The following is a 114782-nucleotide window of genomic DNA, read 5'->3' as shown; positions in this document are numbered from 1 at the left end:
CTTCGGCAGGTCGTCGAACAATTGCCAGACCTCGCCCTTCGGTCCGCGCCCATAGGCGGGAGGGTCGAACAGGATGATGTCGTAGCGGCTGCCGCGACGCTCCTCGCGCTCGGCGAATTTCATCGCGTCCTCGCAGATCCAGCGGATCGGCTTGTCGCCAAGCCGCGCCATCTCCTGGTTTTCGCGCGCCCAGCCGATCGCCTTCTTCGAGGCGTCGACATGCGTGACCTCGGCGCCTGCTTTTGCCGCGACCAGCGAGGCGAGGCCGGTATAACCGAACAGGTTCAGCACTTTTACCGGCCTGTGCGCCTTTTCGATCAGCCCGGCCATATGGTCCCAATGCGTCGCCTGCTCGGGGAAGACGCCGACATGGCGGAAGGAGGTGAAGCGGCCGAGATAGTCGATGCCGTCGTGGCGCATCGGCCAGGTCTCGCCGAGCGGCTGTTTTGGAAAGCGCCAGCGGCCGAGACCTTCCTCGTCTGTGTCGCCGGTGAAGATCGCGTCGGCCTTGCGCCATTCCGTGTCCGGCAGCGCCTTCTGCCAGATCGCCTGCCCTTCGGGCCGCACGATGCGATAGGCGCCGTATTGCTCCAGCTTCTGGCCTTCGCCACTGTCGAGCAGCGCATAATCGTCGTTGGGCAGCACTTCGAGGATGACCGGCAGTTTTTCCGCCGGGAGCGCGCCGTCGCGGCGGGTGAGTATGCGCGGGGCGGAGGCCGGCTCCGGCGACGAGCTTGCCGTGGGCTCCGCCTTCCCGCCTTGCGGCGGGCGAGCAGGCGCCGCCGCCTGTGGGCGGGGCGGACGGGTATCGCGGCGTCGGTCGCGCGTGGATTTCAAACTGGTCTCCGGCGGTCGTGCCGCTTTTGGCATAGGGGTACGGGCTGCGCAACTCGCCTGCCACGGCGGAAATGAGGCATATGGGCCACATGCCGGTTCATTGCCGCGGCAAAAGGGCGGGGCGGCGTGGCGAAATGCCTTTCTTTTTCCGCAAACAGTCCCTAGACGGGCGCGGTTCGCAATTCTGGAACGGGAGCAGCAAGATGACAGACATCTTCGTCGCGCGCCCCTGGGGCGCTTCGGCCTAAGCCAGCCTTCCCGCTGGGGCAGGGCCGTTCATCCGGACGCCTGACGGTGTCCGACCGCTTACCTGCATCCAGAAGTGTTCCGTCATGGGCAATTCCGTTCGGGGCGAAAGCCTCCTTTCGACGCACGGCGCAGCCGTGCCCATCACCCACTATTTTTCACCGGACATGTGGATCGAGGGCGCCGCGCTGGCGCAGCTCGACCACGTCGCCGGCCTGCGCGGCGTGGACGCGGTCGCCGCCTTCCCGGACCTGCATCCCGGAAAATACGGGCCGGCCGGCATCGCGGTGCTGTCGCGTCGGCTGCATCCGCAACTGATCGGCAACGACATCGGCTGCGGCATGGCGCTGTTCGAGCTGGACCTCGCGCCGCACAGGCTGAAGCTCGACCGAGCGGTCGAGCGGCTGCGCGGCATGGAGGCCGAGCCGGCCTTCGATCCCGGCGAGGCGCTGGCGGCGCTCGGCCTGCCCGGCGACCTTTATGCGCAGGCGCTGGGGACCATCGGCGGCGGCAACCATTTCTGCGAGCTGCAGGCCGTCGAGCGGACGATCGGCGAAGAGGGCGCGCCGGGCGTCGATGCCCGAAAACTGCATCTGCTGGTGCATTCGGGCTCGCGCGGCCTCGGCGCCTTCGTCTTCGGGCAGACGCTGGACATCGGCCCGGTGATCGGGCCGGGGCTCGATCCGCTGTCGGCCGAGGGCCTCTACTGGCGCCACCAGCACGATCTCTGCGTCGCCTGGGCGTCGCTCAACCGCCGCATGATCGCGGCGCGCGCCGCAAGCGCGCTGCGCTGCGAGGCGAGGCTTGTGACGGATGTGCCGCACAATCTGGTCCGCGAGAGCGGCGAGGGGTTTGTCCACTACAAGGGCGCGGCGGCGGTGCGGCCCGGCGGCATCGCGCCCATCGCCGGTTCGCGCGCCAGCCTCAGCTATGTCGTGCAGGCGCTGGACGGCACGGACGCTTCGCTGGGCGGCATCTCGCACGGGGCCGGGCGCAAATACGACCGCGCCACCATGCATGGCCGGGCTGGACGCAACCGCTCGGAACGCGATGCCTTGCTGCGCAACGAATGGGGCGGCCACGTCATCTGCGACGATCGCAACCTCGTCGTCGAGGAGGCGGCGTCGGCCTACAAGGACGCCGGGCACGTGGTGCGGGAGCTTGCGGAGGCCGGGCTTGTACGGCCGCTGGCGGCGATGAAGCCGCTGGTCACCTACAAGAAGGCGTTCGACGGTCCGCCCGACCGCTCGCGTGAAAAGCCGTCTCTCGACCGTGCCGGCAGGAGGTCCGCTCATGAGCGCCGCTGACCTGCTGATCACCTCCGGCAGGGGCCCGGTCGAATGCCGGATCGCGCTGATCGAACTGGTTGCCGTGATCGAGGCGGAAGCCGTGCGACGGGCGGTTGCCGTGGAAATCGCCTACGGCCCGAGCCCGGATCGCCACGGCGCCAAATCCGCGATCGTCTCGCTCGAGGGGGCGGCATCCGCCGCCCTTGTCCGCGAGTTCGAGGGCACGGTGAAATTCGTGTTCAAGAGTCCGGTCCGCGCCGGGCACAAGCGGCAGAACTGGTTCGTCGGCGTGCGCAGGGTCGACCTGTCGGGCCTGGACCGGCCACAGGCGCCGATCGACCCGCGCGACGTGCGGTTCGAGACGCTGCGGGCCGGCGGCCCGGGCGGGCAGCACCAGAACACCACCGACAGCGCGGTGCGCGCCACCCACCTGCCCAGCGGCATCGTCGTCATGGCGCGCGACGAACGCTCGCAGCATCGCAACAAGGCGCTCGCGCTGCGGCGGCTGGAAGGCATGCTGCGGCTGCTTGCCGAACGCGAGACCGATGCCACGCGGGAGGAACTGTTTGGCGCCAGCAAATCGCTGGAGCGCGGCAATGCGGTGAAGATGTTTCACCTTTGAGCGCCGGCCGGCTATGCATGGCCGGTCGCCTCGCGAAACCATGCCATGTCCCGTTCCGAACGCCTGCTCGACCTGATCCAGACGCTGCGCCGGCATCGGCGGCCGGTGAGCGGCCGGGCGTTGGCCGAAGAGCTTGGCATTAGCATCCGCACGCTCTACCGCGACATCGCCACCTTGCAGGGCCAGGGCGCGCCGATCGAGGGGGAGGCGGGGCTTGGCTACGTGCTGAAGCCGGGTTTCATGCTGCCGCCGCTGATGTTCGGCGAGGACGAGGTCGATGCAATCATCCTCGGCCTGCGCTTCGTGTCGCAGCGCGGCGACGACGATTTGGCCCGCGCCGCGGCGAATGTGCTGGCCAAGATCGAGGCGGTCCTGCCGCCCGAAATGGGCGATGCGGCGGCGACGAGCGGCCTGCTCGCCGGTCCTTCGGCGTCGCGGGAGGCGGGTACCTTGGCGACGATCCGCCGGGCCATCCGCGCCGAGCAGAAGCTGCGGCTGAGCTATACCGACAAGCAGGGCCGCGCCACGAAGCGCGTCGTCTGGCCGGTGCTGGTCGGCTTCTTCGACACCGCCGAGATGCTTGGTGCCTGGTGCGAGACGCGCGGCGATTTCCGCCATTTCCGGCTGGACCGCATCGCCTCCGCCGAACCGACGGGTGAGCGGATGCCGAAACGCCATCGCATCCTGCTTGCCGAATGGCGGCATGCGCAGGACCTGACCGACCTGATGTGACGGCCAGGGCAATCGTATATGAAAAACGATGGAGGATTGCGCGGCGCTATACCCCCACCCCTAGCCCCTCCCCATAAGGGGGAGGGGAACTTTGCGGCCGCTCTTCAGAGCAAAATCATCGACGACTGGCGTTTACCGGAGACGCAAGCCGGTCCCCCTCCCTCTTGTGGGGAGGGGTTAGGGGGACCTTCATATGCGATTGCCCTGATGTGACGGCTGCTGCCGGAAACTGACAGTGGTTTTGCATAAGGTCTCCACATCCAAACGGAGACAGACCGATGCCGAGCCCGAATTTCATCATCCTGTATGTCGACAGTCCCGCGAAAAGCGGCGCGTTTTATCGTGGCCTCCTTGGGCTCGATCCCGTCGAAACCTCGCCGACCTTCGTGCTGTTCGTGCTGCCCAACGGGCTGAAGCTCGGCCTGTGGTCGCGGCATACGGTCGAGCCCCGCGCGGAAGCGGCCGGCGGCAGTGGAGAGATCGCGTTCACCGTCGATGCGGCAGAGCGCGTCGACGCGACCCATGCCGACTGGTCCGGACGCGGGCTGAAAATCCTCCAGCAGCCCTTGGACATGGATTTCGGCCGCACCTTCGTCGCGCTCGATCCCGACGGCCACCGCCTGCGCGTCTTCTATCCGGGGAGCGAATGATGACGGAACGATCGTTCTGGCTGGCGGTCGCTTCCGCCGATCATGTGCGCCGGGGACGCCGGGAAGGGTTTATGCAGGTCTCGCACGGCAAGCGCGCTCCGCTTGTCCGCGTCCGCCCCGGCGACGGGATCGTCTATTACTCGCCGAGCGCGGTTTACCACGAGAAGGACGGGCTCCAGAGTTTCACCGCGATCGGCGTGGTGCGCGAGGGAGAGCCGTACCAGGGCGACATGGGCGGAGGCTTCTTCCCCTCCCGGCGCGACGTCGACTGGGCGGATGCAATGGAAGCGCCGATCGCGCCGCTGCTCGACCGGCTCGAACTTACAGCCGGCAAGCGGAACTGGGGCTATCAGCTCCGGTTCGGGCTGTTGAAGATCGACGGCAAGGATTTCCGGCTGATCGCGGAGGCGATGGGTGCGACGGAAAGTATTGCCGGTTGAGTCTCTAGTGGGCCGGAGGGAAATGGTTCCGGGCAGTCTAATACCAATTGTCGTTTTACCCTGTCTGCCCTGAAAACCCGAATTCGGTTCGCCGGAAGCTGGCGGCCGGGCCGGCGCGAATGCCGGGGACAGTTTACTTAATTCCGCTGGCGCCAGTATTGAAACGCCACGTCTTTCCGCGGAATTAAGTAAACTGTCCCCTGCCGTGCCGCCCTTATCCACTGAACCCGTTGGAATGGATGCCGGGCGGCCCTACGACATGACCGTGCCGCGGCCCGACGCCTTTGCGCGATAGAGCGCCTGGTCGGCCTGCCGGACGAATTGCTGCGCTGCTTGCCGCGTGCCGTCGCTGCTGTTCAGGGCGGCGATGCCGATACTGACCGTGACGACGCCGAAGGGGCTGCCCCCGTGCGGTACCTCCCGGCGGCGAATGGTGTCGGACATCCTGCCGGCCAGGCCGGTCACGTCTGCCTGCGTCGTGTTGGTCAGCACCACCGCGAATTCCTCGCCCCCGTAGCGGCTGACCAGCGCGGAGTTCGCGTGCACGCATTGGTTCAACGCGGCCGCGATCATCCGCAGGCAGGCGTCGCCGGCCACATGGCCGTAGAGATCGTTGTAGGGTTTGAAGAAGTCGACGTCGATCATCAGGAGCCCGACCGTCGAGCCGCTCTTCGCGGCATGCCGCACCTCGTCTTCCAGCACCATGTCGAATTTGCGCCGGTTCGACAGCGATGTCAGGAAGTCGGTTTCCGTCAGCCGCTGCAGGTTGCGGTTCGCATCGCGCAGATCCTGCTCCAGTTGCTTCTTCTCGGCGATCGCCGCTTCCAGCGCCTGCTCGATTTCCTTCTGGCCGGTGATGTCGACGCTGGTGGCGAGAAGGCGCGTCGAGTTGCTGCCGTCGTGACCATGCACGATCTTGCCCCGGCTGAGGATCCAGCGCCAGCTTCCGTCCTTGTGGCCAACGCGGTAGGTCGATTCGAACAGGCTTTCCTCGCCATTCAACACGCGTTGCGTCGCCGCCTTCGCCATCTCGCGGTCGTCCGGATGGACGATGCTCCACGCCACGTTCTCGTCGGGGAGTTCGTCTTCCGCGAAACCGAGGATGGCTTTCCAGCCGCGCGAGCGCCACACACGGCCAGAAGCGATGTCGAGTTCCCAGATCCACTGGCCGGCGCTTTCGAGGGCGAAGGCGATGCGCTCGTCGAAGGTGGAGAGCTTTTCTTCGATCTTCTTCTGGCTGGAAACGTCGATGATCGCCAGCGACAGGCCCGACGGCGTCCGGTCGGCTTCCTGAACGGCCGCCGCCGCGAGCTGGAAAGTCTCCCGCCGGTCCGGCAGCCTGAATTCCAGCGGGTCGCCGCGGGCCGTGACGGCGTTGTTGATCGCATCGACGGCGAGCGGGATGATTTCGATGATCGGGCGGCCGCGCAAATCGTTCGCCGACCGCGCCATCAATCGCTCGAACTGTTCGTTGACGGCCACGATCCTGGACTGTGTGTCGGTCCAGCAGAGCGCCACCGGCGACTGTCGATAAGCGCTTGCGTCCTTCATCCGCAGACAATCCAAACGCAAGCCGCCAAGGCGTTCCGTACCAAAAGCATTAGTGCTGGGCGGTTCTTAGCTTCCAGTTAACACCTGGACGCACCGCCCGCCAGCATCAGTCCTTATGAGCCTCGTATACGGCGATGCCGGCGGCAAGATCCTCGAGCGCGGCGCCCACCGATTTGAACAGCGTGATCTCGTCGGCGCCCTGCCGGCCAAGCTTCTCGCCGCGCGCCAGTTCGTGCAGATCGGCGACGATGTCGTCGGGCTTCAGCACGCCGGATGCCAGCGGCTGGACGATGTCGCCGGCCTCCTTGGTCGCGCCGGCGCGGGTATCGACATAGACGCGGGCGCGGACAATCGCCGCATCGTCGGCCTCGCGCATGTGGGGGGTGAAGCCGCCGACGAGGTCGACATGCGTGCCCGGCCGCAGCCTGTCGCCCTTGACGAGCGGGTGGATCGAGATGGTCGCACAGGACACGATGTCGGCCCAGCCGAGATCCTCGTCGAGGTCGTCGGAAATGCTGACCGTCAGCCCGTCACGGCGGAGCAGGTCCGCAGCTTTTCCGGCATTGGCCGCCGTGCGGTTCCAGATGCGGATTTCGTCGATCGGCCGCACCGCGGAATGGGCTTTTGCCAGGAACGGGCAGAGCGCGCCGGCTCCGACGATCAGCAATTTCGAGGCATCTTCGCGCGCCAGGTAGCTTGCGGCGAGCGCCGAGGCGCTGGCCGTGCGCCATTGCGTCAGCCGCTGGCCGTCGATCAGCGCCTGCGGCTCGCCGGTCCTGCCGTCGAGAAGGAGATAAAGCCCCATGACAGCCGGCTTGCCGATCGCATTGTTGTCGGGCGAGACGGTGACGATCTTCACGCCGACATGCCCGCCATCCGATGTGCCGGCGGCGTTGAGGTCGGTCCAGGCCGGCATCAGCAGCAGTGTCGACGCGGCGCCGTCGGGCCGCTCGATCGTGTGATGATGCCGCACCGGCTGCACCGCGCCCTTGTGGAACGTCTCGCGCAACGTCTCCACGAGACCGGGAAAGCTCAGCGCGCCGTCCACGGCGGCGGCATCGATCATCTTCATGCATACCCTCGCGGCGCTGGCCTGGGCCAGGACCGGCACCTGGCGGAAAAAATCATCAGAGCCGCCAATCCTCAGCCCGCCGCGGCAAGCTTGGCGGCCCAGGCCTTCACCGTCGCCATGTCGGGCAGCGCAACACGCGGGGTATGTGCCGGCAGCGGCTTGTATTGAATTACGTCGGGAGTCCACATCTCAGCCGGGATCGAGGTGTCGGCGGCAACCGAAGCGAGGTCCAGCAGCTTCTCCCAGACATAGGCGTGGATCTGGACGTGGTCCGTGACATCCAGCCCGTAGCCGGTGCCCAATCCGTAACAGCCGTTGTTGTGGTCGCCATGCTTCAGATAGACCGGAACGACGATGTTCTTGCCGTTTCCCAACTCCGATTTGAGCGTGGCGAAAACACCGTCATTGACCGTCTTCGAAAGCGCCATCGTGTCGATGCCGACATAGTGCGGGTGGCCTATGCCGCGGGTCGGCCCCTTGTCGACGCTCGCCATGCCGCCGCCGTTCAGCGGCTGGCCGCGCGGCACGAACTGGTTGCCGGAATTTGCGCCCCAAAGGTAGAACGTGTCCTTGTCCCACACGGTCCAGACCGTTTGGGCGTCGGTGCTGTCCCACCAGTTGTCGGGCAGTTTCGGTATCGCGTCGAAAGACAGTTTTCCGGCCATGGTTCCCCCTTTTCAATCGGAATGCATGCAAATCCGTATGCGTCACGGGGCGGGACGTGCCCTCACGTGGAAGGTTTTGGCAGCGCCGTGCTGGAAACAGTCGCCCGGTTCTGGCGCTGGGCGGCGTCGCGCGCCGCCTGCGCCTCGATGCCGCGCTGCCGGGCAGCCTTGCGGTAGCGGCCCTGCTTGAACCAGGTGGCGAGGCTGCCGACGATCATGCCGACGACGAGTGCTGCAAACAGCAGGAAGAACAGCGGCAGTTGCACGGTCAGCGCCGGATTGCCGGGATTGAACGGATCGAAGGTGAAGGCCGCCGGCGCGCGGTTTGCCACGGCCAGCGCGATCAGGATGATGGCGAGCGGCACGAACACGACGATGAGCACGATGCGATTGAACATGATCTTTCCAAAGCTGATGACCGGCAGGCCGGGACTTCCGAAACACGCCGTGTTCGGCCCGGCCCTGTCCGACTATAGCCCTAAACCGGCCAAACAGGCTATTTTTCGGCGTTCAGCCTCTCTCGAAGCTCCTTGCCGGTCTTGAAGAACGGCACCCATTTCTCCTCGACCTCGACTGCGTCGCCGGTGCGCGGGTTGCGGCCGGTGCGGGCAGGGCGGTTCTTGACCGAGAAGGCGCCGAAGCCGCGAAGCTCAACGCGGTTGCCCTCGGCGAGCGCGTCGGTGATTTCGTCGAATATGGCGCTGACGATATTTTCGACGTCACGGAGAAAAAGATGCGGATTGCGTGTGGCGATGATCTGCACGAGTTCGGACTTGATCATGAGCGCTGTCCCCGTCAATTAACTTGTTCTAAAGAGTAGGCGGATGATTTTATTCGTGTTTTTCAATCGGGCCGGAGCCGCCTCAAGGGTGCCAGACTGATACGAGACCGTCAAGGAACAAGCGGTCGGCACCGCTTTCCCTCAGGATATCCGCGCCGGCTCCCGGCAGTCCGATCGCCTGGCCCACCGCTTGCGCAGCCGACTTGCTGAACAGCCAGCCCGCATCCTCCTTCTTCGGCTTCCATTCGATCACTTCCAGGCTGCCCGTCACCCCCTTGCTCGACAGCCAGGCGATCGCCTCCTTCTCGCCGCCCAGCCCGTCGACCAGCTTGTTCGCCAGCGCCTGCCTGCCGGTGAAGACCGAGCCATCCGCCAGCACCAGCACTTCGGGCCGCGTCAGCGGCCGGCGGTCGGCGACGATGCCGACGAACCAGTCGTAGCTGTCGAGGATCATCGAGCGCAGCATCGCCCGCTCTTCCTCGGTGGTCGGGTTGAAGGGCGAGGGTTCGGCCTTCAGCGGCGAGGATTTGACCTCGTCCAGCGTGATGCCGAGCTTGTCCATGAGGCCGGTGAAGTTCGGGAACTGCGCCAGCACGCCGATCGAGCCGACGATCGACGATTTGCGCGCCACGATGTGGTCGGTGGCGCTGGCGATCATGTAGCCGGCGGACGCCGCGAGCGTGCCGACCTGCGCCACGACCGGCTTGGCGGCGGCAAGCGAGCGGACGGCGTCGAAGATCGCCTCGCCGCCGGCGGTGGTGCCGCCGGGAGAATCGATCGACAGGATGACGCCCTTGACGCTCGACGCCTTCCTGACGTCGTCCAGCACCTTCAGCAGCGCCTCGTCCTCGAGGATCGTGCCTTCGATCTTCACCTTGGCGATGTGGTCGACGGATTTTCCGCCGAACTCCTTGCCAAAGAGCGCCACCGCCGCGCCGATGATGGCGACGGCGGCGACAAGAAGGGCGCAGACGCGCCAGAAGGTGAGCTTGCGCCGCAGCCTGCGGCGATCGATGAGGTCGTCGGCGGTCGTTGCCATAACTTTCCTCGCGAACGGGGGAAAGCCAAACATCTAGCGCATGTTACCGGCCTCGGCTACCGCCAATGAGGTGACGTGCCGGCAGATCGCCGGCATCGCCGCATCCGGCAGGACGCGGATGCCTCACGCACCGTAGCCGATGATGCCCTTGGTCTCGAGGAAGTCGTGGATCGCCCAGTCGGCGTACTCGCGGCCGTTGCCGGACTGCTTGTAGCCGCCAAACGGTGCGAATGTGTCCCAGTCCGGGTAGTTGATCGAAACCTGGCCGGCGCGCAGTTGCCCCGCCACTTTCCGGGCATGTCCGATGTCCTGGGACTGGACGTAGGCCGCCAGCCCGTACACCGTGTCGTTGGCGATCTTCACGGCTTCGTCCTCGTCGTCATAGGAGATGACCGACAGCACCGGGCCGAAGATCTCCTCCTTCTCGATCCGCATGCCGGGCCGCACGTGGCCGAACACGGTCGGCCGGACATAATAGCCGCGATTGAGATGGCCGGGGCGGCCGTTGCCGCCGGTGACGACGGTTGCGCCCTCGGCGATGCCGCTTTCGATAAGGCCCTGGATCTTGTCGAACTGGATCTGGCTGACCACCGGGCCAAGCTGCGTGTCTTCCGAGCGCGGATCGCCGACCTTGAAAGCCTCCGCGGCGTCCTTGGCGATGGCAAGCGCCTCGTCGTGGCGGCTGGCCGGCACCAGCATGCGGGTCGGCGCGTCGCAGGACTGGCCGGAATTGCCGAAGCAGCCTTCGACGCCCTTCTTCACAGCGTGCGCGAAGTCGGCGTCGGGCAGGATGATGTTGGCCGATTTGCCGCCGAGCTCCTGGGCGACGCGCTTGACCGTATCGGCCGCGGTCTTGGCGACGATGATGCCGGCGCGGGTGGAGCCGGTGAAGGACACCATATCGACGTCCGGATGCCCTGCCATGACCTGGCCGACGTCCGGGCCGGTGCCGTTGATCATGTTGTAGACGCCTTTCGGCGTGCCGGCCGCTTCCATGACCTCGGAGAAGATGATGCCGCTGATCGGCGCGATCTCGGAGGGTTTCAGCACCACGGTGCAGCCGGCGGCGATGGCCGGCGCCACCTTGCAGACGATCTGGTTCAGCGGCCAGTTCCACGGGGTGATCAGCGCGCAGACGCCGATCGGCTCCTTCACCACCATGGTGCCGCCGCGCTGTTCGGAAAACTCGTAGTCTTCCAATGCCTTGATGGTCGATTCCATATGGGCGCGGCCGGCCCAGGCCTGCGCCTCGCGCGCCCAGGTGATCGGCGCGCCCATCTCCTGGCTGACCGCCTGGGCGATGTCCTCGAAGCGGTCGTTGTAGACTTCGAGGATGCGCTTCAGCAGTTTCAGCCGCTCGGCCTTCGTGGTCTGCGCGAATTTCGGGAACGCCGCCTTGGCGGCCGCCACGGCGCGGTCGACATCGGCCTTCGAGCCGACGGAGATTTTGGTGTAGGCCTCTTCCGTGGAGGGATCGATGACGTCGAGCGTGGCGGGCACGACGGGATCGACCCACTTGCCGTCGATGAAAAAGTTAAGGTGATGCGACATGGGTGGCTCCTGTTTGCCCTATGCGTAGCGTGGCGGGATTGCGCCGGCAACTACGGACCCGCCCTTGTCTGTCGCCCGCGCGGCATCGCGGGTTCGTCAAACGACGATCTTCACGCACATCGGCGTGCCGATCCCGATCGCATGGCCTGTGTCGGCCAGTCGCCCCGTCTCCGCATCACGGGCAAAGATCGTGATGCGGTCGGCATTTTGGTTGGCGGAAAGCAGATGGTTGCCGGAGGGCGTCAGGCAGAGGTTGCGTGGGGTCGCGCCGCCGCAAGGCGTGTAGTCGACCAGCGTCAGTTTTCCGGTGTCCTGGTCGACGGCGAACATCGGGATGGAATCGTGGCCGCGGTTGGAGCCGTAGAGGAAATGGCCGTCCGGCGAGATCTGGATGTCGGCGCAATGGTTGTGGTCGCGTGCTTCGGCCGGCACGGCGGGTTTGGCGTCGATGAAGGCAAAACCGCCGGTCTCGGCGTCGAGCGCCAGCGACACGACCGTGGAATCGAGTTCGTTCATGACGAAGACGAATTTGCCGTTCGGATGCAGCGCGATGTGGCGCGGCCCGGCCCCGGGCTTCAACGCCGTTTCCTGCAGCGGCGAAAGCGAACCGTCGGTCTCGATGCGGTAGGTGACGAGGCAGTCGATGCCGAGATCGGCGACGATGGCGATGTTGCCGGTGAGCGCCTCGGTGACGCTGTGGGCGTGGCTGCGCTCCTGCCGGGCTTGGTTCGGGCCGGTGCCTTCGTGGGCGACGCTGGCCAGTGGCGCGGTCAGCCCGCCGTCGTCGCGAATACCGTAGACCACGACGGACTGGTCCGGCCCGCCGGACCCCATGCCGTAATTGGCGACCAGCAGTTTCGTGCCGTCACGGGTGACAAAATTGTGGGCGGTGATCGAGCCCAGCGTCGGCTGCTTGTTGATGTAGGTGAGCGCGCTGGTTTCGCGGTCGAAGCCATAGGCGGTGACGACACCCTCGCGCCAGGCGAACACTTCGCTGTTTGCAAAGATGCGGCTGCCGTCGGGCGTCACGGACAAAAAGGACGGGTTGTCGACCTCGTTCGTCTCCGCCAGTTTCGTTATGGCGAGCGTGTCTTCGTCAAAGCTGTAGACGGACAGCCCGACGCCGCGCGCGCCCTGGAAATAGGGCGCCTCGCGGTTCAGCGAGCCCACGAAAACCAGCAGTTCCGCCATCTTTCCCTCCCCCGATCGCGACGATTTCGGCGGCTGCCGAAATCTTTTGCCCGCAGTCGCCCGTCGCATGTTCTCGTAGGCAGAATGACGACAACGAGGCTTGCAAACAAGCCCCATATGTGAAAAACATATTCATGAGAGAAGATCGCAGGGAGGAGCCGTGACCCATCTCGCATCGATGACGCGCGGCCTCGTTTAGGCAATGACAGGTTTCGCGCCGACCGTCGGCGTTTCGTCGACGCATCCGTCCGACATGCCCGAAAGCCACGCCGAGATACCGGTGTGGAACGCGGAGAACTGGTTCTACGAGGACTGGCCGGTCGGCCAGAAAATCCGCTCGCTGCGTCGCACCATGGCGGAGGGCGACAGCCATCTGTTCAACACGCTGGTACTGGACATCCATCCCTATGTGCAGGACCGGATGTTCGCGGAGAAGGAAGGCATTTTCGGCCAGCGGCTGATTGCCGGCGCCTTCGTGTTCTCGGCCGGTCTGGGGCTGGTCGCCACCAACTGCACCAACGCCTTTTCCTACGGCTACGACAAGCTCCGCTTCATCAAGCCGGTCTTCGTCGGCGACACGATCTATTCGATCCGCACCAACCTCGACAAACGCCCGAAATACAAGGACCTCGGCCTGATCCGCGCCAGCTACGAGGTGTTCAAGGGCGAGGGCGAACTGGTGCTCTACTGCGAGCATTTGCAGACGGTGAAATACAAGAACCCGGCGGATTTCGCCGGCAAGACCGAGAAGTAATTTTTATGAGCGAATCCGAACTCCCGCTTGCCGGCCTCGTCGTCGTCGACATGAGCCAGTTCCTGTCGGGGCCGTATTGTTCGCTGCGCCTGCTCGACCTCGGCGCGCGGGTGATCAAGATCGAGCGCCCGGACGGCGGCGACCTGTCGCGAAGGCTCTACCTCAGCGACACCGAGATCGGCGGCGATTCCACCATCTTTCACGCCATCAACCGCGCCAAGGAGAGTTTTGCCGTCGACCTGAAGGACGAGGCGGATTTGAAGGCGTTGCGCGGCCTGCTGGCCAAGGCCGACGTGCTGATCCAGAATTTCCGGCCGGGCGTGATCGAGCGGCTGGGCCTCGACTACGAGGCGGTTAAGGCGCTCAATCCGCGCATCGTCTATGCCTCGATCAGCGGTTATGGCGAGGAAGGACCGTGGGTGAAACGACCCGGACAGGACCTGCTGGCGCAGTCGCGCTCCGGCGTCATGTGGCTGAACGGCGACGAGGACCAGGGGCCGGTGCCGTTCGGCCTGGCGATCGCCGACATGCTGGCGGGAGCGGCAGCCTGCCAGGGCATTCTGGCCGCACTTGTGCGGCGCGGCATTTCCGGAAGGGGCGGGCATGTCGAGACCAGCCTGCTGGAGGCGCTGGTCGACTTCCAGTTCGAGGTGCTGACCACGCATTTGAACGACGGCAACCGCCTGCCGCGCCGCTCCTCTTTCCGCTCCGCGCACGCCTATCTGTCGGCGCCTTATGGCGTCTATCCGGCGAAGGACGGGTTTCTGGCGATCGCCATGACGCCGATCCCGAAACTCGCGGGGCTGCTGGGGCTGGAGGACGAGTTGTCGGCCTATAGCGGACAGCCGGCGACCTGGTTCACGGCGCGCGACGAGATCAAGGCGATCATTGCGCAGAAGATCGCGACGAAGACGATCGACGAATGGCTGGCCATTTTGGAGCCGGCCGACATCTGGTGCGCCAAGGTGCTCAACTGGCCGGAACTGTTCGAGAGCGACGGCTTCAAGGTTCTGGACATGCTGCAGACGGTGACGCGCGAGGACGACGTATCGATCCTGACCACGCGCTCGCCGCTGCGTGTCGACGGCGTGCGCCCCAAGGTGGATCGTGCCGCGCCGCTGGTGGGCGAGCACAGCGCAAAAATCCGTGCGGAGTTCGGGCTGTGAGGCTGGCTCTGCCCCTCACCTGCTTGTCTGCCTCCCGTGAAGGACGGGAAGGCGGAAGGTGGTCGAACTCGCACTCCGTCCAACACCCCTCATCCGACCTCGCTTCGCTCGGCCACCTTCTCCCACAAGGGGAGAAGGTGGAGCGCGGCCGCACGGCCGCTGCAAATCTCCAACGTTGGCGATTAGTTGCGAGGCCGGCGCGAAACTCCCCTTCTCCCCTTGTGGGAGAAGGTGGCCTCGCGAAGCGAGGTCGGATGAGGGGTGCTGGACGGAGTGCGGCATATGTCGTTCCTTCTGAAAACCATGGGGAGACATTCCCATGAGCATCACCCTCAAAGGCATGACCTGGAGCCATCCGCGCGGCTACGATCCGATGGTCGCCTGCGCGAAACTATGGCTGGAAAAGACCGGCGTTTCGATCGACTGGGACAAGCGCTCGCTGCAGGATTTCGAATCCTTCCCCGTCGAGGAGTTGGCCAAGGCTTACGACCTGATCGTCATCGACCATCCGCATGTCGGCCAGATCACTGCCGAAAACTGCCTCGCGCCGCTGGACGTGCCCGGCCGCGAGGCAGAGCGCGAGGCGATGGCCGAGGCGAGCGTCGGCCAGTCCTGTCCGAGCTATTTGTGGCAGGGCCGGCAGTGGGCCTTTCCGATCGATGCGGCCAGCCCCGTGCAGGCCTACCGGCCGGATAGACTGGAACGCCCGGTCGAGCGCTGGAGCGAGGTTCTGGATCTTGCGCGGCAGGGCAAGGTGCTGCAATCGCTGCGGGCGCCGCATTCGCTGATGGTCTTCTTCACGCTCGCCGCCAATCTGGGAACGCCCTGCGCCGTGACCGGCCCCGGCGACCTGATCGACACGGCCGCGGGCGAGCGAGTGTACGAGATGATGCGGGAGTTCTTCGCGCTGCTCGACCCCGCCTGCCTGTCGATGGACCCCATCGCAGTGTCCGAGAAAATGGCGGAAGGGAACTCGCCCTATCTCTGCGCGCCGTTGATCTATGGCTATGTCAGCTATGCCATGGATGGTTTCCGGCCGCGCCGGCTGGCTTTTTCCGACATGCCGATGGCGGGCGAGGCGGGCCTCGCCGGCTCGGCGCTGGGCGGCACCGGCATCGCCGTTTCGGCTTTTTCCAAGGCGAAGGACGCGGCGATCGATTTCGCCTATTGGGTGGCGAGCGGCGACGTCCAGCGCGGCCCCTATGCGGCGGCCGGCGGGCAGCCCGGCCATGCAAAAGCCTGGGAGGACGAGGCGGTCAACGCCGCGACCCACGGCTTTTATCGCAATACGCGAAAGACGCTGGAGGGCGCCTGGGTTCGGCCGCGCCACGACGGTTACATGGGTTTCCAGCAGGCTGCGTCGGACCGCATCAATGCGGGCCTCGTGGCGGGGGACGCCGCGCGGACGGTGGTGGCCGATCTGAACAAACTGTTCCGGAAAAGTTTCGAAAAATAGCCGGCCGGCATTCGCTGGGCGGTGGACTGCAATGGAGGAGAAGATGATGAATGGACTGCTTCGCGGCCTTACGGCCGCAACTGCCTTGGTTTCGCTTGCCACTGCCGCCGGCGCGCAAGATGTGTCGGGTGTCATCGGCGGTCTGCCGGCCGATTTGAAAGCGCAATACGACGGCGCGCCGCAGAAGGTGCTGCCTTCCGCCTGGGACAATTTCACCCCGCCGGCAAAACCCTGGAAATGGTGCCATTCGGAATCCTACCAGGGCAATCCGTGGCGAGTCTCGGTGACCAACGAGCTGAAGCGCCTGGTTGACGGCCTGATCGCCGACGGCACGGTTGCGAGCTTCGAGGTCTCGGACTCGAACAACGACGCCGCCCAGCAGATCAACCAGATCCGCGCCTTCATCGACAAGGGCTGCTCGATCATCACCTCGATCCCCGGCTCGGCCACCGCGCTGGACGAGGCGATCGACGCCGCCGCCGCCAAGGGCATCCCGTTCATCACGGCGGCCGGTTCGGTCACCAGCCCGAACGCCATCAACGTCGATTCCAACTATGCCCGCTGGGGCTATGACATGATGACGGCGATCGCCAAGGCCAAGCCGGACTCCAGCATCCTGCTGGTCGAGGGCATCGCCGGCCACCCGATCGTCGTGCAGGAGCGCGAGGGCGGCGACAAGGCGCTGGCGGAAAACACCGGCCTCAAGGTCGCCCGCTCGGTCAACGGAAACTGGACGGCCAACGTCACCAAGACCGTGGTGCTGCAGGCGATCGCCACCAACCCGGCGCCGATCGACGCCGTGTGGACCACCGGCAGCGAAAGCCGCGTCGTCGCCGAGGCGTTTTCGGAGGCCGGTCGCCCGGCGCCGCTGATCACCGGCTCGATCACCGGCGACGCGCTCGGCTACTGGAAGGCCAATCCGGAAAAATACCGCTTCGAGGGCCATGCCGTGCTGCCGGGCTGGACCGCGCAGACGCTGTTCCGCGTCGGCGTGCGCACGCTTGAAGGCCAGAAGCCAAAACTCAACACGCTGCTGATCCCGATCCCGCCGGTCCACAATGCCGATCTCGACAAATGGTACAAGGACTGCATGACGGCGGACGCCGTGTCGGTATTCCCGGTGCCGCCGACCGATCCGATGCCGGAAGAGTGGCTCGACGCGTATTTCGCCAACCCCGCGCCGACCAAGGGCTGGGATTATGCGAAGGTGCCCGACGCCTGCGCGAAGTAGGCTGATCACAGCTTTGACGAAGCCGGCCTGATCAAAGGCCGGCTTCGTGTTTGCATGAGGTATCTTGATATGCCGGGCGCTCCTTCGCACCCCCCTCTGTCCTGCCGGACATCTCCCCCCCAAGGGGGGAGATTGCGTCGGCCGATCTGGCTTGGCCACTCGCCAAGGCTGCAGGAAGAGCGGCTATGGCGAAGCTGCCAATCTCCCCCCTTGAGGGGGAGATGTCCGGTAGGACAGAGGGGGGTGCTACAGAGCGAGGATCGTAGCGATCTTTCTCCAACGTCCGGACTTGCCCATGCTTGAAGTCCGCGCCATCTCCAAACGCTACGGCGAGACCGTCGCGCTGTCGGGTGCTTCCATCGGCTTCCGCGCCGGCACGATCCACACCATCCTCGGCGAGAACGGCTCCGGCAAGAGCACGCTGGTGAAACTGCTTTCCGGTATCGTGCAGCCGGACGCAGGCCAAATCCTGCTCGGCGGAAAGCCGTTTTCGGGGCGCGACCCCGCGACCTTCCAGGCGGCGGGCTTTGCCACGGTTTTCCAGGAAGTGCTGATCGCGCCCGACCGCTCGGTGACCGACAACATTTTGCTTGGCCTTGACGGCCTCCTGAAACGCAACGTGCCGCGCAACCAGCGCAAGGCGCGGGCCGAAGCCGTGCTTGCGCGGTTCGCGCGCACGCAGGTGCCGCTGGATGCGCCGGCGGGCCTGCTGCCACTGGCGGCGCAGCAACTGGTCGTGCTGGCCCGCGCCGTGGTGCGCGTTCCAAAAATCCTGATCCTGGACGAGGTCACCGCGGCGCTCGACTTCGCCGACCGCGAGGCGGTGTTTTCGCTGATGCGCGAGCTGGCGGGGCAGGGCACGCTGATCCTGTTCATCACCCATCGCATGGACGAGGTGATGGGCCTGTCCGACCGCATCTCGATCCTGCGCGGCGGCAAGGTGGTGCGCACCGAGGAGCGCGGCGCCTCGACGCCGGCCGAATTGCTGAAGGCCATGGCGCCGCAGACGGCGGCGGAGTTGGCGCATGTCTGACCGCACCGTCCTGCATATCGATGGCGTCGGCCTGAAACCGGGCAGCGCCAGAACCTCGCAGACCATCGCGGGCGGCGAGATCGTCGGTCTGGCCGGTCTGGACGGCCATGGCCAGGAGACTTTTCTAAAAATGCTGGCCGGGCTGGAAGCGCCTTCAGCGGGCGCGATCTCGATCGACACGGCTGCTGGCCGGCGCGTGCCGGTCACCGGTTTCCGCAAGGCGGTCGCGAGCGGCATCGCCTACCTGCCGCGCGACCGGCGGGCGACGGGCATCTTTCCAACCCAGTCGGTGCTCGACAATTTTGCCATCTCGACGGTCGGCAAGGATGCGCGGATAGGGCTGATCAGCACGGCCGAGCGCCGCCGCCGCTACGAGACCTTTCGCGAAAAGCTGTCGATCCTGGCACCGAGGCCGGACGCGGCGATCACAACCCTTTCAGGCGGCAACCAGCAAAAGGTACTTCTCGCCCGCGCGCTGGCGCTGGAGCCGAAAGTGCTTCTGCTCAACGATCCCACGCGCGGTGTCGACGTCGCCACGCGGCACGTGCTGTACGACGTGTTCCGTGGGCTAGCGGCCGAGGGCATGGCTCTCGTCATCCTCTCCAGCGAGATCGAGGAGATTCTTGTGCTTTGTCATCGCGTCCTGGTTTTTCGCGAGCACGAGGTGGCGGCGGAAATGTCAGGTGCTGCCATGACCACCGATGCGGTGATTGCTGCCATGTTCGGGCGGGCGGCGTGATGACGTCATTTTGCGCTTTGTCGCACCCCCCTCTGTCCTGCCGGACATCTCCCCCGCAAGGGGGGAGATTGGCAGCGTCGGCCTTGCCGCTTTTCCCGCAACGTTGGCGGTTGGCGAAAGCCGAGCGGTCGGCTCAATCTCCCCCCTTAGGGGGGAGATGTCCGGCAGGACAGAGGGGGGTGCGAAGGGGCGCTCGCTTTAATCCGTGCAATAAACGGGAGCCCGCATGATCGGCTCGCTCTTCCGCAACGCCGGCTTCGCGCTGATCCTGCTGGTGGTGCTGCTGGCGATCAACCTGGTCCTCAACCCGGCGCGGTTTCATCCGGCCGCCTGGGGCACGCTGATCGGGCTGGCGGCGCCGCTGATCGGCGCGGCGGCGGCCTCGGCGCCGGTGATCCTGGCGGGCCGGGGCGGCATCGATATTTCCGTCGGGCCGCTGATGGGCTTCGTCAACGCCATCGTCATCCAAATGCTGTTCCTGAAGGCCGGCATCTCCTCGCCGTGGATCATCCTGCCGGCGGCGTTGCTGGTAGGCGCGGCGGTCGGTGCTGCCAACGGCTTCATGGCGACGGTGCTGCGCATCCAGCCGATCGTGGCGACGCTCGGCACATACCTGATCCTTGCCGGCGTGACGCTGACCATCCTGCCCGCGCCGGTCGGGCCGGCGCCGGCCTGGCTGAAGGCGCTTGCCGGGCCGCTGTCGATCCTGCCGCTGGCCGCGATCTTTTTTACCTGGTGGCTGGTGCGGCAGACGCCCTATTACGACCAACTCATGGCCGTCGGCAGCGACGACCGCGCCGCCTATACGGCCGGCGTGCCGGTCACAAAAGTGCGGTTCATCGCCTATGTGATGACCGGTATGCTGGCGGCGGTTGCCGGCCTGATGCTGACCGCGCTGATCGGCTCGGCCGACCCGAACATCGGCCCGACCTACACGCTGATCGCCATCGCGGCGGTGGCGCTGGGCGGCGTCAGCCTCGCCGGCGGCAAGGGCGGGTTGGTGGGGGCGGCGATCGGCGCCATCGACATTTTTCTGCTGCAAAGCCTGCTGACCGCCTTCAACGTCTCGACCTATGTGCTGCAGGTGGCTTACGGCACGATCCTGGTGGCCGCCGTCATGCTGACCGCGGTGCAGGAACGCCTGTCGGCCAGGAGGGCCGCGCGATGAGGTTGGACCGCGCCTTTTTCGCCAGCACCAACGGCCGCATCGCCGGCGCCTTCGCGGTCGCCATCCTGCTGCATGTCGTCGGTACGCTGCTGATCCCGGGATATTCAGCGCCCTTCGCCATCCGCGCCATCCTGGTGTTGGCCGCGTTGCTGGCGGTTGCCTCGATCGGCCAGACGCTGGTGGTGATCCTGGGCGGCATCGACCTGTCGATCCCCTTCGTCATCGGCTTCGCCAATGTCGTGGCGGCGCAGCTTTACGGGCAGGGCTGGCATTTTGTGCTGGTGTGCGCGGTGGTCGGCGTGCTGGCGATCGTCATAGGCGGGCTCAACGGCCTGATCTCGCGCGGGCTGGATATCCATCCGCTGATCGTCACGCTGGGTATCGGCATGATCGTGCAGGGGCTGGTGCTGCTGTGGACGAAGGGGTTTCCGTCGGGCTCTGCGCCGCCCGCCGTCTCGGCCTTCGTGTCGATCGGCGGCTCGGTCGGCCCGCTGCCGGTGCCGTGGCTGGTGCCCTGCGTCGCGCTGCTCACGGCGCTTATCGCGCTCGTGCTGGCGCGAACGCCCTATGGGCGGCGGCTCTACGTGCTGGGCAGCAATCCGGGCGCCGCACCCCTGGCGCTGATTGATCCCGTAAAGATGTGGGCGATGACCTATGCGGCAAGCGCCTTCTTCGCGGCGGTGGCCGGTGTGCTGCTGCTTGGCTTCACCGGCTCGGCCTATGGCGATGTCGGCCAGCCCTATCTGTTCCAGACCATCGCGGCGGTGGTGGTGGGCGGCGCAGCACTTGTGGGCGGGCGCGGCAGCTATCTCGGCACCATCGCCGGCGTGCTTGTCCTGACCGAGATCAACACGCTGCTGATCGGCCTGGGTTTTCAGCCGGCGGCGGTGCAGGCGGCGCTCGGGCTGATCATCGTGCTGCTGGTCTCGCTCTACGGCCGCGAGCGGCATGTCAGCACGACGATTTAGCCCGAACCGCGCGGTGATCAGTCTGGTACTTCGGCAGTCGCCGCGATAATTTGCGTCCATGGACATCGACACCGACAAGATTGACGATGCCGTCCTGGCGCTGCTGCAACTGACGCTGCACGACGGCAACCGCGCCTGGAAGGGGCACGATTGGGATGTGATGGATCGGCTCTACCAGAAGGGGCTGATCCACAATCCGGCGAACAAGGCGAAGTCTGTCGTCTTGACGGACGAAGGCTTGAGGCAATCCGAGCGCTTGTTCGAGGTGTTGTTTGGTCATTCGAAGGAGTGATTTCGCCGGCTTGCCGGTCGCCGACACCGCTCAGCGGAATTATTCCGCCGCCAAGTTGGAAGGTTCGATGCCAAGCCGCTTCAGCACGTCGAGGAGCGTTTCGATATCGGGTTCGGTATCGTCGACCAGCGCTTCGTAGAGCTTCTCGCGCGGTATGCCTGCCTCCTGCGCGATGCTGGTCATGCCGCGAGCGCGCGCAACGACGCCGATTGCATGGGCAATGTAGGGAGGGTGTCCGCTTTCCATCGCATCGGCCAGCAATTCGCGCTGCGCCTCGTCGCTGCCAAGATACTGCGAACTGTCGAATGGATATGTCTTGAGTGGCATTCATACCTCCTTGGCGAGCATCAGCGCGCGTCGGATATCGCGTTGTTGCGTGGACTTGTCGCCACCGCATAACAGGACAATGAGTCTACTCCCGTGGCGAATGAAGTAAAGGCGGTATCCTGGTCCGTGGTCGATGCGCATCTCGCCGATACCGTCGAAATATTTCACGTCGCCGAGTAATCCCGCCCTTGCCCGGTCGATTCGCTGCAAGATGCGGTTTCTGTCACGATTATCGGCGAGATCACCCACCCAAGCTACGAATTCCGCCGTCTGGGCGATTTCGAACATCTGAACGGTGACCCTCTTAGGCCGAAGTTGATTGTGCTTGCAGAACCCTACAAACCCCACACCCTCTTCGCATTGCCCGAAAACAGCTTTGTCCTTTCTTCCGCGCTGGCGCCGGCGACCAGCGCTTGCGTTGCCGCCAGCCAGGTCGACAGCCCGCCGCCCAGCGTGCAGACTGGCCAGTCGCTGCCCCAGACCACGCGGTCCCAGCCGAACACGCCGAGCGTATGTTCGACATAGGGGCGTAGCGTCTCGACCGTCCAGTTTTCGGGATCGGCATAGGCGACCACGCCTGAAACTTTTCCGATGACATTGGGGCGGCGCGCGATCTCCGTCATGGATTGCCGCCAGGCATGGATGTCGCCGGCCTTGATGTCCGGCACGCCGCAATGGTCGAGCACGAACTGCACGTCGGGCGCGAGGTCGATCAGGGCCATCGCCCGTTCGTGCTGGTGCGGGAAGACGCAGAGATCGAAGGTCAGGCCGGTGCCCGAAAGGCGCTTGATGTTCTGGCGGAACGTTGCACCCTCGGACAGGTCGTCGGGCAGTGTGTGGAGGATGCGGCGAAAACCCTTGACGAACGGATTGGCGCGGACCTTCTCGACATAAGCGGCGAAACCGTCGTCCTCGGGCCGGCAGGCGGCGATCTTGCCGACCAGCAGGCTGCCAGGCTCCTTGGCCTTGGCGACGACATAGTCTATCTCGGACTCGATGTCCTCCGGCGCGACGTCGACTTCCATGTGCAGCGTCTGCGAGATGCCGCCGCGCCTGGCCTCCCGCGCGTATTCCTCGTAGGAGAAAGTGCGGTTGAGCGCCGGAGCGCCTGCCAGCCACGGATAGCGTAGCGCCGACTGGTCGACGATGTGCAGATGGGTGTCGATGATCATTCTGGTCCTCCCCGACCTTTAGATATTTCGCTCACAGAAGAATTGAGCCTTCAAATAAGAAACTGGAGTTGCCGGCTCTACAAGGCCTGTGCCACATCGGAGCCGGCCAATCGCGAAAGCTGCTCGGCGGTCGCCAGCAAGAGCTCGATGGTCTGCGTGATATCCGGCGCCGAGGCCAGGTTGACCAGCGTGATATAGGGCACGGTGAGCGCCGCGATCGCCTTGCCATCGGGGCCGAGCACCGGGGCCGAGAGGTTGTAGACGCCGGCGGTCTGCAGGCTGGCCATCATCTCGTAGCCGCGGTCGCGGATCTGGTCGAGCCGGTTGAAGAATTCGGGCGGCTGCGCCGGCTTTTCTGTGCTGCGCAGCTGTTCGGAAATCATCATCTGCCGCTCCTCCTGCGGGCGGAAGGCAAGCAGGACGTGGCCTGAGCCGGTGTCGAACAGGCTGATATGCGAGCCGACGCGGATCGAGATTCCCCAGTATCCCGGCGCTTCCTGCTGGGCGATGACCACGGCCGAGCCACGGTCGAAGACGACGAGCTGGTTGGCCTGCCGCGAGGTTTCCGCCAGTTCACGCATCAGCGGGGTGGCGTAGGAGACCAGCCGGCGCACCGGCGCGTGAAGCTGGGCCAGGCCGAACAGTTTCAGCGTCAGCGAATAGCGGTCGCCGTCGGGCTTGGTCACGTAGCCGCGTTTCACCAGCCGGTCGAGCATGCGGTAGAACTCGTTGGGGCTGCGGCCGAGTTTTTTGGCGATCTCCGCCTGGGTCAGCCCGCCGTCGACGCCGGCCAGCAGTTCCAGGATGTCGAGGCCCTTGTCGAGCGCCGGCGCGCGATAGCGGTCCGATTCCTCGTCTTCCATGCGCACATCCTCCCCTGTGAATTCTCGCCTGCATATACGCACAAAGCAATCGCCAAAAGCAATTCGCGCTTGACCGATCCATGAAAATGATCTTTGTATATGAATGAAACACTCATTCATGGGCGTTTCAGGTTTTGACGCGGCGTGGCCGCGCCCAAGGGAGGATCGGATGAAGAGACTGCTTTCCGGCGTGTCAGCCGGGGTGATTGCATTGGCGCTTGGCGCAGGCGCGGCGTTCGCGCAGGACCTGCCGGGCAAGTTCGACGGCGTCACCATCGATGCAAAACTGATCGGCGGCCAGCAGTATGAGGCGCTCTATGCGCGCATCGCCGACTGGGAGAAGGCGACGGGCGCAAAAGTCAACGTCATCTCCAAGAAGAACCATTTCGAGCTGGACAAGGAGATCAAGTCCGACATTGCCACCGGCTCGATAAGCTGGTGCGTCGGCTCCAACCACTCGTCCTTCGCGCCGCAATATCCAGGCATCTACACCGATTTGACGGCGCTTCTGCCGAAGGCCGAGATCGACGCCTTCGTGCCCACCAACATCGCGGCGTCCACCATCGACGGCAAGCTGGTGATGCTGCCGCGCGCCCAGTTCGACGTGTCGGCGCTCTATTACCAGAAGAGCCTCTACAACGACGAAGCCAAGAAGGCCGCCTACAAGGCGAAGACTGGCGAGGAGCTGACCCCGCCGGATACCTGGGCCGACGTGACCAAGCAGGCGGAATTCTTCGCCTCGCCGCCGGATTTCTACGGCACGCAGTTTGCCGGCAAGGAAGAGGCGATCAACGGCCGCTTCTACGAGATGGTGATTGCCGAGGGCGGCGAATATCTCGACAAGGACAAGAAGCCGGTCTTCAATTCGGAAGCCGGCGTGCGGGCGCTTGACTGGTTCGTCAACCTCTACAAGGCCAAGGCCGTTCCGGCCGGCACCACCAACTATCTGTGGGACGATCTCGGCCAGGGCTTTGCCTCGGGCACCGTGGCGCTCAACCTCGACTGGCCGGGCTGGGCCGGCTTCTTCAACGACCCGAAAGCGTCCAAGGTCGCCGGCAATGTCGGCGTCAAGGTTCAGCCAAAAGGTTCGTCGGGCAAGCGCACCGGCTGGGCCGGCCATCACGGCTTCTCGGTGACCGAAAGCTGCGCCAACAAGGAGGCCGCCGCCTCGCTCGTCTGGTGGCTGACCAATGAAGACAGCCAGAAGCTGGAAGCCGCCGCCGGCCCGTTGCCGACCCGCACCGCCGTCTGGGAGTGGGACATCGAACAGGCTAAGGCCGATCCCTACAAGACCGAGGTCTTGAAGGCTTTCCAGGAAGCCGCCGCGAACGCCTTCGCCGTGCCGCAGACGCCGTCCTGGATCGAGATCTCCAACGCCGTCTATCCGGAACTGCAGGCTGCCATCCTCGGCGACAAGACCTCCAAGCAGGCGCTTGACGACGCGGCCGCCAAGGCGACGCAGATACTTGAGGACGCCGGGGAGTTGTGAGCCTCACGCTTACCCTCCCCCTTGCGGGGAGGGTGGCCCGCAGGGCCGGGTGGGGGTCTAAAGGTATCCTTATTCCGGTTTCACCCCCACCCCGTCTCACGATCTTCGCTTCGCTCCGATCGCTCGCCGACCCTCCCCGCAAGGGGGAGGGTGACACCGAGCCTCATCCACGTCATGCAAAACAGGACCACGATGAAAGGCTGGAGACCCTCCGCACCAACCTTGCTTCTCCTGCCGGCGATCATCGTGCTGGCGGCGGTGGTCGTCGTGCCGCTGCTGCTCTCCTTCTATTCCAGCTTCACGTCGTTCCGCCTCACCAAGCCCGAGACGTTCTTCGTCTTCGTCGGTTTCCGCAACTACGTCTCCATCCTTTCCGACTGGAATTTCTGGGTCGCCTTCGGCCGCACCGTGTTGCTGCTGACGGTGGCGCTCAATCTCGAAATGCTTCTGGGGCTCGGGCTGGCGCTGCTGGTCGAGAAGGCGACGCGCGGCCAGCGCGTGCTGCGCACGCTGATGATGTTCCCGATGATGTTCTCTCCGATCCTCGTCGGCTTCCAGTTCAAGTTCATGTTCAACGACAATATCGGCCTGGTGAACAACGCGCTGCAGGCGCTGGGCCTGACCGATCAGGCGATCCCGTGGCTGATCGAGGGGCATCTCGCCTTCATTGCCATCCTGACGGCCGAGATCTGGTCGTCGACCTCGGTCTTCGCGATCCTCATCCTTGCCGGCCTGCTCGCCATGCCGAAGGAACCGATCGAGGCGGCGCGCGTCGACGGCTGCACGCCATGGCAGACCTTTCGCTATGTCATCTGGCCCTTCGTCATGCCGTTCGCCTACATCGCCATGACCATCCGCTCGCTCGACGTGGCGCGCGCCTATGACATCGTGAAGATCATGACCGATGGCGGCCCGGCCGGCCGCACCGAGTTGTTGTGGACGCTGGTCGCCCGCACCGCCTACAGCGACGCCCGCATGGGGCTTGCCAACGCCATGGCCTACTTCTCGATCCTGCTGTCGATCCTGTTTACCGTGTATTTCTTCCGGAAGCTCGCCGCCGCGCGCAGCCAGATCGGAGCGGAGTGGTGACGATGGAGGACAACGCTTCCGCCGCGCTCAAGCGCCGTATCCTTAAGGTTGCTCATCTCGCGGGCCTGTTCCTGGCCATGCTCTTTATCTGCGTGCCCGGCGTCTGGATCGTGCTGTCGTCGCTGCGGCCGACGGTCGAGATCATGGCCAAGCCGCCGGTCTGGATTCCGCAGGAACTGTCCTTCGATGCCTATGTCTCGATGTTTTCCGGCATCGGCAAGGGCGGCATTCCGGTGCTGGACTATTTCCGCAACTCGCTGATCATCTCGGTTACCTCGACGGCGATCGCCGTCGCCATCGGCATGGCCGGCGGCTACGCCTTCGCCCGCTACCGGTTTCGCGGCAAGTCCGGCATGTTTTTGGGCCTTATGCTGACGCGCACCGTGCCCGGCATCGCGCTGTCGCTGCCGCTGTTCTTCGTCTACGCGCGGCTAGGCATCATCGACACGCATTTCGGCCTGATCCTCGCCTATGTGGCGCTGAACATCCCTTTCACCATCTGGCTGATCGACGGTTTCTTCCGGCAGGTGCCGAAGGATCTGGCGGAGGCCGCCCAGATCGACGGCTGCACGCCGTGGCAGGCTTTTTGGCAGGTGGAGTTTCCGCTGGCCGGGCCGGGGATCGCCTCGGCGGGGATCTTCGCCTTCCTGACCTCGTGGAACGAGTTCGCGCTCGCCTCGCAACTGACGCGATCGGTCAATTCCAAGACCTTGCCGGTCGGCCTGCTCGACTACACGTCCGAGTTCACCATCGACTGGCGCGGCATGTGCGCGCTGGCCGTGGTGATGATCGTGCCGGCGCTGACCCTCACCTTCATCGTCCAGAAACATCTCGTCGGCGGCCTGACGTCGGGCGCGGTGAAGGGGTGATGATGTTGCACAATAGGCCCCCTCCACCACGCTACGCGTGGTCCCCCTCCCCCGCTTCGCAGGGGAGGATCCGCGGCGGCACCGCCGGCATGCCCCTGATCCTCCCCCGTTTACGGGGGAGGGGGACCGCCGTAGGCGGTGGAGGGGGCGCAAGCCTGCAAATCCAAACTATTGGAACAGCCTGATGGCCACCGTCTCCCTTCAGAAACTCGAAAAACGCTACGGCGCGACGCCGGTCGTGCACGGCATCGACCTCGAAGTCGCCGACCGCGAGTTCATCGCGCTGGTCGGCCCGTCGGGATGCGGCAAGTCGACGACTTTGCGCATGATCGCCGGGCTGGAGCCGATCTCGGGCGGCGAGATCAGGATCGGCGGCAAGGTGGTCAACGACCTGCCGCCGCGCTCGCGCAACATCTCGATGGTGTTCCAGTCCTACGCGCTCTATCCGCACATGACGGTGCGCGAGAATATGGGCTTTTCGCTGAAGATTGCAGGGCGTCCGCAGCCGGAGATCGACAAGGCCGTCGCGCAAGCCGCCGGCATCCTCGGCCTGGAACAGCTTCTCGAACGCCGCCCGTCGCAGCTTTCCGGCGGCCAGCGCCAGCGTGTCGCCATGGGCCGGGCGATCGTGCGCAACCCGCAGGTTTTTCTCTTCGACGAGCCGCTCTCGAATCTCGACGCAAAGCTGCGCAGCCAGGTGCGCACCGAGATCAAGAAGCTGCACGCCCGCATGCAGACGACGATGATCTATGTCACCCATGACCAGGTGGAGGCGATGACCTTGTCCGACCGCATCGTCATCATGCGTGATGGCCATATCGAGCAGGTCGGCACGCCGGACGAGGTGTTCAAGCGTCCGGCGACGCGCTTCGTTGCCGGCTTCATAGGCTCGCCGCCGATGAATTTGCAGGAGGCAGTGGTTTATGACGGTGCGCTCGCCTTTCCGGGAGGCGCGACCCTGCCATTGCCGGTGCAGTTCAAGAACAGCGTCACCGCGGGCCAGAAGGTGGTGTTCGGCCTGCGCCCCGACGACATCTATCCCACCGGCCACGGCATCCATTCGGGCGAGGCGGCCGAGGTCCATGCGATCGAACTGCCGGTGGCGATAACCGAGCCGCTCGGCAACGAAACGCTGGTGTTCGCATCCTTCGACGGCAGGGAATGGGTTTCGCGCATGCTGAACCCAAAGCCGCTGAAACCGGGGGACCGTGTCGGCATGAGTCTGGACTTGAGCCAGGCGCATCTGTTCGATGCGGCGACGGGCAGGACGCTGAGGCGCTAAGGGAGGGCGACAGGATGGCACGGATCGAAAAAGTTGAATTGCGGATGGTGGACCTTGTTCCCAAGGTCGTGCGCACCGACGCCATCCAGAGTTTTGTCAGCCAGGAAACGCCGATCGTCACCATCACCGATTCCGATGGGGCGACCGGCACCGGCTATTCCTACACGATCGGCACCGGCGGCTCGTCGGTCATGCGGCTCCTGGCCGACCACCTCGCCCCGCGCATCATCGGCGACGATGCCGACATGATCGAGGCGATCTGGCACAGACTGGAATTCGCCACCCACGCCACCACCATCGGCGCGATCACGGCCATCGCGCTCTGCGCCATCGATACCGCGCTCTGGGATCTGCGGGCGAAGAAGCAGGGGCTGCCGCTGTGGAAGCTGGCCGGCGGCGCCAGGGACCGCTGCCCGCTTTACACCACGGAGGGCGGCTGGCTGCACATCGAGCCGGAGGCGCTGGTCGACGACGCGGTAGAGGCCAAGGCCAAGGGGTTCCGCGGCTCGAAGGTCAAGATCGGCAAGCCGAGCGGCGCCGAGGATTTTGCTCGTCTATCTGCTGTGCGCAAGGCGGTCGGCGACGGCTACGAGATCATGACCGACTGCAACCAGGGTTTTGCCGTCGACGAGGCGATCCGCCGGGCAGGGCGGCTGCGCGAGCTGGACCTTGCCTGGATCGAGGAACCGCTGCCGGCCGACGACATCGACGGCCATATCAGGCTCAACCGCTCCACTTCCACGCCCATCGCCGTCGGCGAGTCGCTCTATTCTATCAGACATTTTCGCGAGTACATGCAGAAGGGCGCCTGCTCGATCGTGCAGGTCGATGTCGGCCGTATCGGCGGCATCACGCCCTGGCTGAAGGTCGCCCATGTGGCGGAAGCCTTCGACATGCCGGTCTGCCCGCATTTCCTCATGGAACTGCATGTCAGCCTGGTCTGCGCCATCCAGAACGGCAAATATGTCGAGTACATTCCGCAACTCGATGATTTGACCGGCAAGCACATGGAGATCGTCGACGGCCACGCCCTCGCCCCTTCCGAACCCGGCCTCGGCATCGACTGGGACTGGGACGCGCTGAAGCGCCTGAGCGTTTCCGAGTTCACCAGAGAGATTTTGGGGAGGAAGTGACATGCAGCGCATGGGAAGCATTCTGGGCATCAAGCCCGAGGCGATCGCCGAATACAAGCGCATCCACGCCGACGTCTGGCCGGAGGTTCTGGCGACCATCGCCGCTTGCGGCATCAAGAACTACACGATCTTCCTGAAGGAGCCGGAAAACCTGCTTTTCGCCTATTTCGAATATCACGGCACGGATTTCGCCGCCGACTCCGCCAAGATGGCCGCCGATCCGAAGACCCAGGAATGGTGGTCGATCTGCATGCCCATGCAGGCCCCGCTGGAGACGCGCAAGGACGGCGAGTGGTGGGCGCAGATGGAAGATGTGTTTCATGTGGATTAGCGCTGACGTCCCCCTCCCCCTTGAGGGGAGGGTCCGGCCGAAGGCCGGGGGAGGGGTTGCCGCGGCAGTGCTCGGCGCCTCTTCTTGCACCGCCGAGTCAGAAGGTCGGCGCGCGGCCGCACGGACCCCCTCTGGCCGCTTCGCGTCCATCTCGCCCTCAAGGGGGGAGAGGAGGTTGGCGTACGGCCGCGTGGACCCCACCCGGCCCTTCGGGCCGTCCTTCGGACCCCCTCAAGGGGGAGGGAAAGCGCCATGACCTTCTCCCCATCCTCCCTCGCCCAATCCTGGCCCGCCCCCTCAAACCCGCGCCCGGTGGTCACCTTCGGCGCCGGCTCGATCGTCGGCGATGCGCACTATCCCGCCTACCGGAAGAGCGGCGTGCCGATCGCCGGGCTCTACGACCCCGACCGCGCCAAGGCTGAAAAACTCGCCGCCGCCTGGGGCGTAAAAGCGTTTGCCTCGGTCGCCGAGGCGGCGGCGGTCGAGAACGCCATCTTCGACCTCGCTACGCCGCCAGACCGCCATGCGAAGGTGCTTGCCGCGCTGCCGGACGGCTCCGCCGCGCTGATCCAGAAGCCGATGGGCGCCGACCTTGCCGGCGCCACGGAGATCCTGAAGATTTGCCGGCAAAAGAAGCTCGTCGCGGCCGTCAATTTCCAGCTTCGATTCGCGCCGATGATGCTCGCCTTGAAGGACGCGATCGCCAAAGGCTGGCTCGGCGAGGTGGTCGATTTCGATGCGCTTCTGGCGCTCGACACGCCTTGGCATCTGTGGGAATTCCTGCTCAAGGCGCAGCGCGTCGAGATCGCGCTGCATTCGATCCATTATCTCGACCTGATCCGCCAGCTTCTCGGCGACCCGCAGGGCGTGCACGCGAAAACGCTCGGCCATCCCAGCCACACGGTGGCGCAGACGCGCACCAGCGCCATCCTCGACTATGGCGATCGCCTGCGCTGCAACCTCTCGATCAACCACGACCACAAGTTCGGCCGCAAATACCAGGCCTGCGAGTTCCGCATCTGCGGCACCGAGGGCGCGGCCTACCTCAAGCTCGGCGTCAATCTCGACTATCCCAGGGGCGAGCCGGACATTCTTGAAATCTATCCGAAGGGCGGTGACGGTTGGGTGAACGTGCCGTTGTCGGGCACCTGGTTCCCGGACGGTTTCGTCGGCCGCATGGCCAATCTGCAGCGTTTCGTCGCCGGCGAGGATGCCGAACTGGTGAGTTCGGTTGAGGATTCCTGGTCGACCATGGCGCTGGTTGAGGCCGCCTATCAATCGAGCGCCGCGCCGGCTACGCCGATAGCTGAAAGGCCCTGAAATGGAGCAGGTTACCTATTTCGAGGACTATGAAATCGGCTTCTCGCGCACCACGCTCGGCCGCACCATCACCGAGACCGACTTCGTCGTCCATGCCGGGCACACCGGCGACTTCTTTCCGCACCACATGGACGCCGAATACATGAAGACGACGCCGTTCGGGCAGCGTATCGCCCACGGCACCATGGTGTTTTCCATTGGCGTCGGCCTGACCGCTAGCGTCATCAATCCGGTCGCCTTTTCCTACGGCTACGACCGGCTGCGCTTCATCCGGCCGGTCTTCATCGGCGACACGATCAAGACGCGCGCCACCATCACCGCCAAGGAGGACGATCCGAAGCGCCCGGACGCCGGCCGCGTGATCGAGCGCAACGAAGTGATCAACCAGCGCGGCGAGGTCGTTCTGGCGGCGGACCATATCTATGTCGTCGAGCGGCGGCCGAAGGATGTGCAATAGGAGCGGTGCGCGATGGGTCTTGTGAATGGTGAATGGTGAATGGTGAATGGTAGAAGTATCACTGCCGCGTTTGCCTAGTTGACCAGCCGGTTTCCAACCGGCCTCTACCATTCACCATTCACCATTCACCATTCACCATTCACCATTCACCATTCACCATTCACCAACACCGGCGCCGAACATTTCAAAGGGCCAACACAATGACAGACCTCACCGGAAAGATCGTCCTCATCACCGCCGCCGCGCAAGGCATCGGCCGCGCCTCGGCGCTTGCCTTCGCCCGCGCCGGCGCAATCGTGCATGCGACCGACATCAACGAGAAGGCGCTCGCCGAACTCGCGGGCGAGACGGATATTTCGATCCGCAAACTCAATGTGCTGGACGATGCCGCCGTCAGCGCGGCGGTGGCCGAGATCGGCCGCGTCGACGTGCTCTTCAACTGCGCCGGCTTCGTCCATGCCGGTTCGATCCTTGAGATGCCGGACTCTGATCTCGACTTCGCCTTCGACCTCAATGTCCGCGCCATGGTGCGCACCATCCGCGCCGTGCTGCCGGGCATGCTGGAGCGCGGCGACGGCGCGATCGTCAACATGGCGTCGGTCGCCTCCAGCATGAAGGGCGTGCCCAACCGCTTTGCTTACGGCGTCACCAAAGCAGCCGTCATCGGGCTGACCAAGTCGGTCGCCGCCGATTATGTCGGCAAGGGCATCCGCTGCAACGCGATCTGCCCCGGCACGGTGGAAAGCCCGTCCTTGCAGGACCGCCTGCGCGCCCAGGGCGACTATGACGCAGCCCGCACCGCCTTCATCTCGCGCCAGCCAATCGGCCGCCTAGGCGCGCCGGAAGAGATCGCCGACCTCGCCGTCTACCTCGCCGGCGCGACCTACACGACCGGGCAGGCCTATGCCATCGACGGCGGCTGGACGATCTGAGTTAGGACGCCGGCACTCCGGCGAGAGCAAGACTGACGGACAAAAAAATGACCCGCATAACCGGCCTGCGTACCCACGACCTCCGCTTCCCGACCTCGCAGAGCCTGGACGGATCGGACGCGATGAATCCGGATCCGGATTATTCCGCCGCCTATGTCGTGCTGGAAACCGACGGCGGCTTCGAGGGCCACGGCCTGACCTTCACCATCGGCCGCGGCAACGACATCTGCTGCCTTGCCATCAAGGCGATGACGCATCTGCTGGTCGGCCTCGAACTGGACTGGATCCGCGAAGACCCCGGCCGCTTCTGGCGGCATGTCACGGGCGACAGCCAGCTGCGCTGGATCGGCCCGGACAAGGGCGCCATGCATCTGGCGACCGGCGCGGTGGTCAACGCGGTCTGGGACCTGCTGGCAAAACAATCCGGCAAGCCGGTGTGGCGGCTGGTCGCGGAGATGAGCCCGGAAGAGATCGTGAAAATCGTTGACTTCCGCTACCTGACCGACGCGCTGACGCCGGACGAGGCGCTGAAAATCCTGCGCCGCGCCGAACCTGGCAAGGCGGAGCGCATCGCCATCCTGGAGCGCGAGGGCTACGCCTGCTACACGACATCGGCCGGCTGGCTCGGCTACGACGACGACAAGCTGCGGCGGCTCTGCCAGGTGGCGGTCGACGCGGGTTTCAACCATGTGAAGATGAAGGTCGGCCGTGATCTGCAGGACGATATTCGCCGGCTAACGATCGCGCGCGCGGTGCTCGGTCCCGACCGCTACATGATGATCGACGCCAACCAGGTCTGGGAGGTCGGGCAGGCGGTCGACTGGGTGAAGAAGCTGGCTTTCGCAAAGCCCTATTTCATCGAGGAGCCGACCAGTCCTGACGATGTGGCCGGCCATAAAACCATCCGCGAGGCGGTGGCGCCGATCAAGGTCGCCACCGGCGAGATGTGCCAGAACCGCATCATCTTCAAGCAGATGATCGCCGGCGGCGCCATCGACATCGTGCAGATCGACGCCTGCCGCATGGGCGGCTTGAACGAGGTGCTGGCGGTACTGCTGATGGCCGCCAAATATGGCCTGCCGGTGTGGCCGCATGCGGGGGGCGTGGGGCTCTGCGAATATGTGCAGCACCTGTCGATGATCGACTATGTCGCTGTCTCGGGCACGAAGGAGGGCAGGGTGATCGAATATGTCGACCATCTGCACGAGCATTTTGTCGAACCCTGCGTGATCGAAAACGCTGCCTACATGCCGCCGAAGCTGCCGGGTTTTTCCATCGAGATGAAGCCGGATTCTATCGAGGCGTATGAGTTCGGGAAGGTGGCTGAATAGGTGCGTCCTTCGAGGCTCGCCAGTTGACGATTGTTCCACATTTTCAACATCGTGCGGGCTCGCACCTCAGGATGAGGACGGGCGGGGCTGCAACGCTCATCTGCACCGAACGCGCACGTACACTCATCAGATACCAACGGCTATTATTTCGGCAGCGCCAAGGAACGAACCGTTCTGCGCCAAGGAATGAACAGTTCTGCCTCGACGATTAGCGGCCCAGCTCCGCCTGTCCTCATCCTGAGGTGCGAGCCCGCACAACGTTCCAGAAATGGTGAAAGCCTTTGCGAGCGAGCCTCGAAGGACGCACCCTCAAGCCTCTCTAAATCAACCCGGCCCCCGCGAGATCCCGCATCAGCCGGCTTGCCCCATAAGTCCACGGCGCGCATTCGGTCGAAAGCCGCACGCGATTGGTCAGCGCGCCGAGCTTTTCCGTGGTGATGGTAACGATGTCGCCGCCGTGATGCGTAAAGCCCTTGCCTTTCTCGCCGCGGTCCTTCGACGGCACGAACATGGTGCCGAGATAGAGCGCCATGCCGTCCGGATATTGATGGTGGCGTCCCATTGCGGCGGCGACCAGTTCTTCCGGCGAGCGGCTGATCTCGGCCATCGAGCTTGAGCCTTCGAGCGTGAACCCGTCTTCGCCCTCGACCTTCAAAGAGACCTTGGCCGATTTCACGTCGGCGATCGAAAAGGTCTCGTCGAACAGGCGGATGAAAGGCCCGAGCGCGGCGGACGCATTGTTGTCCTTGGCTTTTCCGAGCAGCAGCGCCGAGCGGCCCTCGACGTCGCGCAGGTTCACGTCGTTGCCGAGGGCGGCGCCGATGATCTTTCCGCTGCTGGCGGCGATCACCGCGATCTCCGGTTCCGGATTGTTCCAGGTCGAAACCGGGTGCAGCCCGACATCCGCGCCGAAGCCGACCGAGGCCATGGGCTGGCATTTGGTGAAAATCTCGGCGTCCGGGCCGATGCCGACCTCCAGATATTGCGACCAGGCGCCGCGCTCGATCAGTTTTCGCTTGATCTCCATGGCTTCGGGCGAACCCGGCTTCAGCTTCGACAAATCGTGGCCGATCAGCGTGGCGATATCGGCACGGATGGCATCGGCCTTTTCAGGATTGCCGCGCGCCTGTTCCTCGATGACGCGCTCCAGCAGGCTGACGACGAAAGTCACGCCTGAAGCCTTCACCGCATGCAGGTCGACAGGAGAGAGCAGGTAGGGTTTTGCCGCGTCACGGCCGGCCTCGATGCTGTTTTCGGCAATTTGCGCAACTGGCCCGAGGGGCCGGCCCGTCGCTGCTTTGACATAGCCGGCGGGATCATCCATCTCGCAGATATCACGTACCAGGGGCGCCTCCTTCGAGGTGATATCGACGACCTCGCCGCCGCGCACCGTGACCACCAGCGGATGCGGCGTTCCGGCCGCGCGCGCCCGGCCGACAAAGACACCCTCGCCGGGCAGTTGCAGCAGATCGGTCATGGTCTCTCCCCGTCGTGAATTGCCCGGCCTCTGGCCGGCGGCGCATACTACCCAGTTTCGCCGGGACTGCGAGGGCTGGACCAAACAAAGATTGGCGGTTTCCACATTCGAGGCGCTTGACCGGCGACACGCGGTCGGGATCATGCGCCCGACGATCCGCTGCCTAAATCGACACAGCCAGAGCCAGCGATGCCGCATTTGCCGACCGAATATCCCGATTTCGGCCTGACGCCCGAGCAGCGGCGTCACGCCGTCTATGGCCATTATTACGAATATCCCGGCATGGATGGCGAGCGCGGCGAGATCTGGGGCTACACCGACCGCTTTTCCTACGCGCCGGGCGACGTCGTAACCTTGTTCGTCAGTTCCACGGCCGACCGCTTCGACATGGAACTGGCGCGCGACGGCGCGGAACTGGTCAAGGTTTTTGAAAAGTCCGGTCTCGCCTCGCGCTGGCAGGACACGCCCGACCAGTGCTCGGTAGAGGGTTGCGGATGGCAGCCGACATTCGAATTCGCCATCGGTGCCGATTGGCCGTCCGGCGCCTATCGCATGACGCTGACCGCCGAAGGCCGAGACGGGCAGCCGATCGTCAGCCACCATCTTTTCATCGTCCGCCCACTTGCGGGGAAAAAAACGGGCCGCATCCTGCATATCGCCGCCACCGGCTCGTGGACGGCCTACAACACCTGGGGCGGGTCGAACCATTACCAGGGCATCACCGGCCCGGAGCGCAACCAGTTCGCCACAAGGGCGAGCACGCAGCGCCCCTGGTGCCGGGGTTTCATCATGCTGCCGGAAGACGCGCCGCGTGTGCCGATCGAGGTCAACCTGCCGCCAATGACCGAACCGCGCTATCCGCATATGGAATGGGCTTTCGCGACGGGCCATTCGAAGAAATACGCCTCCGCCGGCTGGGCGAGTTATGACGGGCTGTTCTTCAAATGGGCCGAGCGGCAGGGTTATGCGATCGATCTCGCCACCCAGCACGAGCTGCATTTCGCGCCCGAGATTTTGCAGGATTATGACTGTGCGGTTTTCGTCGGCCATGACGAATACTGGACCTGGGAAATGCGCGACGCGGTCGACGATTTCGTCGAGCGGGGCGGGCGCGCCGCCCGCTTCGCCGGCAATTTCTTGTGGCAGACCCGGCTGGAGGACGAGGGCCGCGCGCAGATCTGCTACAAGTACCGCGCCCGCGCCGAAGACCCGGTCTATCGCGGCGCCGACACCAGCCGCACCAGCAATGCCTGGGAGGCGCCCGAGGTCGGGCGCCCCGGCACCTCGACTTTCGGCCTCAACGCCATGGCGGGCGTCTATGCCGGCTGGGGCGGCTGCATCCCGCGCGGCGTGCGCGGTTTCCCGATCTACCGGCCGGAGCATTGGGCGTTCCGCAACACCGGGCTCTATTATGGCGACGTGCTCGGCCAGGAGAGCCACATCTACGGCTACGAGGTCGACGGCCTCGACTTCACCATGAAGCGCGGGCTGCCTTATCCGACCGGCGAGGGCAATCCGCCCGAAGGTATCCAGATCCTTGGCCTCGGCATGGCCTCGCTGGTCGAGGAAAACGCCGACGTGCCGCCCGGCTGGCTGAATGACGAGGACGCTGTCTTCACCGCCGAGACGCTTTATGGCGAGGCGACGCCCGAGGCGATGGACAAGGTCAAGCGCGGCAACGGCATGATCGTCAATTTTTCGAAAGGCAAGGGCGAGGTCTTCCATGCCGGCACCTGCGAATGGGTCGCCGGGCTGCTGCGCAAGGACGCAATGGTCGAGCAGGTGACCCGCAACGTGCTGGACCGGTATCTGGGCAGGTAAGCTAGGGGTGCAGCGAGTGGCCTGCCGCTTCGAATCTTCTCGAACGTTTCGGCTCGCTACACGATTGACGGCTCTGCTTCAAAGTCGGTCCCGGATCACGGACGGGGATGTGACATGGTGGATTCGGATCGGATCGACAGACTGATCGCTGCGGTGCCTCCCGCCTTGGCGCTTCGCGCCGGGCTGGATCTTGGCATCTTCACCCGGCTAGGCGGCAGTGCGATGACTGCCGACAGCCTTGGGGCCGCGCTCAAAGTCGAGCCCGATCGGCTCTCGCGGCTTCTTTACGCGCTGGCCAGCATCGGTCTGCTCGAAGTCAAGGATGGTCAATTTCGCAACGGAGCCGAAGCGTCGGCCTTTCTCGACGCGTCCAAGCCGACCTATCGCGGCGGTGATCATGCGCTTCTGCGCGAGCTTTGGGGAGCCGATCTGCTGACCGCCGACTCGCTGCGGCAGAACCGGCCGGCCGCGTTGCACGACTTTTCCGAAGCGGGGCCAGAGTCGGCGGCAGCCTTCAGCCGCATGCTAGCACCGGGCGGGCTGATTTTCGGTCGACATCTGGCTCGAGAGATCGATCTCTCGGCGATCGGTTCGGTGATCGACATCGGCGGAGGCGCCGGGACCATTCTGGTCGGACTTCGCGAGCGGTGGCCGCACCTTGCGGCGACGCTGATGGAACTCCCGACGGTCGCGGCGGTCGCGCCAAAAATCCTGTCGGAATATGGCGCAGACGACGTGGTTGTCGAAGAGGGGGATATAACGGTCGCGCCTTCGATCGGCCGGCACGATCTGGCGATCCTGAAGGCCGTCGTCCAGGTTCTTCCGCCGGATCAGGCGCGCAGTGCTATCCTGAACGCTGCGCGTTGCCTCACACCCTGTGGCGAGATCGCAATCGCGGGGTCAGGTGTCGTCGATGACGACCGCCTCGGCCCGCCCGAAGGAGTCTTTCTGAATCTTACCTTCCTCAACCTTTATCGCCACGGCGAATCCTACACCGAAGGCCAGTATCGCGCCTGGATGGCGGAGGCCGGATTCCGCGATATCTCCCGGTCGCGCCTGCCGGGCGGCTCTAACTTGTTTCGCGCGCGCCTCGCAGACTGATCCTGGCTAAGCGGTAGGTTTCGAACCCAAGGCTGCCCGAGGCCCACGGCCCTCTCCCGGGAGCGCTGCAACCTTCAGCACCGCGCGCTGGCTCAGTGACCCGCCTTACGAACTCGGCTACCACACATGCCCAGACCGCCATTTGCGGCACAGGAAACCTCTCATGGACCAGCAGACCCGCCCCTCCAACCTCTTCTACCTCGCCAGCCTGCGCCGGCCGGTGGTCGACCGTGCCGAGGGCATCTACCTGTGGACGCAGGACGGGCGGCGTTTCATCGACGGCTCCAGCGGCCCGGTCGCGGTCAATCTCGGCTATTCCAATCCGGCGGTGCTGGAGGCGATGCGCCGGCAGATGGAAAAGACCACTTTTGCTTACCGCCTGCATTTCGAGAATGAGCCGGCCGAGCAACTGGCCACCACCATCGCCGAGCGGATGCCGGGCGGGCTCGACCGCATCTTCTTCGTCTCGGGCGGGTCGGAAGCCGTCGAATCCTGCCTGAAACTCGCCCGCCAATGGGCGGTGGCCACCGGCCAGGCCAGCCGCTGGAAAGTGATCGCCCGCATGCCGTCCTATCATGGCGGCACCTATGGTTCACTGGCGGTCACCGGCGACGGGCTGCTGACCGACACCTTCGCCGACCAGATGCGTGTCATGCCCACCGTGCCGGCGCCGACCGCCTATCGCGACCGCGACAATCTCTCGCTGGAGGAGCGCGGCCTGCGCTACGCCGACATGCTGGAGGAAAGGATTCTGGCCGAGGGACCGGAAAGCGTGCTTGCCTTCATCATGGAGCCGATCGGCGGCGCGGCCACCGGCGCGCTGGTGGCGCCCGACAGCTACTATCCGCGCATCCGCGAGATCTGCGACCGCTACGGCATCCTGCTGATTCATGACGAGGTGATGAGCGGCATCGGCCGCACCGGCAAATTTTTGGGCGGCGACCACTGGAACTGCCGCCCGGACATCGTCTCGCTGTCCAAGGGCATCGGCTCCGGCTATGTGCCGCTCGGCGCGCTGGCGGCACCCGGCCGCATTGTCGAGCCGGTGCTGAAGATGGGCGGTTTCCAGCACGGCCACACCTATGCCGGCAATCCGCTGGCCTGCGCGGCCGGTCTGGCGATCATGGGCGAGATGGACCGGCTGGACCTCACCGCCAACGCCGCTGCCATGGGCGAGCTGGTGCTGGACGGCCTGCGCGGCTTGGCGCAGCGATTCCCGTTCATCGCCGACGTGCGCGGAAAGGGCTTGATGGCTGCGGTCGAATACGCCGACCGGGAGACGTTCGAGCCTCTGCGCGCCGACTGGAAGATCGGCCAGCGCGTGCTGGATGCCGCCTATGCGCGCGGCCTGATCGTCTATTCGCGCCGGGTCAAGGGCGGCGTGCAGGGCGACTACACCATGGTCGCGCCGCCGCTCATCGTCACGGCGCAAGAGGTCGGCGAGATTATTTCCATTCTCGGCGACTCGATCGAGGCGGTGGCGCGTGACCTCGGTTTGCCGGTCGAAGGCTGAGGGTCGCGATCATGGCAAAGCCGGCCCGGAAAGTCGTCATCACCTGCGCCGTCACCGGCTCGGTCCACACGCCGACCATGTCGCCGCATCTTCCGGTCACGCCCGACGAGATCGCCGCCGAGGCCGTCGCCGCGGCTGAGGCCGGCGCGTCGATCCTGCATCTGCACGCCCGCGACCCGAAGGACGGGCGCCCGACCGCCGACCCGGATGTGTTCATGCAGTTTCTGCCGCGCATCAAGCAGGCGACCGACGCGGTCATCAACATCTCGACCGGCGGCTCCTCGCTGATGACGCTGGACGAGCGGCTGGCCGCCTCGATCCAGGCTGAGCCGGAAATGTGCTCGCTCAACATGGGCTCAATGAATTTCGGCCTGTTCCCGATGCTCGACCGCCCGCGCGAATGGAAGCACGACTGGGAGCCGAAACTGGTGGAGGCGACGCGCTCCACCATCTTCAAGAACACGTTTGCCGATATCGAGGACATTCTCGTCCGCCTCGGCAAGGGTTTCGGCACGCGCTTCGAATTCGAGTGCTACGATGTCGGCCATCTCTACTCGCTGGCCCATTTCCGTGACCGGAAACTTGTCGAGCCGCCCTTCTTCATCCAGTTCGTGCTGGGCATTCTTGGCGGTATCGGCGCCGATCCGGACAACCTCACCCACATGAAGCGGATCGCCGACGGGCTGTTCGGCGAGGACTACCGCTTCTCGGTGCTGGCCGCCGGCCGCGCCCAGATGCCGCTGATCACCATGGCGGCGACGATGGGCGGCAATGTCCGCGTCGGGCTGGAAGACAGCCTCTATGACGGCTCCGGCCTCGCCCGTTCGAACGCCGACCAGGTGCGGCGTATCCGGGGTATCCTGGAAGCACTGTCCCTCGACGTGGCGACACCAGCCGAAGCGCGGGAAATGCTGTCGCTGAAGGGCGGCGACAGGGTGGCGTTCTAACCATGATGATCGCTTGATGTCTGCGCCTCCATCCAGTCCCCGGAAAATCCATCTCCGCCCCGCAACCGTGGCGGACGCGCCCTATATGCACTCCGCGCTGCTCGGCATCGCCCGCACCGTCGACGAACTCGACAAGGTGCGCTGCGAGGTTGCCGATCTCATCGAATACGGCTTTGGCACGGCCCCGCATTTCGAGGCGGTCATCGCCGAGGTGGACGGCGTTCCGGCCGGCATGTGCCTGTTCTTCCCCAGTTTTTCGACCTGGTTCGGGAGGCCGGGCGCCTATGTGCAGGATCTCTATGTCGAGGATCGCTTCCGCGGGCTGGGCATCGGCGCCAAACTGCTGCGCCGCGTCGCGGCGATCGTGCGCGACCGCGGCGGCGTCTATATGCGCCTGTCGGTCGATACCGAGAACTTCGCCGCCCAGGGCTTTTACACACGGCTCGATATGAAATTCTCCGACACCGAGCAGGTCCATGCGGCTTATGACGACGCATTCCTGAACCTCGCCGCCGCCGACTGCCCGCCGGGCGGAACTTTGACGAAGGGGACGCCATGAAAGCCTTCTATGCCGCCGAGCAGAAACGGCACGACCCGAAAGCCTTCCTGTCGAGCGGCGCGCCGCAGCCGAACCCGGAGCAGCCGGAGCGCGTCGAACGGCTGCTGGCGGGCGCGAGGAAGGCGGGCTGTTCGATCGAGCGGCCGAACGACTACGGCCTCGGGCCGATCGCCGCCATCCACACGCCGGAATATGTCGATTTCCTGAAACACATTTATCCACGGTGGCAGCGCATTGAAGGCGCGTCGGAGGAGGTGATCCCCAACATCCACCCGATCGTGCGCACCGGCTCCTATCCCGCCTCCGCCGTCGGCCAGGCCGGCTACCACATGGCCGACACCGCCTGTCCGATCTCGGCCGAAACCTTTGAAAGTGCCTGCTGGAGCGCTTGGTCGGCGGTGGCTGCCAGCGACGCTGTGCTGGCCGGCGCGCCCTCGGCCTACGCACTCTGCCGCCCGCCGGGGCACCACGCCTTCGCCGATGTCGCCGGCGGCTTCTGCTTCCTCAACAACTCTGCCATCGCCGCCCAGCATCTGCGCCGCAGCGCCGCCCGCGTCGCGATACTCGATGTCGACCTGCATCACGGCAACGGCACGCAAGGCATTTTTTATGCCCGCCCGGATGTGCTGACGGTCTCCCTCCACGCCGATCCGGTGCGCTTCTACCCGTTCTTCTGGGGTCATGCCGACGAACGCGGCGAGGGGCCGGGGCTTGGCTACAATCTCAACCTGCCGCTGCCCCGCAAGTCCGGCGACAAAGCCTTTCTCGAAGCTCTCCAGACGGCCTTCCGTCGTATAAACGCCTTTGCGCCGGAAGCGCTGGTCGTCGCGCTCGGCCTCGACGCCTTCGAGGGCGACCCGTTAGGCGGGCTGTCGGTCTCGACGTCCGGTTTCTCGCGCATCGCAGGCGCGATTGCCGGGCTGAACCTGCCGACGGTCATCGTTCAGGAGGGCGGTTATCTCTGTGACGCGCTGGGCGATAATCTGAGCTCGTTCCTGACGGGGTTTGGCGGGTGAGCCGCGGGATCAGGCTTCCCGCACGCCATCGTAGCCGGCCGCTTTCGCGGCCCTGACGAATTTGCGGTCGAAGGTGGCGAAGCCTGTGCAATGCGCGGATTTGCCGAGATGCAAGGCATCCGCGAAATCCATTCCTTTCTCCGCCAGATCGAAAGCTGCGGCCACAATCGCTTCGTCTTCGAGTGTCACCGTGGGGAGGCCGGCGAAAGATCTCAGCGCTCGGACAATGTCTGGCCCGCGTAGTTTGTAGGTGCTGCGCAGCACCCAGTCTGTCTCCAGCATAACGGTTGCGGTGGCGAAAACCGGTTGCCCGTCGATCAGCACGCGGGCGCGCGGAGATTGTTCCGGGTCGTCGCCGGTCAGGTAGCGGACGATCAGATTGGTATCAACCGCGAGCATGCCGACGCCGGGCCTCGGCAAGAACGCCGGCGTCCATCTCTTCCAGCGTCTTCGGCTTGCCCTTGTAAGGAAGCGAGGCAAATACGTCTTCGGGCCTCGTTCTCTCGAAGATCGGCATAGGTTTAAGGAGTACGCCTTCGGGCGTTTCCTCCACCAGAAGTCGCGTTCCGGCATCCCATTCCCGCCGCTGGCGGATCGCCTTGGGCAGGATTATCTGCCCCTTCGTGGAGAGGGTGGTGGTGAGCTTTTCCACAGGGGCCATCTTCCACCCTTTCTTGAAGTAAGACGATTGTAAGTTATTGCATAGTGGTTCGCCATTCAATGGCGCAGTGCCGTCCATTATCCTATTGAACCTTGGCTGGCGCCGGAATATCTCGACTACGAATGCAAACGTCCTGGATGGCATCGGATTTGAGGAGAACCCCATGAAAGTCGTCATCGGAGCCGACAGCGCCGGGAAGCCGCTGCTCGACGTGATCGCTGCCCATCTGAGGACCAAGCCGGGGATCGAACTGACCGATCTCAGCCAGTCGGGGTTTTACGCCGATCTCGCCGGCAAGGTAGGCCAGGAGATCATCGACGGAAAGTTCGACCGCGGCATCCTGTTCTGTGGCACCGGCATCGGCGTCAGCATCTCGGCCAACAAGGTGCCGGGCATCCGCGCGGCACTGACCCACGACACCTATTCGGCCGAACGCGCCGCCAAATCCAACAACGCCCAGATCATCACCATGGGCGCACGCGTCATCGGGCCGGAACTGGCAAAGGCCATCGCCGACACCTGGCTCGCCTCGGAATTCGACCCCAAGGGGCCGTCCGCCGGCAATGTCGAGGCGATCGACCGGCTGGACGCGAAAAAGGCGGTTCCGGCCTGAGTTGTACCCGGTCCACCAAGGAACCCGAAAAACGTCGGCACAAGGCCGACGCCGAAAGGGGTACGGCAGGGGACAGTTTGCTTAATTCCGCTTGCGTCAACCTTGAAATGCCGCGTCCTTCCGCGGAATTAAGCAAACTGTCCCCGGCATTCGCACCGTCTCGGCCGCGGACTCCCCGCACCGATTTTCGGATTCTCGGGTGGACCTGATATGACGCGGCGCTCGACAGATCAAATCTTCGTGTCGCCATAACGTGCTTCGCCTTTCGTAACCGAGCCGCCTTCATCGCGACACCATCCTGAATCATCCTTGTGCGACCTTGCACTGGCGTTTCCAGGGGCTTGGCGGACTGAGGTGATCGGATGAAGTTCGTCTCCCTTCCGTGCGGGCCGGTCGTGGCGCTGCTTCGTCTGGTTCCGGTGCTTTTTGCGTCGGTTCTGGTCCTGACGTTTTCCGCCGGCCTTGCCTTGGCCGCCGATCATGCTGTTTCGGGCCGGCGCGCCGCGCTGGTCATCGGCAACTCGGCTTATGAAAACCTGCCGAAGCTGCCCAATGCGGTGAACGACGCCGAGCGCATCAGCGGCGTGCTGCGCGACGCCAATTTCGAGGTCACCGTCGGCGAGAATCTCGACAAGGCCGGGCTGGAGAGGACCGTCCGCGAGTTCCTACAGACGCTGAACGACGGCGACGTGGCGCTGTTCTATTACACCGGCCATGCGGTCCAGGTCGCCGACCAGAATTTCATCATTCCGGTCAATGCCAGCCTGTCGTCCTCCTATGATCTGGAGGTCGAGACCTACAACGTCAACAATCTGCTGGAATATATGCGCGCCTCGTCGGGCATGCAGATCCTGGTGCTCGACGCCTGCCGCGACAACCCCTTCCGCAACCAGTATTATTATCTTGGCGACAAGAAGGTCGACGTTGCGGGCACCAGGGGCCTCGCCTCGCTGACGCCCAAGCAGGGTTCGCTGATCGTCTATTCGACCGCGCCGGGGCAGGTCGCCTATGATGGCGGCGGCAACATCAGTCCGTTTGCCGGGGCCTTCGCCGACAAGGTGCTCAGCCCCAACAAGGAAGTCCGAGAAGTCCTGACCATGGTGCGCTCGGCGGTCATCGACAGCACCGGCGGCCGGCAGGTTCCGTGGGACGTCTCCAGCCTGACCTCGCAGTTCTATTTCGTCTCCGAGCAGGAAATCCTTGTGCTCGGCGAAAGCGTGACCGAAGTCCGCGCCCCGGCGTCGGCAACGCGCGTGAACCTGAACATCCAGTCGCCGATCGCCAGCGGCGGCATGAAGCTGACGGCGCGTTTCGACAAGGCGCCGAAATCCGGCATCCTGCTGCTCGACGATCAGGTCGTAGGCCCCGGCGCGCCGATCGACGCCAACCGCATCGGCGATATCGTCTATGCCGCCGACGCCGGCGACAAGCCGGTGGAACTCATCCCCTACACGATCAATTCCGACACCGGCCAGACCGCCAAGGGCGCGGTGGCGATCGTCTTCGATCCGAGCATCCCCGAGAAGCCGGACGCCCCGGTCGTCGTCGCCTCCAACGATGAAAGCGCTGGAGTCACCAAGGCGGTGGTCCCGGTCAAGCTGACGCTGAATTCCGATGTCGGGACAGGCTTCACGCCGGTGCCGACGCTCGAGCTTGGCGCCGGCCGACCCACCGGCTGGCTGCGGGTCGATACGCGCGACGCATCCGCCCAAGTCGCCGTGGGACCGGAACTGCTGGTGCTTGGCGACCTGGTGAAGGCCGAGGACCTGCCGAAAGTCAGGATACGCCCGGCGATCCACAAGACGGATGGCGAAGCGCAGGTGGTGCTGACGCCGGTCGCGGCGGCGCCCGAGGCGAAGCCGGTGGTCATCGCCATCGATGCGGAAGTCAACGCCTGTGACCAGATGGCGGCGGAACCGCTCGACATCCAGGCGGTCACCGAAGGCGTGTTGCCGAACGCGATCAAGATCGACGAGGCGCTTGCCGCCTGCGGCAAGGCTGTTGCCGATTTCCCCGACATTCCGCGCTTCAAGTACGAATATGGCCGCGTGCTCTACGCCAAGGGCGATTTCGATGCGGCGCTGAAGATGGTGCGCGCCGCCCTCGATGGCGGCCATGTGCGTGCCGGCCAGTTCCTTGGCCGGCTGTACCAGCTTGGCGCGGCGGTCGAACTCGACCCGAAGAAGGCGATCCCGCTGTTCGAGGCGGCGGCGCGCAAGGGCGATCCCTACGGTCAGTATTCGCTCGGCAAGGCGCTGATCGAGGGCAACGGCGTCAAACCCGACGTCAAGCGCGGTATCGGGCTGATGAACAAGGCGGTCGATTCCGGCCATACCTACGCGCTGAACCAGCTCGGCGCCGAATATTTTTACGGCAACAAGGTGCCGAAGGACATGGAGCGCGCCTACGTTATGTTCCAGAAGTCGGCGGAGCGCGGCGACGTGTGGGGCGAGGTCAATCTCGGCATCATGTACCGGGACGGTGCTTTCGTGAAACAGGACGAGGCGAAAGCCTACCAACTGTTCGAGGAAGCGAATCGAAAGCTTCACCCCTATGCCGCAAGGCTAATGGCCCTGATGGACCGCAAGGCCGGCAAGACCGACCAAGCGGCGCTGCTGAAGCTATTCCGCGAAAGTGCTGTGCGCGGCGATGGCTGGGGCGCTTTCTATGCGGCCGAGATCGTCAGCGCCGAGCCTTCGCTGGCCGCCGATCCGGAGGAGTCGGTGCGGCTCTATGGCATGGCGGTTGCCCGCAAGGCCGGGAAGGCTTCGCAGAACGCCCGCGAACGGCTTGCCGCGATGCCGAAGGCGCAGTTGGTGACAGACGTGCAGAAGGCGCTGATCCGGCTGGGCGCTACGGGCGTCGAGGCTGACGGCAAGCTCGGGCCGCGGGTCCGCGCAGCCGCCACCGAGATACTCGGCCGCAAGGCGCCGTCCGATCCGGTCGATCTCTACGTCGAGATCGTCCGGCATGAATGGATTGAGTCGACCCCACGGCTGGACATGCTGTGACCAGCGTACGGCATTGATTGGAGACGAGTTCCGATGCGCAGATATCTCACCTTGCTCCTTCTCGGCGTGGCGGCCGGCGCGCTGGCCAGTTGCGCCAGCGTCGAGAGCACCATGCTGGTTCCGTTGAAATATGCCAACGGCAAGATGGGGCCGAATACGACTGCCGCCAGGAAACCCGCTTTGTCGTCGCAGGAGACGGTGGGGCCGACGGCCGGACCAAGGCTCAAGCGGGTGGTTCGCCGGGCGCCGACGGCCCAACCCGTCCAGGACGCGCCCAAGCGTGAGCGTAGCGGCCCGAGCGGCGGAGGTGGTGGCTCTGGCGGTGGCTCTGGCTCTGGTGGAGGCGGAGGTGGTGGAGGCGCCGGCGGTGGTGGAGGCGGCGGAGGCGGAGGTGGCGGCGGCGGGGGTGACGGTGACGGCCCAGGCGGCTGGGGCTGATGCCGACGGCCATGGGATTCTTATCCCAGCTTACCCTTTGATTTGAGACGCGATTGCCCAAGCCTATCCGCGCCGTCAAGGAGCGCATGAAAAATGCCGATGGGACCTGCCGCGCGAATCCTCGATCCCGTGCTTCACGTCATCCCGGGCATGCTCATGCCCGGGCCTGGCGCGTTAACTGTGCTGATCGGCATGAAGCCGGCCTGGCGCGGCATACCGATGGCCACGGCCGCCGGGCTGCAGGCCGCGAAGGCCGCGTCCGACGTGCGGGTGGTCGCCTACCAGGCGGCGACCATCGCTGCCGCCGGCACGCCCGGACTGCCGGCGGCCAAGGTTGCCGAGGAAGTCGGCAAGGCGGCGGAGGCGGCCGCCATGAGCGCGGCGATCACCGGGGCGGCCGGCGGCGCCGACATCCATGCCTGCGTCCACATGGCGCCGGTTCCCTTGCCGCCCCCGCATGGTCCCGGCGTGGTCATCACCGGATCGCCGACCGTGCTCATCAACGGCCTTCCCGCCTGCCGCGCCGGCGACACCATTCTCGAAGCCTTCGGTCCGCCCGACATGATCGTGATGGGCGAGCCAACGGTCATCATCGGACCGTAAGGCAGCTTGCCTGTCGCGGTCCGAAGGCTGGATTGGCAAAACTCACGACTGCTGACTTGACGAGGCGACGGCGTCGTTTTCGTCGTCAATCCGTGTGCTTGAAACGGTGCTTGCAGGAAGCGTGGAACGCTCGGGAAGGCCCGTATGTCGGCGCGTAAGGAGCCACGGTGAAGCCCATTGGCGGCTTTCGCGCATCGCGGGCGGGCAAGCGGCTGGAATCAAAACGTTTTGCCGCGTTCGCGCTTTTGCGCTTCACTCAGAAGACGCCGCCGATGCCGATGCCCGCGCCGATGTCCGGCGGCGGGGCGGCGGGCTTGCTGCGGGCGGTTCCGCCGGAAGCTTTCTGCTTGCGGTCGTTGCCGCGGCCGGTCGCCTTGGCCTTTGATTTTCCAGCCGATTCCCGATCGATCGTCGCGGTCTTCACCGGTTTCGCGGCCACCGGCTGACGGCAGATTCTGCCCGCGCGCAGGAACAAATCGCCCAGGAGATCGACATTCGGCTCCAGGATGTCCTGGTTCTGGTTGGTGCGCTGCAGATATTCGCCCAGCGCCTTGCGCGATCCCGGCCCCCAGACGCCGTCGATCGCCTGCCGGTAGCAGCCGACGCGCGAAAGCTCGGTCTGGATTCGGTGGTTCAGGTCGAAGGCCGGCGCCTTGTCCTCGCCGTCCTGCGACTTGCCGAGTACCAGCAGCGACTGGATGTCGGAAGCCACCGTCTTGCGCGTTCCGTCGAGCTCAAGGCTGGCGACCTGCTGGCCGGCCGTTCCGACTTCAACCGAGCGCGTGCTGGGCAGTTCCTTGCCGAGTAGCAGAACGGTGCTTTGCAGGTCGGTGTCGGCGGACGCCAGTTGCACCAGCAGTTTCTCCTTCATGCTCGGCACTTCGAGGATGCGGTTCAGCGTGGCGCTCAATTCCTTGGAATCGATCACCTGCTGCTCGGTGAAATAGAACTGCTCGCGCAGGTTGGACTGGTCCCACGGAACCTGCCTGCCGAGCGTCAGCCGTTCCGTCTCGTTGCGCACCTGGATCATCATGTCCGATACGGAAAGGCCAGGAATCTCAAGGCTTTGCAGAAGGGCGGCGGTGAACGGGCTGTTCGATCCCGAGCCGTCCACCGTCACGTTGCCGGGCTGCGTGGCGAAGGCGACGAAGGTGTTTTCGCCGACCTCGACCTGCGCCAGACCGTTTCCGGCGCCCGGATCGCGAGACCCCAGCGGGTTGTTGCGGCAGGCATCGAGGAAGATGAAGGTCTGGCGGTCGCGGCTGGCGAACCGGGCGATCACATCGTTCAGCTTCACGGCTCGCTCGGTCAGCTTGCCGACGCTCTCCGGATCGAGCGTGTCCACCGGGAGGAGAAAATTCTCGCCGTTGAACTGCACGCCGTGCCCGGCATAGAAGATGAGCACGGCGCTGTAGTTGCCAAGCTTCGGCTCGTAGCGCTTGAACAGTTCGTCGAGTTGGCCGGCCGTCATGTCGATGCCGGTCGCCACCTCGAAATTCAGCCGCTTCAGCGCATCGGACAGCCGTGTCGCATCGTTGGAGGCGTTGGCGAGGTCCTCGTAGCGGGGGCTGACATAGTTGGAATTGCCGATGACGATAGCCAGGCGGCCGCGCTGGTCCTGGGGATTCCCGGGCTCGGTCGCAGCCATCGCCGTGACCGGACCAAGCAGGGCGATTGCCAATAAAATCAGCGTTTTGACGAGGCGCAACACAGGCGTCATGTCTCGACCGTTCTTTGGCGCCACCCACCGGGCAGCATGGGTTGAACTCAAACGGCGTGCACTATGCACGGTATTTCTGGCGGCGCGAACAGGGCCATTTTATGGTGCGCCGGGATAATATCAATCACATCGCGCGAAATCCTCCGAAGGTGCGACCTCTGTCGTTCGCAAGCTTCGCGCAGTTTTCCGGAAATAGAGCATTAACCAACGCCATGGATTGATGCACTTATTGTTGCAATCGAATCACATGCGACGATCGTTCGCTCGGCGCCGTCAGGATTGCGTTGCGTAAGGCGGTCGGGTGGACTACCGGTTGATCACAATCTTCGTGCTGGAGAATGAGGGCTCCCGTCCGACTTTTTTGACCAGGTTCGCGACGTGACGTGCATTCGCGGCGGGCCGAAGGGGGATTGATGAGGGATAGGCTTAGAGCGGCGCGCCTGGCTGGTGCCTCGACGATTGCAATCCTCGCGGCTGGCATGCTGTCGGCGACAGAGGCACGAGCCTGCGATGCCACGCCGACCATCATCGGCGACCCGTCCATCGGTTACACCGTGACTTCGGTCTCGGTGAATTGTGCTCCGGCCGATCAGGCGGACTTTTTTCTCACCAGCTTCGACGCGACTTTCTTCGACGGATTTACCGACAACGATCTCGCTTATGACGGCGAGGCTGCCGATATCGTGACCATCGGCGGCGGCACGATCAGCGATGCCAACCCTTTGCCCCCTGTCCTGACCGTCACGGACTCGGATGGGCAGGTTTTCACGCTCGACGCCAGCGACACTGTTTTTTCGACGCTCGGCGGCAACGACCAGATCGATATCTCGGCCGGCGACGTTCTCGGCGGCATCGAGATGGGCGCCGGCGACGACCGCTTCACGATGACCGGCGGCAATGTTTCGGGCTCCGTGCTCGGCGACGATGCGGCTTCCGTCGGCAATGATGTATTCGTGATCTCCGGAGGCACGATCGGCGGTTCGGTCTTTGCCGGTGGCGGCAACGATGACGTGACGATTTCCGGAACCGCGCAAATCGGCGTGACGGCCGGCGATTCGGTCGCGCTGGAGGACGGCGACGACCGGTTCACCATGCGCGGCGGTACGCTGGCCGGGGCCGTCAGCGCCGGGGATGGCGATGATTTCCTCGACATATCGGCTGGCCAGGTCGGCGGATTCGTGGCCGGCGGCGCCGGCAACGACACGATCGGCATTTCGGCCACCGCGGACATCGTTGCGCATGTCACGGCCGAGGACGGCGACGATGTCGTCAACATCAGCGGCGGCGCGATCGGCACGTTTGTCGACCTCGGAGCAGGCAACGATACCGTCGCCATGATCGGCGGTTCGGTCGGGCAATTCGTTTACGGCAATGACGGCAACGACACGATGACGTTCTCCGGCGGAACCGTCGGAGGCGACGTTGGCGGAGGCCTTGGCGACGACGCGATCGTCATCAACGGGGGCGCCATAACGGGCTCGGTGCTGACCGATGACGCGGGCGTCGCGCAAGGCGATGACCGCGTGGACATTTCGAGCGGTTCGGTCGGCGGTAATATCGTGACCGGCGGCGGCAACGACGTCGTGGCCGTATCCGGCACGGGCCAAGTCGGCCTTGCGGCCGGCGGGACCGATTCCGTGGCGCTTGGAGATGGCGACGATCAGTACACCATGACAGGCGGAGCACTGGCCGGCGGGGTCAGCGGCGGGACAGGCGCGGATGATATCGCGATTTCCGCCGGCGATGTCGGAACCTTCGTCGACGGCGGCGACGGTGACGACACGATCGACCTGTCCGGCACGGCAAATGTCGTCGGCGACGTGATCGGCGGTGCAGGCGTCGACGCGGTGACCATCGCCGCAGGCGCGGTCGGCGGTTCGGTCGATCTCGGCGCCGATGCTGATGTGGTGGCGGTGAATGCCGGAACGATCGGCGGCGACGTCAATGCCGGCGACGACGACGACACGATCGGCCTCTCCGGCGGCAGTGTCCAGGGTTCGGCCACGGGCGGCGCCGGCGATGATGAAATCACGGTTTCCGGCACTGCAATCGTTAACCAGTCGGTGGATGGCGGTGACGGTGACGACACGATCGACGTGTCCGGCACGGCCGACATCGTCGGCGATGTGATCGGCGGTGCGGGCGCGGATGCGGTGACGATCGCCGGCGGCGCGGTCGGCGGTTCGGTCGACTTGGGCGCCGGCGCGGATGTGGTAGCGGTGAATGCCGGCACGATCGGCGGCGACATCGACGGTGGCGACGACGACGACACGATCGGCCTCGCCGGCGGGACGGTGCAAGGCTCGGCGACGGGCGGCGCGGGCGATGATGAAATCACGGTTTCAGGCACTGCGATCGTCAACCAGTCGGTGGATGGCGGGGACGGCGACGACACGATCGACGTATCCGGCACGGCAAATGTCGCCGGCGACGTGATCGGCGGTGCCGGCGTGGATGCCGTGGCGATTGCCGGCGGCGCGATCGGTGGATCGGTTGATTTAGGTGCAGGCGCTGACGTCGTGGCGGTGAATGCTGGAACGATCGGCGGCGACGTCGACGGCGGCGACGACGACGACACGATCGGCCTCTCCGGCGGCACCGTGCAGGGCTCGGCCACGGGCGGCGCCGGCAATGACGAAATCACGGTTTCAGGCACCGTGGTCGTAAACCAATCGGTGGCTGGCGGAGACGGTGACGACACGATCGTCGTCAGCGCCGGCACGGTCGCCGGTTCCGTGTTCGGCAACGACGGCATCGATCAGGTGACCATCGCCGGTGGCGCGATCGGCGGGTCCGTCGATCTGGGCGCAGGCGTCGACACAGTTGCGATAAACGCCGGCACCATTACGGGTGACGTCAACGGCGGCGACGACGACGATGCGATCGGTCTTGCCGGCGGCACCGTTGACGGCTCGGTCAACGGCGGCATCGGCAACGACGTGATCTCGGTTGCCGGCACCGCGGTTGTCGACCAGTCGGTGGCGGGCGGCGCCGGCAATGACCAGATCGGGGTGAGCGGAGGAGCAATCGCGGGCTCGGTGCTGGGCAATGGCGGCCTGGACACCGTTACCATCAGCGGCGGCACGATCGGCGGCGCGGTCGATCTCGGTGCTGATGCCGACGTCCTGGCGATGACCGCCGGAGCAGTCGCCGGCAATGTCGATGGCGGCGATGGCGCCGACGTGATGTCGTTTTCGGGCGGGCAGGTCGACGGACCGGTGACCGGCGGCGCAGGCGACGACCAGGTCTTGGTCAGCGACGGCACGATCGGCGGTTCGATCTTCGGCAACGCGGGCGAGGACAGGGTGACTGTCAGCGGCGGCACGATCACCGGTGGCATCGACGCGGAGTCCGTCACATTGCTCGGTGGAAGCGTCGGCGGCGACGTCACCGGCCTTTCGGACACCACACTTGTCATCAACGCGGCGGACCTCACCTTGCGCAACGGCGTGCTGTTCCAGGGCACCGATGCGGTAGGCACCATCACCGGCACGAATCTGGCGGGGGCGGCCGGAACGCAAAGTCAGAATTTTTCCGGCTTCCAAAGCCTCGCGCTCGACGGCGCATCGACCCTCGGTTTCGTGACGGGGACCCAGCAGATCGACGCTCTCTCGGTGCTGGCCGGCTCGACGGTGTTCGTTTCCGGCCAGGTCAACCTTCAGTCGCAGGCCGGCGGCTCCGGCAACGTGACCCTCACCAATGCGACCATAAACATGGTCAACAACGATCCGACCGATGTCTTCAATGTCGGCGACATCGCGCTCGACGGTGCGACGATCGCCATTGACGTCAATGCCGAGCAAAGCGTCTCGGACCTGATCAACGCGGCCGGCGCCTTCACGGCAGCGGGCGCCAACACTGTGTTCGTCAATCTCGTGGGCACGCCGCAACTTGCGGTGAGCAGTGTCATCGCCATCGCGCCGGTCAACGGCGAGGTCGCCCCCACCGGCGGAGACGCCTCGCCGTTCTTCAACGTTGCGGGCATCCCGTCCACGCCGGGCGCGCTGTTCACCTACAATGTGATTACCGGTGGCGATGGCGGCCTTTACCTGCTGGTTGCGCCGATCGACCCGTCCGCTCCGCTGCTGGTGCGCGCGGCGATCGATTCCCAGCCGATCGAGACGGTGACCGCGGCCGTCTACGACATATTGAACGACAGCGTGCTTTCGAACTTCGGCCTGCTGGTCAGCGCCAACCGGCCGGACGGCGCGCCGGGCTTCGGCATCTACGCCTCCGGCCAGGCGGCGCGTGTCAATCACGACGGCTTCAGCATTTCGGGCGGCGGGTTCTCCGGGGCGGCCGGCCCGTCCTTCACCGCCGACGATTTCTCGCTGGCAGCCAGCCTGGAACTCAACGCGGCGGAATACTTTGGGCTCGACAAGTCCATTGGCCTGGATATCGGCCTTTTCGGCGGCTATGCGTCTTCGTCGGTCGATCTCGACTCCACCAACCTGTTCCCCGACGTTGGTGACGGCGACAACAAGAGCATTATGGTGGGCGGCTATGGCCTCTACCGCACCGGCACCAGCTACGGGCTAGTCTCGGCGACCGGCTTCTTCGGCAATACCGACCTGAACAACGGCGTGCTGAACTCGACCGGCAGCTACGATACGGCCGGCTTTGCGGTGACCGGAAGCGTCGGCCATGTCTACCAGATCAACGAAAACCTCCGCTTCGACCTGCGCGGCGGCCTGCTCGGCGTGACCTTCCAGGGCGACTCCTTCGAGGACAGCCAAGGCGTCAACTTCGGCAAGTCCCGCATCTCGTTCGGCGCGCTGAAGTTCGAGCCCGGCATCTTCGGCCTCTATCCGCTCGAGAACGGCAAGGTGTTCAGCCCTTATCTCAGGCTCGATATCCAGCAGCGCTTCTCCTACAACAATGAGAGCTCCGTCCAGGGGACGGAATTCGACTTCGACGATGCGGATTTCTCCGGGGCGATCGCCGGCGGCTTCAACTACCAGATGTCCAAGGTGACGACGGTGAGCGCCGAGGCCCGTGCAAAATTCTCGGAAGATAGCAGCACCTATGCCGGCAAGATCGGCCTGAAAGCGAGATTCTAGGGTGAAATTCCTGCCTCGGGTTTTTCCGGCGCCCGGCAGCCGGCCGCTTGCCATGGCCGCTTGTGCGGCAGGTCTCTTGCTGGCTGCCGCGCAGCAGTCGCCGGCGCAGGATGCCGCGGCCACTCCGCCCGCGCCGACCTGGACGGTCAACTGTTCGGGTGACGCGAGCCAGGCCAAGCTGGCCTGCACGCTTACCCAGACCCTCATCATGAAGGACAAGGGCCAGCGCGTCCTGACCGCAGTGGTGACCAACAATGACGGCAAGCCGCTGCTCAATCTCGGCCTGCCGCACGGGCTCAACCTGTCCAAGGGTGTGGATGTCTGGATCGACGAGGCGGCGAGGCAGAATTTTCCGATCGTCACTGCCGACCAGAAGGGCAGCTACGCGATCATCGCGCTGAAGGACACGTTCATCGCCGCGATGAAACAGGGCAAGTTACTGAACGTCGCCATCACGGCATTCGCCGGCAACGAAATCATCCTCCAATTGTCGCTCAGCGGGTTCTCGGCGGGCTTCGCCAGGCTCTGAGCGGCGGAATTTCCGCCATAATATTGCGGTGGGATGCGATGCTGGCAGGGGGGACCCGGCGGGCATCGGGCACGGTCATGGCGGAACTGGTTTCAGGCGACACCGGAGGTCCGGGCAATGTCCGGTTATCATGTGAAGAACGGTTTGCATCATTGACACAATGCTTTAGCATTCCTTTGCGCAAGCAGATCATACCTTGCCGATGACAAGGCCACCGGAGACAGACCGCGAAGATGTCATGGTATAGCAAGGTAGCGTGGTCGGAAGGGCTGTTTCTTCGCCAGCATCATTTCCAGCAGAACGACCGTTACTTCGAACGGCTGCTCGAAAACCGCGTCCGGCAACTTGGCGCCTATCCCTGGGGCTTCGCGCAGATCGAGATCGACAGGGATCTCGCCCAGCAGAACAAGTTCGCGTTGAGGCGCGCCAGCGGAATCTTCCAGGACGGCACGCCGTTCGACATGCCGGGCTCCAGCCCGCTGCCGTTGCCGATCGACGTGCCGGCCGGGGTCGACAAGCAGATTGTCTGGCTGGTGCTTCCCGCTGCGGTGGTCAACGGCCGCGAGGTCGACATGGCGGAGGGAACGTCTGGCAGCCGGTATGTGCGCGATCTGGAGACGGTGATCGATTCCTCGTCCGGGATGCATGTCGAGCAGGAGATCGAGGTCGCCCACCCGCGCGCCACCTTTGAAGTGCGCAAGACGCCGAAGCCGGGCGCCAACTGCCTGCGCGTTGCCCGCATATTGGAAGTGCGCGACAAGACGATCATCTTCGACGAGACTTTTGCACCGCCGGTGATCGCGACGCAGGCGCATCCCGTCGTCGCCGGCTGGATCGAGCGGGTGATCGGTTGGATGGACACGAAACTGGAGACCTTGTCGCGCTACGCCGCCGATCCGAGTTCGGGCGGCGGATTGCAGACCTTCGATTATTTCATGCTGCAGATGCTGAACCGCGAGATCAACGTGGTGAAGCACATGCGCGCCTCGCAGTTCGTCCATCCGGTCGAGTTCTACAAGGAGCTGCTGCGGATATCCGGCGAACTCTGGACCTTCTCGGCCAAGCGCCTCGCGCCGGAATACGCCGATTACGACCAGGATTCGCTGGACACCGTGTTCGAGCCGGTGCTGTCCGACATCCAGCGGCTGCTCAGCCTCGATATCGGCCGCGCCATCCGCCTCAATCTGGTCGAGAAGGCGCCGAACGCCTTTGTGGCGACCGTGCCCGACCGGGCGCTGTTCCGCAACGCAACCTTCGTCGTCGAGGTGGCAGCCTCGAAGCCGTTGTCGCAGGTGCAGCAGCAGTTTCCGGCGCTGTGCAAGGTCGGCCCCAATACCAAGATGAACGAGATCGTGCAGACCCATCTGCCGGGCATCGAACTGGTGCACATGCCGACGCCGCCGCGCCAGATCCGCGCGGTGTCCGACCACGTCTACTTCTACCTCGACAAATCGTCAGCGTTGTGGCCGGAGTTCAGCGTGGCGAGCGGCATGGGCCTGCATTTCGCCGGCGACTGGCCGGGGCTCGTGCTTGATCTCTGGGCGATCGTGGAAGAGAGGAGATGAGCGGCAAGGACGACCCATTCGGCTCTGGCGGCAAGACGGTCATCCGTCCGAACCCGGCTGGCCGCGTGCGTCCCATGCCTGGCCCTCCGGCCGGCGCTCCCGATTCCGGAGGACCGCCGCAGCCGTCCAACGCCACCATCGCCGGCACGCCGATGCCCGGAGCGCCACCGCAATCGCCATTCGGCGCGCCGTCGTCCTCCCAGCCTCCAGCCTACACGCCGCCGCAGTCGCCCTATGGAGTGCCCGGTCGTTCGCCTTATCCAGCCGCGCCGAACCCCGCGCCTTATTCGCCGATGCCGCAGCAGAACGATGCGGCGCGCTACGGCATGCCCGATTCGGACGACTGGATGCGCTCGGGTCGGGCGAATGTCTTCTTTCCCAATGCCGAACCGCAGCAGGCGCCGTCCGCCCCGCGCGAGAAAATACCGCTGGAAGTCGCGCTCAATGCCCGCGACGGCGGCGAATATTCGGCCTCGAACCCGCTGACGGCGGCTGCGGCGCCTCTGCTCATCCTGCTCGGCCGGCTGCGGCTGATGATCGTCGACATGCAGGCCGTGCCGCTGATGACGCATGTCGCCCAGGAGATCCGGGATTTCGAGAAGCGGGCTGGCGAGTCGGGCGCATCGCCGGAAGACGTCATGGTCGCCAAATACGCGCTTTGCGGAACGGCCGACGACATCGTGCAGAACCTGCCGGGCACCGACCGTCACGTCTGGATGCAATATTCGATGCTGGCGCAATTCTTCCAGGTGCGCACCTCGGGCGTCGGCTTCTTCGAGGAATTGAAGAAGATTCTCGCCAATCCGGCGCCGCGCTACAATCTGCTCGAACTGATGCATGCCTGCCTGGCGCTCGGCTTCGAGGGCCAGTATCGCGGCGCGGCCGGCGGCGATGTGCAACTGCAGCGCTGGCGGCGCGACGTCTACCAGACGCTGCGTAGCCTGCGCACCCGCAGCGACGACGACATCTCGCCGCGCTGGCAGGGCATGGTCAAGCTGATGCGCAATGCCGGCGCGGCGATCCCGCTGTGGGTCATCGCCGGCGTGGTCGGGGCTGGGCTTGTCGGCGTCTATTTCCTGCTGCGCTTCATCATCAGCGCCGACGGCGACGGGCTGGCGGCGCGGCTGGTCGCCCTCAACCCGACCGAACCGGTGACCATCGAGCGCGCGGCCTTCCAACCGATGCCTGATCTTCCGGTCCAGAGCACGCAACTGGAGCGTATTCGGGCCGCCCTGAAGGACGACATAGCGGCGGGTGGCCTGGCGGTCGAACCGGTCGGCGACAAGATCGTGGTGCAGGTAAACAACCTGCTGCTCTTTGCCTCCGGCAGGGCGGAGGTGCGCAAGGAATTCGCGCCGATCGCCGAGCGGATCGCCGGCGCGCTCGACAAGGAACCGGGGCCGATCCACGTCATCGGCCACACCGACAATGTCAAGCCGAAGCCGTCGAGCGCCTTCAAGTCGAACTTCGACCTGTCGGTGGCGCGCGCCAAGGCGGTGGAGAAGATTGTCGGGCCGAAACTGTCCGATCCGGCGCGTGTGAGCGTCGAAGGCAAGGGCGAGGACGAGCCGATCGCCGACAACAAGACGCCCGAAGGCCGCGCGAAGAACCGTCGGGTGGAAGTCATGATCCCGAAGGCGGAGGAATAGAGGTGCCGGCGGGATTTGGGCGAGGCGCTGGCGGCGCATGAAGAAGTGGCTCCTCAGGGCAGCGATCGTAATCGGCCTCGTGGCATTCGCGGCGATCGTCTGGTTTGTCGGCCCGCTGATCGGCTACGAGGACATCCGCCCGTTCGATCCGGTCTGGGTGCGGCTCCTTATCATCCTCATCGTGTTCGCCATTGTCGGCGGCTTCTACGGCATCCGCTACTGGCTGCGACGCCGGGCGGCGAAGGCGCTTGAGGCGGCGCTTGCCGAAAGCGAGGGCAGGCAGGGCGACGGCAAGATTCTCGGCGAGCGCATGACCGAGGCGCTGGAGACGCTGAAACGCTCCAGCGGCAAGCGCAATTACCTCTACGACCTGCCCTGGTACATCATCATCGGACCTCCCGGCGCCGGCAAGACGACGGCGCTGGTGAATTCCGGCCTGAAGTTTCCGCTGGCCGGCGCCGATGGCGGCAAGGCGGTGGCAGGCACCGGCGGCACGCGCTACTGCGACTGGTGGTTCACCGAGGAAGCGGTGCTGATCGACACGGCCGGCCGCTATACGACGCAGGATTCGGATGGCGAGGTCGACAAGAAGAGCTGGCTGTCTTTCCTGGCGCTGCTCAAGGCCCAGCGCGCCAAGCAGCCGATCAACGGCGTCATCCTGGCGATCAGTGTCGAGGACCTGCTGAAACTCGACGGCCAGCAACTCGCCGAGCACACGACCGCGATCCGCAAGCGCCTGCTCGAACTTCACCAGGAACTCAAGATCGACTTCCCCGTCTATGCGCTTTTCACCAAGGCCGACCTGATCGCCGGTTTCGCCGAATATTTCGGTAACTTCACGGAATCGCGCCGCCGCAAGGTGTGGGGCGCCACCTTCCAGACCGAGGACCGCAAGAAGAACATGGTCGGCGAGGTGCCGGCCGAGTTCGACCTTCTCGTTCGCCGCCTGACCGAGGAAGAGGCCGATCGGCTGCACGAGGAGCCCGACCCGATCGCCCGCATCGCCATCTTCGGGTTTCCGGCGCAGTTCGCGCTGCTCAAGGACCGTGTCGCCGATTTCCTGAACCGCATCTTCGAGCCGACGCGCTATCAGGTGAACGCCAACCTGCGCGGCTTCTATTTCTCCTCCGGCACGCAGGAGGGAACGCCGATCGACCAGGTGCTCGGTTCGATCGGCCGCAGTTTTGGCGAGACGGCGCACGCCTCGCAACTGTCCGGCCAAGGCAAGAGCTTCTTCCTGCGCGACCTCTTGACCAAGGTGATCTTCGCCGAGGCCGGCTGGGTGTCGCGCGACATGGGCGCGGTGCGCCGGGCTGCGATCCTGCGGTACGGCGCGCTCGCGGCGATCGGCATCGTCGCGGTCGGGCTGCTCAGCGCCTGGGGCATCAGCTTCGCCAGCAACAAGTCATTGATCGCGTCCACCGACAGCGCCGCGGAACAGTACCGCGTCAATGCCGCCGGCTACATGAAGACCAACACCGTCGCCGACGTCGAACTGTCGAATGTCGCCGGCGTGCTCGACATCCTGCGCACCATGCCCGTCGGTTATGACAACCGCGACCAGTCGACGCCGATGCGCGAGAGCTTTGGCCTCGCCCAGCGCGGCCGCCTGGTCTCCGCGGCGGAGACGACTTACCGGCAGGCGCTGGAGCGCATGTTCCGCTCGCGTCTCATCCTTCGCCTCGAACGCCAGATCGAAGCGGGCATGAACGACCCGCTGGCGTTGTACGAAACACTGAAGGTCTATCTGATGCTCGGCGGCAAGGCGCCGAAGGTCGACGACGACCTTGTCGTGACCTGGATGCGCAAGGACTGGGAGGAGAACCTCTATCCCGGCCCCAACAACCGCAGTCTGCGCGAGGATCTCGTGCAGCATCTGCGCGCCATGCTGGACCTCGGAGCGAGCCATAAGCCGACCTTCGACCTGAACGGCCCGCTGGTCGAATCGGCGCAGCGTTCGCTGGCGCGCATGAACATGGCCGACCGCGCCTATGCGCTGATCAAGACGGCCTCCTATTCGGCGCCCATCGAGAATTTCTCGGTCGTAGACCGTGGCGGGCCGGACGCGGCGCTGGTGTTCGAGACGGTCGACGGCACCGAACTCGACAAGGTGGTCGTGCCCGGCTTCTACACCTATGCCGGCTTCCAGGACTTCTTCATTCCGCAACTCGCCGCGGTCGCCGACAAGATCGAGGGCGAGAAATGGGTGATGGGAGAGCTTGCCGAGCAGAAGGGCATCGATGAGCAGTTCGGCCAGCTCGGGCCGGTGCTGATCGAACGCTACGGCAAGGATTTCGTCGATGCCTGGAACGCGGTGCTCGACAATCTCAAGCTGAAGTCGATGTCGGCGGACAAGCCTCAATATGTTTCGCTCTCGGCCGCCGCGTCGCCGAACTCGCCGATAAGGCAGCTTTTCGAGGCGGTGAGCTTGGAGACGCAGCTGACCCGCGAGCCGGCGGAAGGGGAACTGGCCGGCGACCTGCCGACCATCAACGCGGATGCGGCCGACGCGGCGCAGACCATCGCCAAATATGCCGCCGACCGCGCCGCGTCGCGGGCGACCGGGCTGGCGCGCATCGGCATCGAGCTGGCGATGAAGAAGTCGCAGAGCCGGGCAGGGGACACGTTCGCGGGTAATAGCTCGGCGCGTCAGGTGCCTGGCGCCAACATCGAGGCGCAGTTCCGGCCGTTCCACGAACTGGTCAAGGGCGATCCCGGAAAGCGGCCGATCGACGCGCTGATCCAGAATTTCTACGAGGTCTACCAGAGCCTGGTGCTTGCGGCGACCAACCCGTCGCAGGCCGATCGCGCCAACGCCAACATGCAGATGCAGGTGGTCAATCTGCGCGCCAACGCCTCGCGGCTGCCGCGTCCGGTGGCGCGCATGGTCAACGCCGCGGTCGACGATTTCGAGGGCGATGCCGCCGGCAATTCGCTGGCGCAGCTGAACCAGATGCTGAACAGCACGGTGACGCGCGCTTGCGACTCCGTCATTTCCAACCGCTATCCCTTTGCCAAGGACAGCGAGCGCGATGTGCAGATGCAGGATTTCGCCCGCATCTTCGCGCCGAACGGCGTCATCGACCGCTTCTTCGCGCAGAACCTGGCGCCGCTGGCCGACATGTCGGGCAAGGACTGGGTGTGGAAGGAAGACACAAGGCTTGGCCGCGAGTTGTCGAAGACGACGCTCAAGGACTTCCAGCGCGCCGCCGAGATCCGCGACGCGTTCTTCGCGCAGGGCGGCGTGATGCCGTCCGTCAGCCTGACAATCACGCCGTTTTCGCTGAATGGCGAGGCGGATATGGCGCTGATGAACGTCAACGGCCAGATCGTCCAGAGCCAGCAGGCCGGCGGGCTACCGGTATCGATGCAGTGGCCGGGCAGCATGGCGGGTGGCACCGTGAGTGTCACGCTGACGCCGGAAATTCCCGGCCGCGTCTCGGCCGTGCTTACCGAGGGGCCTTGGGCGTTCATGCGGCTTCTCGAATACGGCTCGGTATCGCAGACCTCGGACGGCATGCGGGCGCGCTTCGTCATCGGTGGCCGTGACGTCGCCTATACGATCCAGGTCGGATCGGCCAACAATCCGTTCTTCCTGCCTGCCCTCACGCAGTTCTCCTGTCCAGCGGGGATCTGACGCGAGATGGGCTTCGGTCTGTTCGGAAAGCTCCCCCAGAAACGCGACTTCATCTCTTTCGGTATTTCCGAAGACGTGCTTTCGCCGCTGGAGACCTGGCTGCAGACGGCGGTTGCCGCGAGCCGCAGCGAACTGGGGCGCGGCTGGGAGGAGCTTTACCTGGTCGCGCCGATCTGGCGCTTCTGGATCGGGGCCGAGGTGCTGGGAGCGAACTGCGCGGGCGCGCTGATGCCCTCCGTCGACGGCATCGGGCGGTTTTTCCCGCTGCTTGCGATCTACATCTGCGAAGCGGGCGAGAGCCTGCCGCCGCCCTCCTATGCGCCGCAGGAAAAATGGTTTTCGGCCGTCGAGGCCAGGCTGCTGGGGGTACTGGAGGAGGGTGCTGCGCCCGCCGTGGACTCCGTCCTGGCCGGCCTGCCGCCGCCGACGCTCGACAGGCTGGCGCCCAATGCCCGCCGTAGCGTGTTCAAGGGCGGGCCTTTGTGGAACGCTGGCCAGGACACCGACACGCCGAGCTTTCTTGCCGCCATATTCGAGGATGATTATCGGCAGGTGGCGCGCGGCAGGAGCTATTGGTGGGTGCCCGGCAATGACGAGCGGGGGCCGGTGCTGCATGCGCGCAACGGTCTGCCCGACCCCTATTTTCATACGCGCATGCTGCGTATTGTGACAGAATGACGAGAGCGCTCAGCGCGGGTGAGGACACGTGAACGACCCCGGCATTCGCTTCGAGAGTTTCGGCCTGAGCAATCCCGGCAAGGTGCGGGAGCTCAACGAGGACCGCCTGCTGATGGCGCCGCGCAGCGGCCTGTGGCTGGTGGCCGACGGCATGGGCGGCCACGATGCCGGAGAGGTGGCGTCCTCCTGCATCGTCGAGCATCTGGCGACCATCGGCGTGGCCAGTTCCGCACCGGACCTGCGCGCCCGCTTCGAGGACCGCATCGGCCGCGCCAACGCGCAGATATGGTCGATCGCCCAATCCCGTGGCGGCACCACGATCGGCTCGACCGTGGCCGCGCTCCTGACCTTCGAGCGGCAGTTCGCCTGCATCTGGATCGGCGACAGCCGCGTCTACCTGGTGCGGGGCGGGCAGATCACACAGCTCTCGCACGATCATACCGAAGTGCAGGAACTGCTGGATCGCGGCGTCATCACCCCGGCGGAAGCCCGCGTCTGGCCACGACGCAACGTGATCACGCGGGCGGTGGGCGCGGAGGAGGAGGTGGCGGTCGACATCGAACTCGGCCGCATCCAGCCGGGGGACGTCTTCGTCGTCAACAGCGACGGGCTGACCGCGCATGCCAGCGAAGCTGAAATCCGCGACGCGGTCATATCGGACGAGCCTGAGGCCGCGTGCCGCAAGCTGGTCGAGATGGTGCTGGAGCGAGGCGGCACCGACAATGTGACCGTCATCGTCGTCAGGTGCCAGGAGGCGTCGGTCTTCGCGGAGGACGGCCGCATCTTTGCGCCGCGCGCCGGAGCGGGTATCGCCAATGGCGGCTGACGAGAAGACCATGCTGATGGCGCTGCCGGAAAGCGTCGCGGTCGGCACCCAACTCAGCGGCACTTACGAACTCGACGAGCGCATCGCCGCCGGCGGCATGGGCGAGGTGTTTCGGGGCCACAACATCCAGACCGGCGATCCGGTGGCGATCAAGATCGTGCTGCCGGAGTTCGCGCGCGACGCCATGATCCTGTCGCTGTTCCGCAAGGAAGCGTCGATCCTCAACCACCTCTCGCACGCGGCGATCGTCCGCTACCATGTCTTCGCGATCGACCAGGCGATCGGCAGGCCGTATCTCGCCATGGAGTTCGTCGACGGCCTGTCGCTTGTGGACATGTTCGAACAAGGTCCGATGGCACCAGCCGAAGCGCGCGTGCTGCTTTCAAGGCTTGCGTCCGGCCTGGCCGCGGCCCATGAGGCCGGCATCATCCACCGCGACCTTTCGCCCGACAACATCATCCTACCTGGCGGCAAGGTCGAACGGGCCAAGATCATCGATTTCGGCATCGCGCGTTCGGCGACGGTCGGTGGCGAGACGCTGCTCGGCGGGGTGTTCGCCGGAAAATACAATTTCGTTTCCCCCGAACAGCTTGGCATGTACGGGGCGGAGGTCACCGAGAAATCCGACATCTACAGCCTTGGCCTGGTGATGGCGGCCGTGCTGCTCGGCCGGCCGCTCGACATGAGCGGCAGCCAGGTCGAGGTGATCGAAAAACGGCGCGTCGTTCCCGATCTGTCGGCGGTCGAACCCGGTCTGCGGGCCGTTCTGGAAGCGATGTTGCAGCCGGACCCGCGCAATCGGCCGGCGGGCATGGCCGAGCTGGGGGAGCTTGTCGCACCCAGGCGTGAAGCGACGTGGCCGAGCGAGCCGACATTCACGGCGACCATCCCGCCGGTGGCGCCGGCGGTTCGCATCGGCGGGGAAACCGAGATACCGTCGCTGACGCGGGCCGGTCCGTCGCCCGAGGCCGTGGCGACGGCGATCGCCCCTGCCGCCAGCGAGCCGTCGAGCGAAAGCCCGTTCGGTCCCTATCTCGGGCCGGCCAAGATCGCGATACCCGAACTGCTGCCGCGGGCGCAGGCGCCGTCGTCGACCGAGCATCGCCGTGGCCGATCCGGCGGCGGCCTGATCGCCGTCGCCGTGCTGGCGGTGGTGGCGAGTGCTGCCGGCGGCGCCTGGTATGGCGGTCTCCTCGACGGCTTTCGCCCAGGGCCGGCCTTGCCGCCGCTCGAAGACAAGGAAAAGCTGCCGGACGGAAAACCCGACGCAGACAAGAAGACGACCGATACGGACACGACCGTACCAAAGACCGACGACACGGTTCAGAAAAAGCCGGACAATGTGACCACCAAGCCCGATGCGGAGCAAAAACCGCCGGTGGACGGGGGCACGACGCAGAAACCCGAAACGACCGATGACAGCCAGAAGCAGGACGCCGGCCAGAGCGGGCAGCAGCCGGACAACAAGCCCGACATCAAACCCGACACGCCGATCGGGCCGGTGGGCGTCGATGTCGCCGCCGAGCGCCTTGCCTGGCTGAAGGACTATTCCGGCGGGGATTGTTTCTATGCGACCGCGACCTCGGTGAATGGCGAGAAGACCGCGATCGAAGGTTTTGGCGAGCGTGTCGATGCCTTCAAGAGCCTGCTCAACGACTTCACAGGCCGCTTCCGCAGCGAACCCGATATCGGCGTGCGCCTGATCCGGCCGAAGCAATGCCCGGTCACCGCGTTCCTGAGCCGGATGGCGCAGGGCTCGGGCAATCCGCCCAACCTTTCACTGGTCAAGTACGAGCTCGTCGACCGCGATCCGATGAGCGGCGAGGTACAGATGCTGCCCTCGCGGCAGACCTATCTGCTGCTGATCGACCATGACGGCATCGCGCACAATCTGGACCGTATCCTGCAGCGTCAGGGCGACATCGCGAAGTTCAGCATCGCGCTTGGCCTCGGCGCCGACAAGGATGGCGACAAGAGCCCGGTTCCAGAGGTGCTACTCGCCTTCGCGACGTCCCAGCCGCTCGACGCGATGAAGATCACCGATCCGATCCCGGCCTCCGAACTTCTGCCGCGCATCGTGGACGAGGTGGGCTCGAAGCAGATGGATGCGGCCGCCACAGCCCGCTATTTTCGCATCCGCGGGTAGCAAGAGCGATATAAGATTATTTCTCGCTCTACCGCACGACGAACGAGGTTATGCCGTAGGCGATGGAGCGGTTGCCGGTGATGATTTCCGTGGCGAGCTTCGAAAAATATTGTTCCGCCGGCATTCCTGGCCGGGTCGGGATGGTTTTCAACGGGCCGTCCGAGGCGATGGCGACGAGCAATTGCACCGCGGAGACCGGCCCGTCCGTCAGCGTCATCGGCGCGGCGAAGGGCATCAGCGGTCCGCGCTGGCCGGAATAGGAGCCGACGAGTTCGGCCTTGCCATCGTCGTCGACGACCATCAGGTAGAGCGTGTCCTTGCGCAGGCCGGAGATAATGCCGGAAAGGTCATGCCCGCTTTCGATCGAGGGCTCGTCCAGGGTGACGCGCAGAGGGAAGTTCGGATATTGTGCGAGGTTTCTGGCGAAGGCCAGGGCTCCGCATTGGGCCGCCGACACCGTCCGCGTATCCGCCTCGAGCGTGAAGCCGGAGATCCGCTCATATTCCGTGCCCAGCCTCGCCACCATTTCGGGGGCGACCGCGTAGGCCTGGATCGACGCCTGTGTCGGGCTGATGCTCGCCGGCAGCGCCAGCATGCAATCGTCGCCTTTGTGGGTCACAAGGAACTCGGCGACACGCAGCGTTCCCGATGTCGGTCCGTCCGTGACCTCTCCGTCGGTCAGCACATCAGGCCGCGGAAGCAGGGCGACGACGGTCGCTGCCGGCGCGACCGCGGGACTGTTCGTCACGCCCGCTACGCCTGTCGATCCCAGCGGAGCAGCGCTTTCGGTTGGACGTATTGCGCTGGCAACGCCAGCCGCTCCGGTTGCCGTTCCGCCGGAGGGCGTTGCAACCGGCGCTACCGCGACGATTGGGGTGCCCGTCGACGTCGCCACGGGCTGTTCAGAACGTGGTGGCGTCTTCACGAGCGGAACCGCCGGCGTGGCGGTCTTCAAAGCTTCGCTCACGCGGTTGGTCGCGGCCAATGGGGCCGCTTGAGCCGTCGGGGCAATTGTATTCGACACGCTGAGAGCGTCACTGGTCGGGGTTTCAGCATATTCCGCATGCGCTGAAAGCGGCTGCGTTCCCACCTGCGGCGCAATCGGACTGACAGTCTCGACGGTTTCCGTCGTGGGGTTGGCCGCGATCGACGGCGTCGCGGGATTGATCGAGGCTATTGCGTCGATGGTCTCGGACGCTTTCGGCGCGGCTTCCGAAACCGTGGGCAAGAGCGGTGCCGCCGGCTCGACGCCCGCGACGGCCACTGTTTCGCGGGTCGATTTCGCCGCGCTCTCGCTGGTTTCCGCCGGCGAGGCGGCGACTGTTGTGTCCGAGGGTGATTCCGGCATGACCGGCGCGGCATCGCTCGCCGTCGCAGCCTCCGTTTCCTGGACATTTTCCGCTGTGTCCGGGGCGGTTTCGGTGGCTGCGACGGTCATTTCGGCGGCATTGGGGATGGGCGTCGCGGCCGTATCTATTTTGGGCGCAATCACATCGCCACCCAGGCTCGGCGGGACAATTGCCTCTGGCGCAGCTTTCTCGCTGGGAGAGGTCTCCGGCGCGCGCGCCTCGACAGGCTGTGCGCGGACAGCCTCCGCCGCTGTGCCTGCCTCTTTCGCTGCCAGTGTCGAAGCCTGAGGCTGCACCAGGAGGGCAGGTTGTCCGGCGTCGATGATCGATACGTTCTCCGGCGTGGCGAGTTGCGGAGCGCCGCCTGCGGCCAAGGTGGCGATGTCGATCTCGGTATAGCTGGGTTTCTTCTTCTCCGGCATCGGCATGGCGTAGAGCGCCATGCCGAGCGCGCCGTGCAGCGCCACCGAGCCGGCAGCGGCAATCGCCCAGAAGCTGAAGGGCGAGGCGGCGCTCATGGTACCGCGCCGGCCTCGGCCGGCTCGCGGAGCGTGACGATCTGTAGGCCCAGTCCGGCCGCCCGCAAGGTTTCGGCGATATTGAGCAGTCCCGAGGCCGCCATGTCGCGCTGCGCCAGCAGGCTGAGCGGCGTTTCGGGTCGGCCGGTCGCGTCGATGGCCGCGCGGGCTGCTTCGACCAGGCCGTCCCGCGAAATGGCGCGCCCGTCGAGGAACAGGGAGCCATCGCCCTCCATCAGCAGCAAGGGACGCGGCAGCCGTTCCAGCGGCAGGTTGCGGGTGAAGGGAATGGTCGACTGCTTTTCCTCGGGATTGATCAGGCTGCCGGTGGTCAGAAAGAACAGCAGGAGCAGGAAGACGATGTTGATCATCGCCAGCGTGAAATCGTTGTGCCGTCTCGGCGCGGGAAGCGGGATGATCTTCATGGAGCGGGGCTCCGCCCGCCGAGCACGGTCACGCTGGCGATCTCGGCGTCCTTGCTCGCTTCCAGCACCGTCACGACGTCCTGGACGGTGGCGGTGGCGCTGGGCGTCAGCAGGACCGCGGTGATGCCGCTCGACTTCAGCAATTTCAGTCTCTCGGCGACCTCCGACAGCGGCATGCTCTCGCCGCCGATCATGATGCGCCCCGCCAGGATGCGGACCGCGACGGGCGGCGTCGCGCTTTCAGCCGCGGCCGGCTCGCGTTGGCCGCCCTCGGCGGCGATCGGGCCGAGCGGCAGCAGCGAATAGGGCACGATCTGCGAGGAGACCATGAAGAAGATGACGAGCAGGAAGATCACGTCGATCAGCGACGTCAGCACGAAGGACGGGCGCCGGCGCCGGACATGTTTCGGCAGGATGGTGCCCGTGTGATCGGCCAAGGCCTATCCTCCGAGCGACGCAGGAACGGTGGCGCGCGGCAGGCCGTAGGAGATCTCGGCGACCGGCTCCACCTCGGTCGGCTCGACAGGCGCGATGCTGAACAGCGTCTTGGCGATCGCCGCTTCCATGTAGGACCGCTCGTGGTCGACTCGCGCCTCGAACCACATGGACAGAAAATACACCGGGATCGCCACCGAAAGCCCGGCCGCGGTGGTGATCAGCGCCACCCATATGCCGCCGGCGAGCGCCGACGGATCAATGGCGCCCCCCTTAGCCGACAATTCGCCGAAGGCCGAGATCATGCCGATGACAGTGCCGAGCAGGCCGAGCATGGGGGCGGCCTGCGCCACGGTTTCCAGAAAACGCAGGTGCTTCGACATGGTGTTGAGATGGTGCAGCGCGACATGCGCCGCGACCTCGCGCGCCCTGTCGCGGTCGGCCGGATAGTTGAGCAGCGAGATCATCGCGCCGGCGACTGCCGCCGAAGCCGGCGATTTGTCGGCGCGGGCGCGGCGGACGGCATCGTCGAACTCGCCATTCGCCCAGCGCGTGAGCGCCGCCTCCGTGCCGGCGGTGCGGCCCACGCCCATGCGCGCGAATTGCAGCGCCTTGAAGATCGAGATGGTGACGGCCGCGATCGAAACGGCGAGCAGCGCGACCAGCACCGGCCCGCCCGACGAAGACAACTGTTCGGTGAGCACCTGAATCATCTGGCTCGCCCGGCGCCGGCAGTGTCGGCCTGCGTGAAACTCACAGGCCGAACTCGATCGTGGTGCGCGTGGTGGTCGCCAGCGCGTCGATGCAGGTGTCGGACGCCTTGCCGTCGACCGAACATTCGGAGATGTCGTTGACCAGCAGCCGCGAGATCGTGTCGCAGGCTTGCCCTGGCAGGTCGAACTGCACCACCTTGGTCTTGCCGACCGGCAGCCGGCCGAACTGGAAGGTGAGCGACTTGCCGACCTTTCCGGTCGCGTCGAACGTGACGACGTCATAGGATGTCTTGTCCAGCACGACGCCGCTCTTGTTGACCGCCACGAACACCAGGCGGCAGGCGCCGTCCACATTGCTCGCGTCGTTGAGTTCGATCGAGATCGACCGTTCCTGCGCCCATCCCATCGTGGTGGCGGACAGCCCGAAAGCCGCTGCCGCCAAAATGATCTTTCCCGTCGTCTTCGACGCCATGATTCTTCACTCCGCCAGTCCTTGGCGCCTTTTGCGCCAACCCGTCCGCGAAATTAAACCCTCGCGTGGATTAGTCCAGCATCGAGCGCCGATGGATGGAAGGAAAGCCGTGCCCGAAACCATTTGAAGTTAAGACGGCGGTCGATGTCAAAAAAAAGTCCGGCCGATTGGATATTCCTTTACCGGCTTGTAGGGTTGCCAGGTATTGCTGCGAGGCTGCAGGTGGAACGGGATCGTGCGCACAAGGCAAACTGGTTCGCGGCAGCTTTCCTCGCCGTTTTCCTGACCCTGTTCCTCGGCGGAACTGCCCGGGCCGAGTTCACGGTGTGCAACCAGACGCTCGACGTCGTCAATCTCGCGGTCGGGCAGGAGGTGCAGGAGGCGGCCGACGCCTTCTGGCAGACAGAGGGCTGGTGGACGGTCGGCGCCAACCAGTGCGTCAATGTCATTCGCGACGAACTGACGAACCGATATATCTACATCTACGCCACCGATGTGTTCGGCCAGCCGCTGCTCAACGGCTCGACCTCGATGTGCATCGGCACGCGCCGCTTCATCATACGCGGCGACAAGGAGTGCTGGACGCGCGGCCACAAGGCGGCGCCGTTCTTCGAGGTCGACACGCAGAAGACCGAGCGCTGGACGCTGTTCCTCGGAACGGGCGGCCTGCAATGACCGCGTCGTCCGGATGCGGCGCCTAGTTCGCGATGCACAACATCGATTCCAGCTTTCGGAAGAAGAAGGAGGCGGCGGCCGCCAGGCGACGAAAGCTGCGCCTCGTCAAGCTGGCCGGTGTGGCGGGGGTATTCGCTGCGGCCTGTATCGCCGTTGGCGTCTATCTCACCGCCGACAAATGGACGATCGACGGGTTGGACAACGACCTTGTCGAGGTCGACACCGGGCAGACCGACGCCGACGTGCCGGTCTTCGTACCGGCCATCGTCGACCTTGCCGGCGATCCGATGTCGATCACCATCGGCACCGACCCTTCGCAATTACCGCGCGTGCGCGAGGTGCCGAAGCCCGCCGACCTGGTGGAGCCGGGCGTCCCCGAGACGATCGAGATCCTGTCCGACGTCATGCTGTCGAGCAGCGAGCGGCTGATGACGACGATCCCGTCCAGCCCGGAGGATTTTGCGTTTTTCCAGGCGCAGCGCACGGCTTACGTGCCCGCCGGTCCGGCGGCGGGCGAACCGGCAGCCGATGCTTCCGGCGCAGCATCCGGGCAACCCGCCGAGCCGCCGCCGGATGTCGAGACACCGGCAGATGAGGCGGCGTTCTCCGACCCGGCGGCCGGCTGGGGCGAGACGATCAGCGACGGCGAGGAGAACCTTCCGGCCTTCAAGAAAAATCGCATCGAGAACAACACGATGGTGGCGACGGTGACGCCGGAGAGCCAGCGCGCCGCGGCCACCGAGGATTTCGTCGACAAGGTGCTGGGGCGGCGTACGCTGGACAGCCTCGTGCTCGAACACCGCTTCAGCGCCGACGACGCGAAACTTGCCGGCGAAGCCTTGAAGGCGCTGTTCGGCAAGGAACAGCTGGATGCCGGCTATGTCGTTGCCATGCGCGGGCTGAAGACTGGTCCCAAATCAGCTGGCCTGTCGCTCATGCAGGTCTCCATCTATGCCGATGCCCAATATATCGGCACGCTGGCACGCGCCGACGACGGCAAGTTCGTGGCGGGCACCGACCCCTGGGTGCGCGAGGACCTGCTGCATTATTCAGGGCAGGACGAGCAGGCGGGATTGAAACGGCAGTACAGGCTGCTCGACGCGATCTATTCGACCGCGGTGCGCAACAACGTTCCCACCAGCGTGATCGGCGAGGCGATCATGTTCCTGTCGCGCGGACAGGACCTGAACGCCTTCGCCACCCAGGGCGACCGGCTGGTGCTTGTCTATTCGGCCAGCGGGCGCGGCGTGGACGGATCTTCCGGCCGGGTGCTCTATGCGGCGGTGCGCGGCGACCAGAAGAACATCGAGTGTTTCGTTTTTCGGCCTTCCGGGTCGAACGATTTCGCCTGCGTGACCGAGGAGGATCAGGTCTATTCGCTGACCGTGACAAACGGCATGGTGACGCCGGTGAATGGCGTGATGACCTCCACTTTCGGCCCGCGCAAGCATCCGATCCTCGGCGAGGTCAGGGTGCACAAGGGCGTCGACTGGGCGGCGCCCGTCGGCACCCCGGTCTTCGCGGCCTTCGACGGCACCATCGCCTATTACGGCGACGGCGAGGGTTACGGCAACGTCGTGCGCATCACCCATGCCGGCGGGCGCGAGACGCGCTATGCCCACCTTTCCCGCTTCGCCGCCAAGCTGTCGCAAGGCATGGCGGTCAAGGCCGGCGACCTGATCGGCTATGTCGGCACGACGGGTCTTTCCACCGGACCGCACCTGCATTTCGAGCTCTATGCGGGAAACGAGGCGATCAACCCGCTGGAGACGCCAGCGGTGGCGGTGGCCGCCGGCACAGGCGACGCGGCGGTGGAGCTTCTGGTTGACCGCATCATCCGGGTGGAGAGCGGCGGCAGCGCCACCGCCAAGAACCCGCTGTCGTCGGCAACGGGTCTCGGCCAGTTCATCGACGGCACCTGGATCCGCATGATCAACACCTATCGGCCCGATCTGGCTCGTTCCTTGTCGCGGGCGGAGGTGCTGGCGCTGCGCTTCGACCCGACGATCTCGCGCGAGATGGTGCGGCGGCTGGCACAGGAGGGCGAGGCCTATCTGCGCGCCCGCGGCCACGAGATCACGGCGGGACGGCTCTATCTCTGCCATTTCCTCGGCATGGAGGGGGCCAATACCGTGCTTTCGGCCGGCGAAGACCAGGATCTCGTGGTGGTGCTCGGCCAGTCGGTGATATCAGCGAATCCGTTCCTGACCGGCAGGACGGTGAGCTACGTCAAGGCCTGGGCGGAGGCGAAGATGCGCGGCCGCGGCGCATCGGCGGTGCCTTCAGCGCCCGTGGTCGAGACGAGGAACGTCGCCAAGACGTCGCCGGAGTTCGTCGCCTACAAGGCGGCGATCACGGCGCTGGTCGCGGCGATCGCGGCCGCCGACCAGACGTGACGGCAGGCCCTTACACTTGCCCCATCCGATCTCGCGTGAAGCGCGAAAGGCGACGCAATTTCATGGAGTTGTCGCGCATGCGCCGCGAAGAGCGCGTTGTGAGCTTCGCACGGAGCCTTTTTTGGGCCGTCCACGATGAGTTTTCGGGCGTATCGAACAAGCGGCAGGGAGTGTCCAGCCCGCAGTCCGCCCTGGTTCCAGATAACCTGGCCGAGATGTCAAGGCGCTTTTCGGAATGTCCATCCCGCGCCGGAGAAGGCGCCGCCGGTGCCGGTGCCCGCAGCCAGCAGGGCCAGATGCGACGTCTCTTCCGCGGCGGTGATCGCCCGGGGCGCTACCGCCGTGATGACACCGGCGGGCGTCAGGTCAAAGCCCCACAGGAAGGACTCCACGATCGTCACTCTTTGTTCGGTGAACACCACGAAGGAGAGGATTGCGCGCCACCTGGTCGTACCTTGCGCCACAGTCGGCGGGGGGCGGGACGGCGTGTCTACGAAACGCTTGTGCAAGGTGGGGTCCGTGACGAGTTCGGCGCTTGTCCAGTAAAACGGATCGGCGTCGTCAGGCGGACAGGCGTCGACGCATTGTTGCGTCGTGCCGCCGATGGGCTGATTGCTCTGATCGACCGTCTGCACCCAACCCAGCTGCGTGCCTCTGACGCCGTCGCGTTCGGCGTCGCACTTGACCCGCGTGCGGGGAACGACCGAGACCGATTTGCTGGTGATCTTCCATGGAATGGGTATGTTGAACACATCGCCGGCCTGGATGCGCTCGGGTTTGCCACGCTTCGCCTTGAGCGCGCTGTTCTTGGGGTCGTCCCAGATGGTCGGCCATTTCGAGCCTTTGTGACCGTATTTTTCGATAAGCTCCGAGATCGTGTCGCGGGGCTTTATCTTGACGTCCTCATAATACATGGCATCCTCCTCGCGCGCCGGGGATCGCGATCCACGGTCGTGGCAAAAGTCCGAACCTCGCGAATGTCCGTGCTCAGTTTTCGCCGAGCACGGTGACGCTTCCGGTTTTCAGGTCGACTTCCACCGTCATGGTCTTTCCGACGATGAGGCTTGCCTTGCCGGCGTCTACAGCGACGCTTCGAATGGCTGGAAACCCGGTGCCTGGTTTTCCTGCCGCGGCGAGAACGTCGGTCTGCCACAGCGTTTTTCCCGATCTGTCCTTGGCCACCAGCGTGCGACCGTCCGGTTCCACGGACAGTGTCACCCCGGTCGCGCCGTCGGTCGCCGACAACACGGCGTCGGGATAATATTTGAGGGATGCGTGCTCGCCGCCGCTCGCCTGGTTCATGCCGACGCCTCCATATCCGTTGATGCCTCCGAGCAGGCTCATGCAGAAAACGGCGATCGCGACCCAAGTTCTCATTCCAGCCGCTCCCGGGCAGCGCGTTTCGACGCGCATGCCGCCATTCTCAAGCCATGACCTATCCATCCCGCACCAGAAGCGCGGGCCTTGCCCGATCCATGCACTGAAACTCTGTCCGAAGCCGGGCGTTACCCGACCTCGTAGGCGAAGTCGCCGTCCTTGATGTCGACAGCGGCGCGCGAAATCTCCTGCTTCTCCATCGCGCGGTTCAGGAAATGCCGGGAGAGTTCGGGCAGGAGCGTGTTGGTGATGATGTTATCGATCATGCGTCCCCCCGAATCCGGGTCCCTGCATTGCGATACGATATGCTCGACCACGGCGTCCGTGTAGGTGAACTCTGCGTCGTGGTTTTCTTCGATCCGCTTTTTTATCCGATTGAGTTGTAACCGAACGATGCCGCCAAGCATGTCTCCGGATAACGGGAAATAGGGGATTGTAACCAGGCGGCCGAGCAGGGCCGGCGGAAAGACTTGCAGCAGCGAGGGGCGCAGCGCCTGGTTCAGCATTTCCGGGTCGGGCCGCGTCTTGCCTTCCTCGGCCATCTGCATGATCACCTCGGTGCCGACATTCGACGTCAGGATGATCAGCGTGTTCTTGAAGTCGATGCGCCGGCCGGTGCCGTCCTCCATCTGGCCCTTGTCGAAGACCTGGAAGAACAGTTCGTGGACGTCAGGATGGGCCTTCTCGACCTCGTCGAGCAGCACCACGCTGTAGGGCTTTCGACGCACCGCTTCGGTAAGCCTGCCGCCCTCGCCATAACCGACATAGCCGGGAGGAGCGCCCTTCAGCGCGGAAACGGTGTGGGCCTCCTGGAACTCGCTCATGTTGATGGTGATCATGTTCTGCTCGCCGCCATAGAGCGACTCGGCCAGCGCCAACGCCGTCTCGGTCTTGCCGACGCCCGAGGGGCCGCAAAGCATGAACACGCCGATCGGCTTGTTCGGATTGTCGAGTTTCGCGCGGTTGGTCTCGATGCGCTTGGCGATCATCGACAGGCCGTGCGACTGGCCGACGACGCGCTTGCCCATGATGTCGGCAAGCTGGAGGATCGTCTGCACCTCGTCCTTGACCATGCGGCCTACCGGAATGCCGGTCCAGTCGGAGACCACCGACGCCACGGCCTGCTCGTCGACATGGGCATAGATCATGCGGCTGTCGGGATGGATTTCGTCGAGCTGTGAGAGTTTTCCGCCGAGTTCCGCCTTCGGGTCAGTCGGCGCGGCGACGGACGAATCGTCGTTCGCGGCGATGGCTTCGGCGTTATCGTTGGCGGTCGCGCCGTGGACGGAGTCGGCGGCCGGTTCCGATGCTTTCGCCAGCTTCGCCCGCAACTGCATGATCTCGTCGACGATGCCTTTTTCGCGGGCGAAATGCGCATCGAGGTCGGCGAGCTTCGCCTCGGTCTCCCTGATCTCTTCCTTCAACTCCTCGATGCGTTCGGCGTCGTTGCGGCCGAGTTCGGCCTCGCGTTCCTGCGCGACGAGTTCCTTGCGCAGCGATTCGATCGAGGCTTTCACGTCGGAGACGGCGGCCGGCGTGGTCGACTGGCTGATGGCGACGCGCGCGCAGGCGGTGTCGAGCAGGCTGACCGCCTTGTCGGGAAGCTGGCGGGCGGGGATGTAGCGCGCCGACAGCGACACCGCCGCGACCACCGCCTCGTCGGAGATGCGCACGCCGTGATGTTTTTCCATCGGCTCCAGAATGCCACGCAGCATGTAGGTGCATTTCTCGATCGACGGTTCGTCGACATTCACCGACTGGAAACGCCGCGTCAGCGCCGGATCGCCTTCGAAATACTTGCGGTATTCGGCCCAGGTGGTGGCACCGATGGTTCTGAGCGTGCCGCGCGCCAGCGCAGGCTTCAGCAGGTTGGCCGCATCGCCGGTGCCTTGCGCGCCGCCGGCGCCGATCAGCGTGTGGGCCTCGTCGATGAACAGGATGACCGGCGTCGGCGACGCTTGCACCTCGTCGATGACCGAGCGCAGGCGCTGCTCGAACTCGCCCTTCATCGATGCTCCGGCCTGCATCAGGCCGATGTCGAGCGCGCAGAGCCGCACGCCCTTGAGCTGCGGCGGCACGTCGCCGTCGGCAAGCCTTTGGGCAAAGCCCTCGACCACCGCCGTCTTGCCGACGCCCGCCTCGCCGGTGAGGATCGGGTTGTTCTGACGGCGGCGCATCAGCACGTCGATGATCTGGCGGATCTCGTCGTCGCGGCCGACGACCGGGTCCATCTTGCCGGCTGCCGCGGCGGCCGTCATGTCGACGGAGAAGCGGTCGAGCGCCGTCGTGCCGCGCGAAGCCGGCGTGTCGCCGGCGGGAGCGCCGGCCGGCCGCGCGGAAAGGCCCGAGCCGTCCATCGGCCGAAGATTCTCCTCGTCCGACTGCCCCCAGATCTTTCGCGATTCGGCGGCGATGATGTCGTCGTTGAGTTGGCTGAGCTGCGCCGAAAGCTGTTGCAGGGCGCGGCGCAGTTCGCGCGATTTGAGGATGCCGATCAGCAGGTGGCCGGTGCGGATCTGCGTCTCGCCGAAGAACAGGGTGGCGTAGTACCAGCCGCGGTCAAGACTGTCGGTGATCTGCGTCGAGATGCCGGGCATCTCGGTTTCCTGCTTGCGGAAACCGTCTATGGCCGAGGCCAGGTCCTTCAGCAGCTTGGCCTTGTCGAGCTTGAAATGGTCGACGGTCAGCGAGATGTCGGAGCGGTCGTTGGCGAGGATGTGATACATCCAGTGCGCCAGTTCGAGGTTGCGGTTGCCGGCGCCCTTCGCCTGCCGCAGGGCCTGCATGAAGGCGTCGTAGCCGACCCGGTTGAGCTTTCCGGTCACCGTTTCAAGGCTGATGTCGCTCATTGGCGTCCTCCCGTGCAGGCTCTATTTCCGCGCCGCTGTTTTCGCGTCTCGTGACATTGCCTCGCGTCGCCGCTCCATCGGATCGAAGCGGGCGTCGCTGAGATAGATCGTTTCGCCCTCGTCGGGCTTTTTTGGCGCCATCCAGGATGTCCAGCCCAGCTCGCCGGAGACACCGAGGCGGACCGGCGGCGCCAAGCGTGCATCGAGGCCCAGCTCTACGTCGAAATCGAACCGGTGACCAAGATAATAGAAGACGAGATCGGTCAGTATTTCGGAAAGTTCTCCGGCCGGCAGCAGTCTTTTGTATTGCTCCAGGCTGGTGGCTGATATCTTGATGCGGATCTTGTCGTTGATGCTGTAGGAACGCACGCCGAGCCCTGCATCGACGCCGAGCCCGGAATGGCGTGAACCCAGCGCCATCTGGTCGGAGGGTTCGAACACCAGCCAGCTTCCGATCCGCTCTTCGATCTCGGCCTTGACCTGCAATATGCTCTCGACCAATTGCCGAAGCCGGACCCCGCTCTTGATCCGCGACCCCGTAAGACCGGCGAACGAGACCTTGGCGATGTCCTCGACGGAATCGCGGCCGAGGAACGCATCGGTCCCGACGCCCGCGAAGGAGCCGACATAGTTGAAAAAGCGGTCGTCTTCAGGCCGGTCGGCATGGGCGATCGGCCGCGCATCCGCCCACACCCGGAAGAACAGTTGCAGGAAGCGGTTGGAGATGATGTCGGTGAAATGCACGTAGGACTGGTCGCGCTGCGACGACCAATGGTGCGCCTCGACGGTCGTGCTGAGCGGCAGCGCGCCTTGCGGGCCGAAATAGCCGAGGAAACGTGTTCTGATCTTCGGCGAACCGTCGGGCGCAACCTCATAGCCGCTGAGGTTGGAAGCGGGGAATTCGAGGAAGGGATCCTGTCCGAGACTGACGATCTCCTCGGCGAGCACCCTGTTCTCGCCGATGCGCGGCTTATCCGGGCTGGAGCGCTCGAACTCACGCATGGTCGAGAAGAAGTCGAAGGCGTAGGGATCGGCACGCAGATCGTCGCGATAGCTCATAGCGGCTCGCCATTGCCGGCGCGGCGCGGCCAGCGCTTTACGATGCCGCGCTGCGCCGACTCGATCACCGTCTCGGTGAAACTGTTGATCGAGGTGTATTCGGCGAAGAAGCGGTCGAGCACCGCGCCCAGCACCATGATGCCGTTGCCCTCGAAGGCGCGCTCGTCGAATTTGACCGTGATCTCGACGCCGCGCGCCGCGTTGAAGCCATTGGCTTGCCTGAGCCGCCGTGTGATCGGCCGGCTCGACACGCCCAAAACGCCGCGGATGCGCCGCTCTGTCACCACGTCCGACATATCGGCGAACAAGCCGAGCAATTCGCGCAGGCCGCCGGCGCGGTCCTGCGGATTGCGATCTGTCAGGCCGAGATGGTTGAGCGACAGGAGGTTGATCAGCTTCCAGGCGATTGCTCCGGGCGGCGCACCCGTGCGGTGGCGGCGCTCGATGGCGAGCACGGATTCGCGCGGCGCCGTCGGTCCGGCGAGGCAGCGCAGCGGCAGCGACGTGTCGTCAGCAAGGTGGAAGTCCGTGCCGGCCTCGCCGACCGGCAGTTGCTCGGTCAGATGCCGGTTGGACACCAGCGCCCGGACGCTGAGTTCGCGCACCCGGTCCTTCTCGTCGATCTTCACCGGCTCGCGCAGGGAGAGAAAGACCTCGGAACCGACATAGCTGGTCCTGGCGCCGATCCGCTGTTCCTGGACGGTTTCACGGCGGGGCAGGCGGCGCGTCGTGTGGAACAGCGCGTCGGCAAGCGGCGTGTTGTCGGTCGGCAGGCTGTAGAGCGGAAATGTCCGCACCTTCTCGCTGCTGCCGCTGTAGTGGGCGAAGACGTCGAGCACGCGGTAGATCTCGTAGTCCATCCAACGGCTGCGGTCGGCCACGACATGATGCTCCGCCTCGTTGCGGCGGATAGGCACGCGGCTGCACTGCATCTCGAACAGGTTGGCGATGGTCGCCGTGTAGAGCGAAAAGCTGCGCGGCTTCACCACCGAGGCCAGCCGCGGGATGGAGGCGTCGAACTCGAAGAGGAGGTCGAAGGCGTTCGCCTTGACCTGGCCGAGTGCCTTGCGCAGCCCCTCGAGTCGGAAGCCGACGAACTTCTGAGGGAAAGCGAAGAAATCGCGCAGCAGCGAGAAGCCGGCAAACACTCGGCCATGCTGGCCGAACAATGAATCGCCTTCCTCGAAGCCGATCTGTTGGATCAGGTCGGGCGGCAGCGGCACGAAGCGCGGGTCGCCGAACTCGTCGAGATAGCGCAGCGTCACGCGCCGGCAGTTGGCGAAGATCTGTTCGTAGAGCGCAACGGAATCGACCTCGGTGCCGACCAGATGGACGGGAAGCACATCGAGCGGGAGGGCGCTGACCGGCGCGCCGGGCGGCGTGATGCCCGGCCGGTCGTCGGTGAGTTTCGTCGTCCTGCGGCGGAAACCGAGCCGCAAGCCGGCGGCGATGCCGGGAAGGATTTCCAGGCCGAGCGCCTGCAGGGGCGGCGGCGCGGCGAAATACTGCGCGGTTTCCAGATGCAGCGGCCAGATGGTCAGCGCATTGCACAGGCGGAAGCGGCAGGAGATGCGCTTTTGCTGCTCGACATAGACGGCGTCGACATAGGAGCCGGCGGGGAAATTGATGCCGCCCTTGAGGTTGCCGTCATCGAAGGCCGGCGCCACCTCGACGAGGGCGGCGGACGGGATCGGCGCCAGATAGTCGGGTATCACCTGATCGAGCAGTGCGGCCGTGAATTCGGGAAACTCGCTTTTGATCTTGAGCTGGACCCGCGCCGCCATGAAAGCCGCGCCCTCGAGCAGGCCGGCGATGCCGGGGTCCATCTTGTCCTCGATCAGTCCGCCGAGACGGCGGGCCACGCCCGGATATTCTTCCGCGAACTGCTTCGATTTCTCGTAGAGTTGCTTCAGCTCCAGTTGGTAGAGATCGAGGAAGTCGCGGTTCATCGCGGGTCTACGCCGGAAGCCGGGTCAGGTTGACCTTGCCCGAACTGATCTCCAGTTCGGCGACGAAGTTCACGGCGACATCGACCGGCGTGCAGAACATCTCGCCGGCAACGGTGAACTGCACACGCTGGTCGACCTCGTTGGTGCGGATCTCCTTGTCGACGCTGATCGTCTCGGAGATCAGCCTCGGCTCGAAGGTGGTGAGCACGTGAGCGAGCTGGTCGCGGATGCCGTCGACGCCGACTTCCTCGCTGGTCAGGTGGGTGATGTCGGGAAGGCCGTAGTTCAGGACGGAATCGCGCACGTAGTCCAGCCCGTCGAGCGGGATGGTCGAGGCAAGGTTGATCGTGTTGAGCAAGGCGACGAGATCGACCGAAAGGTCGCGCTTCAGCGCCGGCTCGTCGCTGCGGCGCTGCCGCGAGTTGCGGCCCTCGATTACCCGCTCGCCATCGACGACGCGAACGGCGTTGTCCCTTGCGTCGTGAGCCTCGAAGGCTTCCCGGAATGCAGACATCAGAGGAGCCTGGTAGTGGCCCTCATTCCTGGCTTTTCGCATACCCACTCATCCGTTGGGTCGACGGGGTCATCACCAAAAAGCAACTGCCGGTCCCTGCGGGCCGGCAGTTCCGCCTCCCCGGAGGGGGGAGGCGGATACGCGCACGCTGCGAAGGACAGGCTATTGCGAACCTTACGCTTGCGCGTTCTTGGCGATATCGAACGTGAAGTCGTCGCTGGTCTCCAGACCGCCGGACTTCGACTGCTGATTGTACTTCTTCTTGAACTTCTTGAAGTTCAGAGTGACGTTCTCGGTCGTGCGGTCTTCGCCGCCGCTGCCACCCGTCGACACGCTGGTGACGATCACGTCTTCCATCTTGATCTCAAGGTACACGAACGGCTTGCCGCCGGCTTTGCGCGCCTTGAACTCGACGACGTCATAGTGTTCGCCGGTGCACATCTTGCCCCAGAGCTTCGGGGTGACGATGTCGGTGTACTTGGTGAAGGAAAAATCCTGCAGGTTCACCTTGCCGCCGCCCATGCCGCCGCCCTGGCTGGCCGTGCCGCTCTGCGAACCGCCGAGCGACCAGGCGAGGACATCGATCCAGCCTGGAAATTCCTTGTCTTGGCCTTCGCCCTTGAGCGTGCCAATCTTGATAAACATGTCTTGCGCCATAGCAGTCCTCCTGACAGTTGAAACAGCGCGTCAGCGGCTGTTCGTTGTTGTGAGTGCTCTGGATCCCGGCGAAGGGATTGCGATCATTCCGCCTTTGCGGGCAGTCGCGAGACCAGACTCATGCCGATATCCATGCCTTCCAGTTGGAAATGCGGGCGTAGATAGAAACGTGCCCCGTAGAATCCGGGGTTCTCCGCATCTTCGAAAACGTCCACGCGGGCCGCCGCGAGCGGCTTGCGCGCTTTCGTTATGTTCGACGAGTTTGCCGGATCGGCGTCCACATACTGGTTGATCCAGCCTTGCAGCCAGCGCTCCAGTTCCAGACGCTCCTTGGTCTCGCCGATCTGATCGCGCACCATGCACTTGAGGTAGTGGCTGAAGCGCGAAATCGCGAACATGTAGGGGATACGGGCCGACAGATTGTCGGCGGCCGTGGCCTCTTCCTTGTCGTATTTCTTGGGCCGGTACAGCGACTGCGCGCCGATGAAAGCCGCCTTGTCGGTGTTCTTGCGATGGATCAGCGGCAGCAGGCCGGAGCGGGAAAGCTCGTTCTCGCGCCGGTCGCTGATGGCGATCTCGGTCGGGCATTTCAGGTCGACGCCGCCATCGTCGGTCGGGAAGGTGTGGGTCGGCAGGTTGATGACCTCGCCACCCGACTGCACGCCGCGGATGCGGACCGTCCAGCCATATTCCTTGTAGGCGCGGTTGATGTTGGCGGCCATCGCGTAGGCGGCGTTCATCCAGGAATACTTCTGGCCGGTATGGCCGTCGGTCTGTTCCTCGAAATTGAACTCCTCGACCGGCAGCGACTTGGCGCCGTAGGGCTGGCGGGCAAGCACGCGCGGCATGCACAGGCCGACATAGCGCGAGTTCTCGGAGTCGCGCAGCGACTTCCAGGCCGCATAGTCAGGCGTATCGAAGATCTTGCTGAGGTCGCGCGGATTGGAGAGCTCGGTCCAGGAATCCATGCCCATCAGGCCGGGAGCCGCACCCGAAATCATCGGCGCATGCGCCGCCGCCGCGATCTTGCCCAGGTCCCGCAGCAGCCGGATGTCGACTGCCGAATGGTCGAAATGGTAGTCGCCGATCAGTGCGCCGTAGGGGTGGCCGCCGAGCTGTCCGAATTCCTGCTCGTAGACCGCCTTGAAAAGCGGGCTCTGGTCCCACTTCGCATCCGGATAGAGCCGCAGGTCGCGGTACAGTTCCTGCTTGGAGACGTTGAGCACGCGCAGCTTCAGGGTGGCGTCTGTCTCGGAATTGTAGACGATGTAGTGAAGCCCGCGCCAGGCGGCCTCGATCTGCTGGAAGGTTTCGTTGTGCAGGATCTCGTTGACCTGCTCCGACAGCTTCTCGTCGAGGCGCGCGATCATCTCGTCGATGGTGTCGAGCACATCGTCCTTGATCAGGGTCGTGTCGGCAAGCGCCTGCTGGACCAGCGTGTTGACGGCATTCTCGACCTCCGTCGCGGCGCGTTCGCTGCGCGGCTTGAAGCTCTGCTTCAGCAGCGCCGAGAAATCCTCGGTCTCCTGAACGGCAGTTCCGCCACTTTGGGCCTTGTCCGGGTTAAGTTTGGTCGCCACGTGTTTTGCCTCCGCTGTGTTGCGCTGCCTTGCGACGAAACGTTACGCGTTGTCTTCGGTTTCGGCAGGCGGGCTGGCCGCGACGGCGGCGTCGCGCCGTTCCTTGAGCGCTTTCATGAGCTCCGGATCGGCAAGCAGTTTCTTGAGCTGGTCCTCGGCCGCCACTTTGCCGTCCATGTAGCGCTGGAGGTTGGCAAGCTGCTCGCGCGCCTCGAGAAGCGCACGCAGGGCAGGGACCTGTCTTGCGATCGCGCCGGGAGTGAAGTCCTCCATGCGCTTGAAGGTGAGGCTGACACCAAGCTGCTCGTTGCCGTCGCCGCTCAACTTGTTCGGCGTCCGGAAAGTCACTGCGGGCTCTACGCTCGACATGTAGTCTTCGAAATTGTCCATGTCGACATTCGAGAACTTCCGCTCGGCCATCGGCGCTTTTACAGCCTTTGAAGCGTTGCCCGAGAGGTCGGACAGTATACCCATGACGAAAGGCAGTTCAACCTGCTTTTCGGCGTTGTACGGATCCTCATACGAGATTTGAACACGAGGAGGACGATTGCGTTTGATGAATTTCTGACCGCTGTCTGACATCGTTCAGCTCCTCTTTGTGCCGCATGGAACACGAAGTTGCGGCGGCTTGTCAAACTGTTTCACGCCCGAATCTTTGCTCACTCGCTGGCCTTCTTCGGCATCAGATCGGCAATGATCGACTGGAAGTTCTGGCTCGTAAAACGTTCGGCTCGGCCAAGCACCATGGGTATGGGGCTCGACGGCTCGACGCTGCGGAAAAAGCCCGCGACCCCGTTCATCAGCGCGACGGCTTGGGCGCGTGTTTCGGCCTTGAAATCGGGGGGCGGATCGCTGTTCTCGGCAGCCTCCTCGGCAGTCGAGGCGTAGTCCTCGGTGATCGCCCGCATCTTGGCCATGTTGAACTCAAACCCGACCGAGGAGTCGACCACGATCGAGGCATATTCGACATTGTCCGGCAGCAGCGCTTCCAGCGCCGCCACAAGCGGCTTGCCGACGAGCAGCCGTGCCTGGTGAACGAGGATCAGCGCCGGCGACGACGGCTCCGAGCGGCCGAAATATTGCTCCGCGGCGAGAAGTGCGGCGGCTGCCGATGCATGGCTGGCAATCGTGACCGCCTCGGCTTTCGCCTGTGCCCTGCCGAGGGGTGCCGGGGACGATCCTTCCGCCGCGCCGGTTTCTCCGTCCGCGCCCGTCGAGACCGCCGTCTCTTCCGGTTCGGCGCCTGCGCCGCCAAGCTCGGGGCGGGCGCTCTCGATGAATTTCAGCAATTGATCAAGGACGCCGCCGAGCAGTTCGAAATTGGGCGAATACTCGTAGTTGGTCGCCTGGTCGAAAGCCGACTGGATGGTGGTGATGGCGTTGCGTGCCGCCGCCACCGAGGCGTGGACCCCGTCGATCTCCGCACGATGCGACTCGCTGCGCAGCGTCTCGATGATCTGGTTGATGTCGAGGTTGCGCTCGTCCTCGAGCGGCGTGGCTGCGCCGGTGGCGACCGCGTGGCTGCGGAGGCTGATCGCCCCGGCCCGCTGGTCGCGAATGATCGGCGCGTATTGCAGCGGCAAGATCACCGTCTTGCGATCCTCCAGCACGCCGATCATGTTCTGGCGCAGCGTGAAATCGCCCTCATATCCGCGCGGATGGACGTCTTCCCAGTATTTCTCGATCAGCGCCGCGATCGCCTGCAGGCATTCGGAGAACCCGGTCAACTGCCCGGCCAGCGACTGGAAGCGGGCCTCCAGGGTCAGCAGCCGCAGGTCGCGCGACTGCTGGAGGAATTCGCCGATCGACTTGGTTTCGGCCTTCAGGTCGATCTTGATGGTGTTGTCGGGCGCGCCGGTTACCGGGTCGAGATACCTGAGCGGTATCCGGTTTTCGGCGCCGAGCATGTAGTTGAGATACTGGTTGTCGCCGACCTCGTCGAGATCCGGGCCGCAAGGCTCGGTCTCTGAGACGGGGGTGAGCAGACTGTCGAATCGCATCGCGGTATTTGATCTCAAGACTGGCGCCCACCGAACTGAGCGCCTGTATGGACCATACCGCGCGTTGCGTTTCCGCTTCGTGTCGCGGCTTCAGTTCCGAGGTTACTGAATCTTGATTCTCATCTCGACGCGGCGATTGACCGGATCATAGGGATCGGGGACGCGAGGGTTCTTCTCGCCCAGTCCCATCGCTTCCACCTTATCCCGGCTGATGCCATTGGCGAGCAGGAACGCCGTGACCGACTGGGCGCGCCGAGCCGACAATTGATCATTGTATTGCTCGTCGCCTGACGCATCGGTGTAGCCTTCGACGACGAACGTCGCGGCGCGCAGACGCTCGTCCTTCAGCGCCTTGGCGAACTCGTTGAGGTTGGCACGTGCCTGCTCGGTCAGGTCGGCCGAGTCGAGGTCGAAGTTGATCAGCATGTCCAGCCCGGTCGGCGCCGGCTGATCCTTGTTGCATTCGTCCATGGTGCCGATGCAGATTCCACGCTTTGCGCCGAGATCCGCGGTATTGGCGAAATACTTGACGATCTGCTCGGATTTCATCTGCGGATCGGCTGCTGCGACCGCCAGTCCCCAGAAGCTTGTGGCAGCGAGGACCGATGCGAAAATTACCTTGCGCATAGCACCTTGATCCCTTTTGACAACGGCGAGTGATAGTGATGAGACAAAAATGATAGGAGCTAGGGTAGATTGTGTCAACGAAACTAAGGCCGTAACTTGACGACGCCGTTTTCCTGCGGCGTTCGTTTGGTCGATTGTTGAACACTTACACTGGTTTATAGAAGATCGGTTTGGATACGAATCGCCGGCGTTGAGACATCGGCTGGAAAAGAAGCAGCCGTATCGTCGATATTGCGCCTGCTTTCCTGGGCGTCCGTCGGTCGGAGGGAAGCGCCGTGAAACCGGCGCCTCGGCTTCAAGGAGATTTCGCTGCCATGGCCAGTCCCTATACCCAAGACCAGCGGAAAGGAAAGCTCGAGACGCCGCTCGGCGGCGACCGCCTGGCGCTGATCTCGTTCGAAGGCAGCGAGGGCCTGAGCCAGCTCTTCGAATACCGCATCGAAGCCGTCAACGACGAAAAGAAGGTCCTCCGCTTCGACGAAGCGATCGGCAAGCACTGCACGCTGACGCTGACGACGGTGGACGGCGACAAGCGCGTCTTCGACGGCATGCTGGCCGAAGCCCGGTGGACCGGCACCAGGGTGGAAGGCAACATCTATGAACTGGTCCTGCGCCCCTGGCTGTGGATGCTCTCCAAGCGGGTCAATTCGCTGATCTTCCACGAGATGACCGCGCCGCAGATCATCGAGAAGATATTCGGCGACCATGGCGGCCTTGCCGATTTCCAGCCATCGCTGTCGCGCGGCTATCCGACGCTGGAATATTGCGCGCAGTACCGCGAGAGCGACATGGACTTTGTCTGCCGGCTCATGGAGGAGCACGGCATAAGCTATCATTTCCGGCATACGAACGGTGCCCACAAGCTGATCATGGGCGACGGAAGCTCCGCCTACATCCCGGTGGCGCGCGGATCGCGGCCGTTCATCTCCGTCGATGCCCAGCATCGCCGCGAGACGGAACATCTCGCTTTGTGGCGCCCCGAACGCAAATTCACCACCGGCAAGGTCGCGATGACCGACTACGACTTCAAGAAGCCGTCGGCCAACATGAAGGCGGAGAAGACCGGCGACGCCAAATACGAGCATGGCACGCTGGAGAGCTACGTCTTCCCCGGCCGCTATGTGGAACAGTCGGACGGCAACGACTACGCCCAGGTCCAGCTCGACCGCAACCGTGCCGAGGACAGCCATTTCCATGCGGAAGGCGATTGCGCCAGCCTCTATCCCGGCGCGCTGGTCAACCTCGTCGGCCATCCCGAGGACGACCAGAACGAGCAGTATCTGGTGCTGCGGGCCTCCCACAGTTTTGAAGGCGAGAGCTATCGCTCCGGTACGGGCAGCGGCGAAGGTTACAAGGGCGCATACGAGTTCATGCGCTCCGACCAGCCCTTCGCGCCGGCCGCGGTGACGCAAAAGCCGTTCATCCGCGGGCCGCAGACCGCCAAGGTGGTGGGCGAAGGCGAGATCGACTGCGATAAATACGGCCGCATCCTCGTGCGTTTCCATTGGGACCGCAAATCCGACGAGTCACGGCGCGTCCGCGTCGCGCAGGTCTTCGCCGGCCAGAATTTTGGCGCGATCTTCACGCCACGGGTCGGACACGAGGTGCTCGTCGAATTCCTCGAAGGCGATCCGGACCAGCCGATCGTCGTCGGCGGCGTCTACAACGCCGACAACATGCCCCCCTTCGAACTGCCCGGAAAGAAGAACATTTCCGGCTGGAAGACCAACTCGACCACGGGGGGAGGCGGCTACAACGAATTTGTGATGGACGATTCGAAGGGATCGGAGCTCGTCCGGTTCCATGGCCAGAAGGATCTCGATTCGACCATCGAAAACAACGAGAAACGGCTGGTCAAGGTCGACCGCGAAACGACCATCAAGAACGACGATACGCTGGATGTCGGCAACGAACTCAAGATAACGGCCAAGACCAAGATCACGATCACCTGCGGCAAGAGTGTCATCACGATGGATCCGATGTCGATCAAGATCGAGTCGCCCAGCGTCGAGATCAGCACCAGCCTGCAGTTCAAGTCGAATTCGAAGCTGCTGTCGCAGCACGAGGCCGGTGCGACGATGATCATCAACGGCACCATCGTGAAGATCAATTGAGCGAAGGCCTCGACAGATGAGCACCCGCCTCCGCTTCAACACCGCCCGGGAACTTTTCGAGACGTTCCCGACCGCCGCCGAGGACATGACCGCCGTTCCGGCCGAGCGTCCGTCCATCGAGTATCTGCGCGACCTGGTCACCAGCCCGACGCCCGAGGACGCAGTCACCTTCTGCGCCTATCTCCTGCCGCGGCGGGTCGCCGTCTGGTGGGGGCACCAGTGCCTGGTCAACCTTCCGGAGGGCCTGAGCACCCAGGACAAGGGGCTGCTGGCGGTCGCCGAGGACTGGGTGCGCGAGCCCGAGGAGGATCGCCGCTATGCCGCGCTGGATGCGGGCATGGCGGCCCCGGTCAAGACGCCGGGCGCCTGGATCGCGCTGGCGGCCGGATGGAGCGGAGGCTCCATGGCGCCGTCCGGCATGGCTCCCGTCGTGCCGCCGCCTTTCCTGACGGCGCGCGCCGTGAACGCCGCCGTCCTCAGCGCGATCGCCCGCGTGCCGCTCAAGCAGCGGGCCGCGGTGCTTTCGGCCTGCGTGTCGATGGGCATCCAGATGACGGAAAGTTGAGCGGCGCGTCGCGCGATGCGCCATTCCGCCGTCGACAAAGCGCAGCCGGTATCAAGCAATTTTATTGCACAGGGAACAGGTTGGCCGGTAGTCTCTGCCGCGTTGCGCCCGGCGCGGAATTGAGGCATTTGCAGCGGCCTGATGACCATCACGCTTACGATCGACAGTGTCGATTCCCTGCCGGATGGCGGCCCGATCCAGTTCCAGGCGCGCAATCGCGGCTTCGAGATCGGCCGCCAGCAGCATCTCGACTGGACGCTGCCGGACCCCAGCCGCTACATTTCCGGCCTGCATTGCGAGGTGCGGTTCGAGAAGGGCGGCTACTGGCTCTACGACGTGTCGCGCAACGGCACGTTCCTCAACGGCTCGACGGCGCGGATGAAGAGCCCGTACCGGTTGTCGACCGGCGATCGGCTGACGATCGGCAACTACATCGTCCGTGTCGAGATCGACGATGCCGGCGCCCCCCGCTTTACATCGACCGAAGACGATCTGGACGCGCCGTCGCGCCAGTCCTTCTCCACGCCCTCCGACGATATCTGGGGTACGGGCGCGCCGGCTCCCCCGCCGATCGACCGCCGCGAACTGACGCCCGAGCCGCCGGGACGCCGGCGTGCGGCTGATTTCTCGCACCAGTTCATCGAGTTTCCGGACATGCGGCCGGCCGGCGGTTCGGAACAGCCGCCGCGCGGCGGCGATCCGTTCGCCATGCCTGCCGCGACGCCGGTTCCTTCCCGCCAGGAATCGCCGTTCGGCCCGGCCGCATCGCAGCCATTGCCCGGTCCCGCACCGGCTTACGCGCCGCCAGCCCCCGGCTTTCCGCCGGCTGCCGATTTGCCTGCGCCGCGTCCCCGGCCCGCGCCTGTCACGGGAGAGTCTTTCGGATCCGGCCCTCCGGCCGCATCTCTCAATCCCGGCGCGGTGAACCCCGGGATGCCGTTTGCGGCCCAGCCGTTTCCGCCGCCACAGCCCGCCGCGCCCGCTGCCGGCGGCGACCAGCAGGGCCTCGCCCGGTTCCTTCAAGGGCTGGCGGCCGGGGCAGGGGTGGCGCCCGAGACGTTTGCGACGCGCGACCCGGCGGAGGTCGGCTACGAGGTTGGCGAGTTCCTGCGGGTCACCGTCGAGCATCTCGCGCAATTGCTGCGTGCCCGTGCGGCGGCCAAGGCGATGACCAAAAGCTCCAGTCGCACCATGATCGGCGCCACCGACAACAACCCGCTGAAATTCATTCCGGGCGCGCCGGAGATCATCGATGTGATGTTCACGCGCCGCCGCCCGGGGTTCCTCGGAGGCAAGCAAAGCCTCGACGCCGGCTTCGCCGATCTGAAGCGGCATGAACTCGCGACCTATTCGGCCATGCAGAAAGCGCTGTCGCGGCTGCTCGATGATATCTCCCCGGAGGCGATCTCGGCCAAGGTCGGCACGTCGGCCTTCTTGTCCAAGAAGAGCCGTTCGTGGGATCTGTTCGAGGAACGCTGGGAGCAGAAGACAGCCCCGCACGAGAACGGCATGCTGGACGTCTTCCTCGCCTATTTCGCCGAGGCCTATGACGAGGCCAGCAAGAAGGGCTGACCCCGGATGTGAGGGCGGCCTCGAAAGGAGGCCGCGCTCCGGCGTTGGCTACCGATACGGATCCGCCGCGTCGCGCAATCCGTCGCCCATGAAGTTGAAGGCGAGGATGACGAGGATCACCGGGATCATCGGGAACAGCAGCCACGGATAGAAGGCGATGACGCTGACGTCGCGGGCCTCGACGAGCAAGATGCCCCAGCTTGTGATCGGCGGTCTGAGGCCGAGACCGAGGAAGGACAGCGCGGTCTCGCCCAAAATCATGCCGGGGATGGCGATCGTCGCCGAGGCGATCAGGTGCGACATGAAGCCGGGCACGAGGTGGCGGCCGATAATGCGGCTGGGTCTTGCTCCCATCAATTGCGCGGCGAGCACATAGTCTTCCTCACGCAGCGACAGGAGTTTCGAGCGGACGGCGCGCGCCAGTCCCGTCCAGTCGATCAGGCCGAGGATCAGCGTGATGCCGAAATAGATGACGATCGGACTCCACGTCACCGGCATGATCGCCGCCAGCGCCATCCACAGCGGAATGCTCGGCAGCGATTGCAGTACCTCGATGATGCGCTGCACGATCAGGTCGAAGACGCCGCCGTGATAGCCCGCGAGCCCGCCAATGACGATGCCGAGCAGGAAGGAGAAGGCGACGCCCAGCAGACCGATGGTCAGCGAGATGCGCGCACCATAGATGATGCGCGACATCACGTCGCGGCCGAGCCGGTCGGTGCCGAGTGCGAAGAACTGGCCGCCTTCCGCCGGGCAGACGAAATGGAAAGTGCCCGGAATGACGCCCCAGAACTTATATGGGTCGCCCGAGCAGAAGAAACGCAGCTTCTGCACGTCGTTCGGGTTGTCGGCATAGTCGCGCTTCAGCGTGTCCATGTCGAGCGTCATGGTGCGGCCATAGACGAACGGACCGACGAAGCTTCCTTCGTGGAAGAGATGCACACGCTGCGGCGGTGTATAAATGAAGTCGACGTTGCGGGTGTGCAGATTGTAGGGCGCGACGAACTCGCAGATGAGGATCATCAGGTAGAAGGCGGCCAGGAAGATCGCCGACCACAGGGCAACCCTGTGGCGCTTGAATTTCCACCACATCAGCCGCAGTTGCGAGGCCTGGTAGACCTTGGTCTGCTCCTCCGTCATCGCCTCGACCGACAAGGGGTCGAAGGGCGCGGTGGAAACAAAATGATCGAGAGGCGCGCCGGGCGCCGGCAATGAAGACGTCATTTCGTGCTCCCGCCCTGCAGCCTGATACGCGGGTCGAGCAGCGCGAGGGCGAGATCGGAAATGAGCACGCCGATCACCGTGAGGAAGGCGAGGAACATCAGGAAGGAGCCTGCAAGGTACATGTCCTGGCTTTGCAATGCCTTTATCAGCATCGGACCCGTGGTCTCCAGCGACAGCACGATCGCCGTGATTTCGGCGCCGGAGATGATGGCCGGCAAGATGGAGCCGATGTCGGAGATGAAGAAGTTGAGCGACATGCGCAGCGGGTATTTGATCAGCGTCTTGAACGGATGCAGGCCCTTGGCGCGCGCCGTCATGACGTATTGCTTCTGCAACTCGTCGAGAAGGTTGGCGCGCAACCGCCGGATCATGCCGGCGGTGCCGGCGGTGCCGACGATGATCACCGGTATCCACAGATGTTCGAGGATCGATTTGGCCTTCGCCCAGCTCATCGGCTGGCCGAAATATTGCTGGTCCATCAGATGGCCGATCGAGGTGCCGAACCAGATGTTGGCGAAATACATCAGAATCAGCGCCAGCATGAAGTTCGGTATGGCTATGCCGAGCAGTCCGAGGAAGGTCAGCCCGTAGTCACCCCAGCTATACTGGTGCGTTGCGGAATACATGCCGATCGGGAACGCGATCAGCCAAGTGAAGATGATGGTGGTAAAGGAGACCAGAACGGTTAGCCAGAGCCGGTCGCCGACCACATCGGATACCGGCAGTTCGTATTCGAACGAATAGCCGAAATCGCCCTGCAGCATGCCGCCGACCCAGTAGAAATAGCGGACGATCGGTGGCTGGTCGAAGCCGTATTCGGCGCGCAGCGCGTTCAGCTTGTCCATGTCGACGCCTTCGCCCTGCGCCCGCAGTTCGGCGGCGTAGCTTTCGAAATAGTCGCCGGGCGGCAGTTCGATGATGGTGAACACCAGCGCTGAAATGAGCAGCAGCGTCGGGATCATGATGGCGATACGCCAGAAAATGTATCTCAGCACGATCAGGCTTCCTCAAGCCAGAAGGTATCGGGCTTGTAGACACCGAGATAACAGGTTGGGTCGAAGCCGTAGAGGCCTTCCTCCGGCACGTTGTGCAGCCGCGCAGAGCGCAGGATCGGTTGCAGCGTCTGGTTGACGATGCCGATCGAGAAGACGTTATCCGTGAAAACTTCCAGCATCTGTCTCCATGCGTCGGCGCGCTCTTCCGTCGTCGCCGATCTTCTCCATTCGCGGAGCAGGCGCACCAGTTCTGCGCCTTCCGGCATGTCGGGGGCCGTGCCCTGCTCGCCGCGGGTCACGTAATAGACGCCCCAGAGCGGCCATTGCAGTTCGTCCTCGGCGGTCGGCGCCAGTTGGTCCGGGCTCATGTCGGCGGTTGCCACGCCGTTGTCGATGCCGGACCACAGCGACAGCATGATCTGCCCGGCCAACGCGCGGCTGCGGAAGATGTCGCGCTGCGAAGTACGGATGAAGACCGCAAGGCCGATTTTCAGCCAATGGTCGGTGATGAGTTCGAGGACGTCGGTATCGAGCTTGCTTTCTCCGGGTGTCTCGATGATGAGCTGCGCCGTGCGTCCGTCGGGCAGGATGCGGATGCCGTCGTCGTCTCGCTCGGTCAGGCCCATCTCGTCCAGGAGCGCGTTGGCCTTGGCAGGGTCGAAGCTCGACCACGCCTTGGCGTATTCCGGCTTGAAGAGCGGGCTCTCGGGCAGCAGGGTGTCGGCGCTTTCCTTGGCCAGGCCGAAGAAGCAGGCCATGTTTATCTCGCGCCGGTCTATGGCGATCGACAGCGCCCGGCGGAAGCGCACGTCGCGGAGGATGGTCCGCCACACCTCGTCGCCATAGTTGAGATTCGGCAGAATTGCGAAGCGCGCCCCCTGGATCTTCTTCCACAGGCTGACCTTGACGGGGTAGCGGCTCTCGGAATCCTTGAGAAAGGTGTAGTCGGCGAAGTCGATGCCTGTCGCCTGGAGGTCACTTTCGCCGGCGCCGGTCTTGGCCGGGATGATCGCCGACGAACTGACGTTCAGCACGAACTTGTCGATATAGGGAAGCTGCAAGCCGTTCTCGTCGACTCGGTGGTAGTAAGGGTTACGCTCGAACACGAACTGTTCCGCCGGCGGCTGGGTCGTGTTGATCCACGGGTCGAGCATGGGCAGTTCCGGATTTTCCGGCCGATAAGTACGCGACATCTTGATGTGCAGGCCGCTCCACTTCTTGGCCTTGTTCTTCTTCATCAACTCCTTGAGCTTATCCTCATCCTGATATTTTTTGTGGAACTGCTTGAGATAGTGGGCCGGCAGCGCGAGGTTGATCGGCTGCGCGGCCGCGAGGTTCGGCAGGAAGTCCGGGTTCGGCGCATTCCAGGTGTAGCGAACCGTCAACGGGTCGAGGATTTCGAATTTTGGCGGCTCGTCGTTGACGCGCATCGCGATCGGCACGCCCCCGGGCGTCAGGTCCTCGTCGTTGAGCACGTCTTCCCAGCAATAACGGAAATCTTCGGTAGAAAGCGGCGTTCCGTCCGACCATTTGTGGCCGTCGCGCAGCTTGAAGGTGAAGATGCGCTCCTCGACGATGTCGTAGCTTTCGAGCACATCGGCCTCGAACTCCAGCCTGGAATTGTAGCCGATGATCCGCGTGTAGCCGTAGATCGTCATCAGGCGGATGTCGCGCTGGCCGCTGATGATGGTGCGGATCCTACCGCCATGACGCCCCGGCTGGCCGCCGAGGCCGGCGACATTGACGATGCGCGGCGTCTTCGGCAGCCGGTCGGCGACTTTGGGCAGAGTGCCGGCGTCGACCAGCGCCTTCAGCGCTTCCGGCTCGATTTCCGCGGCGCGCAGCGTACCCGGCATGAGCGCCGTGGCGAAAAGGCCGAGGGCAGTACGGCGTGTCAGCATCACACGAGCTCCCTCGCATCGACCGAGCCGCGCGCCAGCACGAAATGTCCGCCGCCGAGATCGGTTGGCGAAAGCGCGTCCTCGTCCCCATCATATCGGAATTGCGGCCCCCACGCCGTCTGGTCGGTGGCGCCGGCGATATGCAGCGTCTCGAAATCGAGCGGCCGGTCGAGATCCGGGAAAGGCACCGCAGCCAGCAGCGATCGCGTGTAAGGATGGACCGGATGTTCCATCAGCGTCTCACACGGCGCCAGTTCGACGATGCGGCCGGCGCACATCACCGCGATGCGGTCGGCCATGTAGTCGACCACCGCGAGGTTGTGCGAGATGAACAGGTAGGTGAGGCCGAGCTCCTTCTGCAGATCCTTCAGCAGGTTGAGGATTTGCGCCTGCACCGAAACGTCGAGCGCAGAGACGGGCTCGTCGCAGATCAGCAGTTCCGGCCCGAGCGCCAGGGCGCGGGCGATGCCGATGCGTTGGCGCTGGCCGCCGGAAAAGGAGTGCGGGTAGCGGTTCAACGCTCGCTCATCGAGGCCGATGGCCTTCAGCAGCGCCGTCACCTTCTGCAAGCGCGAGGCGGCGTCGCCACGATTGTGGATTTCCAGCGGCTCGCTCAAGATGTTCTGCACCGTCATGCGGGGCGACAGCGACGATACCGGATCCTGGAACACCATCTGGATCTTGGTGCGGACGGTGCGCAACGCCTCGCCTTCGGCCTTGAGCAGGTCGAGCGGGCCATCGGCGCTGTTGAACGTGATCGAGCCGGAGTCGGGCGTGACCGCTCGCATCAGGATCTTGCTGACCGTGGTCTTGCCGCAGCCGCTCTCGCCGACCAGGCCGAGGCATTCGCCGCGCCTGATGTCGAAACTGACGCCGTCGACGGCGCGGACAGGCTTTTCGACGCCCTTGCCGAACCAGCCCGACTGGCGTGTCGTATAGGACTTGATCAGGTCGCGGGCCGACAGCAGGACCTCCGTCTTGCCTTCGGGCGCTGGCTTCTTCTTGGCACCGATCAGGTTCTCGACATTGACCGGCACTTCACGCAACGCCTTCAGCCGCTCGCCGGGCTTCATGTCGAAATGCGGCACCGCCGCCATCAGCCCCTTGAGATAGGGGTGCGTCGGACGGCGGAAGATGTCCTGAACCGTACCGGCCTCCATGATCTCGCCGTGGTAGATCACCACCACCTCGTCGGCAACGTTGGCCACCACGCCGAGGTCGTGGGTGATCAGCAGCATCGCCATGTTCAGGCGTTCCTGCAGGTCGCGCAGTAGATGCAGGATCTGCGCCTGGATGGTGACGTCGAGCGCTGTCGTCGGCTCGTCGGCGATCAGCAGGGCAGGACGGCAGAGCAGGGCCATGGCGATCATGGCGCGCTGGCGCAGCCCGCCCGAAAGCTCGAACGGGTACATGGTGTAGGCGCGCGCCGGGTTGGGGAAGCCGACCAGCCCCAGCATCTCGATGGTGCGCTCCTTGATCTCGGCATTGTCGAGATCGGAATGGATGTGCAGCGACTCGTCGATCTGGTTGCCGATGGTGTGCAGCGGCGACAGCGACGTCATCGGCTCCTGGAAAATCTTGCCGATGCGGCTGCCGCGCAATTCGCGGATTTCCTTGCCGTCGCGCTCGAGTTGCAGGATATCGGTGGATTTTCCGGTCTTCGGATCGTTGAACAGGATCGAGCCGCGCGCCTGCGCCGTATTGGGCAGGATGCCCATCACCGCCTGGCTGATCACCGATTTGCCCGAGCCGGACTCGCCGACGAGCGCAGTCACCTTGCCCGGCAGGATGCGGAAGCTCGCATTGCGCACGGCATGCACGGGACCGCCGACGATGGCGAACGAAATCCCCAGATTCTCGATCCGGAGAAGGTCGTTTCCCGAAGTTTTCGTCGCCCCATTCATCTTATCGCAACTGCTCCCCTACGCCGTCACGTTGCCCCAACGGCACGACACTAGCCGACAGCAAATGAACTGCATAGCCGTGCGCTCGATTGGATACGCCAGAATTACGTTGCGTGGCCGTAGCGGGAATTCGTGACAGCTTGCTGAAGGAGATCGGCCGGATTTTCGATCCGCCGACGATCCACTGCACTTTTACCTGTCCGGTAGCGGCCGGACGGGGTTCAATGGGGAAAAAGGCCTGCCGCTGTCACGGTGTCGGGCAGGTTCCGCCGGCCAGCACGTCGGCGCAATCGGGGGAGCGCCGGAAGTCGTCGTAATAAAGCGTCCACTCGGTGGAGTGCGCCGCGCGGTAGGGGCCGAACTTGAAGTACTGGTTCTCGCCGAGGCCCTTGTCGGCGTGGCCGATATGCCCCTTGACCGTGACGATCGGCTTACCGTTGGCGAACATCTCGATGAGGCCGGAGCCGTCCGGGCCGGGCTTCGTGTAGATGGCGAAGTCGATCCAGCCGGAATCCGCCGTCGGCAACGGGTTGCCGTGGTTGACCACCTGGATGGCGTCCGTGCAGGCGGCGTAGATCGCGCCGTCCTCAGCCGTCCAGCCTGCTTCGGTCGCGACCAGCGCCCGCATCTGGTTGGTTTCAGGGCGCAGCCAGACCGGTGTCGATCCGGCCTCGCATAGCCCGGCCGTCGCGTTCGAAGCCGGCTGCGCCTTCGGCTGGATGTAGTTGGTCTCGACCGTGGCGAACAGCTTTCCGTTGCGCAGGCGGATCGCCAGGAACGGGCTGAAATCGCCCTCGGCGCCAGCATCGATCTCGCGTTTCCACTGGGCGATCAGGTAGCGGTGGTCGTCCTGCGGGACAGGGTCCGCGAACTTCACCGCGAAGCCGTACCAGACGCCTTCATTGTAGGGCACGCGCAGTTCGGTCTTTTCCCAGATCTCAGCGCGCTCGCTGCAGCCGTCGCTGTCGGCGTCGCAGAGCGGTTTTATGCTGAGCTTGAGCGCGCCCTGGCCGCTGCGCTTCACCTCGCTCTGGAACTCGACCTTGCCGGCACTTTGCTCGTAGTTCTCGCGATAATAGAGCCCGCCGCTCTCTGCAAAGTCCGGCCCGTCGAGGCTGTCATGCAATACGACCGATCCGGATTCGGCGGCGACCGGAGCTGCCAGGCAAAGTGTCGCCGCAAGTGTCGCCATCCGTACCGATCCAATTTTCACTGCAAAGCCTTTCCATTGCCGGAAGTAAGTCCGACGCCCCCGTCGCCCCGCAGCAGCAGCATAAGCTGTTCTGCATCCGACACCCCATCGTAGCTGATTTCGAACGAGCCGTCGTCGTCCTGCTCGGTGATGTCGGCGGCATCTGGATGCAGGATGGTTAATTTCTCCTTGACGCCGCGCAGCTTCTCCCTGCCGAGCGTGATCCAGCCGCCTCCGCAATAGGCTGCGAAGTCCTGGCTGGCGATGACGTTCTGGGGATATTTCTTGGTCAGTGTCTGCAGCCGCTGCACCTCGTTGACCGCCGAGCCGAAGGCCGAGAATGTCAGGCGGTCGTTGAGGCCTACATTGCCGAACATGACGTTGCCGACGTGCAGGCCGATGCCGTAGCCAATCTCCGACAGGCCCTGGCGCTTGCGGTCCTCGTTGAGTGCGTTCATGCGCCCCGTCGCCTTGAAGGCGGCGGAGAGCGCGGCGCGGCAGGCGATCTCAGAGGGCTCGTGGTGGCGGTCGCAAGGATAGACGGCGATGAACCCGTCGCCGAGGAAACTCAATATCTGGCCGCCGCGCCGGTTGAATGGCGCGGCTATCGCGTCGAAGAAACGGTTTAGCGTGTCGATATAGGCCTCGCGCCCTTCCTGCTCGGCCAGCATCGTCGAGCCACGCATGTCGGCCATCACCAGGGCCGCGCGGATCGTGTCGCCCTGGCCACGCCTGATGTTGCCGCTGAGCACACGCTTTCCCGCGTCGTTGCCGAGATAGGTGGTCAGCATGTTGTCGGCGAGACGGTTGAGCACCGCCATCTTGGCGGCGACCGCCAGGTGGTTCTGGACGCGCAGCAGCGCCGCGATCATGCCTTCGCTGAAGCCGGACGGCGCGTCGGTCGCCCAAGAGCCCATCATGCCCTGGTCCTTGCCGGCGTTGAACATGTGCCTGAAGGCCAGATAGTCGGTGACGCCGAGATCTTTCAAATCGTCGAAGATCGGGAATTCGGCCGGCCCCGAATAGTCGATGCGCCGCCGCAGATGGTCGAGCTTGTTGGTCAGCAGGTGGTAGTAGGGGCTGCGTAGGAACCGGTCCGACTTTTCGCCCGGCTTCTGGCGAAAACCCTCGATGCGCATGCCAGCGCCGCGTTCCCAGGTGAAACCGAGGGCATCGTAGAGCGGGTGCAGCATCGAGAAAGAAAGATGGACACGGGCGATCGGCATGCCCGCCGCCGCAAGTCTTTCGCAGAAGCCGCGCACCATCGTTTCGAGGTCGTCTCCCGCCAGCGATGAATGCGTGAGCCAGTCGGCGACCTTGTCCATCAGGATCATGGACACGTCGGGGGGCGCGCCGTTTGTCATCCGGATTCTCCGGTTATCGTTTCGGTTCGAAAAGGAAATCCGCGCCTCTAGGCGTGACGCGAAAGACAACTCCGAAAATTATATAGGTTGCGAGGTTCGGGTATTTAACCAGCCAGGGACCGGAAAAGCGGTTGCCGAACCTGCGCCCCAGCCGCCACGTCGCCACCGCCGTGCGAAGCCGGCGCGACAGACGATTGCCGGCCAGGCTCCGCTCGTAGAGCTGCGGGTGAACCGCCATGTGGATCGCCCGCACCGGAAAATCGTTCAGCCTCGCCAGTTCGTCGGCCATCGCATATTCGTAGCCCTCGATGTCCACCTTGACGAAGGCGGGCGATCCCGCCGCGTGGCGCATGATCTCGTCCAGGCCGCGACCGGGAGACGCGGCGCATTCGCCATTGCCGATGTCGAGCACGCTGGTCTCCGAACTGCCGAAGCCGTCGACGGCGTGGATCGCCACCGACGGCTGGGTTGACAGAGCGCCCTCCAGCACGGTGACGTTCGGGTGATCGGCGGCAAGCCTCTCGAGGATCGCGATGCATTTCGGGTCCGGGTCGACCGCGACGACCGACTTGGCGATCTGCGCGCCGAAGAACGTCGTGACGCCAATCCAGGCGCCGATGTCTATCATCACGGTGTCGCGGTCGAGATAGGACGACAGCGTCTTCAGCGTGCGCGGTTCCCACAGGCCAGCCGAAAGCTTTTTGTAGAATTTCCGGTATTCGGGGAGGTCGGCCAGAGACACGACTCGCCCGGCGTAGCTGATGCCGGTCGTCTTCAGGTCGCCGCACAGGGGCGCGTTGATGCTCATGGTCGCGCCGCTGCCGGAAGCTGCAAGGGAGACGGACGATCCGGGCAGGTCTGTACGGTCATGCGGCCTTCGCTTTAAGGTTCGCCGCCGCCATAGCATAGCCGCCCGCGGCGCCGTCGACGAAATGGATATGGTCGTGTTCGAGGGGAGTCACGACGATGCAGGTCATCAGCGCCGAGTTCTGGCGATGCAGGCCGAAACGGCAGACGCCTTCTTCCTCCGCCCGTTTCAGCCTTTCCTCGACCTTGCGGAAATGCGCCTCGTCGAGGTCGACGGTCATTTTCAATCCATCATCGAATTTCCGGAAATCGGAATTCTCCGAAACTTCCTGGACGTAGCGACGCGCGTTGAAACTGCCGAGATTAAGTCCCGTCGTGACAAGCGCCTTGCTCAGCAGGACCTGTCCCAAGATCGACAGTTTCGGCCAGAGCCGCTTGCCTTTCGGCGCCATTGCCCGGGCCTCGGCTTCCAGCCCTTTTGGCGGAAAGCCGAATGACAGTGCCTCGGCCCGTGCCGGGTGGCCGTCATCCCCGGCCTCGCCGACCAGCGCGACGATATCGGTCACCAGTTCTTGGAAGGCGGCCATGTTGCTGCCGACCACGGCAGGCACGGCGATGATCGAGACGATTTCGCCGCGCCGCGCATCGATCGGATTCCAGCGGCAGGAAAGTCCGGTGAGATCGGGCCGGGCGCCACTCGGCGCAGAGGGAACAGCAAAGCGGCCGGCCTTCATCTCGGCCTCCGCCCAACTCGTGCCCCCGCCGATGAACATCGCGTAGGAGACATTCTTGCTGGCGCGGAACATGGCAACGCGCACATCGAGCCCGCGTGCGCGGATCTCCTTCATCGGCACCAGAGCGGCGCGCAGGCTGAGGTCCAGTTCGTCGGCCACCCAGGCCTGTGTCGCGGCAAGCGCGGATACGGCCGCAGCGGTGGCGCGGGCGGGAAAAGCCACGACGGCGCCGTCGCCGCCGAAGACGAAAGGCAGGTCGCGACGGCCGATGGCGTTGAGAAGGGCCGAAATCGCACTGGCGCCGGCCATGTTCACCGCTTTGTAGCGCCCCTCCTGGATCGCCTTGGTCGAGCCGACGATATCGGTGGTCGCCAACGCCCAATCATCCGGGAGAGGGCGGTAGTTCCGCGTATCCACCACGCCTTCGAATTCCGAGAAGGCGGGTATGCTCGCGAAGAACGGGTCATCGATGGCGCGGCTGCTGTCCATTGGTGTTTTCCTAGCACATTTCCTTTCATATGGGTGCGAACCGCTCGTTCGTCCCGGCCAAATTGACTTGGATACGCGCGCCGGCATAGGCATGGCATCATGCGCATCGCCTTTCATGCACCGCTGAAGCCGCCGGACCATCCGGTGCCGTCGGGCGACCGTTTGATGGCGCGGCTGCTGATGCAGGCGATGCGCCTGTCCGGACATACGGTTTCCCTTGCGTCGCGGTTTCGCGGCTATGCCTCGACTCCAGAGGATTTCGCCATCAGGCGTGGCGAAGGCGAGGTCGAGGCCGCGCGTCTCGCCACGGACTGGCGGGGAGGGGAAGTGCCCGACCTCTTCTTCTGCTACCACACCTATTACAAGGCGCCGGACTATCTCGGCCCACCCTTGGCCAAGGCGTTCGGCATCCCTTACGTTACAGCGGAGGCCTCCTATACGCGCAGCCGCGACGCCGGACCGTGGGCGGAGGCGCAAGGCGTCGTCCGGCAAGGGTTGGAGCGGGCGGCGCTCAGCCTGTGCTTTACGGAACGTGATCGCGAAGGGCTTGCCGGCATCGTTGGCGAGGATCGGCTCGCCATGCTGCCGCCGTTCATCGACACGTCGCTGTTTGGCGCGTCAGCCTTGAGGGCATCTTCAAAAGCTGCGGATGAAGTTACCCCTAACCCCTCCCCACAAGGGGGAGGGGGACCGGCTGGCATCTCTGTCATCCGCCAATCGTCGACAGTCTTAGCTGGCGCGGCGGTCGAAAAGTCCCCCTCCCCCTTGTGGGGAGGGGTTAGGGGTCTCTCAAAAGAATATGAGCCGCAACAACCCAACGGCGGGGTTCCGCGTTTGGTGACGGTCGCCATGATGCGTCCTGGCGACAAACTGGACAGCTACCGGTTGCTGGCTGCCACGATGGCGCTTTGCGTCGACCTGCCGTGGACACTCGTCATTGTCGGCGACGGTCCGTCCGGCGAAGAGGTGCGATCCTTGTTCGCCGCCTTCGAGCCGGGACGGATCGAATGGTTCGGCGAACGAAAGCCGGAAGAGATACCGAGGATCCTGGCGGGCGGAGACATCTATGTCTGGCCGGGATTCGGTGAAGCGTTCGGGCTGGCTTACCTTGAAGCGCAGGCAGCGGGACTGCCGGTTGTCGCGATGGCAATAGCGGGCGTGCCGGAGGTCGTGCGCGATGGCGAGACCGGCCTGCTGACGCCGCCCGACGCCGACGCCTATGCCGGCGCGATCCGCCGCCTGCTTGCCGATGCCGGCCTGCGCAGATCCATGGGAGCGGACGCACGGTGCTTCGTGCTTGAGGAGCGGTCGCTGGAAAGAGCGGCGACGACCCTGAAATCCTTGCTGGCGAGGTTCGAGCCATGAATGATGCGACCTGGCAGCCGTTGAACGAAGCGCTCGCCCGATGGCGCGATGCCGGCCGGCGACCAAGCTTCTGGCTACGCGACGACGATGCCGTCGAGCCGTCTCCGCCGCTGGACCGGCTGGTCACCGTCACGGCGAAACATGATCTGCCGCTCGCGCTCGCCGTCATCCCGGCCCATGCTCGGGTAGCTTTGGCGCGCCGTCTTGCGCATGCGCCGCACGTCTCGGCATTGGTCCATGGTTGGTCGCATGAAAACCACGCGCCGCCGGAGACCAAGAAGCAGGAACTCGGTCTGCATCGTCCGGCCGAGATTGTGCTTGGTGAACTGGCGCATGGGCTGCGTCGTATCGGCGACCTGTTTGGCACACAGGCATCGCCCGTGCTCGTCCCGCCATGGAATCGTATTGACCCCGCCTTGGTTCCGTCGCTGGCCGCGCTTGGCTATCGGGGCCTGTCGGTCTTCGGCAAGCCGAAACGGGCGTCGATCCGCGTCATCAACAGCACGATTGACATCATCGACTGGCACGGCACGCGCGGCTGCCGCGATCATGGCGTCCTCGTCGGCGAGATTGTCGGGCAACTCGAGGCGGCGCTGGCCGATCCGCTGCATCCGCCGGTCGGGCTGCTGACGCATCATCTCGTTCATGACGAGGCGGCGTGGGATTTTCTGGACCGGCTGTTCGAGGTCACTGTGCCTGTTTGCCGCTGGCGATCGGTCGACAACCTGTTGGACGGGTAACGTCGCGGGATGGTTTGATGGTGTTGGAAAAGCCTCGGCAATCGCGAGGCCTGTGCCGTCCAAACGAGAAATATCGAAACCTACGCTCGCTTCGCGGCGCCCTGCCTGATCTTCATGGTGATGGTCTGGCCGTCGCGCGCCGCGAACGCGCCGGGGAAGACCGCTTTCGCTTCCGCCTGCAGCGCGTCGAGCGCCGCGTCGGTGCGGAACGGATCGTGGTGGAACAGGGCCAGCTTTTTCGCGCCGGCCGCCTTGCAGAGCTTCACACCTTCCTGCCAGGTCGAATGGCCCCAGCCGCGTTTCTTCACCATCTCGGCTTCGGTGTAGGTGGCGTCGTAGATGACGAGGTCGGCCTTGTCGATCAGGCCGAGTATGTTCTTGTCGAGTTCGCCCTCGACATGTTCCGTGTCGCTGATGAGCGCCACGGCCCTGCCGCCGAATTCGACGCGGTAGCCGACGCAACCACCCGGGTGGTTCAAATTGGCGGTCCTGATCGTCACGTCCGGCCACGGTTTGAGGACGTCGCCGGATTTGAAGTCGCGTGTCGCCAGCGTCGCCTGGCAGATGCTGATCGACACGGGGAACCACGGCGCGCGCATCAATTCATGCAACATCTCATGCGTCGATATGGTGCCGAGCCCCGACCAGACCTGGACGTTGATCGAGGGAACCCACAGCGGTGAGAAGAACGGCAGGCCAAGCACATGATCGTAGTGGAAATGCGTGAAGAACAAATGCACGTCCTTGGCGCCGGACTGCATGACTGAAAGGCCGGCGGGTCGTATGCCGCTGCCGGCGTCGAATATCATCGTGTGGTCGCCGCAGCGCATCTCGACGCAGGGCGTGTTGCCGCCATGGCGCCGGAATTCCCGTCCGCACACAGGAATGCTGCCGCGCGTTCCCCACAACTTCACGCGGAAGGCATTGTCGGACGTGGTATCCTTGCCGAGTTCTATCGCCGCCTTCCTGCGCAGGATCTCGGTGAGGTCGGGAACCGTGTTGGTCTTCAGCGCATGCAGCACCGGACCTTCCATGCCGCCGGCCGGCGGCTTCGGCACGAGTTCAACCTTCCGCCGGAAATCGGCGGTGCTGGTGTCCATGTCCGGACGGTCTTTTATGCGCGCGCTAGGAATTTGCCTGCCTCGCCTTGCTGCGTGCTGCCGTGAGTTCAGCCGTGGTATGGCTGAGGCGGTCGGCCAGCACCTTGACGATCTCGACCGTCATCTCGGGAAACTCGGTGAGCAGCCGCAGGAAGTGGTCCTTGCGGATGCGCAGAGCCTCCAGCGGCATCGAGGCGCGCACCGTGGCGGTGCGCGAGACGTCGCACAGGATGGCGATCTCGCCGACGATCTCGTTGGGTTCGACCTCGGCGACCTTGATCTGCCCGGTGGAGGAATCGACGATGATGTCTGCTTTCCCGGAAAGCACGACATAGGCTGCGTCACCTTCATCGCCTTGGTGGAACAGCGTCTGTCCCTCCTTGTAGGAGACCCGATCCGAGGTGAAGGCTAGCAGCTTCAGCTTGGCCGGCGCAACGCGGGAAAACAGCGGAACTTTCCGCAACATTCCCACTTCGTCGTTCAACAGCATGACCATTCACCCCGAAAGATCATCGCACAGCCTGCCCCGTTATGCCAACAGCCGTGCGAAAGTACCGTTTTTAGTCGATAGAGTCTCGTGCGTTCCGTCCTCCACAAGTTCGCCTGCGTGGAAAACGATTACACGCTCGAAAAGGTTCGCGAGATGTGGGTTCGGCAGGACCCAGAGGATCGCCGGATTGCGTCCGTCCCTTGTCGCCTCTTCGAGCACGTTCTTTGTGACCACATCCTGCGACCGCTGGTCGAGCGCGGCAAGCGGTCTGTTAAAGATAAGAAAGTCCGGGTGTTTCAACAATGCCCGGGCTACATCGAGCTTTTGCCGCTGCGCCCCCGTGAGACGTCGACCGCCGACACCGACATTGAAATCAAGTCCGATGTCCAGCACCTCGTCATGCAGGCCGAGCGTGTCGAGCAGTTCTCGGATCAGCGAACGGATGCGCTCCGGCCCGTCCGGCTGGTTGTGGGCGATGCGGCCGAACAGCATGTTGTCGCTCAGCGTCGCCGCGGTCGTGTATTTCTCGGGGGCGTAACGTTCGATCGAGCCTTCCAGTTCCTTGGGCAGGCCGTCATAGAAGCGCTGGCGCGCCGCCACGATCTTGTCCATCAACTCCGGAGTCAGCAGGCCGAAACGGTGCCGAGGTTCGATATAGGCGAAGGAAAGCTTGATGATCTTGGCCCGGTCGTCATCCGACGCAGCGTCGAAGGGGCGGCCGCGTAGCCGCTGCAGCAACTGCGTGTATTCCGGAATGTCCTCCGCCGTCATGAAGGCGAGCTGCTGGAAGAACGGGTGGTCCGGCGGCAGGTCGGCAAACAGCTCGATCGCCTGGTCGGCGATCTGAAGGCCCATTTGGTAGAGCGTCTCGGCCAGACCGTCCTGCCGCAGCACGGAACGGAAATAGGCGTTGCCCGCCAGTTCCTTGCCGGTCAGTTCCGACCCCGTCGCCGTGCCGAATAGGAGGTTTTCGCCGATCGTCGCCTGGGTGTTGTATTCGCCCGGCTCGAACGAGGCGACCAGATCGCTCAAGCCCTCTTCCTCGAGACGCTTGCGAAGTGCTTCGCGCACTTCGACGATGCGGCTGGTGATCTCCGGATGCAGGCGGGGATCGATGCGCGACCGCAGGCCGAGATCCAGAATGTCCTGCGACAGCACGACGGCGTCGAGCACCGGGCGGATCGCATGGTAGAGATCGGACGGGCCGGTCGCGCCGGCCGAAGCATAGTCAATCCAGTCGCTGTTGATGTCATAATGCGGGTTGCCGGCGTTTTTCGCCTCGGCGATAGCCCAGCGGCGTTGCGCCGCCTTGGCGCCCTCGTAGGTTACCTCGGTCAGCGGCGCGTGCTTCAGCCCGTAGAGCAGATTGTCGCGCAGCGAGCCCTGGAACAGGTAGGATTCCGACGAGGCATAAGCGATACGGCGTCCGGTGATCGATTCGGGCACGTCGAGCAGATCACTGCCTCCGGTGGTGATTCGGCCGGATTCCGGCCATATCAGCCGGCTCAAGGCTTCGGCCAGCGCTTCAGCGCCGCTTGCAGCCGTACCGACCACCGCGACTTTTTCGCCGGGATTGATCTGCACGGTGACACGATCCAGCAGCCTGGCGCCGCCATCGTCGGTCAGCGACAGGTTGACGGTGCTCAGCCCACCGCCGAGCGGGGCAATCGGCTCAATGGTCAGCGTCTGCAGTTTCGGATCCAGAATGGTGTCGACGGTAAACTGCTCGACCACCTGCGCGTATTTGACCTGCACGTCCTGGCGGTTCTGGTCCCAGTCGATCAGTTCCTTCAGCGGGCCGGGAAGGTCCTTGTAGGCGTTGATGACGGCGACCAGCTGGCCGATGTCGAGCCGACCCTGCAGCGCGAACCAGCCGCCGACCAGGTAGAACAGGAACGGCGTCACCTGGGCGAGGAAATTGTTGATGAACTTGACCAGGAATTTCCACTGGTAGAGGTCGTAGCGGATCTTGAAGATCAGGCCGAGCCGGTCGGCGATGTCGGCGCGTTCGTAGTTGGACGTGTCGTTGATGTGGATTGCGCCGATGCCGTCGACGATCTCGCCGACGCGGCCGGACAGCGCGCGCGCCGTCAGCTGCCGCTCGCGGCCCAGCCGGATCAGCCGCTTGCGCATCTGCGGGATGATGACGAGTTGGATGCCGACGATCACCGCCGCGATCATGCCGAGCCAGAAGCTCTGCAGGATGATGAAGATCAGCGCGGTCAGCGCTTGGCCGCCAAGTTGCGCGGGGGTGACGAAGGCGTCGCCGATGAAGCCGCCGAGCGGCTCCACCTCGTCCTTGACCATGGTCGCGACTTCCGCCGCCTTGACTCGCTTGAAATGGCCCGGCGGGAAACGCAGCACCTGGTCGACCAGCTCGAACCGGATACGCCGCAGCATGCGCTCCCCGAGCCGGCCCTTGTAGGTGTTGATGTAGAGCTTGAAGATGCCGTTGATGATAACCAGCGACAGGAAGATCAGACTCAGCCCCACCAGCGTCTGGGTGCGGTTGAACTCGAATCCGTCGAACAGATGGAACGAGCCGAGAAGCGGCACGTCGATGTCGATCGCCATGAAGGGCTGCGTGGCGCCGGGCGTCTCGAAACCTTCGCCCTGGATGGGGCCGTTGACGATCTGCTTCGGCAGATCGAACGACATGAAGTAAGGGATCATCGACAAAGCGACGACGAAGACGATCCAGAGCTGCTGCCGCCAGGTATGGGTCCAGATGTAGCGGGCGAGGCTTCTTTCCATCGTGCGTCAGCGAGCCCCGCGCTCGACCGCCCGAAAAGGCGAACGGTCCGCATCGATGGTGCCGGCCGCGATCAATGGCTTGTGCAGATGCATGAAATTCCGTCTGAAGGTCTTCGATTGCTTCCCCAACGATGCCAGCCTACAACAGCCGCATCATGGACGCTACCCAGCCTTGCTACGCCGATGAAGATTGGCATGAACACGCTTTCGACCTGACGCGAGGCATCGCCGTCTATTGCCGAAGTCCGCTTGTCAAAGGCCTGTCGAGGGTCATCGCCAAGCATCCGGAAGCCGACATCGGCAACGCCTTCAACCATAAGCAGGTCGCCTGCAAAATGTGGGCGCGAGACAGCCTTTTTGAAAGGGTGGGTGGCGTTTTCGGTGAAATATGGATCGTCGGCGGCTGGTACGGCGTGCTTGCAGCCATGCTGCTGGACGACCCGCGCTTCAAGATCGGCCTCATCGAGAACAGCGACATCGATCCCGCGGTCGGAGAGATCGCCGAGACCCTGAACCACGCGCATGAGGAACGATTCCGGGCGGTGACGGCCGACATGTACAGGCTCGACTATGTTGGCCGGCGGCCAGACCTCGTGGTCAACACGAGCTGCGAGCATATCCCAGATATCCGGTCGTGGCTGTCGCTGATGCCGAAGGGCACGCGGGTGCTGTTGCAGTCCAACAATTATTTCGCCGAGCCGACGCATATCGCCTGTGTGGCGTGCCTCGACGCTTTCGGCGAACTGGCGGGTCTGTCGCATATCGACTTCGCCGGCGAACTGCCGATGAAGAAATATACGCGATATATGCTGATCGGGCGGGTTTGACGCCGGCTACAACATATCCTGCCATTACCGAGCGCCGTGAACGACGCGGACAATTTCCACGCCGGCATCGACCAGTTGGTGGAAAATCAAGTAGTTGCCAGCTGGAAAAGTTCGCAAACCCTGTCGAATTTCCGATCGTGCCACACCCATACCGGGCATTTTCCCAAGCGTCTCGCATTTGGCGTGGATTTCATGAACCCAGTGCGTCGCCGCGGACGGGTTGTCTTCTGCGATATAGAGCACTATCGCCTCGATATCGGCTTCAGCTTCCGGCCTGAAGCGAACGGTCATCTTGATTTGCGACCGGCGATCTTGTCGTCAAGCTTGCGCCTCAGTCGAGCAAATACCTCTTCGCCATCTATTGCTGGTCCGCTAGCGATTCCTTCATCCCATAGCCTGCCAATCTTCTCGATTGCACGCTCCCTCTCAAGCCGGCGCTGCTTCCAGTCGCGCAAGGCCTCCCGCATGACTTCGCTAGCCGAAGCATATTCGCCGGATTCGACTGCCTGGCGCATCATGGCTGCCATTTCCGGGGTGACGGCGACGCTGATCTTTTCCACGTTCGACATGAGGCCGCCTTTCTGAAGCGGTGGCCCAAGGCCAGCTCGACTCTGCTGACATCGGTAGGCAAGATTACTACCGGACCTGCCGAACTGTCCAGCACGCTGCTGCCTATAGCAACGTCATCAAAAGTCTTGCCGCTCCGTTGGCGCCGTCAAGGTCCAGTGCTGCGGCCGGCGGCTTTGGCCGCGCCAGCGCCACGGTGATCGCTGCGGCGAGTTGACGACCGGTCAGGCCGTGCTCCAGCAGCGTCGTCGCTAGCCCCAGATTTTCCAGCCGCTCGGCACGCGCCGTCTGTTCGGTTTCGCCGCCGGCGCTGAACGGCACCAGCAGCGACCGGCAGCCGGCCCTCAGCACGTCGCAGACGGTGTTGTAGCCCGCCTGCGACACTGACAGTTCCGCGCCTGCCAGCAGGCTCGGAAAATCCTCGCGGAAGCGGAACAGTTTTAAGCCCGGCGGCGCTTCGGCGGTGGCCGCGTCATATGCAGATTGCGGAAGGTTCGGTCCGGTGATCAGCGCCCAGTCGCGGATATCCGGCAGAAGCCGGGCCGCTTCGATCGCCGCCTTGACCAGATCGGCCCCGGCCGCGCCGCCTCCGGCCGAAATCAGCACTTGAAAGGTTTCGCTCGGCAGGGCGGGTGGCGGTGCCGCGACCAGCCCGGTGTACCCGACCGGCGGGCGGATTTCGGCGGCCAGCGGGAACGTGTCCTCCAGTCGCGAAAATTTCGGGTCGCCATGGACCATCACGAGATCGAAATGTGCATTCAGCAGTTCGACCGTCTCCTCGTTGCGCCCAGGTTTCACCCGCTCCTGAAGCAGGTCTCGAACCGACGTCACCAGTTTTGGGCGAGGGTTCATTCCGGCGACCGCTTCAAGCAGCGGCAGCAGTTCGAACCGCACCTGGCGGCGCCCGAACGGAAAAGCCTCGATGACGACGATGTCCGGCCGCAGCTCATGCAGCGTGTCGATCAGCAATTCGCGCCGGCGCTCTTTGAAGGCGTCATCGACCACATTTCCATCGGCATCGATCAGGCCGGAAAACGCCTCGGAGGCCGAGGTCACCGCCGGCAGTGCGACATGGTCTAGCTGGGAAGGTGGAAAACCGCGCACAGGCAGGCCGCCGGTGACGATCGTGACCGAAAAACCGTCATTTTGCAGAGCCGCGGCAACCCTGCTGGCCCGTGCGAGGTGCCCTATTCCCAGCAGGTGCTGGACATAAAACAGGATTTTGGGCGTGACGCCGTCTTTTATCGCCATTCGCCCTCGAACAATCCGACGAGCTGGTCGATGCTGGTATGGTGGTCGAAATGCGCGCGCACGCGGTGTTCCGCCGCGTTGCCGAGCCTTCTGCGCAGGTCCGGATCGCGGATGGCGCGCTCCAGCGCGTTGGCCAAGGCTTTTGCGTCCTTCGGCGGCACCAGCAGCCCGTTCTCGCCTTCGGTGATCAGTTCGGGTATGCCGGAGATGGTCGTCGAGATGCAGGGCAGGCGCTGGCTGGAGGCTTCTACCAGCACGTTGGGCAACCCGTCGCGGTCGCCGTCGTCGGTGACGCGGCATGCCAGCGCGAACAGATCGGCGCTGCGGTAGTGTTTCAGCACCTCTTCCTGCGCCATCGCGCCCTTCCATTCGATGCGCTGCGAAATCCCCAGTTTGTCGGCCAAGACCTTGAGTTCAGGCAGTTTTTCGCCGCCGCCGATATGTTCGAACCGCCATGAGAGGTCTTTGGGCAGCAGCGCCAGCGCTTCCAGAAGAATGTCGTAACCCTTCTTCCCGACCGCGCGTCCGACGCTGACGATCGTCACCGGCTTTGCCGGATCGGATCCGTCGGCGTCCGACCGCTCGCCGGCGAACGGACCGAAACGGTCCAGGTCGAGGCCATGATAGCTCAGATGCACACGCTCTGGCTCGGCAGCTAGGGATTGCAGATGCTCGAAACCGGAATGTGTGCAGGTGACCACCCAATGGGCGCAGGCCAGCTTCTGCTGCAATTCCCAATCGGGCGAGGTCCAGATATCCTTGGCATGCGCCGAGCAGGTCCATCCTATGCCCGTGATCTTGCTGGCATAGGCTGCCACCGAAGCCGGCGTGTGGATGAAATGCGCGTGCAGCCATTCTGCGCCTTTCGGCCATTCGGCGGCAAGCACCAGCGCCTGGCCGAAACGCCGAAAACGGTTGCGGGTCCGGTCTCGGCCAAGGTCGGAGACGAACCGTCCGAGCATGCCCCAAAAGCCTGGCCGGAACAGTACGAGCAGAAAACCCCTCGCCACACGCAGCGGTTCTTCGTGAAGATATTCGGGGAGATAGACGACCGGTGCCTTGATCTCGTCATGCACCGGGTGGCGCTTCCTGTCGGTCGGGCGGCGCATGGAAACCAGCACGAGGTCGAGCCCGGCGCGTTCCAGCCCGCGCAGTTCCTGCGCGATGAAGGTTTCGGACAGCCGGGGATAGCCCTTGAGCAGGACGACGGTTTTTCGACGCATGGAGGGTCTGACGTCAGCCCTCGACCACGGACAGGTGCGACGGCGGCTGTTCGCCCAGCCAGTTCTGCACGATGCCGGAGATGTTGGCCAAGCCTTCGAGCCGGAGATCGGGACGTGATTTCGACGGCGGAGGACGCTTGGGCAGCGCCTTGAGCGCAGTGGCGAAACGACTGGCGTCCGCGGCCTCCTCGGGCATCAGCATGTCGATCAGGCCGAGTTCGGAGGCGCGCTGGGCGCGGATCAATTGTTCCTCGCGCGGCTCGGTGCGTGGCACGATCAGCGCCGGCTTGTCGAAGGACAGGATCTCGCAATAGGTATTGTAGCCGCCCATCGCGACGACGCCCTTGGCGCCGGCAATCAGCTCTTCCATGCGGTTATCGAATTCTCGTATCTCAATGTATGGGATTGTCGCGCCCTTGGCGATCAGCCTCTGCCGCTTCTTCACAGGCATATAGGGTCCGAGCATGATCAACGCCTTGTGGGTCAGGGTCGGATCCTGCTGATAGGCGTGGATGACGTCGTGGATGAGTTCCGCGCCGTCGCCGCCGCCGCCAGTGGTGACGAGAATATAGTCGCCCTCCGGCCGGTGGCCGGGTGCCTCGGCCTCATGTGACAGGCTGCGCTGCAGGAAACCGACGAAGTCCATCTTGGAGCGCACGGCGGGCGGCACGTCGAGGCCGGTCAGCGGATCGTAGAAATCCGGAGGGCCGTAGACCCAGATCGTGTCGTAGAACAGGCTGATCTTGCGCATCGTGTCACGCCGGGTCCACTCGGCGTCGAGCAGGTGCGGCGCGTCGAGCACCTCGCGCAGGCCAAGCACCAGCGTGGTACCCCTCGTCTTCAGATAGGCCAGCGTGTCCTCGACCTCGCCGCGCAGGCCCATCGGCTCCTTGTCGACGATGAAGATGTCCGGCTGGAACGTCTCGGCGGTGGAGCGGATGATCGAACGCCGCATCTCCAGCGTTTCCTGCAGGTCGATATGGCGTTCCAGCGAGGTGTATTCGCCATTGCGCAGTTTGATGACGCTGGGAATCTTCACGAAATCGACACGCGCCCGGTAGTCGAAGGCGCCGGCAATCTGCGCGCCGGAGATGATCAGCACGTTGAGGCCACGGAAATCCTCGACCAGCGAATGGGCGATCGTCCGGCACCGTCTGAGATGGCCGAGCCCGAACGTATCATGGCTGTACATGAGGATACGCGCATGTTCGAAGCGCCGCATCATGCCGTTCACCTTGGTCTTGCCTTGCGGCGTTCCGCTCCCAAACGCTTAGTTACCCTATACGGCGGCGGCGTGCCGGTCCATGCCTTCTTGAATCGAAAGCGAACCGGTGGGGCATCCGCAGGCGTCCGTTCCGAAGCAGTTTGGAGCGGACATGTCCCTTATGTCCAGCCGTTTTGTTGCAGTGCAATAAGTGAGCCGCGACAGGATGCGGAGCAACGGCCTGCGTCAATGTGCGCGTCTCCTGGAACTTGGATCTCCGCGCCGGAAAATCGGGTGGGGAAAGCCGGAAATGCCCGGATTGCCGGCATGTCGAAATTCGCATAACCTTTACCAAACGATAAAAACGGGATCAGTTTTTTCAACCTGAAGCCTGCCAACCAGAGGTGGTCGAATGCCTAGTCGAATTTCGCCCCGGACGCTGTCCGGGCTCTCCCGTCGTACCATGTTGAAGGCCGCCGGAGCCGGCGTGGCCTTGACCGCCGTTTCCGGCCTGCCGACCCGGCTTTTCGCCCAGGAGAAATTGAAGGTCGCGGCGATCTACACCGTGCCCTTCGAGCAGCAATGGGTGAGCCGGCTGCACAAGGCGGCGAACGCCGCCAAGGATCGCGGCGACATCGAATACGCTGCCACCGAGAATGTGACCAACACCGATTACGAGCGCGTCATGCGCGAGTATGCCGAGGCCGGCAACAAGCTGATCCTCGGCGAGGTGTTCGGCGTGGAGGACGCCGCCCGCATCGTCGCCAAGGACTATCCGGACGTCGCCTTCCTGATGGGATCGAGCTTCAAGCCGGAAGCAGCACTTCCCAATTTCTCGACCTTCGACAATTACATCCAGGACGCCTCCTACCTGTCCGGCATCGTCGCCGGCGCGATGAGCAAGGCGAAGAACATCGGCATGGTCGGCGGCTACCCGATCCCGGAAGTTAACCGGCTCATGCACGCCTTCATGGCAGGTGTTAAGGAAGTCGCACCCGACACGAAATTCCAGGTTGCCTTCATCGGCTCCTGGTTCGACCCGCCGAAAGCCAAGGAAACCGCTTTCGCCCAGATCGACGGCGGCGCGGACCTGCTCTACGCCGAGCGTTTCGGCGTGTCCGATGCCGCCAAGGAACGCAAGGTTCTGGCCATCGGCAACGTCATTGATACGCAGGCCGACTATCCGGAGACGGTCGTTGCCTCGGCGCTTTGGCATTTCGAACCGACGCTCGACAAGGCGATCGCGGCGGTCAAGGCCGGCAGCTTCAAGGCGGAGGACTACGGCGTCTATTCCTTCATGAAGGAAGGCGGTTGCTCGCTGGCCCCGCTCGGCACGTTCGAAGCCAAGGTTCCGGAAGAGGCGAAAAAACTGGTCGCCGAGAAGGAAAAGGCGATCAAGGACGGCTCGTTCACGGTTGCCATCAACGACGAGGAGCCGAAGTCGAGCTAGCGCCTATCCCTCCCCCTCGAGGGGAGGGTGGCGGCGAAGCCGCCGGGTCGGGTCCGTGCGGCCGCGCTCGGCGACCTTTGTGGCGTGGACATTTCAGAAAAGGACGCCGGGCACTGCCGCAGCAACCCCTCCCGACGGCTTCGCCGCCACCCTCCCCTCAAGGGGGAGGGGAAGGCCGCGATGTTGTCCTCCACCTCCAAAACATCACCAAGCGGTTCGGCGCGCTGACCGCCAACGATTCCATCTCCTTCGACCTAGCCAAGGGTGAAATCGTCGCGCTGCTTGGCGAGAACGGTGCCGGCAAGACGACCCTCATGAACATCCTGTTCGGCCACTATGTCGCCGACGAGGGTACTGTCGAGGCCTTCGGCAAGCGGCTGCCGCCCGGCGATCCTGGGGCTGCACTGAAGGCCGGCATCGGCATGGTGCACCAGCATTTTACGCTGGCCGAGAACCTGACGGTGCTGGAAAACATTGCGCTTGGCACGCAGTCCATGTGGCGGCCGCGCTTCGACCGCACGGAGGCGCGGTTGCGCATTGGCCGGCTGGCGGGCGATTTCGGCCTCGCGGTCGACCCCGGCGCGCTGGTGTCGGCGCTCTCGGTCGGCGAACGGCAGCGCGTCGAGATTTTGAAAGCGCTCTATCGCGAGGCGCGGGTGCTGATCCTCGACGAGCCGACCGCCGTGCTGACGCCAGCCGAGACGGAAGCCCTGTTCAAGACGCTGAAATTGCTGGTCGCGCAGGGGCTGTCGATCATCTTCATCTCGCACAAGCTCAACGAGGTGATGGCGGTGAGCGACCGCGTGCTTGTGCTGCGCGGCGGCAAGCTAGCCGGCGAGCGCCGCACATCGGAGACCACGCGCTCCGATCTGGCGGCGCTGATGGTGGGACAGGAGCCGTCGCTGCCGCCGATCGTCGATGTGCCGTTCGGCGGGCGCGTCCTTGTGCTGGAAGAGGTGTCGACCGCCGGCAAAAGTTCCGGCGCGCCGCTGGACCGGGCTTCGCTGACCCTGAAGGACGGCGAGATACTCGGCCTTGCCGGCGTTTCCGGCAACGGCCAGGCGGCACTCGCCGCGCTGCTGTCGGGCAGCGAACCGCCGACCGCGGGCACCATCACGTTGGCCGGCGAACAGCGCGCGCCATGGTCGACGCTGGAGGCGCTCGACCTCGGCATCGGCCGCATTCCCGAGGACCGCCACGCCGTCGGCACCATCGGCGACATGACGGTCGCCGAAAACCTCATCCTTGAAAGCTACCGCTCGCCGCGCTTCTGCAGCCGCGGCTTCCTCGACTGGAACGCTGCAAGAGCCTTCGCGGAAGAAATCATCGCCGAGTACGACGTGAAATGCCCGTCGCCGGACGCGCGCATTCGTCTCTTGTCCGGCGGCAACATGCAAAAGCTCATTCTGGGTCGCGCGCTCGATCCCGACCCGCGCATCATTGTCGCCAACCAGCCGACTCGCGGCCTCGACGTCGGCGCGGTGGCTTACGTGCACGGAAGGCTGATCGAGGCGCGCGACCGTGGAGCGGCCGTGTTGCTGATCTCGGAGGATCTGGAGGAGATCATGGCGCTGTCGGACCGCATCGCGGTGATCTCGAAGGGTCGCATTTCTTCCGTCACCAAGCGCGGCCAGCGTTCGATGCAGCAGCTTGGCGAGTTGATGGCCGGGCATGGGCTGGAGGCGGTGGCGTGATTGGCTTGGCGAATAAACGTTGG

Annotated in this window: 101 protein-coding genes (1 of these 101 only partly in view); 52 read left to right on the top strand and 49 right to left on the bottom strand. The window is 64.4% G+C overall.

From position 1 onward, the window contains the following. Positions 1–837 carry the 5' portion of a class I SAM-dependent methyltransferase gene (locus ACSBOB_RS29360; protein ID WP_442579554.1) on the bottom strand. It extends 219 nt beyond the left edge of the window, so 837 of the gene's 1056 nt are visible here — the first part of the coding sequence; it begins with the start codon at positions 835–837; its stop codon lies beyond the left edge, outside the window. Positions 838–1169: 332 nt separating this feature from the next. Between ACSBOB_RS29360 and ACSBOB_RS29355 the strand changes: the two genes are divergently transcribed. The 5 genes from ACSBOB_RS29355 (at position 1170) to ACSBOB_RS29335 (ending at position 4816) form a co-directional block, all read left to right on the top strand. Beyond that, positions 1170–2390 carry an RNA ligase RtcB family protein gene (locus ACSBOB_RS29355; protein ID WP_442579553.1) on the top strand — a complete coding sequence of 407 codons (1221 nt, stop codon included), beginning with the start codon at positions 1170–1172 and terminating at the stop codon, positions 2388–2390. Next, complete coding sequence (prfH, locus tag ACSBOB_RS29350) at positions 2377–2994, top strand: peptide chain release factor H (RefSeq protein ID WP_442579552.1); 618 nt, start codon at positions 2377–2379, stop codon at positions 2992–2994. The genes ACSBOB_RS29355 and prfH overlap by 14 nt, the downstream gene beginning before the upstream one ends. Positions 2995–3039: 45 nt before the next feature. Continuing rightward, entirely contained in the window at positions 3040–3726 is a 687-nt protein-coding gene (locus tag ACSBOB_RS29345; RefSeq protein ID WP_442579551.1) for a helix-turn-helix transcriptional regulator, read from the top strand. A 278-nt stretch (positions 3727–4004) separates the two neighbouring features. Further along, positions 4005–4376, top strand: coding sequence for a VOC family protein (locus ACSBOB_RS29340; protein ID WP_442579550.1), 372 nt, complete (start codon positions 4005–4007; stop codon positions 4374–4376). Continuing rightward, a complete protein-coding gene (locus tag ACSBOB_RS29335) occupies positions 4376–4816 on the top strand; it encodes an EVE domain-containing protein (RefSeq protein WP_442579549.1) in 441 nt (146 codons plus the stop codon). The genes ACSBOB_RS29340 and ACSBOB_RS29335 overlap by 1 nt, the downstream gene beginning before the upstream one ends. A 252-nt stretch (positions 4817–5068) precedes the next feature. On the opposite strand, the gene ACSBOB_RS29330 is transcribed toward ACSBOB_RS29335, so the two are convergent. The 8 genes from ACSBOB_RS29330 to ACSBOB_RS29295 all read right to left on the bottom strand — a co-directional run bounded on the left by ACSBOB_RS29330 (position 5069) and on the right by ACSBOB_RS29295 (position 12666). Next, a complete protein-coding gene (locus ACSBOB_RS29330) occupies positions 5069–6367 on the bottom strand; it encodes a sensor domain-containing diguanylate cyclase (protein WP_442579548.1) in 1299 nt (432 codons plus the stop codon). Between the two features lie 106 nt (positions 6368–6473). Next, positions 6474–7439: an ornithine cyclodeaminase family protein gene (locus ACSBOB_RS29325; RefSeq protein ID WP_442579547.1), complete on the bottom strand. Its 966-nt coding sequence runs from the start codon at positions 7437–7439 to the stop codon at positions 6474–6476. 71 nt (positions 7440–7510) lie between these two features. Beyond that, a complete protein-coding gene (locus ACSBOB_RS29320; protein WP_442579546.1) occupies positions 7511–8104 on the bottom strand; it encodes a hypothetical protein in 594 nt (197 codons plus the stop codon). A 62-nt stretch (positions 8105–8166) separates the two neighbouring features. Further along, positions 8167–8502 (bottom strand): LapA family protein, encoded by a 336-nt coding sequence (locus ACSBOB_RS29315; RefSeq protein ID WP_442579545.1) that lies wholly within the window; start codon positions 8500–8502, stop codon positions 8167–8169. 98 nt (positions 8503–8600) lie between these two features. Next, positions 8601–8885: an integration host factor subunit beta gene (locus ACSBOB_RS29310; RefSeq protein ID WP_349005487.1), complete on the bottom strand. Its 285-nt coding sequence runs from the start codon at positions 8883–8885 to the stop codon at positions 8601–8603. An 82-nt stretch (positions 8886–8967) separates the two neighbouring features. Next, positions 8968–9924, bottom strand: a complete 957-nt coding sequence (gene sppA, locus ACSBOB_RS29305; RefSeq protein WP_442579544.1) for a signal peptide peptidase SppA — start codon at positions 9922–9924, stop codon at positions 8968–8970. Positions 9925–10047: 123 nt separating this feature from the next. Further along, entirely contained in the window at positions 10048–11475 is a 1428-nt protein-coding gene (locus ACSBOB_RS29300) for an aldehyde dehydrogenase family protein (RefSeq protein ID WP_442579543.1), read from the bottom strand. A gap of 96 nt (positions 11476–11571) precedes the next feature. Then, entirely contained in the window at positions 11572–12666 is a 1095-nt protein-coding gene (locus tag ACSBOB_RS29295; protein ID WP_442579542.1) for a lactonase family protein, read from the bottom strand. A gap of 202 nt (positions 12667–12868) precedes the next feature. On the opposite strand from ACSBOB_RS29295, the gene ACSBOB_RS29290 reads away from it, so the two are divergent. From ACSBOB_RS29290 to ACSBOB_RS29250, 9 genes are all read left to right on the top strand, one after another. Then, positions 12869–13420, top strand: coding sequence for a MaoC family dehydratase (locus tag ACSBOB_RS29290; RefSeq protein ID WP_442579541.1), 552 nt, complete (start codon positions 12869–12871; stop codon positions 13418–13420). Between the two features lie 5 nt (positions 13421–13425). Then, entirely contained in the window at positions 13426–14586 is a 1161-nt protein-coding gene (locus ACSBOB_RS29285; protein WP_442579540.1) for a CaiB/BaiF CoA transferase family protein, read from the top strand. A gap of 319 nt (positions 14587–14905) precedes the next feature. Continuing rightward, positions 14906–16042 (top strand): extracellular solute-binding protein, encoded by a 1137-nt coding sequence (locus ACSBOB_RS29280; protein ID WP_442579539.1) that lies wholly within the window; start codon positions 14906–14908, stop codon positions 16040–16042. Positions 16043–16085: 43 nt separating this feature from the next. Next, the gene (locus tag ACSBOB_RS29275) at positions 16086–17273 is read left to right on the top strand and encodes an ABC transporter substrate-binding protein (RefSeq protein WP_442579538.1); all 1188 of its coding nucleotides are present in this window, start codon (positions 16086–16088) and stop codon (positions 17271–17273) included. 295 nt (positions 17274–17568) lie between these two features. Next, a complete protein-coding gene (locus tag ACSBOB_RS29270; RefSeq protein WP_442579537.1) occupies positions 17569–18306 on the top strand; it encodes an ATP-binding cassette domain-containing protein in 738 nt (245 codons plus the stop codon). Next, the gene (locus ACSBOB_RS29265; protein ID WP_442579536.1) at positions 18299–19045 is read left to right on the top strand and encodes an ATP-binding cassette domain-containing protein; all 747 of its coding nucleotides are present in this window, start codon (positions 18299–18301) and stop codon (positions 19043–19045) included. The genes ACSBOB_RS29270 and ACSBOB_RS29265 overlap by 8 nt, the downstream gene beginning before the upstream one ends. Before the next feature lie 226 nt (positions 19046–19271). Beyond that, positions 19272–20213, top strand: a complete 942-nt coding sequence (locus ACSBOB_RS29260; RefSeq protein WP_442579535.1) for an ABC transporter permease — start codon at positions 19272–19274, stop codon at positions 20211–20213. Further along, complete coding sequence (locus ACSBOB_RS29255) at positions 20210–21181, top strand: ABC transporter permease (RefSeq protein WP_442579534.1); 972 nt, start codon at positions 20210–20212, stop codon at positions 21179–21181. Before ACSBOB_RS29260 ends, ACSBOB_RS29255 begins: the two co-directional genes overlap by 4 nt. A gap of 58 nt (positions 21182–21239) precedes the next feature. Continuing rightward, positions 21240–21473 carry a DUF6429 family protein gene (locus tag ACSBOB_RS29250; RefSeq protein WP_442579533.1) on the top strand — a complete coding sequence of 78 codons (234 nt, stop codon included), beginning with the start codon at positions 21240–21242 and terminating at the stop codon, positions 21471–21473. A 39-nt stretch (positions 21474–21512) separates the two neighbouring features. Here the strand turns inward: ACSBOB_RS29250 and ACSBOB_RS29245 are convergent, their stop codons facing one another. The 4 genes from ACSBOB_RS29245 to ACSBOB_RS29230 form a co-directional block, all read right to left on the bottom strand. Then, positions 21513–21800, bottom strand: coding sequence for an addiction module antidote protein (locus ACSBOB_RS29245; RefSeq protein ID WP_442579532.1), 288 nt, complete (start codon positions 21798–21800; stop codon positions 21513–21515). Then, positions 21801–22088 carry a type II toxin-antitoxin system RelE/ParE family toxin gene (locus ACSBOB_RS29240; protein WP_442579531.1) on the bottom strand — a complete coding sequence of 96 codons (288 nt, stop codon included), beginning with the start codon at positions 22086–22088 and terminating at the stop codon, positions 21801–21803. 47 nt (positions 22089–22135) lie between these two features. Continuing rightward, on the bottom strand, positions 22136–22972 hold the full coding sequence (locus ACSBOB_RS29235) for an amidohydrolase family protein (RefSeq protein WP_442579530.1): 837 nt from the start codon (positions 22970–22972) through the stop codon (positions 22136–22138). A gap of 77 nt (positions 22973–23049) precedes the next feature. Then, positions 23050–23835, bottom strand: coding sequence for an IclR family transcriptional regulator (locus ACSBOB_RS29230; RefSeq protein ID WP_442579529.1), 786 nt, complete (start codon positions 23833–23835; stop codon positions 23050–23052). 169 nt (positions 23836–24004) lie between these two features. On the opposite strand from ACSBOB_RS29230, the gene ACSBOB_RS29225 reads away from it, so the two are divergent. The 10 genes from ACSBOB_RS29225 to ACSBOB_RS29180 all read left to right on the top strand — a co-directional run bounded on the left by ACSBOB_RS29225 (position 24005) and on the right by ACSBOB_RS29180 (position 34068). After that, a complete protein-coding gene (locus tag ACSBOB_RS29225; RefSeq protein ID WP_442579528.1) occupies positions 24005–25324 on the top strand; it encodes a sugar ABC transporter substrate-binding protein in 1320 nt (439 codons plus the stop codon). A 192-nt stretch (positions 25325–25516) separates the two neighbouring features. Then, on the top strand, positions 25517–26413 hold the full coding sequence (locus ACSBOB_RS29220; protein ID WP_442579527.1) for a carbohydrate ABC transporter permease: 897 nt from the start codon (positions 25517–25519) through the stop codon (positions 26411–26413). A 2-nt stretch (positions 26414–26415) separates the two neighbouring features. Beyond that, the gene (locus tag ACSBOB_RS29215; protein WP_442579526.1) at positions 26416–27282 is read left to right on the top strand and encodes a carbohydrate ABC transporter permease; all 867 of its coding nucleotides are present in this window, start codon (positions 26416–26418) and stop codon (positions 27280–27282) included. Between the two features lie 184 nt (positions 27283–27466). Then, positions 27467–28564 carry an ABC transporter ATP-binding protein gene (locus tag ACSBOB_RS29210; RefSeq protein WP_442579525.1) on the top strand — a complete coding sequence of 366 codons (1098 nt, stop codon included), beginning with the start codon at positions 27467–27469 and terminating at the stop codon, positions 28562–28564. 14 nt (positions 28565–28578) lie between these two features. Next, entirely contained in the window at positions 28579–29697 is a 1119-nt protein-coding gene (locus ACSBOB_RS29205) for a mandelate racemase/muconate lactonizing enzyme family protein (RefSeq protein WP_442579524.1), read from the top strand. Between the two features lies 1 nt (position 29698). Continuing rightward, entirely contained in the window at positions 29699–30028 is a 330-nt protein-coding gene (locus tag ACSBOB_RS29200) for an L-rhamnose mutarotase (RefSeq protein ID WP_442579523.1), read from the top strand. A gap of 252 nt (positions 30029–30280) precedes the next feature. Beyond that, positions 30281–31348 carry a Gfo/Idh/MocA family protein gene (locus ACSBOB_RS29195; RefSeq protein ID WP_442579522.1) on the top strand — a complete coding sequence of 356 codons (1068 nt, stop codon included), beginning with the start codon at positions 30281–30283 and terminating at the stop codon, positions 31346–31348. A gap of 1 nt (position 31349) precedes the next feature. After that, on the top strand, positions 31350–31805 hold the full coding sequence (locus ACSBOB_RS29190) for a MaoC/PaaZ C-terminal domain-containing protein (RefSeq protein ID WP_442579521.1): 456 nt from the start codon (positions 31350–31352) through the stop codon (positions 31803–31805). A 200-nt stretch (positions 31806–32005) separates the two neighbouring features. Then, positions 32006–32737, top strand: a complete 732-nt coding sequence (locus ACSBOB_RS29185; protein ID WP_442579520.1) for an SDR family oxidoreductase — start codon at positions 32006–32008, stop codon at positions 32735–32737. Positions 32738–32784: 47 nt separating this feature from the next. Beyond that, complete coding sequence (locus ACSBOB_RS29180; protein WP_442579519.1) at positions 32785–34068, top strand: L-fuconate dehydratase; 1284 nt, start codon at positions 32785–32787, stop codon at positions 34066–34068. Positions 34069–34387: 319 nt separating this feature from the next. Here ACSBOB_RS29180 and ACSBOB_RS29175 read toward each other — a convergent pair whose 3' ends face one another. After that, the gene (locus ACSBOB_RS29175; protein ID WP_442579518.1) at positions 34388–35545 is read right to left on the bottom strand and encodes a fumarylacetoacetate hydrolase family protein; all 1158 of its coding nucleotides are present in this window, start codon (positions 35543–35545) and stop codon (positions 34388–34390) included. Between the two features lie 189 nt (positions 35546–35734). On the opposite strand from ACSBOB_RS29175, the gene ACSBOB_RS29170 reads away from it, so the two are divergent. The 6 genes from ACSBOB_RS29170 (at position 35735) to ACSBOB_RS29145 (ending at position 42502) form a co-directional block, all read left to right on the top strand. Beyond that, complete coding sequence (locus ACSBOB_RS29170; RefSeq protein WP_442579517.1) at positions 35735–37366, top strand: N,N-dimethylformamidase beta subunit family domain-containing protein; 1632 nt, start codon at positions 35735–35737, stop codon at positions 37364–37366. A 222-nt stretch (positions 37367–37588) separates the two neighbouring features. Next, complete coding sequence (locus tag ACSBOB_RS29165; RefSeq protein ID WP_442579516.1) at positions 37589–38467, top strand: methyltransferase; 879 nt, start codon at positions 37589–37591, stop codon at positions 38465–38467. Positions 38468–38630: 163 nt separating this feature from the next. Next, positions 38631–39980, top strand: coding sequence for an aminotransferase family protein (locus ACSBOB_RS29160; protein WP_442579515.1), 1350 nt, complete (start codon positions 38631–38633; stop codon positions 39978–39980). 11 nt (positions 39981–39991) lie between these two features. Further along, positions 39992–40927, top strand: coding sequence for a 3-keto-5-aminohexanoate cleavage protein (locus ACSBOB_RS29155; RefSeq protein ID WP_442579514.1), 936 nt, complete (start codon positions 39992–39994; stop codon positions 40925–40927). 85 nt (positions 40928–41012) lie between these two features. Beyond that, positions 41013–41486, top strand: a complete 474-nt coding sequence (locus ACSBOB_RS29150) for a GNAT family N-acetyltransferase (RefSeq protein WP_442579513.1) — start codon at positions 41013–41015, stop codon at positions 41484–41486. After that, positions 41483–42502 (top strand): histone deacetylase family protein, encoded by a 1020-nt coding sequence (locus ACSBOB_RS29145; RefSeq protein ID WP_442579512.1) that lies wholly within the window; start codon positions 41483–41485, stop codon positions 42500–42502. The genes ACSBOB_RS29150 and ACSBOB_RS29145 overlap by 4 nt, the downstream gene beginning before the upstream one ends. Before the next feature lie 9 nt (positions 42503–42511). On the opposite strand, the gene ACSBOB_RS29140 is transcribed toward ACSBOB_RS29145, so the two are convergent. Both ACSBOB_RS29140 and ACSBOB_RS29135 read right to left on the bottom strand, forming a co-directional pair. After that, positions 42512–42901, bottom strand: coding sequence for a type II toxin-antitoxin system VapC family toxin (locus tag ACSBOB_RS29140; RefSeq protein ID WP_442579511.1), 390 nt, complete (start codon positions 42899–42901; stop codon positions 42512–42514). Further along, entirely contained in the window at positions 42888–43163 is a 276-nt protein-coding gene (locus ACSBOB_RS29135) for an AbrB/MazE/SpoVT family DNA-binding domain-containing protein (RefSeq protein ID WP_442583871.1), read from the bottom strand. The genes ACSBOB_RS29140 and ACSBOB_RS29135 overlap by 14 nt, the downstream gene beginning before the upstream one ends. Before the next feature lie 163 nt (positions 43164–43326). Between ACSBOB_RS29135 and derI the strand changes: the two genes are divergently transcribed. The 4 genes from derI to ACSBOB_RS29115 all read left to right on the top strand — a co-directional run bounded on the left by derI (position 43327) and on the right by ACSBOB_RS29115 (position 47828). Continuing rightward, positions 43327–43776: a D-erythrulose-4-phosphate isomerase gene (derI, locus tag ACSBOB_RS29130; protein ID WP_442579510.1), complete on the top strand. Its 450-nt coding sequence runs from the start codon at positions 43327–43329 to the stop codon at positions 43774–43776. A gap of 362 nt (positions 43777–44138) precedes the next feature. Beyond that, positions 44139–46787, top strand: a complete 2649-nt coding sequence (locus tag ACSBOB_RS29125) for a caspase family protein (protein WP_442579509.1) — start codon at positions 44139–44141, stop codon at positions 46785–46787. A 33-nt stretch (positions 46788–46820) separates the two neighbouring features. Continuing rightward, positions 46821–47225 (top strand): hypothetical protein, encoded by a 405-nt coding sequence (locus tag ACSBOB_RS29120; RefSeq protein ID WP_442579508.1) that lies wholly within the window; start codon positions 46821–46823, stop codon positions 47223–47225. A 93-nt stretch (positions 47226–47318) separates the two neighbouring features. Next, positions 47319–47828, top strand: coding sequence for a PAAR domain-containing protein (locus tag ACSBOB_RS29115; protein WP_442579507.1), 510 nt, complete (start codon positions 47319–47321; stop codon positions 47826–47828). A 256-nt stretch (positions 47829–48084) separates the two neighbouring features. Here the strand turns inward: ACSBOB_RS29115 and ACSBOB_RS29110 are convergent, their stop codons facing one another. Next, entirely contained in the window at positions 48085–49548 is a 1464-nt protein-coding gene (locus ACSBOB_RS29110; RefSeq protein WP_442579506.1) for a caspase family protein, read from the bottom strand. A 413-nt stretch (positions 49549–49961) separates the two neighbouring features. Here ACSBOB_RS29110 and ACSBOB_RS29105 point away from each other — a divergent pair, with 413 nt between their 5' ends. The 8 genes from ACSBOB_RS29105 to ACSBOB_RS29070 all read left to right on the top strand — a co-directional run bounded on the left by ACSBOB_RS29105 (position 49962) and on the right by ACSBOB_RS29070 (position 65638). Continuing rightward, positions 49962–54608, top strand: coding sequence for a hypothetical protein (locus ACSBOB_RS29105; RefSeq protein WP_442579505.1), 4647 nt, complete (start codon positions 49962–49964; stop codon positions 54606–54608). 1 nt (position 54609) lies between these two features. Next, the gene (locus ACSBOB_RS29100) at positions 54610–55137 is read left to right on the top strand and encodes an invasion associated locus B family protein (protein ID WP_442579504.1); all 528 of its coding nucleotides are present in this window, start codon (positions 54610–54612) and stop codon (positions 55135–55137) included. Positions 55138–55370: 233 nt separating this feature from the next. Further along, a complete protein-coding gene (gene tssK / locus ACSBOB_RS29095; RefSeq protein WP_442579503.1) occupies positions 55371–56702 on the top strand; it encodes a type VI secretion system baseplate subunit TssK in 1332 nt (443 codons plus the stop codon). Further along, a complete protein-coding gene (gene tssL / locus ACSBOB_RS29090; RefSeq protein ID WP_442579502.1) occupies positions 56699–58351 on the top strand; it encodes a type VI secretion system protein TssL, long form in 1653 nt (550 codons plus the stop codon). The genes tssK and tssL overlap by 4 nt, the downstream gene beginning before the upstream one ends. A 37-nt stretch (positions 58352–58388) precedes the next feature. Further along, positions 58389–61988: a type VI secretion system membrane subunit TssM gene (gene tssM, locus ACSBOB_RS29085; RefSeq protein WP_442579501.1), complete on the top strand. Its 3600-nt coding sequence runs from the start codon at positions 58389–58391 to the stop codon at positions 61986–61988. A gap of 6 nt (positions 61989–61994) precedes the next feature. After that, entirely contained in the window at positions 61995–62666 is a 672-nt protein-coding gene (gene tagF, locus ACSBOB_RS29080; RefSeq protein ID WP_442579500.1) for a type VI secretion system-associated protein TagF, read from the top strand. Between the two features lie 28 nt (positions 62667–62694). Then, positions 62695–63492, top strand: coding sequence for a PP2C family protein-serine/threonine phosphatase (locus ACSBOB_RS29075; protein WP_442579499.1), 798 nt, complete (start codon positions 62695–62697; stop codon positions 63490–63492). Beyond that, positions 63482–65638 carry a serine/threonine-protein kinase gene (locus ACSBOB_RS29070; protein ID WP_442579498.1) on the top strand — a complete coding sequence of 719 codons (2157 nt, stop codon included), beginning with the start codon at positions 63482–63484 and terminating at the stop codon, positions 65636–65638. The genes ACSBOB_RS29075 and ACSBOB_RS29070 overlap by 11 nt, the downstream gene beginning before the upstream one ends. Positions 65639–65666: 28 nt before the next feature. On the opposite strand, the gene ACSBOB_RS29065 is transcribed toward ACSBOB_RS29070, so the two are convergent. The 5 genes from ACSBOB_RS29065 to ACSBOB_RS29045 are packed head-to-tail and all read right to left on the bottom strand — an operon-like array spanning position 65667 to position 69550. Further along, the gene (locus tag ACSBOB_RS29065) at positions 65667–67505 is read right to left on the bottom strand and encodes a hypothetical protein (RefSeq protein WP_442579497.1); all 1839 of its coding nucleotides are present in this window, start codon (positions 67503–67505) and stop codon (positions 65667–65669) included. Continuing rightward, on the bottom strand, positions 67502–67930 hold the full coding sequence (locus ACSBOB_RS29060; RefSeq protein WP_442579496.1) for a biopolymer transporter ExbD: 429 nt from the start codon (positions 67928–67930) through the stop codon (positions 67502–67504). Before ACSBOB_RS29060 ends, ACSBOB_RS29065 begins: the two co-directional genes overlap by 4 nt. Then, positions 67927–68367 (bottom strand): ExbD/TolR family protein, encoded by a 441-nt coding sequence (locus ACSBOB_RS29055; RefSeq protein WP_442579495.1) that lies wholly within the window; start codon positions 68365–68367, stop codon positions 67927–67929. The genes ACSBOB_RS29060 and ACSBOB_RS29055 overlap by 4 nt, the downstream gene beginning before the upstream one ends. Positions 68368–68370: 3 nt before the next feature. Continuing rightward, a complete protein-coding gene (locus tag ACSBOB_RS29050; RefSeq protein WP_442579494.1) occupies positions 68371–69078 on the bottom strand; it encodes a MotA/TolQ/ExbB proton channel family protein in 708 nt (235 codons plus the stop codon). A 40-nt stretch (positions 69079–69118) separates the two neighbouring features. After that, entirely contained in the window at positions 69119–69550 is a 432-nt protein-coding gene (locus ACSBOB_RS29045) for a hypothetical protein (protein ID WP_442579493.1), read from the bottom strand. Between the two features lie 222 nt (positions 69551–69772). On the opposite strand from ACSBOB_RS29045, the gene ACSBOB_RS29040 reads away from it, so the two are divergent. Both ACSBOB_RS29040 and ACSBOB_RS29035 read left to right on the top strand, forming a co-directional pair. Continuing rightward, complete coding sequence (locus tag ACSBOB_RS29040) at positions 69773–70225, top strand: DUF1036 domain-containing protein (RefSeq protein WP_442579492.1); 453 nt, start codon at positions 69773–69775, stop codon at positions 70223–70225. 32 nt (positions 70226–70257) lie between these two features. After that, positions 70258–72621 carry a peptidoglycan DD-metalloendopeptidase family protein gene (locus tag ACSBOB_RS29035; RefSeq protein ID WP_442579491.1) on the top strand — a complete coding sequence of 788 codons (2364 nt, stop codon included), beginning with the start codon at positions 70258–70260 and terminating at the stop codon, positions 72619–72621. A 218-nt stretch (positions 72622–72839) separates the two neighbouring features. Here ACSBOB_RS29035 and ACSBOB_RS29030 read toward each other — a convergent pair whose 3' ends face one another. The 11 genes from ACSBOB_RS29030 to ACSBOB_RS28980 form a co-directional block, all read right to left on the bottom strand. Further along, entirely contained in the window at positions 72840–73535 is a 696-nt protein-coding gene (locus tag ACSBOB_RS29030; RefSeq protein ID WP_442579490.1) for a hypothetical protein, read from the bottom strand. 73 nt (positions 73536–73608) lie between these two features. After that, on the bottom strand, positions 73609–73998 hold the full coding sequence (locus ACSBOB_RS29025; RefSeq protein WP_442579489.1) for a hypothetical protein: 390 nt from the start codon (positions 73996–73998) through the stop codon (positions 73609–73611). A gap of 128 nt (positions 73999–74126) precedes the next feature. After that, the gene (gene tssH, locus ACSBOB_RS29020) at positions 74127–76847 is read right to left on the bottom strand and encodes a type VI secretion system ATPase TssH (RefSeq protein WP_442579488.1); all 2721 of its coding nucleotides are present in this window, start codon (positions 76845–76847) and stop codon (positions 74127–74129) included. 21 nt (positions 76848–76868) lie between these two features. Next, positions 76869–77906, bottom strand: a complete 1038-nt coding sequence (gene tssG / locus ACSBOB_RS29015; RefSeq protein ID WP_442579487.1) for a type VI secretion system baseplate subunit TssG — start codon at positions 77904–77906, stop codon at positions 76869–76871. Then, the gene (gene tssF / locus ACSBOB_RS29010; RefSeq protein WP_442579486.1) at positions 77903–79855 is read right to left on the bottom strand and encodes a type VI secretion system baseplate subunit TssF; all 1953 of its coding nucleotides are present in this window, start codon (positions 79853–79855) and stop codon (positions 77903–77905) included. Before tssF ends, tssG begins: the two co-directional genes overlap by 4 nt. A 7-nt stretch (positions 79856–79862) precedes the next feature. Then, positions 79863–80411, bottom strand: coding sequence for a type VI secretion system baseplate subunit TssE (tssE, locus tag ACSBOB_RS29005; protein ID WP_442579485.1), 549 nt, complete (start codon positions 80409–80411; stop codon positions 79863–79865). Positions 80412–80543: 132 nt separating this feature from the next. Beyond that, the gene (locus tag ACSBOB_RS29000) at positions 80544–81014 is read right to left on the bottom strand and encodes an Hcp family type VI secretion system effector (protein ID WP_442579484.1); all 471 of its coding nucleotides are present in this window, start codon (positions 81012–81014) and stop codon (positions 80544–80546) included. Positions 81015–81109: 95 nt separating this feature from the next. After that, complete coding sequence (tssC, locus tag ACSBOB_RS28995) at positions 81110–82606, bottom strand: type VI secretion system contractile sheath large subunit (protein WP_442579483.1); 1497 nt, start codon at positions 82604–82606, stop codon at positions 81110–81112. A 42-nt stretch (positions 82607–82648) separates the two neighbouring features. Next, on the bottom strand, positions 82649–83188 hold the full coding sequence (gene tssB, locus ACSBOB_RS28990; RefSeq protein ID WP_442579482.1) for a type VI secretion system contractile sheath small subunit: 540 nt from the start codon (positions 83186–83188) through the stop codon (positions 82649–82651). Between the two features lie 77 nt (positions 83189–83265). Beyond that, positions 83266–84606 carry an ImpA family type VI secretion system protein gene (locus tag ACSBOB_RS28985; protein WP_442579481.1) on the bottom strand — a complete coding sequence of 447 codons (1341 nt, stop codon included), beginning with the start codon at positions 84604–84606 and terminating at the stop codon, positions 83266–83268. A gap of 102 nt (positions 84607–84708) precedes the next feature. Further along, the gene (locus tag ACSBOB_RS28980) at positions 84709–85233 is read right to left on the bottom strand and encodes an OmpA family protein (protein ID WP_442579480.1); all 525 of its coding nucleotides are present in this window, start codon (positions 85231–85233) and stop codon (positions 84709–84711) included. Positions 85234–85547: 314 nt separating this feature from the next. On the opposite strand from ACSBOB_RS28980, the gene ACSBOB_RS28975 reads away from it, so the two are divergent. From ACSBOB_RS28975 to tagH, 3 genes are all read left to right on the top strand, one after another. Continuing rightward, positions 85548–87347 carry a type VI secretion system Vgr family protein gene (locus ACSBOB_RS28975; protein WP_442579479.1) on the top strand — a complete coding sequence of 600 codons (1800 nt, stop codon included), beginning with the start codon at positions 85548–85550 and terminating at the stop codon, positions 87345–87347. A gap of 16 nt (positions 87348–87363) precedes the next feature. Then, positions 87364–87912 (top strand): DUF6931 family protein, encoded by a 549-nt coding sequence (locus tag ACSBOB_RS28970; RefSeq protein ID WP_442579478.1) that lies wholly within the window; start codon positions 87364–87366, stop codon positions 87910–87912. 141 nt (positions 87913–88053) lie between these two features. After that, positions 88054–89484 carry a type VI secretion system-associated FHA domain protein TagH gene (gene tagH, locus ACSBOB_RS28965; RefSeq protein WP_442579477.1) on the top strand — a complete coding sequence of 477 codons (1431 nt, stop codon included), beginning with the start codon at positions 88054–88056 and terminating at the stop codon, positions 89482–89484. A gap of 48 nt (positions 89485–89532) precedes the next feature. On the opposite strand, the gene ACSBOB_RS28960 is transcribed toward tagH, so the two are convergent. The 8 genes from ACSBOB_RS28960 to ACSBOB_RS28925 all read right to left on the bottom strand — a co-directional run bounded on the left by ACSBOB_RS28960 (position 89533) and on the right by ACSBOB_RS28925 (position 100094). Then, positions 89533–90708 carry an ABC transporter permease gene (locus ACSBOB_RS28960; protein WP_442579476.1) on the bottom strand — a complete coding sequence of 392 codons (1176 nt, stop codon included), beginning with the start codon at positions 90706–90708 and terminating at the stop codon, positions 89533–89535. Next, positions 90705–91703 (bottom strand): ABC transporter permease, encoded by a 999-nt coding sequence (locus ACSBOB_RS28955; protein ID WP_442579475.1) that lies wholly within the window; start codon positions 91701–91703, stop codon positions 90705–90707. Before ACSBOB_RS28955 ends, ACSBOB_RS28960 begins: the two co-directional genes overlap by 4 nt. A 2-nt stretch (positions 91704–91705) precedes the next feature. After that, the gene (locus tag ACSBOB_RS28950) at positions 91706–93604 is read right to left on the bottom strand and encodes an ABC transporter substrate-binding protein (RefSeq protein WP_442579474.1); all 1899 of its coding nucleotides are present in this window, start codon (positions 93602–93604) and stop codon (positions 91706–91708) included. Continuing rightward, the gene (locus ACSBOB_RS28945; RefSeq protein WP_442579473.1) at positions 93604–95508 is read right to left on the bottom strand and encodes an ABC transporter ATP-binding protein; all 1905 of its coding nucleotides are present in this window, start codon (positions 95506–95508) and stop codon (positions 93604–93606) included. Before ACSBOB_RS28945 ends, ACSBOB_RS28950 begins: the two co-directional genes overlap by 1 nt. A 247-nt stretch (positions 95509–95755) precedes the next feature. Beyond that, positions 95756–96700 (bottom strand): polysaccharide lyase, encoded by a 945-nt coding sequence (locus ACSBOB_RS28940; protein WP_442579472.1) that lies wholly within the window; start codon positions 96698–96700, stop codon positions 95756–95758. Positions 96701–96717: 17 nt separating this feature from the next. Then, positions 96718–98064, bottom strand: coding sequence for an adenylate/guanylate cyclase domain-containing protein (locus ACSBOB_RS28935; protein ID WP_442579471.1), 1347 nt, complete (start codon positions 98062–98064; stop codon positions 96718–96720). A gap of 13 nt (positions 98065–98077) precedes the next feature. Then, positions 98078–98872, bottom strand: a complete 795-nt coding sequence (locus tag ACSBOB_RS28930; RefSeq protein ID WP_442579470.1) for an FkbM family methyltransferase — start codon at positions 98870–98872, stop codon at positions 98078–98080. A gap of 58 nt (positions 98873–98930) precedes the next feature. Continuing rightward, the gene (locus tag ACSBOB_RS28925) at positions 98931–100094 is read right to left on the bottom strand and encodes a DUF3095 domain-containing protein (protein WP_442579469.1); all 1164 of its coding nucleotides are present in this window, start codon (positions 100092–100094) and stop codon (positions 98931–98933) included. A 99-nt stretch (positions 100095–100193) separates the two neighbouring features. Here ACSBOB_RS28925 and ACSBOB_RS28920 point away from each other — a divergent pair, with 99 nt between their 5' ends. Then, complete coding sequence (locus ACSBOB_RS28920) at positions 100194–101459, top strand: glycosyltransferase family 4 protein (protein WP_442579468.1); 1266 nt, start codon at positions 100194–100196, stop codon at positions 101457–101459. After that, entirely contained in the window at positions 101456–102199 is a 744-nt protein-coding gene (locus ACSBOB_RS28915; RefSeq protein WP_442579467.1) for a polysaccharide deacetylase family protein, read from the top strand. Before ACSBOB_RS28920 ends, ACSBOB_RS28915 begins: the two co-directional genes overlap by 4 nt. Before the next feature lie 80 nt (positions 102200–102279). Here ACSBOB_RS28915 and ACSBOB_RS28910 read toward each other — a convergent pair whose 3' ends face one another. The 3 genes from ACSBOB_RS28910 to ACSBOB_RS28900 are packed head-to-tail and all read right to left on the bottom strand — an operon-like array spanning position 102280 to position 106543. Then, complete coding sequence (locus ACSBOB_RS28910; RefSeq protein WP_442579466.1) at positions 102280–103299, bottom strand: MBL fold metallo-hydrolase; 1020 nt, start codon at positions 103297–103299, stop codon at positions 102280–102282. A 25-nt stretch (positions 103300–103324) separates the two neighbouring features. Further along, positions 103325–103789, bottom strand: coding sequence for a cyclic nucleotide-binding domain-containing protein (locus tag ACSBOB_RS28905; RefSeq protein ID WP_442579465.1), 465 nt, complete (start codon positions 103787–103789; stop codon positions 103325–103327). 39 nt (positions 103790–103828) lie between these two features. Then, a complete protein-coding gene (locus ACSBOB_RS28900; RefSeq protein WP_442579464.1) occupies positions 103829–106543 on the bottom strand; it encodes an ABC transporter transmembrane domain-containing protein in 2715 nt (904 codons plus the stop codon). A gap of 131 nt (positions 106544–106674) precedes the next feature. Between ACSBOB_RS28900 and ACSBOB_RS28895 the strand changes: the two genes are divergently transcribed. Beyond that, complete coding sequence (locus ACSBOB_RS28895; protein ID WP_442579463.1) at positions 106675–107370, top strand: class I SAM-dependent methyltransferase; 696 nt, start codon at positions 106675–106677, stop codon at positions 107368–107370. A 24-nt stretch (positions 107371–107394) separates the two neighbouring features. Here ACSBOB_RS28895 and ACSBOB_RS28890 read toward each other — a convergent pair whose 3' ends face one another. The 5 genes from ACSBOB_RS28890 to ACSBOB_RS28870 form a co-directional block, all read right to left on the bottom strand. Then, entirely contained in the window at positions 107395–107661 is a 267-nt protein-coding gene (locus ACSBOB_RS28890) for a type II toxin-antitoxin system RelE/ParE family toxin (protein ID WP_442579462.1), read from the bottom strand. Continuing rightward, a complete protein-coding gene (locus tag ACSBOB_RS28885) occupies positions 107658–107939 on the bottom strand; it encodes a type II toxin-antitoxin system ParD family antitoxin (RefSeq protein ID WP_442579461.1) in 282 nt (93 codons plus the stop codon). Before ACSBOB_RS28885 ends, ACSBOB_RS28890 begins: the two co-directional genes overlap by 4 nt. A 103-nt stretch (positions 107940–108042) precedes the next feature. Next, entirely contained in the window at positions 108043–109188 is a 1146-nt protein-coding gene (locus ACSBOB_RS28880) for a glycosyltransferase family protein (protein WP_442579460.1), read from the bottom strand. Then, positions 109179–110411 (bottom strand): glycosyltransferase family 4 protein, encoded by a 1233-nt coding sequence (locus ACSBOB_RS28875; protein ID WP_442579459.1) that lies wholly within the window; start codon positions 110409–110411, stop codon positions 109179–109181. The genes ACSBOB_RS28880 and ACSBOB_RS28875 overlap by 10 nt, the downstream gene beginning before the upstream one ends. Before the next feature lie 13 nt (positions 110412–110424). Continuing rightward, a complete protein-coding gene (locus tag ACSBOB_RS28870; protein WP_442583870.1) occupies positions 110425–111636 on the bottom strand; it encodes a glycosyltransferase family protein in 1212 nt (403 codons plus the stop codon). Between the two features lie 391 nt (positions 111637–112027). Between ACSBOB_RS28870 and ACSBOB_RS28865 the strand changes: the two genes are divergently transcribed. Together ACSBOB_RS28865 and ACSBOB_RS28860 are read left to right on the top strand one after the other, a co-directional pair. Next, positions 112028–113065: a BMP family protein gene (locus ACSBOB_RS28865; RefSeq protein WP_442579458.1), complete on the top strand. Its 1038-nt coding sequence runs from the start codon at positions 112028–112030 to the stop codon at positions 113063–113065. Positions 113066–113268: 203 nt separating this feature from the next. Further along, complete coding sequence (locus ACSBOB_RS28860) at positions 113269–114759, top strand: ABC transporter ATP-binding protein (protein WP_442583869.1); 1491 nt, start codon at positions 113269–113271, stop codon at positions 114757–114759. The last annotated feature ends 23 nt before the right edge of the window (positions 114760–114782 follow it).

It is taken from the genome of Mesorhizobium sp. KACC 23794, assembly GCF_052180275.1.
Taxonomy (GTDB): domain Bacteria; phylum Pseudomonadota; class Alphaproteobacteria; order Rhizobiales; family Rhizobiaceae; genus Kumtagia.
Note: the sequence above shows the minus strand (reverse complement) of the source record. Positions and strands in the feature narration are given on the sequence as shown.

Bases quoted from the DNA above. Each gene is read 5' to 3' on its own strand.
- ACSBOB_RS29355 (WP_442579553.1), top strand. From the start codon at position 1,170: ATGGGCAATTCCGTTCGGGGCGAAAGCCTCCTTTCGACGCACGGCGCA.
- prfH (WP_442579552.1), top strand. From the start codon at position 2,377: ATGAGCGCCGCTGACCTGCTGATCACCTCCGGCAGGGGCCCGGTCGAA.
- ACSBOB_RS29345 (WP_442579551.1), top strand. From the start codon at position 3,040: ATGTCCCGTTCCGAACGCCTGCTCGACCTGATCCAGACGCTGCGCCGG.
- ACSBOB_RS29340 (WP_442579550.1), top strand. From the start codon at position 4,005: ATGCCGAGCCCGAATTTCATCATCCTGTATGTCGACAGTCCCGCGAAA.
- ACSBOB_RS29335 (WP_442579549.1), top strand. From the start codon at position 4,376: ATGACGGAACGATCGTTCTGGCTGGCGGTCGCTTCCGCCGATCATGTG.
- ACSBOB_RS29330 (WP_442579548.1), bottom strand. From the start codon at position 6,367: ATGAAGGACGCAAGCGCTTATCGACAGTCGCCGGTGGCGCTCTGCTGG.
- ACSBOB_RS29325 (WP_442579547.1), bottom strand. From the start codon at position 7,439: ATGAAGATGATCGATGCCGCCGCCGTGGACGGCGCGCTGAGCTTTCCC.
- ACSBOB_RS29320 (WP_442579546.1), bottom strand. From the start codon at position 8,104: ATGGCCGGAAAACTGTCTTTCGACGCGATACCGAAACTGCCCGACAAC.
- ACSBOB_RS29315 (WP_442579545.1), bottom strand. From the start codon at position 8,502: ATGTTCAATCGCATCGTGCTCATCGTCGTGTTCGTGCCGCTCGCCATC.
- ACSBOB_RS29310 (WP_349005487.1), bottom strand. From the start codon at position 8,885: ATGATCAAGTCCGAACTCGTGCAGATCATCGCCACACGCAATCCGCAT.
- sppA (WP_442579544.1), bottom strand. From the start codon at position 9,924: ATGGCAACGACCGCCGACGACCTCATCGATCGCCGCAGGCTGCGGCGC.
- ACSBOB_RS29300 (WP_442579543.1), bottom strand. From the start codon at position 11,475: ATGTCGCATCACCTTAACTTTTTCATCGACGGCAAGTGGGTCGATCCC.
- ACSBOB_RS29295 (WP_442579542.1), bottom strand. From the start codon at position 12,666: ATGGCGGAACTGCTGGTTTTCGTGGGCTCGCTGAACCGCGAGGCGCCC.
- ACSBOB_RS29290 (WP_442579541.1), top strand. From the start codon at position 12,869: ATGACAGGTTTCGCGCCGACCGTCGGCGTTTCGTCGACGCATCCGTCC.
- ACSBOB_RS29285 (WP_442579540.1), top strand. From the start codon at position 13,426: ATGAGCGAATCCGAACTCCCGCTTGCCGGCCTCGTCGTCGTCGACATG.
- ACSBOB_RS29280 (WP_442579539.1), top strand. From the start codon at position 14,906: ATGAGCATCACCCTCAAAGGCATGACCTGGAGCCATCCGCGCGGCTAC.
- ACSBOB_RS29275 (WP_442579538.1), top strand. From the start codon at position 16,086: ATGATGAATGGACTGCTTCGCGGCCTTACGGCCGCAACTGCCTTGGTT.
- ACSBOB_RS29270 (WP_442579537.1), top strand. From the start codon at position 17,569: ATGCTTGAAGTCCGCGCCATCTCCAAACGCTACGGCGAGACCGTCGCG.
- ACSBOB_RS29265 (WP_442579536.1), top strand. From the start codon at position 18,299: ATGTCTGACCGCACCGTCCTGCATATCGATGGCGTCGGCCTGAAACCG.
- ACSBOB_RS29260 (WP_442579535.1), top strand. From the start codon at position 19,272: ATGATCGGCTCGCTCTTCCGCAACGCCGGCTTCGCGCTGATCCTGCTG.
- ACSBOB_RS29255 (WP_442579534.1), top strand. From the start codon at position 20,210: ATGAGGTTGGACCGCGCCTTTTTCGCCAGCACCAACGGCCGCATCGCC.
- ACSBOB_RS29250 (WP_442579533.1), top strand. From the start codon at position 21,240: ATGGACATCGACACCGACAAGATTGACGATGCCGTCCTGGCGCTGCTG.
- ACSBOB_RS29245 (WP_442579532.1), bottom strand. From the start codon at position 21,800: ATGCCACTCAAGACATATCCATTCGACAGTTCGCAGTATCTTGGCAGC.
- ACSBOB_RS29240 (WP_442579531.1), bottom strand. From the start codon at position 22,088: ATGTTCGAAATCGCCCAGACGGCGGAATTCGTAGCTTGGGTGGGTGAT.
- ACSBOB_RS29235 (WP_442579530.1), bottom strand. From the start codon at position 22,972: ATGATCATCGACACCCATCTGCACATCGTCGACCAGTCGGCGCTACGC.
- ACSBOB_RS29230 (WP_442579529.1), bottom strand. From the start codon at position 23,835: ATGGAAGACGAGGAATCGGACCGCTATCGCGCGCCGGCGCTCGACAAG.
- ACSBOB_RS29225 (WP_442579528.1), top strand. From the start codon at position 24,005: ATGAAGAGACTGCTTTCCGGCGTGTCAGCCGGGGTGATTGCATTGGCG.
- ACSBOB_RS29220 (WP_442579527.1), top strand. From the start codon at position 25,517: ATGAAAGGCTGGAGACCCTCCGCACCAACCTTGCTTCTCCTGCCGGCG.
- ACSBOB_RS29215 (WP_442579526.1), top strand. From the start codon at position 26,416: ATGGAGGACAACGCTTCCGCCGCGCTCAAGCGCCGTATCCTTAAGGTT.
- ACSBOB_RS29210 (WP_442579525.1), top strand. From the start codon at position 27,467: ATGGCCACCGTCTCCCTTCAGAAACTCGAAAAACGCTACGGCGCGACG.
- ACSBOB_RS29205 (WP_442579524.1), top strand. From the start codon at position 28,579: ATGGCACGGATCGAAAAAGTTGAATTGCGGATGGTGGACCTTGTTCCC.
- ACSBOB_RS29200 (WP_442579523.1), top strand. From the start codon at position 29,699: ATGCAGCGCATGGGAAGCATTCTGGGCATCAAGCCCGAGGCGATCGCC.
- ACSBOB_RS29195 (WP_442579522.1), top strand. From the start codon at position 30,281: ATGACCTTCTCCCCATCCTCCCTCGCCCAATCCTGGCCCGCCCCCTCA.
- ACSBOB_RS29190 (WP_442579521.1), top strand. From the start codon at position 31,350: ATGGAGCAGGTTACCTATTTCGAGGACTATGAAATCGGCTTCTCGCGC.
- ACSBOB_RS29185 (WP_442579520.1), top strand. From the start codon at position 32,006: ATGACAGACCTCACCGGAAAGATCGTCCTCATCACCGCCGCCGCGCAA.
- ACSBOB_RS29180 (WP_442579519.1), top strand. From the start codon at position 32,785: ATGACCCGCATAACCGGCCTGCGTACCCACGACCTCCGCTTCCCGACC.
- ACSBOB_RS29175 (WP_442579518.1), bottom strand. From the start codon at position 35,545: ATGACCGATCTGCTGCAACTGCCCGGCGAGGGTGTCTTTGTCGGCCGG.
- ACSBOB_RS29170 (WP_442579517.1), top strand. From the start codon at position 35,735: ATGCCGCATTTGCCGACCGAATATCCCGATTTCGGCCTGACGCCCGAG.
- ACSBOB_RS29165 (WP_442579516.1), top strand. From the start codon at position 37,589: ATGACTGCCGACAGCCTTGGGGCCGCGCTCAAAGTCGAGCCCGATCGG.
- ACSBOB_RS29160 (WP_442579515.1), top strand. From the start codon at position 38,631: ATGGACCAGCAGACCCGCCCCTCCAACCTCTTCTACCTCGCCAGCCTG.
- ACSBOB_RS29155 (WP_442579514.1), top strand. From the start codon at position 39,992: ATGGCAAAGCCGGCCCGGAAAGTCGTCATCACCTGCGCCGTCACCGGC.
- ACSBOB_RS29150 (WP_442579513.1), top strand. From the start codon at position 41,013: ATGCACTCCGCGCTGCTCGGCATCGCCCGCACCGTCGACGAACTCGAC.
- ACSBOB_RS29145 (WP_442579512.1), top strand. From the start codon at position 41,483: ATGAAAGCCTTCTATGCCGCCGAGCAGAAACGGCACGACCCGAAAGCC.
- ACSBOB_RS29140 (WP_442579511.1), bottom strand. From the start codon at position 42,901: ATGCTCGCGGTTGATACCAATCTGATCGTCCGCTACCTGACCGGCGAC.
- ACSBOB_RS29135 (WP_442583871.1), bottom strand. From the start codon at position 43,163: ATGGCCCCTGTGGAAAAGCTCACCACCACCCTCTCCACGAAGGGGCAG.
- derI (WP_442579510.1), top strand. From the start codon at position 43,327: ATGAAAGTCGTCATCGGAGCCGACAGCGCCGGGAAGCCGCTGCTCGAC.
- ACSBOB_RS29125 (WP_442579509.1), top strand. From the start codon at position 44,139: ATGAAGTTCGTCTCCCTTCCGTGCGGGCCGGTCGTGGCGCTGCTTCGT.
- ACSBOB_RS29120 (WP_442579508.1), top strand. From the start codon at position 46,821: ATGCGCAGATATCTCACCTTGCTCCTTCTCGGCGTGGCGGCCGGCGCG.
- ACSBOB_RS29115 (WP_442579507.1), top strand. From the start codon at position 47,319: ATGCCGATGGGACCTGCCGCGCGAATCCTCGATCCCGTGCTTCACGTC.
- ACSBOB_RS29110 (WP_442579506.1), bottom strand. From the start codon at position 49,548: ATGACGCCTGTGTTGCGCCTCGTCAAAACGCTGATTTTATTGGCAATC.
- ACSBOB_RS29105 (WP_442579505.1), top strand. From the start codon at position 49,962: ATGAGGGATAGGCTTAGAGCGGCGCGCCTGGCTGGTGCCTCGACGATT.
- tssK (WP_442579503.1), top strand. From the start codon at position 55,371: ATGTCATGGTATAGCAAGGTAGCGTGGTCGGAAGGGCTGTTTCTTCGC.
- tssL (WP_442579502.1), top strand. From the start codon at position 56,699: ATGAGCGGCAAGGACGACCCATTCGGCTCTGGCGGCAAGACGGTCATC.
- tssM (WP_442579501.1), top strand. From the start codon at position 58,389: ATGAAGAAGTGGCTCCTCAGGGCAGCGATCGTAATCGGCCTCGTGGCA.
- tagF (WP_442579500.1), top strand. From the start codon at position 61,995: ATGGGCTTCGGTCTGTTCGGAAAGCTCCCCCAGAAACGCGACTTCATC.
- ACSBOB_RS29070 (WP_442579498.1), top strand. From the start codon at position 63,482: ATGGCGGCTGACGAGAAGACCATGCTGATGGCGCTGCCGGAAAGCGTC.
- ACSBOB_RS29065 (WP_442579497.1), bottom strand. From the start codon at position 67,505: ATGAGCGCCGCCTCGCCCTTCAGCTTCTGGGCGATTGCCGCTGCCGGC.
- ACSBOB_RS29060 (WP_442579496.1), bottom strand. From the start codon at position 67,930: ATGAAGATCATCCCGCTTCCCGCGCCGAGACGGCACAACGATTTCACG.
- ACSBOB_RS29050 (WP_442579494.1), bottom strand. From the start codon at position 69,078: ATGATTCAGGTGCTCACCGAACAGTTGTCTTCGTCGGGCGGGCCGGTG.
- ACSBOB_RS29045 (WP_442579493.1), bottom strand. From the start codon at position 69,550: ATGGCGTCGAAGACGACGGGAAAGATCATTTTGGCGGCAGCGGCTTTC.
- ACSBOB_RS29035 (WP_442579491.1), top strand. From the start codon at position 70,258: ATGCACAACATCGATTCCAGCTTTCGGAAGAAGAAGGAGGCGGCGGCC.
- ACSBOB_RS29030 (WP_442579490.1), bottom strand. From the start codon at position 73,535: ATGTATTATGAGGACGTCAAGATAAAGCCCCGCGACACGATCTCGGAG.
- ACSBOB_RS29025 (WP_442579489.1), bottom strand. From the start codon at position 73,998: ATGAGAACTTGGGTCGCGATCGCCGTTTTCTGCATGAGCCTGCTCGGA.
- tssH (WP_442579488.1), bottom strand. From the start codon at position 76,847: ATGAGCGACATCAGCCTTGAAACGGTGACCGGAAAGCTCAACCGGGTC.
- tssG (WP_442579487.1), bottom strand. From the start codon at position 77,906: ATGAGCTATCGCGACGATCTGCGTGCCGATCCCTACGCCTTCGACTTC.
- tssF (WP_442579486.1), bottom strand. From the start codon at position 79,855: ATGAACCGCGACTTCCTCGATCTCTACCAACTGGAGCTGAAGCAACTC.
- tssE (WP_442579485.1), bottom strand. From the start codon at position 80,411: ATGCGAAAAGCCAGGAATGAGGGCCACTACCAGGCTCCTCTGATGTCT.
- ACSBOB_RS29000 (WP_442579484.1), bottom strand. From the start codon at position 81,014: ATGTTTATCAAGATTGGCACGCTCAAGGGCGAAGGCCAAGACAAGGAA.
- tssB (WP_442579482.1), bottom strand. From the start codon at position 83,188: ATGTCAGACAGCGGTCAGAAATTCATCAAACGCAATCGTCCTCCTCGT.
- ACSBOB_RS28985 (WP_442579481.1), bottom strand. From the start codon at position 84,606: ATGCGATTCGACAGTCTGCTCACCCCCGTCTCAGAGACCGAGCCTTGC.
- ACSBOB_RS28980 (WP_442579480.1), bottom strand. From the start codon at position 85,233: ATGCGCAAGGTAATTTTCGCATCGGTCCTCGCTGCCACAAGCTTCTGG.
- ACSBOB_RS28975 (WP_442579479.1), top strand. From the start codon at position 85,548: ATGGCCAGTCCCTATACCCAAGACCAGCGGAAAGGAAAGCTCGAGACG.
- ACSBOB_RS28970 (WP_442579478.1), top strand. From the start codon at position 87,364: ATGAGCACCCGCCTCCGCTTCAACACCGCCCGGGAACTTTTCGAGACG.
- tagH (WP_442579477.1), top strand. From the start codon at position 88,054: ATGACCATCACGCTTACGATCGACAGTGTCGATTCCCTGCCGGATGGC.
- ACSBOB_RS28960 (WP_442579476.1), bottom strand. From the start codon at position 90,708: ATGACGTCTTCATTGCCGGCGCCCGGCGCGCCTCTCGATCATTTTGTT.
- ACSBOB_RS28950 (WP_442579474.1), bottom strand. From the start codon at position 93,604: ATGCTGACACGCCGTACTGCCCTCGGCCTTTTCGCCACGGCGCTCATG.
- ACSBOB_RS28945 (WP_442579473.1), bottom strand. From the start codon at position 95,508: ATGAATGGGGCGACGAAAACTTCGGGAAACGACCTTCTCCGGATCGAG.
- ACSBOB_RS28940 (WP_442579472.1), bottom strand. From the start codon at position 96,700: ATGGCGACACTTGCGGCGACACTTTGCCTGGCAGCTCCGGTCGCCGCC.
- ACSBOB_RS28935 (WP_442579471.1), bottom strand. From the start codon at position 98,064: ATGACAAACGGCGCGCCCCCCGACGTGTCCATGATCCTGATGGACAAG.
- ACSBOB_RS28930 (WP_442579470.1), bottom strand. From the start codon at position 98,872: ATGAGCATCAACGCGCCCCTGTGCGGCGACCTGAAGACGACCGGCATC.
- ACSBOB_RS28925 (WP_442579469.1), bottom strand. From the start codon at position 100,094: ATGGACAGCAGCCGCGCCATCGATGACCCGTTCTTCGCGAGCATACCC.
- ACSBOB_RS28920 (WP_442579468.1), top strand. From the start codon at position 100,194: ATGCGCATCGCCTTTCATGCACCGCTGAAGCCGCCGGACCATCCGGTG.
- ACSBOB_RS28915 (WP_442579467.1), top strand. From the start codon at position 101,456: ATGAATGATGCGACCTGGCAGCCGTTGAACGAAGCGCTCGCCCGATGG.
- ACSBOB_RS28910 (WP_442579466.1), bottom strand. From the start codon at position 103,299: ATGGACACCAGCACCGCCGATTTCCGGCGGAAGGTTGAACTCGTGCCG.
- ACSBOB_RS28905 (WP_442579465.1), bottom strand. From the start codon at position 103,789: ATGCTGTTGAACGACGAAGTGGGAATGTTGCGGAAAGTTCCGCTGTTT.
- ACSBOB_RS28900 (WP_442579464.1), bottom strand. From the start codon at position 106,543: ATGGAAAGAAGCCTCGCCCGCTACATCTGGACCCATACCTGGCGGCAG.
- ACSBOB_RS28895 (WP_442579463.1), top strand. From the start codon at position 106,675: ATGCCAGCCTACAACAGCCGCATCATGGACGCTACCCAGCCTTGCTAC.
- ACSBOB_RS28890 (WP_442579462.1), bottom strand. From the start codon at position 107,661: ATGACCGTTCGCTTCAGGCCGGAAGCTGAAGCCGATATCGAGGCGATA.
- ACSBOB_RS28885 (WP_442579461.1), bottom strand. From the start codon at position 107,939: ATGTCGAACGTGGAAAAGATCAGCGTCGCCGTCACCCCGGAAATGGCA.
- ACSBOB_RS28880 (WP_442579460.1), bottom strand. From the start codon at position 109,188: ATGGCGATAAAAGACGGCGTCACGCCCAAAATCCTGTTTTATGTCCAG.
- ACSBOB_RS28875 (WP_442579459.1), bottom strand. From the start codon at position 110,411: ATGCGTCGAAAAACCGTCGTCCTGCTCAAGGGCTATCCCCGGCTGTCC.
- ACSBOB_RS28870 (WP_442583870.1), bottom strand. From the start codon at position 111,636: ATGATGCGGCGCTTCGAACATGCGCGTATCCTCATGTACAGCCATGAT.
- ACSBOB_RS28865 (WP_442579458.1), top strand. From the start codon at position 112,028: ATGCCTAGTCGAATTTCGCCCCGGACGCTGTCCGGGCTCTCCCGTCGT.